At 38.7% G+C, this 115,343-nt stretch carries 101 protein-coding genes, 15 tRNA genes, 3 rRNA genes and 1 riboswitch (2 of these 120 running past the window's edge); of the genes, 104 read left to right on the forward strand and 15 right to left on the reverse strand.

Annotated features, from left to right (window positions below):
- The 4 genes from IGJ19_RS04370 to IGJ19_RS04385 form a co-directional block, all read left to right on the forward strand.
- Nucleotides 1–1,167, forward strand: the 3' portion of a protein-coding gene (locus IGJ19_RS04370) for an O-antigen ligase family protein (RefSeq protein WP_233433764.1). It extends 228 nt beyond the left edge of the window; the window shows 1,167 of its 1,395 coding nt (coding positions 229–1,395); the start codon falls outside the window, past its left edge; it ends in the stop codon at nt 1,165–1,167.
- 19 nt (nt 1,168–1,186) lie between these two features.
- Nucleotides 1,187–2,404, forward strand: a complete 1,218-nt coding sequence (locus tag IGJ19_RS04375; protein WP_071865965.1) for a CDP-glycerol glycerophosphotransferase family protein — start codon at nt 1,187–1,189, stop codon at nt 2,402–2,404.
- Nucleotides 2,405–2,608: 204 nt separating this feature from the next.
- A complete protein-coding gene (locus IGJ19_RS04380; RefSeq protein WP_071865966.1) occupies nt 2,609–4,015 on the forward strand; it encodes a lipopolysaccharide biosynthesis protein in 1,407 nt (468 codons plus the stop codon).
- 29 nt (nt 4,016–4,044) lie between these two features.
- A complete protein-coding gene (locus IGJ19_RS04385) occupies nt 4,045–5,001 on the forward strand; it encodes an NAD-dependent epimerase/dehydratase family protein (protein WP_430604436.1) in 957 nt (318 codons plus the stop codon).
- Nucleotides 5,002–5,115: 114 nt separating this feature from the next.
- Here IGJ19_RS04385 and IGJ19_RS04390 read toward each other — a convergent pair whose 3' ends face one another.
- On the reverse strand, nt 5,116–6,270 hold the full coding sequence (locus tag IGJ19_RS04390) for a serine hydrolase domain-containing protein (RefSeq protein ID WP_430604437.1): 1,155 nt from the start codon (nt 6,268–6,270) through the stop codon (nt 5,116–5,118).
- A 216-nt stretch (nt 6,271–6,486) separates the two neighbouring features.
- On the opposite strand from IGJ19_RS04390, the gene mltG reads away from it, so the two are divergent.
- The 9 genes from mltG (at nt 6,487) to IGJ19_RS04435 (ending at nt 15,063) form a co-directional block, all read left to right on the forward strand.
- On the forward strand, nt 6,487–7,662 hold the full coding sequence (mltG, locus tag IGJ19_RS04395) for an endolytic transglycosylase MltG (RefSeq protein ID WP_071865969.1): 1,176 nt from the start codon (nt 6,487–6,489) through the stop codon (nt 7,660–7,662).
- Nucleotides 7,663–7,801: 139 nt separating this feature from the next.
- A complete protein-coding gene (greA, locus tag IGJ19_RS04400) occupies nt 7,802–8,281 on the forward strand; it encodes a transcription elongation factor GreA (RefSeq protein WP_010735922.1) in 480 nt (159 codons plus the stop codon).
- A gap of 180 nt (nt 8,282–8,461) precedes the next feature.
- Nucleotides 8,462–9,193 carry a cell wall-active antibiotics response protein LiaF gene (liaF, locus tag IGJ19_RS04405; protein ID WP_019723159.1) on the forward strand — a complete coding sequence of 244 codons (732 nt, stop codon included), beginning with the start codon at nt 8,462–8,464 and terminating at the stop codon, nt 9,191–9,193.
- Nucleotides 9,190–10,263: a two-component system sensor histidine kinase LiaS gene (gene liaS / locus IGJ19_RS04410; protein WP_019723158.1), complete on the forward strand. Its 1,074-nt coding sequence runs from the start codon at nt 9,190–9,192 to the stop codon at nt 10,261–10,263. Before liaF ends, liaS begins: the two co-directional genes overlap by 4 nt.
- Nucleotides 10,260–10,892 carry a response regulator transcription factor gene (locus IGJ19_RS04415; RefSeq protein ID WP_071865970.1) on the forward strand — a complete coding sequence of 211 codons (633 nt, stop codon included), beginning with the start codon at nt 10,260–10,262 and terminating at the stop codon, nt 10,890–10,892. Before liaS ends, IGJ19_RS04415 begins: the two co-directional genes overlap by 4 nt.
- Before the next feature lie 121 nt (nt 10,893–11,013).
- Nucleotides 11,014–11,189, forward strand: a riboswitch (M-box (ykoK) riboswitch).
- Nucleotides 11,190–11,332: 143 nt separating this feature from the next.
- A complete protein-coding gene (gene mgtE / locus IGJ19_RS04420) occupies nt 11,333–12,724 on the forward strand; it encodes a magnesium transporter (protein ID WP_071865971.1) in 1,392 nt (463 codons plus the stop codon).
- A 189-nt stretch (nt 12,725–12,913) separates the two neighbouring features.
- Entirely contained in the window at nt 12,914–13,579 is a 666-nt protein-coding gene (locus tag IGJ19_RS04425) for a potassium channel family protein (RefSeq protein ID WP_010735916.1), read from the forward strand.
- A 15-nt stretch (nt 13,580–13,594) separates the two neighbouring features.
- Nucleotides 13,595–13,897, forward strand: a complete 303-nt coding sequence (locus IGJ19_RS04430; RefSeq protein WP_010735915.1) for a HesB/YadR/YfhF family protein — start codon at nt 13,595–13,597, stop codon at nt 13,895–13,897.
- A gap of 218 nt (nt 13,898–14,115) precedes the next feature.
- Entirely contained in the window at nt 14,116–15,063 is a 948-nt protein-coding gene (locus IGJ19_RS04435) for a phosphoglycerate dehydrogenase (RefSeq protein ID WP_430604438.1), read from the forward strand.
- A 65-nt stretch (nt 15,064–15,128) separates the two neighbouring features.
- Here IGJ19_RS04435 and IGJ19_RS04440 read toward each other — a convergent pair whose 3' ends face one another.
- A complete protein-coding gene (locus IGJ19_RS04440; protein ID WP_086334449.1) occupies nt 15,129–15,935 on the reverse strand; it encodes a DUF1189 domain-containing protein in 807 nt (268 codons plus the stop codon).
- A gap of 188 nt (nt 15,936–16,123) precedes the next feature.
- Here IGJ19_RS04440 and IGJ19_RS04445 point away from each other — a divergent pair, with 188 nt between their 5' ends.
- The 3 genes from IGJ19_RS04445 (at nt 16,124) to IGJ19_RS04455 (ending at nt 17,609) form a co-directional block, all read left to right on the forward strand.
- Nucleotides 16,124–16,597 (forward strand): GtrA family protein, encoded by a 474-nt coding sequence (locus IGJ19_RS04445; RefSeq protein ID WP_430604439.1) that lies wholly within the window; start codon nt 16,124–16,126, stop codon nt 16,595–16,597.
- Nucleotides 16,598–16,677: 80 nt separating this feature from the next.
- On the forward strand, nt 16,678–17,280 hold the full coding sequence (locus IGJ19_RS04450; protein WP_074799770.1) for a superoxide dismutase: 603 nt from the start codon (nt 16,678–16,680) through the stop codon (nt 17,278–17,280).
- Between the two features lie 128 nt (nt 17,281–17,408).
- Nucleotides 17,409–17,609 (forward strand): cold-shock protein, encoded by a 201-nt coding sequence (locus IGJ19_RS04455; RefSeq protein WP_010735910.1) that lies wholly within the window; start codon nt 17,409–17,411, stop codon nt 17,607–17,609.
- 98 nt (nt 17,610–17,707) lie between these two features.
- Here the strand turns inward: IGJ19_RS04455 and IGJ19_RS04460 are convergent, their stop codons facing one another.
- A complete protein-coding gene (locus IGJ19_RS04460) occupies nt 17,708–18,043 on the reverse strand; it encodes a hypothetical protein (RefSeq protein ID WP_256209269.1) in 336 nt (111 codons plus the stop codon).
- A gap of 404 nt (nt 18,044–18,447) precedes the next feature.
- Here IGJ19_RS04460 and IGJ19_RS04465 point away from each other — a divergent pair, with 404 nt between their 5' ends.
- From IGJ19_RS04465 to IGJ19_RS04480, 4 genes are all read left to right on the forward strand, one after another.
- A complete protein-coding gene (locus IGJ19_RS04465; RefSeq protein ID WP_430604440.1) occupies nt 18,448–19,662 on the forward strand; it encodes an LCP family protein in 1,215 nt (404 codons plus the stop codon).
- A gap of 401 nt (nt 19,663–20,063) precedes the next feature.
- A complete protein-coding gene (locus IGJ19_RS04470; RefSeq protein WP_071865977.1) occupies nt 20,064–21,818 on the forward strand; it encodes a carbohydrate-binding protein in 1,755 nt (584 codons plus the stop codon).
- Nucleotides 21,819–22,353: 535 nt separating this feature from the next.
- Nucleotides 22,354–22,980: a hypothetical protein gene (locus IGJ19_RS04475; protein WP_142432970.1), complete on the forward strand. Its 627-nt coding sequence runs from the start codon at nt 22,354–22,356 to the stop codon at nt 22,978–22,980.
- A gap of 396 nt (nt 22,981–23,376) precedes the next feature.
- On the forward strand, nt 23,377–23,637 hold the full coding sequence (locus IGJ19_RS04480) for an IS3 family transposase (RefSeq protein ID WP_074799768.1): 261 nt from the start codon (nt 23,377–23,379) through the stop codon (nt 23,635–23,637).
- 100 nt (nt 23,638–23,737) lie between these two features.
- Here the strand turns inward: IGJ19_RS04480 and IGJ19_RS04485 are convergent, their stop codons facing one another.
- A complete protein-coding gene (locus tag IGJ19_RS04485; RefSeq protein ID WP_071865980.1) occupies nt 23,738–24,220 on the reverse strand; it encodes a TspO/MBR family protein in 483 nt (160 codons plus the stop codon).
- Between the two features lie 367 nt (nt 24,221–24,587).
- On the opposite strand from IGJ19_RS04485, the gene IGJ19_RS04490 reads away from it, so the two are divergent.
- The 3 genes from IGJ19_RS04490 to IGJ19_RS04500 all read left to right on the forward strand — a co-directional run bounded on the left by IGJ19_RS04490 (nt 24,588) and on the right by IGJ19_RS04500 (nt 28,012).
- Complete coding sequence (locus IGJ19_RS04490; protein ID WP_430604441.1) at nt 24,588–26,138, forward strand: fibronectin type III domain-containing protein; 1,551 nt, start codon at nt 24,588–24,590, stop codon at nt 26,136–26,138.
- 334 nt (nt 26,139–26,472) lie between these two features.
- Nucleotides 26,473–27,081, forward strand: a complete 609-nt coding sequence (locus tag IGJ19_RS04495) for a lytic polysaccharide monooxygenase (protein ID WP_375148118.1) — start codon at nt 26,473–26,475, stop codon at nt 27,079–27,081.
- Nucleotides 27,082–27,295: 214 nt separating this feature from the next.
- Nucleotides 27,296–28,012 carry a YcjF family protein gene (locus IGJ19_RS04500; protein ID WP_019722749.1) on the forward strand — a complete coding sequence of 239 codons (717 nt, stop codon included), beginning with the start codon at nt 27,296–27,298 and terminating at the stop codon, nt 28,010–28,012.
- Nucleotides 28,013–28,126: 114 nt separating this feature from the next.
- Here IGJ19_RS04500 and rlmD read toward each other — a convergent pair whose 3' ends face one another.
- Nucleotides 28,127–29,503, reverse strand: coding sequence for a 23S rRNA (uracil(1939)-C(5))-methyltransferase RlmD (gene rlmD / locus IGJ19_RS04505; RefSeq protein WP_071865984.1), 1,377 nt, complete (start codon nt 29,501–29,503; stop codon nt 28,127–28,129).
- A gap of 105 nt (nt 29,504–29,608) precedes the next feature.
- On the opposite strand from rlmD, the gene recX reads away from it, so the two are divergent.
- The 3 genes from recX (at nt 29,609) to ntdP (ending at nt 32,212) form a co-directional block, all read left to right on the forward strand.
- Nucleotides 29,609–30,409, forward strand: coding sequence for a recombination regulator RecX (gene recX, locus IGJ19_RS04510; RefSeq protein WP_071865985.1), 801 nt, complete (start codon nt 29,609–29,611; stop codon nt 30,407–30,409).
- Nucleotides 30,402–31,586: an A/G-specific adenine glycosylase gene (gene mutY, locus IGJ19_RS04515; RefSeq protein ID WP_071865986.1), complete on the forward strand. Its 1,185-nt coding sequence runs from the start codon at nt 30,402–30,404 to the stop codon at nt 31,584–31,586. Before recX ends, mutY begins: the two co-directional genes overlap by 8 nt.
- A 92-nt stretch (nt 31,587–31,678) precedes the next feature.
- On the forward strand, nt 31,679–32,212 hold the full coding sequence (gene ntdP / locus IGJ19_RS04520; protein WP_010735893.1) for a nucleoside tri-diphosphate phosphatase: 534 nt from the start codon (nt 31,679–31,681) through the stop codon (nt 32,210–32,212).
- 60 nt (nt 32,213–32,272) lie between these two features.
- Here ntdP and IGJ19_RS04525 read toward each other — a convergent pair whose 3' ends face one another.
- The gene (locus IGJ19_RS04525; RefSeq protein ID WP_019722746.1) at nt 32,273–32,707 is read right to left on the reverse strand and encodes a GNAT family N-acetyltransferase; all 435 of its coding nucleotides are present in this window, start codon (nt 32,705–32,707) and stop codon (nt 32,273–32,275) included.
- 135 nt (nt 32,708–32,842) lie between these two features.
- Here IGJ19_RS04525 and IGJ19_RS04530 point away from each other — a divergent pair, with 135 nt between their 5' ends.
- From IGJ19_RS04530 to IGJ19_RS04545, 4 genes are all read left to right on the forward strand, one after another.
- Nucleotides 32,843–33,967, forward strand: a complete 1,125-nt coding sequence (locus IGJ19_RS04530; protein WP_071865987.1) for an AI-2E family transporter — start codon at nt 32,843–32,845, stop codon at nt 33,965–33,967.
- A gap of 126 nt (nt 33,968–34,093) precedes the next feature.
- Nucleotides 34,094–35,470, forward strand: a complete 1,377-nt coding sequence (locus IGJ19_RS04535) for a hemolysin family protein (RefSeq protein WP_071865988.1) — start codon at nt 34,094–34,096, stop codon at nt 35,468–35,470.
- Nucleotides 35,471–35,715: 245 nt separating this feature from the next.
- Nucleotides 35,716–37,296 (forward strand): peptide chain release factor 3, encoded by a 1,581-nt coding sequence (locus IGJ19_RS04540; RefSeq protein WP_071865989.1) that lies wholly within the window; start codon nt 35,716–35,718, stop codon nt 37,294–37,296.
- 242 nt (nt 37,297–37,538) lie between these two features.
- Nucleotides 37,539–37,760, forward strand: a complete 222-nt coding sequence (locus tag IGJ19_RS04545) for a flagellar motor switch protein (RefSeq protein WP_071865990.1) — start codon at nt 37,539–37,541, stop codon at nt 37,758–37,760.
- Nucleotides 37,761–37,781: 21 nt separating this feature from the next.
- Here the strand turns inward: IGJ19_RS04545 and IGJ19_RS04550 are convergent, their stop codons facing one another.
- Nucleotides 37,782–38,102: a DUF1827 family protein gene (locus IGJ19_RS04550; protein WP_071865991.1), complete on the reverse strand. Its 321-nt coding sequence runs from the start codon at nt 38,100–38,102 to the stop codon at nt 37,782–37,784.
- A 194-nt stretch (nt 38,103–38,296) separates the two neighbouring features.
- A complete protein-coding gene (locus tag IGJ19_RS04555) occupies nt 38,297–40,534 on the reverse strand; it encodes an ATP-dependent Clp protease ATP-binding subunit (RefSeq protein ID WP_071865992.1) in 2,238 nt (745 codons plus the stop codon).
- Nucleotides 40,535–41,078: 544 nt separating this feature from the next.
- On the opposite strand from IGJ19_RS04555, the gene IGJ19_RS04560 reads away from it, so the two are divergent.
- The 6 genes from IGJ19_RS04560 to IGJ19_RS04585 all read left to right on the forward strand — a co-directional run bounded on the left by IGJ19_RS04560 (nt 41,079) and on the right by IGJ19_RS04585 (nt 46,815).
- A complete protein-coding gene (locus IGJ19_RS04560) occupies nt 41,079–41,345 on the forward strand; it encodes a phosphocarrier protein HPr (RefSeq protein ID WP_002287602.1) in 267 nt (88 codons plus the stop codon).
- Nucleotides 41,345–43,072 carry a phosphoenolpyruvate--protein phosphotransferase gene (gene ptsP, locus IGJ19_RS04565; RefSeq protein WP_019723966.1) on the forward strand — a complete coding sequence of 576 codons (1,728 nt, stop codon included), beginning with the start codon at nt 41,345–41,347 and terminating at the stop codon, nt 43,070–43,072. The genes IGJ19_RS04560 and ptsP overlap by 1 nt, the downstream gene beginning before the upstream one ends.
- A 164-nt stretch (nt 43,073–43,236) precedes the next feature.
- Nucleotides 43,237–44,277 (forward strand): glycosyltransferase family 4 protein, encoded by a 1,041-nt coding sequence (locus IGJ19_RS04570; protein WP_071865993.1) that lies wholly within the window; start codon nt 43,237–43,239, stop codon nt 44,275–44,277.
- A 23-nt stretch (nt 44,278–44,300) separates the two neighbouring features.
- Complete coding sequence (locus IGJ19_RS04575) at nt 44,301–45,524, forward strand: glycosyltransferase family 4 protein (RefSeq protein WP_071865994.1); 1,224 nt, start codon at nt 44,301–44,303, stop codon at nt 45,522–45,524.
- Between the two features lie 87 nt (nt 45,525–45,611).
- A complete protein-coding gene (locus tag IGJ19_RS04580) occupies nt 45,612–46,499 on the forward strand; it encodes an NAD(P)-dependent oxidoreductase (RefSeq protein WP_142432971.1) in 888 nt (295 codons plus the stop codon).
- 85 nt (nt 46,500–46,584) lie between these two features.
- Entirely contained in the window at nt 46,585–46,815 is a 231-nt protein-coding gene (locus IGJ19_RS04585) for a YkuJ family protein (RefSeq protein WP_010735881.1), read from the forward strand.
- 30 nt (nt 46,816–46,845) lie between these two features.
- On the opposite strand, the gene IGJ19_RS04590 is transcribed toward IGJ19_RS04585, so the two are convergent.
- A complete protein-coding gene (locus IGJ19_RS04590; protein ID WP_071865996.1) occupies nt 46,846–47,802 on the reverse strand; it encodes a GIY-YIG nuclease family protein in 957 nt (318 codons plus the stop codon).
- Between the two features lie 309 nt (nt 47,803–48,111).
- On the opposite strand from IGJ19_RS04590, the gene fabT reads away from it, so the two are divergent.
- The 27 genes from fabT to IGJ19_RS04725 all read left to right on the forward strand — a co-directional run bounded on the left by fabT (nt 48,112) and on the right by IGJ19_RS04725 (nt 69,694).
- Complete coding sequence (gene fabT, locus IGJ19_RS04595; RefSeq protein WP_010735879.1) at nt 48,112–48,552, forward strand: fatty acid biosynthesis transcriptional regulator FabT; 441 nt, start codon at nt 48,112–48,114, stop codon at nt 48,550–48,552.
- A gap of 9 nt (nt 48,553–48,561) precedes the next feature.
- Complete coding sequence (locus IGJ19_RS04600; protein ID WP_272018245.1) at nt 48,562–49,524, forward strand: beta-ketoacyl-ACP synthase III; 963 nt, start codon at nt 48,562–48,564, stop codon at nt 49,522–49,524.
- 54 nt (nt 49,525–49,578) lie between these two features.
- Nucleotides 49,579–49,803 carry an acyl carrier protein gene (locus IGJ19_RS04605; protein WP_034688440.1) on the forward strand — a complete coding sequence of 75 codons (225 nt, stop codon included), beginning with the start codon at nt 49,579–49,581 and terminating at the stop codon, nt 49,801–49,803.
- Nucleotides 49,804–49,912: 109 nt separating this feature from the next.
- Entirely contained in the window at nt 49,913–50,833 is a 921-nt protein-coding gene (gene fabD, locus IGJ19_RS04610) for an ACP S-malonyltransferase (protein WP_142432973.1), read from the forward strand.
- A gap of 10 nt (nt 50,834–50,843) precedes the next feature.
- Nucleotides 50,844–51,581, forward strand: a complete 738-nt coding sequence (gene fabG / locus IGJ19_RS04615; protein ID WP_010735875.1) for a 3-oxoacyl-[acyl-carrier-protein] reductase — start codon at nt 50,844–50,846, stop codon at nt 51,579–51,581.
- Between the two features lie 12 nt (nt 51,582–51,593).
- Nucleotides 51,594–52,829: a beta-ketoacyl-ACP synthase II gene (fabF, locus tag IGJ19_RS04620; protein ID WP_108144141.1), complete on the forward strand. Its 1,236-nt coding sequence runs from the start codon at nt 51,594–51,596 to the stop codon at nt 52,827–52,829.
- A 2-nt stretch (nt 52,830–52,831) separates the two neighbouring features.
- Nucleotides 52,832–53,311: an acetyl-CoA carboxylase biotin carboxyl carrier protein gene (accB, locus tag IGJ19_RS04625; protein WP_308726886.1), complete on the forward strand. Its 480-nt coding sequence runs from the start codon at nt 52,832–52,834 to the stop codon at nt 53,309–53,311.
- Nucleotides 53,312–53,330: 19 nt separating this feature from the next.
- Nucleotides 53,331–53,750 (forward strand): 3-hydroxyacyl-ACP dehydratase FabZ, encoded by a 420-nt coding sequence (gene fabZ / locus IGJ19_RS04630; RefSeq protein ID WP_010735872.1) that lies wholly within the window; start codon nt 53,331–53,333, stop codon nt 53,748–53,750.
- Between the two features lie 7 nt (nt 53,751–53,757).
- Nucleotides 53,758–55,137 (forward strand): acetyl-CoA carboxylase biotin carboxylase subunit, encoded by a 1,380-nt coding sequence (locus IGJ19_RS04635; protein ID WP_142432974.1) that lies wholly within the window; start codon nt 53,758–53,760, stop codon nt 55,135–55,137.
- A 1-nt stretch (nt 55,138) separates the two neighbouring features.
- Nucleotides 55,139–56,008 carry an acetyl-CoA carboxylase, carboxyltransferase subunit beta gene (gene accD, locus IGJ19_RS04640; protein ID WP_062805459.1) on the forward strand — a complete coding sequence of 290 codons (870 nt, stop codon included), beginning with the start codon at nt 55,139–55,141 and terminating at the stop codon, nt 56,006–56,008.
- Nucleotides 56,001–56,786 (forward strand): acetyl-CoA carboxylase carboxyl transferase subunit alpha, encoded by a 786-nt coding sequence (locus IGJ19_RS04645; RefSeq protein ID WP_142432975.1) that lies wholly within the window; start codon nt 56,001–56,003, stop codon nt 56,784–56,786. Before accD ends, IGJ19_RS04645 begins: the two co-directional genes overlap by 8 nt.
- Before the next feature lie 359 nt (nt 56,787–57,145).
- Nucleotides 57,146–57,319 (forward strand): hypothetical protein, encoded by a 174-nt coding sequence (locus tag IGJ19_RS04650; RefSeq protein WP_430604442.1) that lies wholly within the window; start codon nt 57,146–57,148, stop codon nt 57,317–57,319.
- Between the two features lie 466 nt (nt 57,320–57,785).
- Complete coding sequence (locus tag IGJ19_RS04655) at nt 57,786–58,379, forward strand: type IV toxin-antitoxin system AbiEi family antitoxin domain-containing protein (RefSeq protein ID WP_071866004.1); 594 nt, start codon at nt 57,786–57,788, stop codon at nt 58,377–58,379.
- A gap of 12 nt (nt 58,380–58,391) precedes the next feature.
- Nucleotides 58,392–59,249: a nucleotidyl transferase AbiEii/AbiGii toxin family protein gene (locus tag IGJ19_RS04660; protein ID WP_272018248.1), complete on the forward strand. Its 858-nt coding sequence runs from the start codon at nt 58,392–58,394 to the stop codon at nt 59,247–59,249.
- Nucleotides 59,250–59,579: 330 nt separating this feature from the next.
- A complete protein-coding gene (locus tag IGJ19_RS04665; RefSeq protein ID WP_074799755.1) occupies nt 59,580–60,398 on the forward strand; it encodes a transporter substrate-binding domain-containing protein in 819 nt (272 codons plus the stop codon).
- Between the two features lie 11 nt (nt 60,399–60,409).
- Nucleotides 60,410–61,099 (forward strand): amino acid ABC transporter permease, encoded by a 690-nt coding sequence (locus IGJ19_RS04670; protein ID WP_074799754.1) that lies wholly within the window; start codon nt 60,410–60,412, stop codon nt 61,097–61,099.
- A gap of 13 nt (nt 61,100–61,112) precedes the next feature.
- Nucleotides 61,113–61,847 (forward strand): amino acid ABC transporter ATP-binding protein, encoded by a 735-nt coding sequence (locus IGJ19_RS04675; protein ID WP_071866008.1) that lies wholly within the window; start codon nt 61,113–61,115, stop codon nt 61,845–61,847.
- A gap of 316 nt (nt 61,848–62,163) precedes the next feature.
- Nucleotides 62,164–62,691, forward strand: coding sequence for a YqeG family HAD IIIA-type phosphatase (locus IGJ19_RS04680; protein WP_010735865.1), 528 nt, complete (start codon nt 62,164–62,166; stop codon nt 62,689–62,691).
- Nucleotides 62,688–63,797: a ribosome biogenesis GTPase YqeH gene (gene yqeH / locus IGJ19_RS04685; protein WP_071866009.1), complete on the forward strand. Its 1,110-nt coding sequence runs from the start codon at nt 62,688–62,690 to the stop codon at nt 63,795–63,797. Before IGJ19_RS04680 ends, yqeH begins: the two co-directional genes overlap by 4 nt.
- A 15-nt stretch (nt 63,798–63,812) precedes the next feature.
- Nucleotides 63,813–64,124: a ribosome assembly RNA-binding protein YhbY gene (yhbY, locus tag IGJ19_RS04690; protein WP_019724120.1), complete on the forward strand. Its 312-nt coding sequence runs from the start codon at nt 63,813–63,815 to the stop codon at nt 64,122–64,124.
- A gap of 12 nt (nt 64,125–64,136) precedes the next feature.
- Complete coding sequence (locus IGJ19_RS04695; RefSeq protein WP_010735862.1) at nt 64,137–64,784, forward strand: nicotinate-nucleotide adenylyltransferase; 648 nt, start codon at nt 64,137–64,139, stop codon at nt 64,782–64,784.
- Nucleotides 64,774–65,358, forward strand: a complete 585-nt coding sequence (gene yqeK / locus IGJ19_RS04700; RefSeq protein ID WP_023519420.1) for a bis(5'-nucleosyl)-tetraphosphatase (symmetrical) YqeK — start codon at nt 64,774–64,776, stop codon at nt 65,356–65,358. The genes IGJ19_RS04695 and yqeK overlap by 11 nt, the downstream gene beginning before the upstream one ends.
- Nucleotides 65,359–65,382: 24 nt before the next feature.
- Nucleotides 65,383–65,736, forward strand: a complete 354-nt coding sequence (rsfS, locus tag IGJ19_RS04705; RefSeq protein ID WP_034688417.1) for a ribosome silencing factor — start codon at nt 65,383–65,385, stop codon at nt 65,734–65,736.
- Between the two features lies 1 nt (nt 65,737).
- Nucleotides 65,738–66,499, forward strand: a complete 762-nt coding sequence (locus IGJ19_RS04710) for a class I SAM-dependent DNA methyltransferase (RefSeq protein ID WP_066025699.1) — start codon at nt 65,738–65,740, stop codon at nt 66,497–66,499.
- 77 nt (nt 66,500–66,576) lie between these two features.
- Nucleotides 66,577–67,758, forward strand: coding sequence for a nucleotidyltransferase (locus tag IGJ19_RS04715; RefSeq protein ID WP_071866011.1), 1,182 nt, complete (start codon nt 66,577–66,579; stop codon nt 67,756–67,758).
- Between the two features lie 98 nt (nt 67,759–67,856).
- Nucleotides 67,857–68,576, forward strand: coding sequence for a YebC/PmpR family DNA-binding transcriptional regulator (locus IGJ19_RS04720; RefSeq protein ID WP_029594248.1), 720 nt, complete (start codon nt 67,857–67,859; stop codon nt 68,574–68,576).
- A 479-nt stretch (nt 68,577–69,055) separates the two neighbouring features.
- The gene (locus tag IGJ19_RS04725) at nt 69,056–69,694 is read left to right on the forward strand and encodes a hypothetical protein (protein ID WP_071866062.1); all 639 of its coding nucleotides are present in this window, start codon (nt 69,056–69,058) and stop codon (nt 69,692–69,694) included.
- A gap of 199 nt (nt 69,695–69,893) precedes the next feature.
- Here IGJ19_RS04725 and helD read toward each other — a convergent pair whose 3' ends face one another.
- Nucleotides 69,894–72,176: an RNA polymerase recycling motor HelD gene (helD, locus tag IGJ19_RS04730; protein WP_195514480.1), complete on the reverse strand. Its 2,283-nt coding sequence runs from the start codon at nt 72,174–72,176 to the stop codon at nt 69,894–69,896.
- Nucleotides 72,177–72,372: 196 nt separating this feature from the next.
- On the opposite strand from helD, the gene IGJ19_RS04735 reads away from it, so the two are divergent.
- The 6 genes from IGJ19_RS04735 to IGJ19_RS04760 all read left to right on the forward strand — a co-directional run bounded on the left by IGJ19_RS04735 (nt 72,373) and on the right by IGJ19_RS04760 (nt 80,367).
- The gene (locus tag IGJ19_RS04735) at nt 72,373–74,184 is read left to right on the forward strand and encodes a heavy metal translocating P-type ATPase (protein WP_430604443.1); all 1,812 of its coding nucleotides are present in this window, start codon (nt 72,373–72,375) and stop codon (nt 74,182–74,184) included.
- Nucleotides 74,185–74,294: 110 nt separating this feature from the next.
- Nucleotides 74,295–74,474, forward strand: coding sequence for a 2-hydroxymuconate tautomerase (locus IGJ19_RS04740; RefSeq protein WP_002287649.1), 180 nt, complete (start codon nt 74,295–74,297; stop codon nt 74,472–74,474).
- A gap of 325 nt (nt 74,475–74,799) precedes the next feature.
- The gene (gene thrS / locus IGJ19_RS04745; RefSeq protein ID WP_347081612.1) at nt 74,800–76,734 is read left to right on the forward strand and encodes a threonine--tRNA ligase; all 1,935 of its coding nucleotides are present in this window, start codon (nt 74,800–74,802) and stop codon (nt 76,732–76,734) included.
- 158 nt (nt 76,735–76,892) lie between these two features.
- On the forward strand, nt 76,893–77,042 hold the full coding sequence (locus IGJ19_RS04750; protein ID WP_254905400.1) for a hypothetical protein: 150 nt from the start codon (nt 76,893–76,895) through the stop codon (nt 77,040–77,042).
- A 68-nt stretch (nt 77,043–77,110) separates the two neighbouring features.
- Nucleotides 77,111–77,956 carry a MurR/RpiR family transcriptional regulator gene (locus tag IGJ19_RS04755; protein ID WP_034688402.1) on the forward strand — a complete coding sequence of 282 codons (846 nt, stop codon included), beginning with the start codon at nt 77,111–77,113 and terminating at the stop codon, nt 77,954–77,956.
- 254 nt (nt 77,957–78,210) lie between these two features.
- Nucleotides 78,211–80,367 (forward strand): peptidoglycan D,D-transpeptidase FtsI family protein, encoded by a 2,157-nt coding sequence (locus IGJ19_RS04760; protein WP_430604444.1) that lies wholly within the window; start codon nt 78,211–78,213, stop codon nt 80,365–80,367.
- 154 nt (nt 80,368–80,521) lie between these two features.
- Here the strand turns inward: IGJ19_RS04760 and IGJ19_RS04765 are convergent, their stop codons facing one another.
- On the reverse strand, nt 80,522–81,331 hold the full coding sequence (locus tag IGJ19_RS04765; protein ID WP_010735846.1) for a Cof-type HAD-IIB family hydrolase: 810 nt from the start codon (nt 81,329–81,331) through the stop codon (nt 80,522–80,524).
- A gap of 291 nt (nt 81,332–81,622) precedes the next feature.
- Between IGJ19_RS04765 and IGJ19_RS04770 the strand changes: the two genes are divergently transcribed.
- Both IGJ19_RS04770 and IGJ19_RS04775 read left to right on the forward strand, forming a co-directional pair.
- The gene (locus IGJ19_RS04770; protein ID WP_071866067.1) at nt 81,623–83,059 is read left to right on the forward strand and encodes an NCS2 family permease; all 1,437 of its coding nucleotides are present in this window, start codon (nt 81,623–81,625) and stop codon (nt 83,057–83,059) included.
- A gap of 151 nt (nt 83,060–83,210) precedes the next feature.
- Complete coding sequence (locus tag IGJ19_RS04775) at nt 83,211–84,407, forward strand: multidrug efflux MFS transporter (protein ID WP_010735844.1); 1,197 nt, start codon at nt 83,211–83,213, stop codon at nt 84,405–84,407.
- A 45-nt stretch (nt 84,408–84,452) separates the two neighbouring features.
- Here the strand turns inward: IGJ19_RS04775 and IGJ19_RS04780 are convergent, their stop codons facing one another.
- On the reverse strand, nt 84,453–84,647 hold the full coding sequence (locus IGJ19_RS04780; protein WP_430604445.1) for a YjzD family protein: 195 nt from the start codon (nt 84,645–84,647) through the stop codon (nt 84,453–84,455).
- Between the two features lie 222 nt (nt 84,648–84,869).
- Between IGJ19_RS04780 and dnaE the strand changes: the two genes are divergently transcribed.
- From dnaE to pyk, 3 genes are all read left to right on the forward strand, one after another.
- The gene (gene dnaE, locus IGJ19_RS04785; RefSeq protein WP_430604446.1) at nt 84,870–88,184 is read left to right on the forward strand and encodes a DNA polymerase III subunit alpha; all 3,315 of its coding nucleotides are present in this window, start codon (nt 84,870–84,872) and stop codon (nt 88,182–88,184) included.
- Between the two features lie 166 nt (nt 88,185–88,350).
- Nucleotides 88,351–89,313: a 6-phosphofructokinase gene (pfkA, locus tag IGJ19_RS04790; protein WP_034691339.1), complete on the forward strand. Its 963-nt coding sequence runs from the start codon at nt 88,351–88,353 to the stop codon at nt 89,311–89,313.
- Between the two features lie 129 nt (nt 89,314–89,442).
- Nucleotides 89,443–91,227 (forward strand): pyruvate kinase, encoded by a 1,785-nt coding sequence (gene pyk / locus IGJ19_RS04795; protein ID WP_010735840.1) that lies wholly within the window; start codon nt 89,443–89,445, stop codon nt 91,225–91,227.
- Between the two features lie 75 nt (nt 91,228–91,302).
- On the opposite strand, the gene IGJ19_RS04800 is transcribed toward pyk, so the two are convergent.
- The gene (locus tag IGJ19_RS04800) at nt 91,303–92,193 is read right to left on the reverse strand and encodes a LysR substrate-binding domain-containing protein (protein WP_115357469.1); all 891 of its coding nucleotides are present in this window, start codon (nt 92,191–92,193) and stop codon (nt 91,303–91,305) included.
- A gap of 234 nt (nt 92,194–92,427) precedes the next feature.
- On the opposite strand from IGJ19_RS04800, the gene IGJ19_RS04805 reads away from it, so the two are divergent.
- The 24 genes from IGJ19_RS04805 (at nt 92,428) to IGJ19_RS04920 (ending at nt 105,407) form a co-directional block, all read left to right on the forward strand.
- Nucleotides 92,428–93,393, forward strand: coding sequence for an AEC family transporter (locus IGJ19_RS04805; RefSeq protein WP_430604447.1), 966 nt, complete (start codon nt 92,428–92,430; stop codon nt 93,391–93,393).
- 175 nt (nt 93,394–93,568) lie between these two features.
- Nucleotides 93,569–94,138, forward strand: a complete 570-nt coding sequence (locus IGJ19_RS04810) for a YceD family protein (protein ID WP_010735837.1) — start codon at nt 93,569–93,571, stop codon at nt 94,136–94,138.
- Between the two features lie 57 nt (nt 94,139–94,195).
- Nucleotides 94,196–94,375, forward strand: a complete 180-nt coding sequence (rpmF, locus tag IGJ19_RS04815; RefSeq protein ID WP_010735836.1) for a 50S ribosomal protein L32 — start codon at nt 94,196–94,198, stop codon at nt 94,373–94,375.
- 205 nt (nt 94,376–94,580) lie between these two features.
- Complete coding sequence (gndA, locus tag IGJ19_RS04820; RefSeq protein WP_034688385.1) at nt 94,581–96,002, forward strand: NADP-dependent phosphogluconate dehydrogenase; 1,422 nt, start codon at nt 94,581–94,583, stop codon at nt 96,000–96,002.
- Between the two features lie 187 nt (nt 96,003–96,189).
- Nucleotides 96,190–96,876 (forward strand): response regulator transcription factor, encoded by a 687-nt coding sequence (locus IGJ19_RS04825; protein WP_010735834.1) that lies wholly within the window; start codon nt 96,190–96,192, stop codon nt 96,874–96,876.
- Nucleotides 96,873–98,375, forward strand: coding sequence for a HAMP domain-containing sensor histidine kinase (locus tag IGJ19_RS04830; protein WP_071866070.1), 1,503 nt, complete (start codon nt 96,873–96,875; stop codon nt 98,373–98,375). The genes IGJ19_RS04825 and IGJ19_RS04830 overlap by 4 nt, the downstream gene beginning before the upstream one ends.
- Nucleotides 98,376–99,056: 681 nt before the next feature.
- Nucleotides 99,057–100,617 (forward strand): 16S ribosomal RNA (locus IGJ19_RS04835).
- Nucleotides 100,618–100,847: 230 nt separating this feature from the next.
- Nucleotides 100,848–103,762, forward strand: a 23S ribosomal RNA gene (locus IGJ19_RS04840).
- A 91-nt stretch (nt 103,763–103,853) separates the two neighbouring features.
- Nucleotides 103,854–103,969, forward strand: a 5S ribosomal RNA gene (rrf, locus tag IGJ19_RS04845).
- The 16S, 23S and 5S rRNA genes sit together here with 15 tRNA genes alongside, the layout of an rRNA operon.
- Before the next feature lie 12 nt (nt 103,970–103,981).
- Nucleotides 103,982–104,055: transfer RNA gene (locus tag IGJ19_RS04850), tRNA-Asn, on the forward strand.
- 39 nt (nt 104,056–104,094) lie between these two features.
- Nucleotides 104,095–104,183, forward strand: a tRNA-Ser gene (locus IGJ19_RS04855).
- Between the two features lie 16 nt (nt 104,184–104,199).
- Nucleotides 104,200–104,271: transfer RNA gene (locus IGJ19_RS04860), tRNA-Glu, on the forward strand.
- Nucleotides 104,272–104,287: 16 nt separating this feature from the next.
- Nucleotides 104,288–104,360: transfer RNA gene (locus IGJ19_RS04865), tRNA-Val, on the forward strand.
- Between the two features lie 9 nt (nt 104,361–104,369).
- Nucleotides 104,370–104,442: transfer RNA gene (locus tag IGJ19_RS04870), tRNA-Asp, on the forward strand.
- A gap of 42 nt (nt 104,443–104,484) precedes the next feature.
- Nucleotides 104,485–104,560 (forward strand) — tRNA-Phe (locus tag IGJ19_RS04875).
- A gap of 1 nt (nt 104,561) precedes the next feature.
- Nucleotides 104,562–104,642, forward strand: a tRNA-Tyr gene (locus tag IGJ19_RS04880).
- A gap of 6 nt (nt 104,643–104,648) precedes the next feature.
- Nucleotides 104,649–104,722, forward strand: a tRNA-Trp gene (locus tag IGJ19_RS04885).
- 2 nt (nt 104,723–104,724) lie between these two features.
- A tRNA-His gene (locus IGJ19_RS04890) sits at nt 104,725–104,797 on the forward strand.
- A gap of 9 nt (nt 104,798–104,806) precedes the next feature.
- Nucleotides 104,807–104,878 (forward strand) — tRNA-Gln (locus IGJ19_RS04895).
- Between the two features lie 38 nt (nt 104,879–104,916).
- Nucleotides 104,917–104,987 (forward strand) — tRNA-Cys (locus tag IGJ19_RS04900).
- Nucleotides 104,988–105,003: 16 nt separating this feature from the next.
- A tRNA-Leu gene (locus IGJ19_RS04905) sits at nt 105,004–105,088 on the forward strand.
- Between the two features lie 64 nt (nt 105,089–105,152).
- Nucleotides 105,153–105,225: transfer RNA gene (locus tag IGJ19_RS04910), tRNA-His, on the forward strand.
- 9 nt (nt 105,226–105,234) lie between these two features.
- Nucleotides 105,235–105,306, forward strand: a tRNA-Gln gene (locus IGJ19_RS04915).
- A 17-nt stretch (nt 105,307–105,323) separates the two neighbouring features.
- Nucleotides 105,324–105,407 (forward strand) — tRNA-Leu (locus IGJ19_RS04920).
- Nucleotides 105,408–105,576: 169 nt separating this feature from the next.
- Here the strand turns inward: IGJ19_RS04920 and IGJ19_RS04925 are convergent.
- Nucleotides 105,577–107,088, reverse strand: a complete 1,512-nt coding sequence (locus tag IGJ19_RS04925; RefSeq protein ID WP_430604448.1) for a helix-turn-helix domain-containing protein — start codon at nt 107,086–107,088, stop codon at nt 105,577–105,579.
- Between the two features lie 593 nt (nt 107,089–107,681).
- On the opposite strand from IGJ19_RS04925, the gene IGJ19_RS04930 reads away from it, so the two are divergent.
- A complete protein-coding gene (locus IGJ19_RS04930) occupies nt 107,682–108,530 on the forward strand; it encodes a discoidin domain-containing protein (protein ID WP_430604449.1) in 849 nt (282 codons plus the stop codon).
- Nucleotides 108,531–108,533: 3 nt separating this feature from the next.
- Complete coding sequence (locus tag IGJ19_RS04935) at nt 108,534–110,207, forward strand: hypothetical protein (protein WP_430604450.1); 1,674 nt, start codon at nt 108,534–108,536, stop codon at nt 110,205–110,207.
- Between the two features lie 181 nt (nt 110,208–110,388).
- Here IGJ19_RS04935 and IGJ19_RS04940 read toward each other — a convergent pair whose 3' ends face one another.
- Nucleotides 110,389–111,444, reverse strand: coding sequence for a LacI family DNA-binding transcriptional regulator (locus tag IGJ19_RS04940; RefSeq protein ID WP_066025597.1), 1,056 nt, complete (start codon nt 111,442–111,444; stop codon nt 110,389–110,391).
- A 331-nt stretch (nt 111,445–111,775) separates the two neighbouring features.
- Between IGJ19_RS04940 and IGJ19_RS04945 the strand changes: the two genes are divergently transcribed.
- The 4 genes in view from IGJ19_RS04945 to IGJ19_RS04960 are tightly spaced (at most 35 nt apart) and all read left to right on the forward strand, a layout consistent with a single transcriptional unit that may run on beyond the window.
- Nucleotides 111,776–112,081 carry a hypothetical protein gene (locus IGJ19_RS04945; RefSeq protein ID WP_260697412.1) on the forward strand — a complete coding sequence of 102 codons (306 nt, stop codon included), beginning with the start codon at nt 111,776–111,778 and terminating at the stop codon, nt 112,079–112,081.
- Complete coding sequence (locus IGJ19_RS04950) at nt 111,990–113,777, forward strand: DUF2264 domain-containing protein (protein WP_430604451.1); 1,788 nt, start codon at nt 111,990–111,992, stop codon at nt 113,775–113,777. Before IGJ19_RS04945 ends, IGJ19_RS04950 begins: the two co-directional genes overlap by 92 nt.
- 11 nt (nt 113,778–113,788) lie before the next feature.
- Nucleotides 113,789–114,922, forward strand: a complete 1,134-nt coding sequence (locus tag IGJ19_RS04955; RefSeq protein ID WP_430604452.1) for a glycoside hydrolase family 88 protein — start codon at nt 113,789–113,791, stop codon at nt 114,920–114,922.
- A gap of 35 nt (nt 114,923–114,957) precedes the next feature.
- A protein-coding gene (locus IGJ19_RS04960) for an ABC transporter substrate-binding protein (protein ID WP_074801828.1) crosses the window boundary here: on the forward strand, nt 114,958–115,343 show its 5' end (the start). The gene runs 880 nt beyond the window's last position; the window shows 386 of its 1,266 coding nt (coding positions 1–386); the start codon lies at nt 114,958–114,960; its stop codon lies beyond the right edge, outside the window.

The raw sequence follows: 115,343 nt of genomic DNA on the forward strand, positions 1-115,343 counted from the left end.
TTATTTATCGTTATCATGTGTATTTCTAGCTTGATAAACATGAAGTACGGTATATTTGGTAATCTCAAATTTATTGTATGGCAAGCATTATATTTCTTTATTGTCTATGACAATGGAATCAGCAGTGATAGAAATAAGGCCGATCACTTATTATCGATCATAAGTGGAACATTGATAGTGATTTGGACTAGTTTAGTAGTCGTTTCATTAGGGATGTTTTTGACTCAGTACAATTATTCAGTCCAATTAAGCAGAGTCAATCCCCTTAGAATAGGTATGTTGGAAGGTAGACTATTTGGTGTATTTTCTGATCCAAACTATGGTTCCGTGATGTGTGTAGTAACGATCTTTCTTAGCTTGTATTATATCTTTAGTAAGAAATATTCAAACAAATGGTTGTTGACAGGTGTGTATTTTTCAATCTTCTTAAATATCAGTTACATCATTTTATCAGGTTCTAGAAATGGCTTGATTACTTTATTAGTGACAACTTTTGTTTTTGTTTTCTTTTCGATGTATCAGTATCAATTAAAGAAAAAAATGAACCTTCTTTTAAACATCTTGCTTTCAATAGTAAGTGGGGTGGCTGTTATGGCCATTGTTTTTGGCGGAGCTCAGTTGATCAAAATCGGATGGTCATATTTTCCACAGTTTTTTGAGAAAAAACAAACTGGAATTACAGCAGGTAGAGTCAACTTAACAAGGCCCGATGTGGCACAAAGTACAGATGTATCTAATTTACGTTTTACTATTTGGAAAAGTGCTGTAGAGATTTTTCAATCAAGTTGGTTATTTGGTACTTCCCCTAAAAATATGATTGCTTATGCACAAGATGTTTTACCAAATACTTATATTGCACAACGTAATTTTTCTGTACACAATGCGTATTTGAATACTCTAGCATCTACTGGGATATTAGGTGGTCTAACATTTGTTGCTTTCATCGTTAGTAAAGCAGCTCGTATCATCACCTTTTTATTCAAACCAATCACTAATTTATTTGGTACACGAATGATTTATTGTATTTGTGGTATTTTTGCATTAGCATTTTCTGGATTTTTCCATAATGAAATGATTCTTGTGAATATTTCTGGCGCATTCTTATTCTGGTTTTTACTTGGTGAAGTAATCGGGAAGCTAAAAGCAAGCGATGGAATGAATCAATAAGAATGTGAGGAAAAGTTATATGATAGCGTCGCTTAAAAATAATATCGATCGGATGATTTTTGTAGTCAAAAGTCTCTTCTTGCGAGTAGGAAGATACGCTGTTTTTTATTGTTGTTATCCATTTTTAGTCATGCAACCTTTAAAAAGAAATAAAATCGTTGTTTCTAGCTATTTTGGAAAAGGTTATGGAGATAATCCTAAGTATATTTGTGAATATTTACTATCCCAAAAAGATGATTTAGACATTGTTTGGTTATGTAAGCCAGAAGTCCTTCAACATCAAGCAGATCTATTTCCAGATACGATAAGGTTAGTGAAAAATAAATCAGTTCGAGCATTGATTGAGATGTTCACGGCTAAGATTTGGATCGACAATTGTCGTAAAAGCTTTTATCCACCCAAAAGAAAAGGACAGTTTTATCTCCAGACCTGGCATGCTGGATTCGGACTCAAGCGAATCGAGAATAATGCAGCTGGTAAATTAAAACCAAGATATGTAAAATTAGCCAAAAAAGATTCTCAAATGTGCGATCTATTGGTTTTTGAAAGCTCTGATCTATTTAAAGATATCGGTAAAATGTTCTGGTATGAGGGAGAAATTTTTAGAGAAGGTGTTCCTAGAAATGACGTGATCGTCAATAACGATCCCACTATCATCCGTAAAGTGTATGAGTATTATCAAATTCCAACAGACCAAAAAATTGTTTTATACGCACCGACCTTTAGAGCAGGAGAACTGATAAAAGTCAGTCCAGATTTTTTGGAGCAAGTTAGAAAAGCTTTCTCAGATAAATTTGGCATCGACTATCAGATGCTTATCCGTCTTCATCCAAATGATACGGAGAATAAAAAACAGATTTTAGGAGAATTAGATAACTCTACTCTTATTGATGCTTCTGACTATAATGATATGCAAGAATTGTTGTGCGCAACAGATGTATTGATCACAGATTATTCTTCAACTATCGGTGAAGCATTAGTATCTAACAAAAAGTGTTTTATCTATGCGTATGATTATGACCAATATCTAGAAAATAGAGGTCTAGTAATGGATTTAGCAGACTTGCCATTTCCGTTGATTAGAAGTCAAGAAACATTCATTGAAGGTATTGAGAATTTTGATTTGGACGAGTATCTAGCTAAAATGGAAGAATTTAAACAAGGCTTGAATATTTCCGAATCTGGTCATGCAAGTAAAACATTAGGAGATCGTTTGTTGATTGAGATGTCTAAGTAGTTAGTTATAGACAAGACAGAGTTTGGGGTTGTTACAAACGTTAATTTAGGCACCTATGGACCTCTAAAACTGAATAAATAGAGGTTCATAGGGCTTTTTAAACTTGGTCAAAGGGCATGCCAGAAGTAGTTTCTTCGGAAATAAACAGAATACTTTTGGCACGATATCAAACTCAAATTTATTCTGAAAGGTCGTAAAAGAAGTATGAGTAAATACAAAAAATTAGTCGGGAATTCTTTCATATTCGCAGTAGGTAATTTAGGGAGTAAACTAATATCATTCGTATTGGTTCCACTTTATACATATTATCTAACTACACAAGAATATGGGAAGGTTGACTTAGTTACGACAACTGTCAGCCTATTGATCCCAATTGTTTCAGGAGGAATATCTGTTGCTGTTTTAAGATTTGCACTGGACAAAGATGTAGATAAAAAATCAGTCGTAACAAATGCTACGATCATTGCAATAATTGGGATTGTGATTACAGCGTTATGTTACCCATTATTGGCAATGACTGGTGCTTTTGATCAAATACTTCTAGCATTTATGTTTTTACTGGCATTTCAAGTATTTACACAAATCATTGCACAATTTGCTAGAGGTAACGGACAAGTTCGTATTTTTGCTTTTAATGGTATGATCAAAACTCTAGCGATCGGATTATTGAATATTTACTTCCTGGTAGTATTAAAAATGGGATTGAATGGATATTTGATATCATTGATACTTGCGGAAATCATTTCTTTCATTTATCTTGCATGTACAACACCATATTTTAAAGATTTTTCTGTTAAACTTATTAATAAATCTTTTATGAGAGAGATGCTAGTTTTTTCGATTCCGACTATTCCTAATGATGTCTTATGGTGGTTTGTCAATAGTGCAAGTCGATACTTTATTTTGTATTTTCTTGGAGTAAGCGCAAACGGAATCTATGCTGTCGCTAATAAAATACCTTCTGTTATCTCTATGATGCAGTCTGTTTTCTCACAAGCATGGCAGATTTCTCTTGTTGACGAGCGAGACTCAGAATCTCGTGGAGAATTTCATGCAAATATTTTTAAATATTATTCATTTTTGCTATTTTTTACAGCTTCATCGATCATGGTGATTTTAAAGTGGCTTTTAGGTAATTTAGTCCAAAGTTCATTTTTTATCAGTTGGCAAGTCACTCCGTTTTTATTGATTTCTGCTATTTATTCTGGATTTATCGGTTTCTATGGACAGTTTTATATTGCAGAAAAGAAAACAAAAGGATTGATGAATACTTCATTGATTTCCGGTTTACTGAGTGTCATACTTAACTTTCTTTTCATTTCATCTTTTGGCTTGATAGGGGTTGGATTTGCTTCGATGATCAGCTTGTTTGTTGGTTGGATGATTCGAATTTATGATACAAGTAAATTTATCACTGTAAATATAAATGTATGGAATATCGTATTAAATCATGTAGTTTTGGCCGCCCAAGTTGCATTGATCTTTTTATTCGATGGGTTATTGTTGATTGGATTAGAATTAGTTTGCTTAATTGCTTTATTATTTGTTAATATGGACATCGTAAAAGGTCTTTTAAAGACTGGTAAACGCATGGTACATTCAAGAAAATAAAAATATCAAAAATAGAGGAGTGAGTTCAAATGAATTCTATTTTAATAACTGGTGGAGCCGGCTTTATCGGCTCTACACTAGCCAATCATTTGAGTGAAAATAATAAAGTGGTTGTCATTGACGATCTATCTATGGGAAATAAAGAAAACCTTGATTTCACAAAAAATATCGTCTTTGTTGAAGGCGACGTATCTGATGAAAAAACAATGGACGAACTATTAAGCAATCAACAATTTGATTACATCTTCCATTTAGCAGCAATCGCCAGCGTTGCTGATTCTGTGGAACGCCCAATGGAAACCCATCGAGTGAATTTTGATAGTGTCTTGATGTTACTTGAGTTAATTCGTAAGTATCAGCCAAATTTAAAGCGTATTGTATTTAGCTCTTCTGCAGCTGTTTATGGAGATGAACCAACACTACCTAAAAAAGAAGAGTCAGTTATTCGACCGTTGACGCCTTATGCTATTGATAAATTTGCCGCTGAACAATATGTACTTGATTATTGCCATTTGTATGATGTGCCAGGAACTGCGGTACGTTTCTTCAACGTATACGGTCCAAATCAAAATCCAAATTCGCCATATAGTGGGGTGATCTCGATTTTAGTGGATCGCTATAAAAAGCAACTTGCTGGTGAAAAAGCGTCATTTACTTTATTCGGCGATGGCAGTCAATCAAGAGATTTTGTCTATGTTGAAGATGTTGTGCAAGCTTTATTACTTGTTTCCAAAGAAGAAAAAGCACTAGGGCAACAATTCAATGTTGGAACGGGAAACAGTACAACTTTACTTGAGTTGATCCAGACAATCAATCAGATTCTTGAAGTTGAATTACTGTTAGATTATCAAGAGGAGAGAGTAGGAGATATCCACGACTCTTTAGCTGATATCACTAAGCTTTCAGCACTAGGTTACCAACCTAAACATAGCATACTTGATGGCATGAGAAAATATTTAGCAACAGAAATAAATACGACAAAATAATAAAGTTTCTTTATTCAGGAAACAACAGAGAAAACCTTGTATCAAGCCAAATTGCTTATACAAGGTTTTCTTCGTTCTTATTCAATTATCACAGATGACAGGTCAACACATTGCTTATTCATCATTTCCCATCAATTTATAAATCTGATCTCTAAGGTCGGTGGCAGTTGTTTTATATTTTTTATCGGCTTGGATATTACTTTCTAGCACAACTGCATCAGAGGTATCTTTTTTCATTGCTAATACCGCATGGAAACGATTGATGTTTCCTTGAGCAAATATTGTATCCCTTCCACTATAGACCCCACCATTATATGGACGCCCACTCAAATTATTTCCCCATAGAGAAAAAAGTAAATCTTTTGGAATCAATTGCCCTTTTAATACTTTTGTAAAAAATTCATTCAAATCATAGACGGACATACTGATATTCCCAGTTCCTAATTCATTACGTATATCTGTTTCAGATTCAGTCAAAGCTTGATGATAATCATCGTCTGGACTCATTTGATAAGAGACTGCGTGTTCTGAAGTGTTTTTGACTTGGTCATAGAAGGTCGTCTGTTTCAATTGTAAGGGAGTGATGATTTGATCATACACCAACTTTTCGTATGGCTGATGGGTCAATTTCATTAAAATACCTGTTAGTAATGTGAAATTCAATGGTTCATATTTGTAACTTTGATCATTGGTATATTCGAGATGGTCTATGGCAAACTGGATCACCTCTTGGTCATTCATCGGTACGGTCGGAGAAGCTGTTTTTTTCAATCCTGATCGCATATATAATAAATCTTTGATCGTGATTTTATTGCTACCGTTGATTTGGGGATAAAATTTAGCCAGTTTTGTATCTAAAGAAAGTTTCCCTATATCCACTTGTTTTAGAATCAGTAGCGCAGTCATTGCTTTTTGGATCGAACCAATTTGATAATACAGAGATGGAGTATTTGGTTGCTGTGCTTCTTCGTTAGCGTATCCGTAGCCCTTTTCAAGGATCACTCGATTGTTTTTACGAATATAGACAGATCCAACATAATCATTTTTTTGTAACAATTGGTCGATTTGATCGGCAAGGACCTGTTCGTCTTTGGTCAAATCTAGGGAATCGTTTGCCACTTGAATCGAGGCGGATACTCTTGACTGTGCCATTTCATAGGTAGACCAAGTGATGATTCCAATAGTGACGACTAAAATGAATAAGCAGATTTTTTGAGAGAAAGAAAAATGGGAAGCTTGTTTTCTTCTTAAATGTTTCCTTTTGTTCATGTATATCAATCCTTCCTGTCTAAGAGCTTAGTGATTAAATGAAGCAGATTATTGTTATTTAGTAAATAAGAATCATTTTATTTTCTATTTTAAGCCGAAGAGAATCGATTTACTACTTACAATTTTGACATAAGAATTGTTAAAAATAATTCACCTCTGCCTGAATTTCATGTATAATGAATAAAGTTATGAAGTTGATAGTAAGGAGGAGTTGTTTTGTCAGAAAACAAACAACATCCAGATGAGAAGAGACGACGACAAAAGAATGCAACTGATTCGACAGATGTAGTCAGTAAGCGAAAAGACCTACGTAAAAAAGAAGATAAAATCGTAGGAAAAATTATTTTAGTGATTGCGCTTACGTTGCTAATTATTGGATGTGTATTTGGTTTTACGGTCTATCGCTATATCGATAGTGGCTTAAAACCTTTAGACCCAGAGAATGAACAATTGGTTTCGATCGAAATCCCTAGTGGCTCTTCAAATAAGCAAATCGGAGAGATTTTAGAACAAGACCATATCATCAAGAGCGGTATCGTATTTAATTATTATACAAAATTTAAAAATATGACTGGCTTTCAGGCTGGCTTCTACCAATTAGCCCCTAACATGACGTTAGATGAAATCGGTAAACAGCTCCAAGAAGGTGGAACCTCAGAACCTACAGAAGTGGCAGATGGGAAAATCACGATACCAGAGGGATATGATGCAGAGCAGATTGCAGAACGAGTAGCTAAAATCACTGGAAAAGACAAGCAAGAATTTTTAGATCTACTAAAAAATGAAGCCTTTTTCACTGAGTTAACTCAAAAATATCCTGATTTATTAGAAAGTGCAGCTAAGGCAGAAAACACCAAGTATCGCTTAGAAGGTTACTTATTCCCAGCGACTTATGATTACTATAAAGATATGTCACTCAAAGATTTGATCATTCAGATGGTCAATAAAACGAATACCGTGTTACAACCATACTTCTCTACGATCAAGCAGCAAAATCATACGGTTCAAGAAATCATGACACTTGCTTCATTGATCGAAAAAGAAGGCGTATCTGAATCAGACCGTAAAAATATTGCTAGAGTTTTCTTTAATCGGATTGACATAGGGATGCCATTACAATCAGATATTTCTATTTTATATGCGTTAGGCGAACACAAAGAATTTGTCTCTTATGAAGATACGGCAGTCGATTCACCATATAATCTGTATACAAATAAGGGATATGGGCCAGGACCATTCAACAGCCCAAGTGAAGCAGCTATTCAAGCTGTGATTGAACCTGCAGAGAATGATTATTATTATTTCGTCGCAGATATCTCTACAGGTGAGGTTTATTTTGCAAAAACATATGAAGAGCATATGGAATTAGTACAAAAATACGTAAATAATTAAAATTGAGCGTTATCTGTAACTTTATTTATTTTTAGAAAAACATTTACATTTTAGAAAAAGCATGGTAATCTTTTTTGGACTGTAGTCCGTAAAAGATTACCTTTTGCGGTATTCCATAGAAAAAGGAGAAGAGTTATACATGGTAGAAAAAGTATATCCTATGACGCTTGAAGGAAAAGCGAAATTAGAGCAAGAATTAGAAGAATTAAAAACAGTTAAACGGGGAGAAATCATTGAACGAATCAAGATCGCCCGTGGCTTTGGTGATTTATCTGAGAACTCAGAATATGAAGCAGCTAAAGATGAACAAGCTTTCGTAGAAGGACGTATCACGACAATCGAGAATATGATCCGTTTTGCACAGATCATTGACAATGATGGCGTTGATTCGGATGAAGTATCTATTGGTAAAACAGTGACGTTCATTGAGTTACCAGATGGTGAAGAAGAAGAGTATACGATCGTGGGAAGTGCTGAGGCAGATCCTTTCTCAGGAAAGATCTCAAATGATTCCCCGATCGCACAAGCTTTGATCGGCAAATATAAAAATGATGAAGTAACGATTTCAACACCTGGTGGCGATATGCAAGTAAAAATCGTCAAGGTCGCGCAAGCATAAGTTGAAATGTAGACACAGATAATCAATTATTGGTTTGTCTATACAAAAAGGTCTGGGACCATGACACAAAGTCCCAGGCCTTTTACTGTAGAAAGCGATAGTTACATCTAAAGTCCTATAGCATCTCAAAACAAAAATAGGTATGATAAAAAAGAGAATGAAAAGGAAAGGAGAATAGCGATGAATAGCTCTTGGCGCTTTTTTATAGTAGTAGAAGCCTTACTATTGATCTTTGCAGTTTGGCAAATCGTAAATAATGTTGAATTATTACTATTAGTTTTATTTGGTATTTTTAATATCTATCTTGCATTGCGAAAATCACCGAGATCGGGGTTTCAAAATTTTCAATTTGTACTAGGTGGACTAGTTATTTTTTTCAGTTTGATCAATAGTCCTGCGCTGTGGGTAATGGCAGTCTTTGCTGTCTTGTTCATTGGTCTTAAAGGTGTAGAGATTTCTGGGATCGATCTAACAAAAAATGCTTTTTGGCGAAAAAAACAAATCATTATGGTTCAAACAGAGCAAGTGAAGTCCCACAATAATGAACGAAAAAAACAACAATTATTCGGTAATCAGCGAATTGGTAATGATGTGTATGAATGGGATGATATCAATATCGCTCTACTTTCAGGAGATACGATCATCGATTTAGGGAACACCTTGTTACCTAAAGACGATAATATCGTTATCGTCAGAAAAGGAATCGGTCGGACACGCATTTTAGTTCCATTAGGGATTGCAATCAGTCTCGAACATGCAACGTTAGTAGGAAATGTACAATTTGAAGAAGAACAATTTGCATTGAAGAACGAGTCGATTAAAATCTATAGTAACGATTACGATGAAAATCCACGTCGTTTAAAAATCATTACGAACACATTACTTGGGGATATTGAGGTGATTCGAGCATGATTGAGAAACTTTCTCGACCGATGCTAGCTATTTATGCTTCGATCGCCTCATTTATCGTCATTTTATTTTCATTTTTTACTTATTTTTACGCAAGTAATCAAACTCATTTTTGGCGTACTTTATTAAGTGCCAGAATTTTATACGTACCATTGATCTTTCACTTATTAGCGATTTCTTCAGGTGTCGGTTTGATTGTTTTTTTGATTGTCTCTCTTTTACAAAAAGCACGTTATGGGAAAATCGAAGAACAGTTACGGGCAATTTCTTCCGGTAACTATGAAGCAAAAGTTTTAAATGATTCCTTACCAAGTGCATCTGACGATATATATGTCAAAGAAATTGAAAAAGAAATCACTAAAATCAAAGAAAAAATGATCGAAGTATCAAGTGAACTTCAAATATTGACGAGTCGACCTCAATATGTTGATGGACAAACAAAAGAGGAAATCTTAGAATTAGAAAGACATCGTTTAGCGCGTGAGCTACATGATTCAGTTTCCCAGCAATTATTTGCAGCGATGATGATGATGTCTGCTTTGACAGAACAAGCCGAAAAAAGTGATACGCCTGAAATGTTTCGTAAACAACTAAGAATGGTAGCAGATATCATCAATGCTTCACAATCTGAAATGCGTGCGTTGCTACTACATTTGCGACCAGTCAACCTTGAAGAGAAAAGTTTGAAACAAGGGATTGAGCAATTATTAAAAGAATTAAAAAACAAGATACAAATTGCATTGAAATGGGATATTGAAGATATCACTTTGTCTGATTCGATTGAAGATCATCTCTTTCGGATCGTTCAAGAACTACTTTCAAATACGTTGCGTCATGCAAAAGCAAATGAATTAGAAGTGTATCTGCATAAAATCGATAATAATCTTTTATTACGAGTGATCGATGACGGTACTGGCTTCAATATGAATGAAACAAAAACCGGTAGCTACGGACTAAACAATATCAGAGAACGTGTAGCAGGTATTGGTGGAACAGTAAAAATCATTAGTTTCAAAGGACAAGGGACAAGTGTGGAAATCAAAGTTCCTTTAATAAAGGAGGCGGAAAAATGATAAAAGTATTACTAGTCGATGATCATGAAATGGTACGTTTAGGGGTTTCTTCCTATTTGTCGATCCAAGAAGATATCGAAGTGATCGGAGAAGCAGAAGATGGGCGACAAGGCTACGAAAAAGCCATGGAACTTCGTCCGGACGTGATTCTAATGGATTTAGTCATGGAAGAAATGGACGGGATCGAATCTACAAAAGCAATCCTCAAAGATTGGCCAGAAGCAAAAATCATTATTGTTACGAGTTTTATTGATGACGAGAAAGTATATCCAGCTATTGAAGCTGGCGCAACAGGCTACTTACTTAAAACATCGACAGCCCATGAAATCGCCGATGCGATTCGTGCGACTCAAAGAGGTGAACGCGTGCTTGAACCTGAAGTAACCTCTAAAATGATGGAAAAAATGAGTCGACGTAATGAGCCAATCTTGCACGATGATTTGACGAATCGTGAAAATGAGATTCTTATGTTGATCTCTGAAGGAAAGAGCAATCAAGAAATCGCTGACGAGTTGTTTATTACTTTGAAAACAGTCAAAACACATGTTTCCAATATTTTAGCGAAATTAGAAGTAGAAGATCGTACCCAAGCTGCCATATACGCGTTCAAACATGGGTTGGTAAAGTAAAAAGAAGCAAAATAATGAATGTACAACTATATTGGGATACGATTAACTATATTACAGATTATTTTTATCAAATATTAATCCTCTTATTGACAAAAACCAATTTTACCTGTAGGGTTTAATTATAAAAACTTGTTAGGTGAGGCTCCTAAAAGAACATAGGCTACTGCCCTTAAACGTCGAGAGACGCCACAGGGTATAACAGGCAACGTCGGCTTAAGGCGTGCTTAACGTAGCTATCTGGATCATATTTCCAGAATTACGTCTTTTAGTGCTAAAGCTCAGACGAGAAGTTCGTTCAGGTAAACACTGGTACCATTTTGATGGGATCTTATGAGACGGCTTCTTTTGGAGGCCGTCTTTTTTATGTACTTCCTGTTTTTCTAACGAATCCATCCAACAAGTTTATATCGAAAAAACGATGTAACAAAGGAGAATACGAGATGAGAACATTAAATGATACAAATAACCTAGAAACACAATTGAAGATTCTTAATTATCTTGAGCAAAAAAAGCTTGAAGAATTGAAGAACTATTTAGCAACGATCGAGAAAGTGGAATTGATCCAACTATTTGTTACGCTACCTTTAGATAAACAAGTGCTGGTCTTTCGATTATTATCAAAAGACAAAGCCCTCGAAATCTTTGAAACATTTGAACCGTCTATCCAACAAGATTTGCTTCGTTCGTTTACGGATGATGGAGTGATTGAATTTGTGAATGAGATGGCTCCAGATGATCGGGTAAGGTTGTTTTACGAACTACCAGCAAGTGTAACTAAAAAACTATTGGCAGAGCTTTCTGAAGAAGAGCGAGCAACAACGAATCGATTGATGGGCTATGAACATGAGACGGCTGGGCGGATCATGACGACTGAATTTATTTCAATTAAAAAAGAAATGACTGTTGAAGAAGCACTGCATAAAATCAGAAAATTAGCGAAAGAAATGGAAACAATCTATATTTTGTATGTGACAGATATGGCGAAAAAAATTGAAGGAGTACTATCATTAAAGGATCTAGTCATTGCAGAAAGTGATCAACGGATTGAAGAAATCATGATCAAGCACGTCGCTTATGTAACCACAGATACAGATCAGGAAGAAACTGCACGATTGTTACAAGAGTTAGATTTGATCGCTATTCCTGTCGTGGATAAAGAAACACGACTAGTAGGTATTGTGACAGTGGATGACGCCATCGATGTCTTAGAGCAAGAAACGACCGAGGATATGTTCAATGCTGCTGGTTTAGCAGACGTCGCCTCTGTAGAAGCTGATCGTAGTACAGTACTGATTAACGGCAGTCTTTGGCAAATCTGGAAAGTCCGCTTGCCTTTCTTAGCGATCACATTAGTTGCAGGGATGTTAGCTGGTCTAGTGATCGATGAGTTTGAACAAACGTTAGAATCAGTGGCCGCTGTTGCTATTTTTATTCCTTTGATCATGGATATGGGTGGGAATGTAGGGACGCAATCATCGACGGTTTTTGTTCGCGGATTATCTTTAGGGCACATTGATCTCAACACGTTTATCAAGCACTTTTTGAAAGAAACAGGTATTGGTCTAAGTTTAGGGATTGTTGTAGGTATCGTATCTGGAATAGTCGCTTCTGTGTGGCAAGGAATACCATTGTTAGGTGTAGCTGTGGGGATCTCCTTGGTCTTTGCAATGACCTTAGCTGCCGCCCTTGGTTTTTTGATTCCTTTTATCTTATTGAAATTGAATATTGATCAAGCTGCTGGATCTGCACCGATCATTACTTCGATCAAAGATATTGCTGGGTTATTTATTTACTTTATTTCAGTTAACGTATTCTTAGGCTACCTATTGTAGGAATAGTTAGTATATATATAGGCATACCTTTTTATTAGAAACATCAAGGAATATTCTATGATCTACCAGAGTAGCCCTTCTTTTGATCCTCCATAAAAATTAGGGTTTTCCGTAAAGAAAAGCAGGGTTGCTTTTGTTTTTAGAGTGGCTTTGCTATACTTGAAATGGAATGGAAAAAGGAGGAGAAAAGTGAAACAGAATTTTGCAATCGTAGGACTTGGACGTTTTGGTGGCAGTATCTGTCGTACGTTAGTCGAAGCTGGTCAAGAAGTTTTAGCCATTGATAGCAGTGAAGATCGCGTGAATGAATATATGAATATCGCAACACATGCAGTGGTTGCGAATGCACAAGATGAAATGACTCTACGGTCTTTAGGAATCAGAAATTTTGATCATGTGATCGTAGCAATTGGAGAAGACATCCAAGCAAGTATTTTAGTGACTCTGATGGTCAAAGAAATGGGCGTTCCGAATATCTTAGCGAAAGCACAAAATGAGTATCATGCTCGTGTTCTTGAAAAGATCGGTGCAGATCGCGTGGTCCATCCTGAGAGGGATATGGGGATACGGATCGCACATAATCTTGTTTCTAAAAATATTTTGGATTATTTAGAGCTGTCAGACAAATTTTCGCTTGCTGAGATTCGGGTATCCAACCCTAAGTTCTTTAATAAAACGTTAGCAGAACTAAATTTCAGACAGCGATTTGATTTGACTGTAGTAGCCATCCGGCGTTTCGATCGTTCTGTCGTGGTGTCACCAGCCGCTGACGAGTATGTACGTGAAAATGATAATTTACTTGTTATCGGAGAAACAGAAGATGTAGATATACTTGATGATAAAATGAATCAATAAAAAGGGGCTCATCACATGCAATTAACAATAACGGACAAAGCAAAAGAATGGTTTCAAGCAGAGGTAGATTTACCTGAAAATTATGGTATCCGTTTTTTTGGGAAAGTATATGGCAAAACAGAAGTACATGAGGGATTTTCAATCGGTATGTCTGTGGAGTTACCAGAACGTCCGATGAAACAAGAAACGATCGATGGTCTATTATTCTTTATTGATGAAGCCGATGATTGGTTCTTCAAAGGCTATGATCTGGTTGTTGATTATGATCCACAATTAGAGGAACCAACGTATCATTTCCAAGAAACAGCAGATGTATAAGGTGAGAGATAGTCTTTTATCTTTAGGAAAATAAGCCTGACGAACGAAAAGTAAGTTTTACTTACTTTCGGATTGTTAGGTTTTTTTTTTAGACAGTCAAACGCTGATTCATTTTTACTAGGTTCATTATAGAAAAAAGTCGTTCAAGGTATGAAGTGCATCATACTTCATTCTTTTGAGGGTTTAAGCTAGACTAATAAGTAGAGAGGATGGGTGTGATGACAAAAAAAATAATTTATTCAGTACGTTCGTTTCGTGAAGAATTTATCGAAAAGATCAAAGAAATAGCACCAGAATATTCATTTCAAACGGAAGTAGCATCCGACGAACTTTCTGAAATAGCGATCAGTATCGGTTGGAACGGCGATTATCAAGAAGGTATATTCGCTTCTGATCGCTTAAAGTGGGTCCAATCGATTTCTGCCGGGGTAGATAATCTTCCATTAAACGAATTCGCCGAAAAAGATATCTTACTTTCCAATGCAAGTGGTATCCATGTAGAATCGATCAGTGAGCATGTGATGGGCATTATTTTAGGCTATTCACGTGGATTGTTTCAAGCCCAACGAGCGCAGTTCCATAAAGATTGGCTAGGATCAGAGATCCATTATCAAGCATTGGCAGATCAAAAATTACTAATTATTGGAACTGGACATATTGGAAAAAAATTGGCACAACATGCAGCTGTATTTGGTTTGGAATGTATCGGTATCAACACATCTGGACATCCAGTAGAGGGCTTCAAAGAGACTTATCCATTAGATAAATTAAAAGAAATCTTGCCGAAAGCAACGATTGTGGTGAATATCTTACCTTTGACAGATCAGACAAAAGGATTGTTTGACGCAAAAGTATTTGAAGCTTTTGATAAAGAAGCGCTATTCATCAATGTAGGACGTGGGCCTTCTGTAAAAACATCTGATTTAATAGCTGCGTTAGACGATGAACAACTTGCTTTTGCGGCTTTAGATGTGTTTGAAGAAGAACCATTAGCAAAAGATAGTCCATTATGGGAAAGAGAAGATGTATTGATCACGTCACACATTGCAGGTCAGACACCACATTTCCAAACAAAGTTTATGGATATTTTTCTAAAAAACTTAAAATCCTACGTAGAAAAAACAGAATTAGAAGTAAATGAAATCGATTTGAATGAAGGTTATTAAAGGTTATTAAATGAAAAAGAATCTCTAGAAGAGGTATGTAGTGACTACCTCTCCCAGAGATTCTTTTATTTTGGCAATTGGATTTTTGGCCAGCCTTTGACTGCTTGAGCAAAAATGAATATACCCGCAAATGCAATAAACGCTGTTGTATCAAAAGTTGGTGCAAAAATCATCAGAATCGTTGCAATAACAGTAGGTAATGAAATCGCATAGATCATTGTTTTTAGACAATCGAGAAAAGTTACTTTAGCCAAACGTAATCTTGCGTAAACATAAGCTGCAAAATTGGCCATAAGTAAAGTGATGATCAAATTTAAAAAGCTAGGATAAATGGAAATCAAAAATACTAGAGCTTTGATCCAAAAAGGGATCGTTGCTTCACTTAATGTACTACGTAAGCTTTCACCTGTTAGATTTTTTAAGGTATTATTCGTATACTCAATTTCAAATTGATTGTTGTTCAACAATGCCGAAGTCGTGCCAGTATTCGGTAAAGCTAATACCAATTTATCCTTTAAGAGACCGACACTTAGGAAATTCCCTATCAAATCTGAAGAGATATCTTCAGGGGTACGTTTTCCTTCGGGATCAAAGGTAAAGATGATCGAATCCGTTTGATAAATAAAACCATCATTTGTTGGCGAATCGATTTGTCCGTCACGAATCTTAAAATCTGGAATTTCAGATGCGATTTTTTGACCATCGGATTTGATCGTGTCTAGCACTTGAAAAATTTGGTAAGAAATAGGTAATGCCATTAGTATACTTAAACATAAAAGATAGACTAATGATTTTCCAAATGATACGTTTTTAGCATTTTTAAGCTCGGTGAATCGAGCAAATGAGCTAATGATTAATTGTTTTGTTGTCATAATTACTCCTTCTGTAGAATTGTCATCACTAGCAATTCTAGCGGAGTATGCTATGAATTACAAGAGTTCTAAAACATTCTCTCACGATAGATAAGGTTATATTCTTATTGTTCATTGTTTTCTAGAGATGAAAATTGTTAGCAGATAGAGTATGATAGGAAAGAATGATAAATAAGGTAGGTAGAAAAATGAAGATTTATGTTCAATTTAAAAGCTATTTAGAAAGTAAAGGGTATTGGGAAGTTTTCATCTATCTATTTTTTGGTGGATTAGCAACGATTGTCAATTTTGTCAGTTATGCAATCGCGCAACAAATCTTCCAGTTATCGATGCCCGTTTCGAATACGATTTCTTGGATTTGTTCTGTTCTGTTTGCATTTGTCACCAATAAGGTATGGGTCTTTCAATCAAAATCTCCTAGTTATACGCATTTGTTTATCGAGTTTGGAAAATTTGTTTTTTACCGAATCGTTTCTTATGGACTAGACATGGGCGCCATGTTCTTGATGATCAAAGGATTGGAAATGAATGATTATGTGGCTAAAATCATTACACAGGTTTTAGTCGTATTGGCAAATTATGTCTTTAGCAAATTATTTATTTTCAATAAGACAGAAATTATCGAAGAGCCAGTAGAAAACAGTAAAAAATTGGAAGACTAGGCATAACAATTGAAGAATTCCCCTCACTTTGTTACTCTTTTAGTGTAAAGAGACCCAACAACTATGAGGAGGAATTTTTTATGACTTACACATTACCAGATCTACCCTATGCATTTGATGCATTAGAACCATATATTGACGAAGAAACGATGCATTTGCATCATGACAAACATCACAATACTTATGTGACAAATTTAAATGCAGCGATCGAAAAATATCCTGAACTAGGTGAAAAAACAATAGAAGAATTGGTTTCAGACATGGATGCTATTCCATCTGACATTCAAACTGCTGTACGTAATAATGGTGGTGGACATGCGAACCATTCATTCTTCTGGAAAATCATGGCACCAAATGCTGGTGGCGAACCAACAGGAGCAATCAAAGACGCAATTAATGAAACATTCGGCGATTTTGCAACATTCAAAGAAGAATTCAAAAAAGCAGCAGCAGGACGTTTCGGTTCTGGCTGGGCTTGGTTAGTACTTGAAGATGGCAAACTTGCCATCACTTCTACTGCCAACCAAGATTCACCATTGATGGAAGGCAAGAAACCTGTTCTAGGTTTAGATGTATGGGAACATGCTTACTACTTGAAATACAAAAATGTACGTCCTGATTACATTGAAGCTTTCTGGAATGTTGTGAATTGGGATGAAGTTAACAAGCATTTCGCAGGATAAAATAGCTTTCTTCCATTTGCCATGCAATTTAGAAAATTAACGGGGCAATGCTTGCGAGCGTTTTCTAAATTCGGTATAATGTTTGTGCAAGGGTTACTTGCAAGAACTTTTTTGGAGGCTATATATTTATGGAACACGGTACAGTAAAATGGTTCAACAATGAAAAAGGATTTGGGTTTATTACAGTAGACGGTGGAGACGATGTATTCGTACATTTCTCAGCAATCCAAGGCGATGGCTTCAAAAGCTTAGAAGAAGGCCAAGAAGTAGAATTTTCTATCGTTGAAGGTGCGCGCGGTCCTCAAGCTGCTGAAGTATCTAAATTATAAGATCATGTTGACGAAAAAAGAAGATACGGCTTGCCGTATCTTCTTTTTGTTTTTTTATTTTCTCTTTCTGGAAAAAATGGTTTTACAAGAAAAATTAGTTATTTTTGCTTATCACCATACATCATTTCTTTGATTTTTTGGACTAAGTGCTTATTTTCTGAAGCAGAAAGGTCATTGCGGATGGTAATATAAGGAATTTCATCTTCATAACTGATTATTTTGGTGGGGGCTTCAGTTGTACGAATAATCAAGTCAGGATTTAGCAATAATTCATTTGTGAAAAGGACATTCAAATACAAACGTAATTGGTCTTGTAAAACTTTTACATATAATAATTCGATACTTAGTGGATAATCACTTTCTAATTTCACTTTGATCTCTTTATCAAAAAATGTGGGTGGGGCAATGACTAAAAATGCTTCGATCTCTCGCATATGGAGAGCTACTAGAATGTTTTAACAATATTTACTTGAACAATCACTTACAACAAATAAAAAAAGACGGAGAGAACGGAGAAGTTGTTTCATTTCCTGATTTCTCCGCTTTTTTTTGCTGGAAATGCTTAATAGGAAGGCATAAACAAAGTTAAAAAAACTAGTTTTTTTAATTTATTGAACAAAAAATCATAAAAATCCAATAAAACGTATAAAAAGAATCGCTTTCTTTCTTTTCTGTTTATGCGCCCTATGGTATGATAATTAAGAATTTTACAAAAAATACATATAAATCACGAAGATAAACACTATTTTTTAAAGTTTTATTAGGATTAAGTAGTTGGATTGCTGAATGATTGGGTGTATGAGAGAATAATCAAGAATATGTATGATAGAGGTGTAGTATGAAGCGGTGGCAAAAAGTGATATTGACTTTATTGGGAATAATCGTACTTCTCATCGGCGGAGTTTCAGCTTATGGAATCAAGTTTATGGGTGAAGCGAGCCAAACAGTCAATCGGATTTCAAAACAATCTGATCGTGTATCAGCAAAACGTGACGATCGAGTAAGCATTGATGATCAAGAACCCTTTTCAGTATTATTATTAGGATTAGATACAGGAGGCCTTGGACGAACAGAACAAGGGAGATCCGATACGATGATGGTCGTGACCGTCAATCCACAACAAAAGAAATCAACGATCATTAGTTTGGACCGAGATATCTATACGAATATCGTCGGATATGGGACGGTCGATAAGTTGAACCATGCCTATGCATTTGGTGGTGTAGAGATGGCGATGGATTCAATCGAACAATTACTTGATATCCCTATTGACCACTATGTCACGATCAATTTGGATGGTATGAAAGACTTGATCGATGCAGTAGGTGGGATCGAGATCGACAATAAAATCGACTTTACTTTAGATGGCGTCCATGTTCCAGAAGGAAAACAAACAGTTGATGGTGAAAAAGGGTTGGCGTATGCAAGAATGCGTCATGAAGATCCTGAAGGTGACATTGGTCGACAAGCACGTCAACGAGAAGTTGTGACGAAAATCGTCAATAAAGTAGTCAGTCTTGATGGCGTAAGTAACTATCGAAAACTTTTAGATGCGGCAGGCAACAATGTGACTACTGATTTGGATTGGGATGACATGCTAGATATTGCAACAAATTATACCTCTGCTTTCCAAACGATCAAGCAAGACCAACTAAAAGGAAAAGACACGACGATCAATGATGTGTACTACCAAATACTAGGTCAAAATGACTTATTATCGATCCAAAACCAATTGAAAAAACAATTAGAGATCAAACCAAGTGATATGTTGCCTAACTTAAAAAATGATAATGCCTATATGATGTTTTATGATGACTCAGAAAATGGTGATGGAGATTCCACTGCTAATACCACGACCAGTGAGACATCTGAGTATTCACAAGATACGTACAATCAATATGGCACTGATGGGTATGGTCAGCAGTCGGTCTACTCAGAAGACACCTCTCAATACTACGACCCGAATCAGTATAACCAGCAACAATATTATGACCCATACGGCGGTCAGCAAAATGATCAAAGCACAGAAACTTGGACAGGCAATGGCTATTAACAAGTTTTGTTCATATGATTTATCCAATAAATAAAACAAGTAGATATCGAAAATGAAGGATATATCCTTTATTTTCGATATTTTTTGTTTTATTTTATTTTTTATTGCGTTATTTTTCGTTTGTTTTAAATGTTTTTCTTATAACAAAAAACATTTTGGAATCATTGGTGGATTTTTTTGATTGCAGAAATGTCTTAAAAACATTTGTTTATTAGATGTTTTACGCTATTTCAATCAAAATCGAGTAATCTTTTATATTTTGATTTTTATACTCAAAATTAAAAAACACTAATTCTTATTTAAAAATGTTATATTTTTAGTTTTTATTTGTTATGATATCGTTGTGCAAGAGGGAAATACATAGCACGAAATAAAATTGTTGATGGGGGATATACATACTAATGAAAAGAAATGTTCGTCTAAAGAAATTATTGGCTGGTGCTGCATTATGCAGTCTGCTAGTAGCACCGTTGTTTTTGAATGAACAACAAAGTGCAGCAACAGAACAAACAATCAAAACAACACCTGATTTTGGTGTAGGTCAAGGTATTGAATGGCCAGAACAAGTCGTTGCACCATTTGTCGATATGACGGCTTATACGTCAGGTACAGAGTTATCGAATAATGGCGCGTTGAATCTAGCGGCGATCGCAAAGGAAACAGGGCAAAAATTCTTTAATTTAGGATTTATGCAAGCAAAAGGAATCAAAGATGGTAAGATCGATTGGGCGTGGGGCGGATTTGCCGGATTGAGTGAGAACGACAGTGATCAATGGCAATATGAAGGCATTAAAAAAACAATCCGTGAATTAAGAGCGGTCGGTGGAGATGCTGCTGTTTCATTTGGTGGATTGAACACAGGTGCTTTCTGGGAAGTCAGCCATGATGAAGATATGCTTTATGATGCTTATATGGAAGTGGTTCAAGGATATGGCTTTACTCGTGTAGATTTTGACGTGGAAGCAGGGGCGATGGGCTATACAGAAAACTTACTCAATGCGAAAGCAGTCAAACGACTACAAGATACTACAGGAGTGCAAGTAACATTAACATTACCTGTTATGCCGACTGGTTTGATTTCGACTGGACTAGCCGTATTGCAAGCTTATTTAGAAGCGGGTGTCGATTTGACCAATGTCAATATTATGACGATGTGTTATGGTCCGAGTGTCACTGATTATGCACAAGGATCATTAGATGCGGTCGACAATACAATGGTCCAATTGAAGAATCATTATCGCCAATATGCTGGTATCACTTTGACTGATGAAGAAGCTTATGCAAAATTAGGTACAACTCCTTCGATTGGTTTTGAGAACGAACAACATCCATACTTCACGACAGAAATGTTCAATCAAGTTGTCGAACATGCAAGAGAACGTAAAATAGGAATGGTTTCTTATTGGTCGATGAACCGTGATGCAAAAACAGATGGTGGACAAGGGCAAATAAAAAACCAATTTGAATTCTTGAAAGTGAGTGAAGCATTTGCTGAAGGTAATGAGGGCGGCGGAAGCGAAACTCCGGAAGATAAAGAAAAACCATCTGTTCCGACAAATCTTTCTGTTGGGAACATCACAAAAAATAGTGCGCATATCAACTGGACGGCGGCGACTGACAATGACCGTGTGGCAAAATATAACTTGAGATTAGTAGGGAATGGACAAACGATCAATGTTACGACTACTTCTCTTTCATACGCGTTTACAAACTTAAAAGATGATACAGAATATACGGTAGAAATCAATGCAGAAGATCGTTCTGGAAATATTTCGGATACGGCAAAAGTTGCATTCACAACTTTAGCGAATGTAGTAGATCCAGGGGAGCCGGGCGAACCAGGAGAAGCTCCTGCATGGGAGGCGACAAAAGTTTACCTAAGTGGTGATGTTGTTTCTTATAAAGGTGCATTATACCGTGCCAAATATTGGACACAAAACAGTATTCCAAGTGAGTCAGGTTTGTATGGTCCTTGGGAATTGATTTCAGGAACGCCAGAAGGTGGCGATGAGATCGCCGCGTGGGAAGCGAATAAAGTTTATGTACAAGGAAATCGAGTGACGTATAATGGGATCGTTTATGAAGCGCAATATTGGACACAAAACAACAAGCCAAGCGAATCTGGATTGTACGGTCCTTGGAAACAGGTTGGATAAAATACCAATTAATAGTTAATAAAAAAACTACGTGAATTGCTCACGTAGCTTTTTTTATGCTAATAATAAGTCTGTTACACCCAATTTTATATAGTTGAGGTCGGTATTATCGAATAAAGTGAATAAAGAAATTTCCTCTAACTTTAAAAAAGTGTAAACAGGGAAAAGAAATCCGAATTTTTAGACATTATATTTGAATCTCCAAATCATCAGTTGTTTCTAAAGTAAAGGCTATAAAAATCGGACTATTTATATTTTTTGGTTATTATTCATTTTAATTATTTTTTAATCTAAAATAAATGTTTATTGATAATTATTATTTATCTTTAAATGAAATTATATTAAAACCCTATTTAATAACTTTTTTCAGTTTTTCTAAATTAAAAAAACTCTAAATAGGTTAAAATAAGGTTATGTAAAAATTATAAAAAATTCATATTATAAATAAAGATATTACTTTTTTGTTATTTCGTTGCTATGATGGATGTGTGAGATAGCTATCACAAAAAAATAAAATCGCAAGGAGGAATTGCAGATGAAAAAAATTGTTTTATTAATTGGTATGTTCATTTTAGGAGGAGCTTTTTTTACGATAAATGTCAATGCGGAAGCGGATAATTCACATCCTGTAAGTACAAATGGGAATCGACTTCGCTATAATACGCCATATCGTTTAAGAGACAAGAATTTACCTCATCGAAATCCTGTGACATTTGAAGCGTGGACGAGCTATGACTACGCAATATTCGGTCATTATACAAGGCCTGGTTATCGAGGTGGAACGCCGATTATTATTGAAAGCACAACTGGGAAAACGGGATTCATTGATTCAAATGATCCAATAGCTATTCGATCAACGAGTTCAAATTGGGGTGGTTGGGTCTATTGGGATGTGACGAATTCTTATTTAGCTAATTCAGTCTGGTTTACAAACAGACGTGTGCCAATCGGTCATTTAGTTGGGAATTCCCGAGATCGTTCAGTAGGAATCGGTGGTATGACGTTTAGTTCAAATTTAGGGTTTCCGTTGCCTACATATTTGGAGTTGGGTGGATCCGATGCAAATAAGCCTTGGATGACATTTAGAACAGTAACGCAAAATCAGCTTATAATGCCACCTATAAACGTTAGAAGGACACCGTTTTTATTAACTGATGCATAAGGAGTATAGGTCTCGCTGTGTTCTTGAAGTATCACTTGAATGGAAGCGTGTATTGAATAGTAAAAAGCGATGAATTGTTAAGTAATTACATAATAAGTTCGAACTGTTGATCAATAAAAAATAAATATGACAGAAGTGATTAGCTAAAAATGGGCTCTTCGTCAAGTTGTGTTGATGGATCCAATCGAAAATGGTGTACAGACGTAATCAAATTGCACGATGGAGATGGGAAAAAGCCTATTTAAGTGCATTCGTCGATCTCTATGATCGTTCGATTATCTCTTGGGAACTAGGTCATTCAGACAATAATTTACTTGTCGGGAATACGATAAAAAAGCAACGTATAAGAACTCTGGTGTACGACCATTCCCTCATAGTGATCGCGGATTTCAATACATGTCTTATGACTATAAGAAACTTGAAAAAAATATAAGTTCAACAAAAGTATTTCTCGAATGGGGTGTTGTCTGGATAATCAACCGATTGAAACTTTGTTGGGAAACATTTAAAGAGAGAAAGTTTCATCAAGAAAGCTATCAGAGCTTTGAAGAGGAAAAGAAATCTGTAAGTAAATATATGCGGTACTATAATAACTACCGCTATTCGGAATCTTTAAATGCGCTTTCTCGGAAGGGGTTTAGAAAACAAACTGCATGAAAATAGGAATCGAGACACTCGATTCCTATTTTCATGCAGTTTGTTTTTTTCACTGTCTACTTGACGGGAGCCAATTCAACATTTTGCTAGATAGGCTTTATTAATTCAAAATAAAAATCGCGTAATTCAAGATAGATGCAAAAAACACCCATAAATAGTAAGGGATCGTCAACCACATTGCTGTGCGATTGTGCAGCCATAAATGATAGACCAAAGCTGTTAAGAAAATCATTAATAAAGTGATATCGATTGCTGAAATCAAAGTATTTCCAAGGTTGAAGAATAAAGCTGACCATAAAAGGTTGAAGATGAATTGAATAGTAAAGAGCCATAGTAGTTTAGAGCGGTGTTTTTGATTTTGTGTATTTAGAATAAAGTACAAAGAAATGCCTATTAAAATATAGAGGACCGTCCACATAGGACCAAAAATCCAACTAGGTGGTGCAAAAGCTGGGAGTTGTAACGAGTAATAATATCTTCCTGGATTGCCGCTAAGAATGCCAGATAAAAATCCTAGAGCAACGATTCCGATAATGCAAACCCACAAACGATAATCTTTTAATCGATTGATAGTGTATACCATAAAAAAAACTCCTTTCTTTAGACAGTTTAACATAATTATTTATAACACCACCTATTTATGACTTGTAATTTTTTAAGTTATTTTAAAAAATGTTAATATAGCGTACATATTGACCAGAATAAATTAGTAACGGGGTGATTAAATCGTTGTTTAAAGCTATTTTAAGTTGATTTTAAAACGTTGTTGCAATACCGAACATTTTCGTTTTTACTTTTTTATTTAACTATAAAACGGAGATAAAACGATTAAATAACCTTAATTTTTTATTTGTTTTTGTTATATTATTTTGAGTTATCTGATATTATAAAATTTGTAATCGATTACGAACAAGGGAAATGAATTAGTTGAATGGGGAGAGTTTAAAAAAATGAAGAAAAAAAGTATAAAAAGATTATTAGCTGGAGCGGCTTTGTGTAGCTTATTGGTTGCACCGTTGTTTTTAAATGAAGAGCAAGGAGCGGCAACAGAGCAAACAGTTCGCGCAACACCTGATTTTGGTGTAGGTCAAGGGATCGAGTGGCCAGAACAAGTCGTAGCACCATTTGTAGATATCACGGCGTATACTTCAGATGAAGTGCTGTCAAATAAAGGTGCCTTGAATATGGCAGCAATTACTAGAGAAACAGGTCAACGTTTCTTTAATCTAGGGTTTATGCAAGCTAGAGGAATCAAAAATGGTAAACTTGATTGGGCTTGGGGAAGTTTCAATGGTTTAAGTGAAAGTGATAGTGACCAATGGCAATATGAAGGAATCAAGCAATCGATCCGTGAGTTAAGAGAAGTAGGCGGAGATGCAGCTGTGTCATTTGGCGGATTAAATTCTGGTGCCTTCTGGGAAGTAACACAAGATGAAGATATGCTTTATGATGCTTACATGGAAGTAATCCAAGGTTATGGTTTTACACGGATTGACTTTGACGTAGAAGCGGCTGCTATGGGGTACCACGAAAATTTAGCAAATGCGAAAGCAGTAAAACGATTACAAGATGCAACTGGGGTTGATGTGACGTTGACATTACCAGTTATGCCTACAGGATTGATCTCAACAGGATTATCTGTCTTGCAAGCTTATTTAGAAGCGGGTGTTGACTTAACTAACGTGAATATCATGACGATGTGTTATGGATCAAGTGTGACGGACTATGCGCAAGGTTCATTAGATGCGGTAGACAATACAATGGTCCAATTGAAAAATCACTACAAACAATACGCTGGTAAAACATTAACGGATGAGCAAGCTTATGCAAAATTAGGTACGACTCCTTCTGTAGGTTTTGAAAATGAACAACATCCTTACTTTACAACAGATATGTTCAACTTGGTTGTACAACATGCCAAAGAACGCAAAATCGGTATGGTATCATATTGGTCTATGAACCGTGATGCAAAAGTGGACGGCGGACAAGGGCAAGTGAAAAACCAATATGAATTCTTAACTGTCGATCAAAGTTTTACAGATGGTTCTGAAATGCCTGAAGATACACAAAACCCATCAACACCGACAAATGTAGGTTCAGATTTCATTACGACACAGCGTGCGCGTATCAATTGGACAGCGTCAACGGATAATGACCGCATTGCTCGTTATAATCTTAAATTAACTGGTGCAGGCGAAACAGTATCAGCGACAACGATGGCTGTGTCTCATACCTTTGAAAACTTGAAGAGCAATACGACTTACACAGTTGAAGTGATTGCAGAAGACCGTTCTGGAAATGTTTCGGATGCAGCAACTTATACTTTTACTACGCTTGAAGAATCAGAATCTACTCTACCCGCTTGGGACCCTGCAACAGTTTACTTAGGTGGAGAGCGTGTTACATATGAAGGGCTGATCTATGAAGCGAACTACTGGACGCAAAATGATATTCCAAGTGAATCTGGTCCGTATGGTCCTTGGAAACTTGTAACTAAATAACCTGTATTTTTCATATTACTCCATAAATAAAATGATAAATTGTAAAAAATATTAATAACTTGTATTAAAAAATGATATTTAAGTTATTATTGATATAGATATGTAAAAGAAGAGAGCCTAAAATAAGCTCTCTTCTTTTTATTGAAAAAACAATATGCATAACGAAACATTAAGAAAATATTAAGTGTATAATAAAATTATTTAGGTGATTAACTATCTTTAATGTCAATGAAACCCTATTAAATCAATCTTTAAATCTTTTTTTTGAAATCATTTCAACTAAAATAAAGTTATAAAAGCATAACGTTTGTTTTTATTTTAGAAAACGTTTACAATGAACCTATCAAATATAGGAGGTTCAGTTATGAAAAAGTTTAGTGTTATGATGTTCGTAGGAATTGTTATGTTAGGTTTGTTTGGCTTTGGTACATCTGGTTATGCACATGGTTATGTAACATCTCCAGGGAGTCGTGCCTATTTCGGTACAGCAGCTGCAGGTAATTTGAATCAAAACGTTGGACGCGCACAATGGGAACCACAAAGTATTGAAGCGCCTAAAAATACATTTATCGATGGAAAAATCGCAAGTGCAGGTGTTAGCGGGTTTGAACCATTAGATGAACAGACAGCAAATCGTTGGCATAAAAGTGTAATTAATGCTGGTCCTTTGAATATCACTTGGAACTTAACTGCACAACATCGTACAAGTACTTGGGATTACTATATTACAAAACCAGGTTGGAACCAAAATCAACCTTTGAAATTCAGCGATTTTGAATTGATCACAAAAATCGATGATAAAGCAACAGTTCCACCAAAAACAGTAAATCAAACAATTACTGTTCCTCAAGATAGAAAAGGCTACAACGTGATTTTAGCTGTTTGGAATATTTCAGATACAACAAATGCGTTCTATCAAGTAATTGATGTCAATGTTCAATAGACAAACCTTGAAGAGAAACCTTTTTAACTGATCATATAAAAGAACACCCATGAAGTGACTCTCATTTTCACTTCATGGGTGTTTATTTGTATGTTCGAACCATCTAAAATAAAAAGAGCGAGGTTCGATAATGATCCCATTTTTTGGCGAACTTCAGGTTGTATTGTATGATAGAAATAAGGACACCAAAAGGTAGGGTTACGGAGGAAATCAAATGAAAAAATTTTTACGAAAAAAAAAGAAAAACAAAGAATCGATTGAAGATACTGTAATCGAAAACGAAGAAACAAAAGTAGAAGAAACATTGGAGCAAACGCCTGAGGAACAAAAAGAATTTGCTTCCTTTTTTGCTGAAACAATGAAAAGACTTCCTCAAAAAACATCCGCGGCTATTTTACGAAATTTTGATTCGTCAAAAAGCAAAGCGGAACAAACATTAGCAAAGAGTAAAACACAGTTCGACCGTCTATTTGAAGAATTCTTAAAAGGGGTAGACGAACCCTTACGTAGAAAATGCCATGCAACGATTCATGCGGCCTCTTTGACAGCGGCGATCATCGGTTGTTCACCGATCCCTTTTTCAGATGCTTTTTTACTTGTACCAGTTCAGCTAACGATGATGGGACGTCTCCACAAGTTATTTGGACAATCATGGTCTGAATCATTAGGTAAAAGTGTCTCAAAAGAGTTGATCGTTGTTAGTTTAGGTAGAAGTGCAGTAGGGAATATCATTAAGATCATTCCGGCAGTAGGTACAGTGGCTGGTGCAGCGATCAACGCAACAGTCGCTAGTACGATCACTGAGTCATTAGGTTGGATCACAGTAAAAATGCTGAATGATGGCGAAGATATTTTTGATGATGTCATGTCTTTCAAAGGGCAAGTTCAAACACTTTTTACTTTATTGAAACGAAAAAAACAAATGAAATAAGGTTTGATCAGAAATAATCGGATAAAAAATAAGCATTGACCTCTGAAATAGTTTTGACTATTAAGCAGAGAGAAATGCTTATTTTTTTTAAGGATTCTGGCTGGCGCTATTGAATTATTTTTTTGTTAATTTCACGACGACTTCACAGCGTGCTGTTTGAGGGAACATGTCGACAGACTGTAGATACTCAACGTGAAATACTTTCGCTAATTGGACGAGGTCTCTTGCTAAAGTCGAAACATTGCAAGAAATATAAACTAATTTTTGCGATGGATTTTTTAAAATTGCTTGGATCAACTGCTCATCCAAACCAGTACGTGGCGGATCAACGATGATCCCATCTGGACGAAAGCCTTCATTCAACCACTTTGGTAAGAGCTCTTCCGCCGTTCCCACTTCATAACGAGTATTCTCATATCCTAAACGTTGTGCGTTTTTCTGTGCATCTGCAATGGCTTGGGGGATGGTATCCATTCCGCGTACTTCTTTTGCTTTGTTTGCCACACTCAAACCAATTGTCCCAACACCACAATAAGCATCTACGATCGTTTCTTCTGGTTGGATGGCTAAAGCTTTGATTCCTTCGCCGTATAAGACTTCTGTTTGTTGAGGATTCAACTGGAAAAAGGCACGAGGTGAAAGATCAAAAGTTACTTCATTGATCCGTTCCTCAATGGCTTCTTTTCCCCAAAGGTGTTTTGTTTCGTCACCCATCACAAGAGAGGTTTTTAAAGGCTGCACGTTTTGCATGATCGAAACGACTTCAGGGAGTTGTTGATTGATCTCGCGAATCAGGGCATTTTTTTGTGGGAATTTTTGACTCCTAGTGATAAAAACAACTTGTAGCTCACCTGTCTGTATACCCACTCGGACCATGATCGTGCGGAAAATCCCGCTATCCGCACGTTCATCATAAATCGGTAAATCATATTTATTCAATAAATCGACGACTGTATTCATCACTTTTTGTGTCGCTGGCTCTTGCACTAAACAATCAGTGATCGCTACTAAGTCATGAGAATTGGCTTGATAGAGTCCAGCTTCGATTTTGTCTGTCTGTTTATTTTTCCTCAATTGAAATTGTGCTTTGTTCCGATAACGCCAAGGATCATCCATTCCAATCGTCGGTAAAAGTGGATACTCACGATAACCGGCGGGTTTGAATTTTTCTAAAGCTTGCAAAAGCAAATCTTTTTTGAAATCGAGTTGTGCATGGTACGCTAAATGTTGCAATTGGCAACCACCACATTCATAGTAGACTGGACATGGAGCAGTCACACGGTCACTACTTGTTTTTTTGACTTTAACGAGCTGTCCTTCGGCATAGCGAGGGGTCGCTTTGGTGATCTTCACTAGGACTTCTTCTTTAGGAAGGGCATACGGAACAAAGACGATCATGCGTTTAAAGTAGCCGATTCCTTCTCCGTTGATCCCTAAACGTTTGATTTTTAATGTGATCGTTTGGCCGTTTTTAACAATTGCTTCTGGCATAGGTATCTCCCTTTTTATCATTATGTGGCTATATTCTAACATATTATAGCGAAAGTTGGGGATTTTCTATGTTATGATAGGAATATATGTTCGAGGAGGGATAGTTTGCTTTCTATTGCAAGAATCAGTAAAGGCAAGGGGCCTTTTTATCAGATTGATCTATCAGATGGCGAAACACTACAAGTATCAGAAGATATTTTAGTACGCTATCGTTTATTAAAAGGACAAGAATTGACAGAAGATAAATTAGCTGAAATCAAAAAGAGTACAGGTTATGATTTTGGCTTACAGCAAGCATTGAATTATTTGAGTTATCAACTAAGAACGGAAAAAGAAATTCGGATCTATTTAAAAGACAAAGAAATAGGACAAGAAGACCGTCATAAAATCGTTGAAAAATTAAAAGAATTAGGCCTGATTGACGATCTGACATTTGGTGAAAGTTACGTCCGTACGAATATGCGTTTGAGTGACAAAGGACCAAAAAAATTGGCACAACAAATGCAACAAAAAGGGCTATCACCAGAAGTGATCGAGCAGTCTTTAAGCCAGTATCCATTTGACGAGCAAGTAGAAAATGCGCGACAAACAGCAGAAAAGACTTATGAAAAAAATCGTGCCAAAAGTCAAAAGGATCTATTACGGAATATCCAACAGAAGTTGATGACAAAAGGATTTACCAATGATGTGATCCAAGAAGCGATGCAAACATTACCCCAAGAAACCGATCCAGAAGCTGAATACGAGCTTTTAGTACAACAAGGGGAGAAAATCTGGCGTAAGAATAGTCGCTTTGAACCTCAGAAGAGAAAGATGAAAGTAAAGCAGAGTCTCTATCAAAAAGGCTTTGATTTTGAGATGATCCAGCGCTTTATTTTAGAAAAGGAAGAAGAAGCAAGTGAGTAGAGAATGGGAAAACTGGTCCTTAGAAAAAACAAAAGAATTTCAAGAACGTTTTATTGAATGGTATGAGCTTGAAAAGAGAAATCTCCCTTGGCGTTATAATCAAGACCCTTATCGTATTTGGATATCAGAAATCATGTTGCAACAAACCAGAGTCGATACAGTCATTGATTATTTTTATCGCTTTATGGAGTGGTTCCCAACCATCGAAGCGTTGGCGCAAGCACCTGAAGAAAAACTGTTGAAAGCTTGGGAAGGCTTAGGTTACTACTCGAGGGCCAGAAATATTCAAGCTGCTGCAAAACAAATCATGGAAGATTTTGACGGAAAGATGCCACAAACACCGGAAGAAATCAGTACATTAAAAGGGATCGGTCCTTATACGACAGGGGCAATCGCAAGTATTGCTTTTGGGGTACCTGAACCAGCGATCGATGGAAATGTCATGCGTGTGGTTAGTCGGCTGTTCTGTATTGAAGAAGATATTGCGAAAGCATCAAGTCGCAAAGTATTTGATCAAGCCATGCGGAAAATCATTGACGAAGAGCATCCGGGTGAGTTCAATCAAGCATTGATGGATCTTGGATCAGCAATCTGCACGCCGACCTCGCCTAAATGTGAGGAATGCCCGATCCAAGCTTTTTGTTTAGCAAAAGAAAAAGGGATTCAAACCGCCTATCCTGTCAAAACAAAAAAAGCAAAGCCGCGAGATGTTTATTATGTTTGTGCCGCGATTGAAAACGCAGAAAGTGCTTTTTATTTTGAACAACGAGATCAACAAAAATTACTGGCTGATATGTGGACATTTCCGATGGTAGAAGTAACGAAAGAGGTATACGAAAAACTAGAAACAGACTGGCAACCTAAGAACGAAATCAGTTTATTCGATGAGGTTTTAGTCGCTGAAGATGGTGCTTCAGTATTGCCTTTTGCTCATGCGGACAAAGTCGTATGGCAAAAACGTCACTTAGGGGAAGTGACGCATATCTTCAGTCATTTGAAATGGCATGTTTTATTATTTTATGGTCGGTTGCCTAAGACTGAAAAAGACCTATCTGAGACTGGCAAACAGACGCAGTGGCTGATACCAGAAGCATTTGAACAAGTAGTTTTCCCAAAAGTGCAAATGAAGCTCATCCAGCAGTTGGATAAAAATCGAAACAATAGTAATCCTTTCTAGGCAAAGATGATTTTTATTGCTATAATAATTACGATGTCGGTGTAATGAACACCCCAACACAAAGCACAAAATGTTGCTAAGGAAGGATTGCGATGGGAGTTCCAAAAGAAGGAGAGTTTGTAACGATCCAAAGTTATAAACACGACGGCAAATTGCATCGAACGTGGCGCGATACCATGGTATTGAAAACAAGCGAACATTCAATGATCGGTGTCAATGATCATACTCTTGTAACAGAGTCTGATGGACGACGTTGGGTGACGCGAGAACCAGCGATTGTATACTTTCACAAAAAATACTGGTTCAATGTAATAGCAATGATCAGAGAAAAGGGGGTTTCCTATTATTGTAATCTGGCTTCACCTTTTTTATTAGATGATGAAGCATTAAAATATATTGATTATGACTTAGATATCAAGGTTTTTCCTGATGGCGAGAAGCGCTTGTTAGATGTCGATGAATATGAAATGCATAGTCAAATGATGAATTATCCAAGTGATATTGACTTCATTTTAAAAGAGAACGTGAAGATTTTGGTTGACTGGATCAATAATGGAGATGGCCCATTCTCAGAAGGCTATATTGATATTTGGTATGACCGTTACAAGCAATTGTCGCAAAAGTAAACGAAAACAGTAAGTAAGTGAAGGAATCTTCATCTTGCTTACTGTTTTTACTTGGATGCTTCACAAGTTTTTTTTCATGTTGAGATGTTGGATGCCCGCATCTTCGAAGACTTCACCGTAGGCTTGATAATCAAGCTTCTCGTAAAAAGGAATAGCGGTCAGTTGAGCGCCTAATTTTATCGTATCAAAGCCTTGGTTTTTAGCAAAAGCCTCTGCTTCTCTTAGCAAGACTTGCCCCAAACCTTGTTGACGGTATTCAGCAAGGATCGCCATACGTTGGACTTTTATCTGGCCATTTTCGAGTGGCAGTAAACGAACAGTACCTTGCGCCTCCTGTGCATCTGTATAAAGGACGAAATGGATACAATGTGCCTCATCCTGATCGATTTCTCTCTCAAAGGGAACACCTTGCTCGACAACGAAGACTTGGTTTCTGATACGTACAGCATCGAGATAGATCGGACTCATCGTATCTTTTGTATGAACTACTTTCATCAAACAGCCACCTTTCTTTTCAGTAGTATACTGTAAAGTGATCGGAATGGAAAGTGCATAAAATAAAATCAAAAATAACAGATTTTTTCAAAAGAATGTTATATACTATCATAAAAAAGGAAAGAAGTGAATTATTTGTTCGATAAGTTAAAACAATCAAAGTTGATGTTCTGGTCATTCGAATTGTTGATTTTAGCAACATTGATCTTAGTCTCCTCGAAAATCAGCTTTGTCTTCCAACCAATCGGGACATTCTTCTCCACATTATTTGCACCAGTTTTGATTGCTGGTTTTTTGTATTATATTTTGAATCCAATCGTTGGATTATTGATGAAAACAAAAATAAAACGGATCTGGGCAGTAGCAATCGTACTGTTATTGTTAGTAGCCGCTCTGGTCTGGATCTTGTTAAGTGTCATCCCAAGTTTAGTCCAACAAATTTCTTCTTTGGCCTCGAATACGCCGAACTTTATTCGCCAAGTAGAGACTTGGTTAGCAGAAGTTGCGCAATGGTCCGTATTCAAAGATGTCGATATCAATAAATATTTTGAGCAATTGGATATTTCATATGGCACGATCATCCAACAATTTCTGAGTGGCTTGTCTAATAGCTTAGGTTCGATCGTTGGAACGATTGCTTCAGCGACCATCGTTATTATTACCGCGCCGTTCATCTTGTTTTACATGTTGAAAGATGGCGAAAAACTTGTACCAAACATCAAACGTTTCTTCCCAGAAAAACGAAGAGAGCAAATCGTTGAATTGTTAGGACAGTTGAATAAAACGTTAGCTAATTATATTAGTGGCCAAGCAATTGAATGCTTATTCGTTGGTACATTCACCTTTCTAGGTTATTTTGCATTAGGCGTAGATTACGCCTTCCTTTTCGGAGTAATTGCTGGTTTGACCAACCTCATTCCTTATTTAGGCCCATATTTAGGTTTAGCTCCTGCCTTTTTAGTGACAGTATTCAATGATCCATTCAAAGCATTGCTGTGTTGTGTGGTCGTTTTGATCGTTCAGCAACTAGACGGAAATATCATTTATCCGAATGTCATTGGTAAATCATTGAAGATCCATCCACTAACGATCATTATCGTTCTACTTGTTGCAGGAAACATTGCCGGATTACTTGGGATTTTTCTGGGTGTACCTTTTTATGCGATCTGTAAAACAATCATTTCTTATGTTGTCAAGATCGTAAAAGAAGATAAACAAAACGAGAACAAGAAAAAAATAGCGACGACTCTTGAATCTTAATGATCGAATGGCTATTTTTATTGCAAAGAAAATCGCTTTATGATACCATTTTAACGTGGCTACCTTTAGCCACGTTTTTTTCTTTAAAAAAATAAAAATATAAATGAATAAGGAGAGAATGCGATTATGAATGCTGACCCTGAGAGTCAGTCGCTGTTAGCGCAAATTTTATTATTGATCATTTTGACATTGATCAATGCTTTTTTAGCAGCTTCCGAAATTGCAGTTGTATCGATCAATAAAAATCGGATCGAACAAAAAGCGGAAGAAGGAGATGTTAAATCTAAAAAGCTTTTAAAAATATTGCAGAACCCAAATAACTTCCTATCAACTATCCAAGTAGGAATCACTTTGGTCAATATTTTATCTGGTGCATCTTTAGCTAATACTTTATCCGTAAGATTAGCCCCACTATTAGGTGGCGGTGCCGCAGCAAGAAGTATTGCAAATATTATCGTACTGGCTATTTTGACCTATGTTTCGATTGTTTTTGGAGAATTATACCCGAAAAGGATCGCTTTGAATAAATCAGAAGAGGTAGCGAATTTTACCTCAGGTATGATCCGAATGATTGGTGTCGTAGCGAAACCTTTCGTGTGGCTATTGTCTGCATCTACCAGCTTGTTGGCACGGATAACACCAATGACTTTTGATGATGAAGATTCAAAGATGACCCGCGACGAAATGCGGTATATGCTTGAAAACGAAGGGGTATTGAACAACGAAGAGTTGGAAATGCTTCAAGGTGTCTTTTCCTTAGACACAAAAGTTGCAAGGGAAGTAATGGTTCCTCGAACAGATGCTTTTATGATCGACATTAATGACTCCATTGAAGAAAATGTCAACGAAGTACTATCGGAGAATTACTCAAGAATTCCTGTTTATAATGAAGACAAAGATAAAGTTGTTGGAATTCTTCATACGAAAAATTTATTAAAAGCTGCCCATAAATTTGGGTTTGAACACTTAGAAATCAAAAAAATCATTCAGGAACCACTTTTTGTTCCAGAAACGATTTTTATTGATGATCTATTATATGAAATGAAAAAAACACAAAATCAAATGGCGATCCTGTTAGACGAATATGGGGGAGTCGTAGGTTTAGCGACATTAGAAGACTTACTTGAAGAAATCGTTGGAGAAATCGATGATGAGTCAGACGAAGTAGAAAATCTCTACGAACAAGTCGGTGACTATGAGTATATCATCCAAGGTCGCATGTTGATCGATGAATTTAATGAGGCGTTTGAAAGTAATCTTCACATGAGTGATGTGGATACGATGGCCGGCTATTTGATCACAGCTTTAGGTATGATTCCCGATGAAGGAGAAAAACTTTCATTTGATGTTGAAAATATTACCTTGATTTCTGAAGAAATGGAAGGTTCAAGAGTACTTAAAATTCGTGTGATCTTCCATGATCCAGAAGAAATAGAAGCTGAACCTGAAGAAGAACGTCGCTATTTCAAAAAAGATTTTGAAGATGACGAACCGCGAAGATAAAGCACCTTCGATGATCTTTTAACGAAACAAAGAGCGGATATATCACTTGCTGTATGAAGTGATGTATCTGTTCTTTTTTTGGAGATATCGAATGAAAAGAAAAAGTAAAACTGTTTCGCTTACTTTTTCAAATTGAAGATCCATGCTATACTATTTGAGTTGAAGAAAAGGATAGAGGAACTATCGAATAGTCGAAGGGGTTCTCTTTTATGAAGCAATAGACAAATGAAGAATGGAGTAAATTTATGAACAATCCAGAATTAAAACAGCAAGTGGACAATCGACGCACATTTGCGATCATTTCCCATCCGGATGCGGGGAAAACAACGATCACCGAACAACTGCTTTTATTCGGTGGTGCGATTCGCCAAGCAGGAACGGTCAAAGGGAAGAAAACAGGTAATTTTGCAAAATCTGACTGGATGGAAATCGAAAAACAACGTGGGATTTCTGTTACTAGTTCCGTGATGCAATTTGATTATCACGGTAAAAGAGTCAATATTCTAGACACACCTGGGCATGAAGATTTCTCAGAAGATACGTATCGTACGTTGATGGCTGTCGATAGTGCAGTCATGGTCATAGATAGTGCAAAAGGGATCGAGGCACAAACCAAAAAACTTTTCCAAGTAGTTAAAAGAAGAGGTATCCCTATTTTCACTTTCATCAATAAGTTGGACCGAGATGGTCGAGAACCGCTTGATCTATTAGAAGAATTAGAAGAGTTATTAGATATCGAATCTTGCCCAATGAATTGGCCAATTGGTATGGGTAAAGGATTGGAAGGATTATACGATATCCATCATAACCGAGTAGAATTCTATCGTCCTGAGAATTATCAAGATGAACGCTTAGCTCAATTAGATGAAGAGGGCCACTTGCCAGAAAATCATCCCCTAAGAAATAATTCATTGTACGAGCAAGTATTAGAAGAAGTAGAGCTGTTAAAAGAAGCCGGGGATTCCTTTAATGAAGAAAAAATTGCACGAGGAGAGCAGACGCCAGTATTTTTTGGTTCAGCTTTGACTAATTTCGGTGTTCAGACGTTTTTAGAAACATTCGTTGATTTGGCGCCATCTCCTTACGGACACAAAACCCGTGAAGATCAAGTAGTCAGCCCTTATGAACAAGAGTTTTCTGGTTTCGTCTTTAAGATCCAAGCCAATATGAATCCAGCTCACCGAGATCGTATTGCATTTGTACGGATTTGCTCAGGGACTTTTGAACGTGGAATGGACGTTTCATTGGAACGGACGAACAAAAAATTGAAATTGAGTAATGTCACGCAGTTTATGGCAGATGCCAGAGAAAACGTTGAAAATGCTGTAGCAGGAGATATCATTGGTGTATATGATACCGGAAATTATCAAATCGGCGACACATTATATGAAGGAAAACTAAAAGTAGCTTATGAAGAATTACCTTCATTTACGCCTGAGCTTTTCATGAAAGTAACGGCTAAAAATGTGATGAAACAAAAATCATTCCACAAAGGAATCAATCAATTGGTACAAGAAGGTGCCATCCAATTATATAAAACCTATGTGACTGAAGAATACATCATCGGGGCTGTTGGACAATTGCAATTTGAAGTTTTCCAATATCGGATGTTGAATGAGTACAATGCAGAAGTGATCATGTCGCCAATGGGTAACAAGATTGCTCGTTGGATCGAGCCAGAAGATCTGGATGAGAAAATGAGTTCGAGTCGTAATATCTTAGCGAGAGATCGCTTTGATCAACCGCTATTCTTATTTGAGAACCAGTTTGCAGAGCGTTGGTTTGCTGACAAGTATCCAAACGTAAAATTAAAAAGTTTGATGTAATCAGTGATTCTCGTTACTCGTCAGTTGCTTTATTTTTAACATAAAGCTTAAAAATATTCATTTAGCATATAAAAAAAACAAACACACGGCGATTCATGTTTTCAGTGAATTGTCGTGTGTTTGTTTTGGATTTTAACGTTTTTTTGGTTATTTTGAAAAAATCAATTATAATCAAATAAAAAAATAGATTAGAATATTTTTGCGTATATATATATAAAATAAGCAAAGAAAGTAGGGAACAAATGGAAACAGAAATCGAAAAAAAACAGCGTATTGAAAGAAAAAAAGCAAAAATGCGTCGAGTATGTCAAATGTTGGATATTGAGAACTGGGAAAAAAATGAACGGATCGTCAAAGAAATCCGCTCGATCATCCAAGCGGATCGACCTGTAAAGGGGAGGGAAGTTGGAAATAGGAAAAAGAAAAAAAGGGAATGCCAAGTGCCGTCGACAAAACCCTTTTGATTCATGATTTAGTTTTTATATCTACATAGCAATTGGTGCATCTAAATTTCTTTTTGGAATAGAGATTTCTACTAATCCCGGTAACTCGATCACTTGGATGTCTTCAGGATGGTACTCAGCGTCATGGATTTTTTTTAAGAAGTAGTGTTGGATTTCTTCAATTTCCTTTGGTTGGATATTGCGATTTTCATTCATCAGAACGATTTCGTTGTGCTCAGGAGCTTCTGTATAAATAACGGTTGTATTTCCTGCGGTATACACCTTGACCATATGTGCATCTGTATTTTCCAACTGATTCAAAACTAATCGTGAATGGCTGTTTGTTACATTAACTAGTTTCATGGCGCTCACCTCTCTTATGTATTTAAGAAATAACTTACATTAATTATAATTTTTTTTTAGTAAAATGAACAGCATTTTGTCTTCTTAAATTTGAATGGAAGAGAAAAAATCGTTACTTTCTTTTCCAAAAATAAAAACAAAAGCGGAGAGTGGCAAACTCTCCGCTCGATTTTTACTACCATTCCAATATGGAATTACTCTGTCGATTCGTTGTTTGCTTCTTTGACTAAACGTTCAGGTTTAGACGTAATGACGATTTTGTCGTCTTTATCTAATTTTGCTTTAAGATCTGAGATCGTTGGATGATCAAGATAGAATTCGGCAATGCCGTCTTCAATTTGTTCTTGGATCGTCCGACGTAATGGTCGGGCACCCATTGCTGGATCGTAACCAAGATCAACCAGCTTTTCTTTGACATTCGTAGGAACGTCCACATGTAATTGTTGAGCCGCCAACAATTGGTTGACATCATCAAGCATGAGAGTAACGATCGTCATCAAGTTTTCTTTTGATAAAGCACTGAACTCGATGATTCCATCAAAACGATTCAAGAATTCTGGTGTGAAATAGTTATTCAATTGATTCAAGACAGAACGAGTCACACCTTCACGAGCAGCACCAAAGCCAACATTGGCTTCTACTTTTCCAGTTCCTGCATTACTTGTCATGATGATGATTGTATCTTTGAAGCTGACTGTACGACCTTGCGCATCGGTTAAACGTCCATCATCTAAGATTTGTAGGAACATGTGTAAGACATCTGGATGTGCTTTTTCTACTTCATCAAGCAAAACCAAACTATACGGATTTCTACGTACTTTTTCAGTCAATTGACCAGCTTCTTCATAGCCGACATAGCCTGGAGGAGAACCAATCAATTTTGCGACACTGTGTTTTTCCATGTATTCTGACATATCGAAACGAATCATTGACTCTTCAGATCCAAATAATTCGTAGGCTAGTTGCTTCGCTAATTCTGTCTTACCAACACCAGTAGGACCAACAAATAAGAAAGAACCAATTGGACGGTTTTTCTTACTTAAACCAACTCGATTACGACGAATGGCTTTGGCTACCCGATCAACCGCATTATCTTGCCCAATCACATGTTTTTTCAAGTCGTCTGCTAAGTTTTTCAATTGGGTTTGTTCTTTTTCTTTTAATTCACCAACAGGGATGCCTGTCCGTTGTTCAACGATTTTTTCCATGTCTTTCTCAGAGATCACTGGGATTTCTTCTTCTGAAAGTTGACGTTCTTGCATTTTTTTCAATTTATTGATTTGATCGCGATAATAAGCTGCTTTTTCGAAATCTTCTTCTTTAGAAGCCAACAACTTTTGTTCTTCCGCTTCTTCTAATTTCTTTTCGATCATTTTTGGATCAACGATTTGGATCGTCAAGTTTTTCTTAGATCCTGTTTCATCCAGTAAATCAATGGCTTTATCCGGTAAAAAGCGATCTTGGATATAACGATTGGACAATCTAGCCGCAGCTTCGATCGCAGCATCTGTATATTTGACGTGATGGTAGTCTTCATAGCGCTTTTGCAATCCTTGTAAAATACTGATTGTTTCATCTACAGAAGGTTCATCGACACGAACAGGTTGCATCCGGCGCTCTAACGCAGCATCTTTTTCAATGATTCGGTATTCATTCAATGTTGTTGCCCCAACCATTTGTAATTCGCCACGAGCTAACGCGGGTTTTAATATATTTCCGGCATCCATGTTACCATCACCAGCTGAACCAGCCCCAACGATTTCATGAACTTCATCTATAAATAAAATGACATTTTCTGCTTGTCTGATTTCTTCAATCAGTTTTTGCATCCGTTCTTCAAATTGTCCTCTGATTCCTGTTCCTTGGACAAGTGAAACAACATCTAAACGAATTACTTCTTTATCTAGTAATTTTTGTGGAACATCGCCATCAACGATTTTTTGAGCGAGTCCTTCAACCACAGCCGTTTTACCGACACCTGGTTCCCCGATCAATACAGGGTTGTTCTTTGTACGGCGATTCAAGATTTCAATCACGCGCTTGATTTCATCATCTCGACCGATGACTGGATCGATTTCACCTTGGCGCGCTTCTTCTGTGATATTGATACCGTATTCGCCTAAAAGACCATCTGAAGCGGGGCCTTGTGGTGGTTGTCCACCATTGAAGTTGTTGTTCCCACCAAATTGAGTAGGGGGAGTTTGTTCATAATTTCCTTGTTGTTGCATTTGACGAGACATCGAACGAAACAGATCGTCCAGACTCCCAAAGCCAAATGGATCATTTTGGGCCATACTTGTTAGACCTCCATTTTGCTGATTTTTGATTTTTTGGTAACAGCTCTGACAATAGTCAAGTTGTGTACGTTGGCCATTGACAGTCGCATACAAGTGAATCGTTGCTTCATTTTTTCCACAGTTTTGACAAAGCATAAAACATTCACGTCCTTTCAAACATTGGTCATTAAGTCTATTTTACATCGCGCCTATCTTTGGGTAAAAGAATAACACTCGATTAACAAACCTTATAAAAGTCATACCTTGTTGACCATTACTGACCATTTAATTTTATTATACTAATTTTTTGAATAGACGCAAGCAATTGATTCTTTTGTTCAGGCAATGTGACAAAACATTTGGGTACGAGTCTCAAGTTGTCGTCGAATCTGTAGGGGAATATAGCTAAAATCTCATGAATGGTTCAACCACTCGACAATCACTGAGGGGCGAGACGGTTTATTAGATATAAAAAAACATGGAATTTATTAAAACAGGAATAATCGTAACTACACATGAAACAGTTCTACAGAATAGTTTACTGGATTTTCTCTCAATTTAAATGAAAACTGTTGTATCTAAGGAAAAAAAATGGTAATCTTTACAGATGAAAGGGTTCATCTGATTAGTTCTATCATGGATTGCTAAAAAAGAAAACCCTCACATAAAAACAACACTCACTTAAAGGAGACCGATTAATATGGAAAAGAAAGAATTTCACGTAGTAGCAGAAACTGGGATCCACGCACGTCCAGCTACACTATTAGTACAAACAGCAAGCAAATTTAACTCTGATGTAAACTTAGAGTATAAAGGTAAATCAGTAAACTTAAAATCTATCATGGGCGTTATGTCTTTAGGTGTAGGTCAAGGTTCTGACGTTACTATCACTGCTGAAGGTGCTGACGAAGCTGACGCTATGGCAGCTATCGTTGAAACAATGAAGAAAGAAGGCTTATCTGAATAATGGTTGAAATGCTAAAAGGGATCGCCGCTAGTGACGGAGTAGCCGTTGCAAAAGCTTACCTGCTAGTTCAACCGGATTTATCATTCAGTAAGACGACAGTTGAGGATACTTCAGCTGAAGAAGCTCGCTTAGATGATGCTTTAGCAAAATCAACTGAAGAATTACAACAAATTCGTGAAAAAGCAGCGCAAAGCTTAGGTGAAGCAGAAGCGCAAGTATTTGACGCACATTTAATGGTTCTTTCAGATCCTGAAATGATAGGTCAAATCAAACAAAACATCAAAGATAACAGTGTAAATGCTGAATCAGCTCTTAAAGAAGTAACGGATATGTATATCGGTATGTTCGAAGCAATGGAAGATAATGCTTACATGCAAGAACGTGCAGCAGATATTCGTGACGTTGCAAAACGTATTTTAGCACATCTTCTAGGTGTGACTTTACCAAACCCTTCAATGATCAATGAAGAAGTTGTTGTCGTGGCGCATGATTTGACACCAAGTGACACTGCTCAATTAGATCGTAACTTCGTAAAAGCTTTTGTAACAGATATCGGTGGACGTACATCGCATTCTGCAATCATGGCTCGTTCTCTTGAAATTCCAGCAATCGTTGGAACAAAAGAAATCACTGCGAAGGTAAAAGAAGGCGTAATGTTAGCTGTTAATGGGATCGAAGGCGATGTAGTCATTGAGCCAACAGCAGAACAAAAAGCCGAATTTGAAAAAATCGGTGCAGATTATGCTGCACAAAAAGCAGAATGGGAAAAACTGAAACATGCTGAGACAGTGACTGCCGATGGCAAACACTTTGAATTAGCAGCCAACATTGGTACACCTAAAGATTTAGTTGGTGTACACAACAATGGTGGTGAAGCAGTTGGACTTTATCGTACTGAATTCCTTTATATGGATTCACCAGATTTTCCTACTGAAGAAGACCAATACGTTGCTTACAAAGCAGTATTGGAAGGAATGGAAGGAAAACCTGTCGTTGTTCGTACAATGGATATCGGTGGAGATAAAGAATTACCATACTTGCAATTGCCGCATGAAATGAATCCTTTCTTAGGATACCGTGCATTACGTATCAGCTTGTCAGAACAAGGGGACGATATGTTCCGTACGCAAATGCGTGCGTTATTACGTGCCTCTGTACATGGAAACTTGCGTATCATGTTCCCAATGGTTGCTACACTAAAAGAATTCCGTGGTGCAAAAGCAATCTTTGAAGAAGAAAAACAAAAATTAGTAAATGAAGGCATTGAAGTCTCTGATTCGATCCAAGTAGGGATCATGATCGAGATTCCAGCTGCAGCCGTTATTGCGGATAAATTTGCTAAAGAAGTAGACTTCTTCTCAGTAGGAACAAACGACTTGATCCAATACACAATGGCAGCTGACCGTATGAACGAACGTGTTTCATACTTGTACCAACCATACAACCCATCAATTCTACGTTTGATCAAAAACGTCATTGATGCAGCACATGCTGAAGGTAAATGGGCTGGTATGTGTGGAGAAATGGCCGGCGATCAAATGGCTGTTCCTTTACTAGTAGGTATGGGATTAGATGAGTTCTCAATGAGTGCAACATCGATCTTAAAAACACGTAGCTTGATGAAACGTTTAGATACAAGCAAAATGGCGGAACTAGCGGATCGTGCCCTAAATGAGTGCGATACAATGGAAGAAGTCGTAGAACTTGTCAATGAATATCTAGCTTGATTTTCAGAACAGGCACAGTATTTTGCTGTGCCTGTTTTTTTGTCTTCTTGCAATAATAAATAAAATTCCGTTCCAACTTACAAGTTTGTTGGGAAAAAATCGGACTTAAGGTTGAGTGACAGCTTTCACGCTGTGTTATAATATAAGAGTGAGGGGGAACGTAGATGAAGGTATTATTATATTTTGAAAGTGAGAAGATACTTTCTAAGTCCGGCATTGGTCGTGCACTTGATCACCAAAAGCGTGCGCTTAAAGATGTAGGGATCTCCTATACTTTAGATAGTAAAGAAGACTATGATATTTTGCACATCAATACATATGGTATCAATAGTCACAACATGGTCAACAAAGCGCGTAGAAACGGTAAAAAAATTATTTATCATGCGCATTCAACGGAGGAGGATTTTCGTAATTCCTTTATCGGTTCGAATCAATTAGCACCATTTGTAAAAAAATATTTAGTCGGGTTGTATGAAAAGGCAGATTACTTGATTACACCAACTCCATATTCAAAAAAATTGTTACAAAGTTATGGCATCGATTTACCTATTCAATCGATTTCCAATGGGATCGATTTGGAAAAATACCAACCAGACCCTGTCAAAGAACAAAAATTCAGGGAGTACTTCAATCTTTCACCTGATCAAAAAGTGATTATTTGTGTAGGACTGTTCTTTGAAAGAAAAGGAATCATTGATTTTGTTGAAATAGCCAAACAATTACCAGAATATACATTCATCTGGTTTGGTCATGTGCCGATGTACTCGATCCCAAGTAATATCAGAAAAATCGTGAAAGAAGATCATCCCGATAATGTCATTTTTCCAGGCTATATTCGAGGAGAAATCATCGAAGGAGCTTACTCAGGAGCAGATCTGTTCTTTTTCCCTTCTTATGAAGAAACGGAAGGTATTGTGGTACTGGAAGCTTTAGCAAGTAAACAAAATGTGTTAGTACGTGATATTCCAGTCTATGATGGCTGGCTTGAAGACCAAAAAAATTGTTATATGGGGCGAAACAATGAAGAGTTTTCAAAACTCATTCAAAAAATCATTCAACATGAAGTACCTAGTTTAGTTGAATCTGGCTATCAAACGGCTGAAGAACGAAGTATCAAAAGAATTGGTCAACAACTTCAATCCGTTTATCAACAAGTGCTAAAGGCATCCGATTCTTCAGATGAACAAATGCAAGAATCAAAATAAAGGTAGTTTGGAGGCGAAAAAAGATGAAAATCGGCTTTTTTACCGATACCTATTTTCCACAGGTAAGTGGTGTAGCTACATCGATCAAGACATTAAAAGAAGAACTCGAAAAAATGGGACATGACGTATATATATTTACGACAACAGATCCCAATGCAGACAAGTTAGAAAAAGATGTGATTCGTATGCCAAGTGTTCCTTTTGTATCATTCAAAGAACGTCGAGTAGTGGTACGAGGAATGTGGTACGCCTATTTAGTGGCAAAAGAATTAGAGTTAGATCTTATCCATACTCACACTGAGTTTGGAGCGGGGGTTCTTGGCAAGATGGTCGCAAAAAAATTAAAAATCCCATCGATTCATACGTATCACACGATGTATGAAGATTACCTGCATTATATTGCAAAAGGGAAAGTGATTCGACAATCCCATGTCAAATACTTATCTCGTCTATTTGTGAACCATACGACAGGTGTGGTTTGCCCAAGTGAGCGTGTGATCGAGACATTGCGAAGCTATGGGGTGACAGCCCCATTACGAGTGATACCAACAGGGATCGATATCGAAAAATTTAAACGTCCAGAAATCACACAAGAACAAATCAATGAATTACGTACCTCATTAGGAGTAAAGGAAAACGGCTTGATGATTTTATCTTTAAGTCGAATCTCTTATGAAAAAAATATCCAAGCGTTGATCCAAGGGTTTCCAGAAGTCATCAAACACTATCCAGATGCACGACTAATCATAGTCGGAAATGGGCCTTATGTTGAGCAACTAAAAGAACTGATCACGTCGCTGGATTTAGCTGATGTGGTTCAATTTACTGGAGAAGTCGATAACAATGACGTCGCATTCTATTATCGGGCGGCTGATTATTTTGTGTGTGCTTCGACATCGGAAACACAAGGATTGACGTATACAGAAGCAATGGCAGCTGGTACACCATGTGTAGTTGAAGGAAATGATTATTTGAATCGTTTATTTGATCATGCTTCCCTTGGCCGAACATTTGAACGAGATGAAGACTTTGCACCTGCACTTATTGATTATATTGAAAGCAAAGTTGAAAAAAATCCAGAAGTGTTTGAAAAGAAACTTTACGAGATCTCTGCTACTCATTTTGGTCAATCAATGATCGAATTTTATGAAGATATGCTTGTGTATTACAAAGAAGAGATGCGTAAAAAAGAAGAAGAAGCATCCATTGAGCGGATTAAAATTAAATTAAATTCTTTCAAAAAATAAAAAAACAGTGAATAATCCTAAAAAAATCCTTGTTTCTAGCGTATACTAGCATAGAAACAAGGATTTTATCGTTTAGGAGGGCAAAAGATGAAAATTGGTTTTATCGGCACAGGAGTTATGGGAAGCGCGATTGTTCGTCATTTACAAAAAGCTGGCCATGAACTGACTGTTTATAATCGTACGAAAACAAAAGCTGCGCCACTTATGGAAGAAGGAGCAGTATGGGCAGATAGTCCACAAGAAGTAGCTGAGATGAGCCAAGTCATCTTTACAATGGTTGGCTATCCTCAAGATGTGGAAGAAATCTATTATGGTGAGAAAGGCATTTTCCAAGCAGGCGTAAAGGGGAAAACAGTCATAGATTTGACGACAAGTACGCCAACACTTGCTGAAAAAATTGCAACAAGCGCACAAGAGCTTGGAGCAGAAGCCTTGGATGCCCCTGTCTCAGGAGGCGATCTAGGTGCAAAAAATGGCACCTTAACGATCATGGTGGGTGGAAAAGAGAATGTTTACGAGCAAGTATTACCACTATTTCGTGAGTTTGGAACAACATTTACGTTACATGGTTCAGCTGGAAAAGGACAACACACAAAAATGGCAAACCAGATCATGATTGCCGGAACAATGACTGGCATGACAGAGATGCTCGTTTATGCACAGAAAGCTGACTTAGACTTAGAAAAAGTGATTGCGACGCTTTCAGGCGGTAGTGCGGCAAATTGGTCATTGAGTAATTATGCACCTCGTATTTTACAAGAGAATTATACACCAGGATTTTTTGTCAAACATTTTATCAAAGATTTGAAGATTGCTTTAGCCGAAGCAGAAAAAGTAGGATTGGACTTACCAGCGACCAAAGAAGCCCTAAAGCTATATGAACAGTTAGCAGAAAAGGGTTTCGAGAACGATGGAACGCAAGCATTGATCAAGCTTTGGTGGGAAGATGGTAGACAGCCGAAAAAAAAATCCTAAAAAACTAGTTTTTTTGGAGAAAATCAATGCAAGTCGACGATGCTTTTGATACAATATAACAGAACTAAGAAAAGGAGGACCTCCGATGGCACATTCACAATTAGTCGCAATCATTAAACGACTGGAGGCTATGGTCGAATCAGCAGACAATGAGCTGCAAGTTCGTCGCTTTGAAAAAGAGGGCGTAGAAAAATGCACCGTAACTTATGATAAAGCGACAGAAACATTTGAACTAACTGAAACAGACACACATCAACAATACGAATTCGACAATATCGATATCGTTGCGATGGAGATCTATGATTTGATTCAATAAGATTTCGAGCTAGCTAAAAGAGCCTGGGATTCAACCAATCGGTTGGATTCCAGACTCTTTTTTTGTTTCCTGTTCGTCTTTTGTTAGTTTACGTTGGTAGCTGATCAAGATTTGAACAGGATCGATTTCTTCTTGAGACAGTTGTCGCTTGAGTGACAACCTATTGTCTTTTTCATAATAGAAATGAGGTGCTTGTCCAGGGGCTGTGATCGTTGTGTCAGCCACTTGACCGTACGAAACCAAGAAATGCTTGATCTTGGTCTCATCGCTAGCTAACGGCATGCTCAATGTGATTCTCGGTGTTCGTAAAAATTTTTTTTGTTCTTGTATCCGACCAGTAAAGTACGTGATCAATTCGATATCCCGTTGTAGAATAGCTGCCTTCTCAAAATTAAGCTGTTCAATAAAATGCAATTGTCGTTTTTTTAAATAGCCTAACAATTTTTTGTTTCTTCCTTGCAATAGACCTTGGATCTCTTTCTTTTTTTGTTCAAAGCTCAGTGCCTTCATTTCAGGAAGTTGGACTTGTAACGCCAAATGACTGATTTCAGAAAGCCAAGGCATTTGATAGTTTTCTTCGATGATTCGAAGGATACTAGGCATTTTTTTATAAAGGCGAAAAGGTCCGTAAGTTCTTGCGGTAGGAATATTCGTGAGAAAAAGACCATCGGATTGAATATGTAAATAGTTATAGTTGTCAAAATAATTCATCCGACGATTGTAGATAGGGCGATAGTGTTGGATCAATTGACACTCTAATAATAAGGCATCTAGTTCAGTATCAACGACAACGATCTCAAAATCAGCAATCGAACGAACCAAGCGCAAGACTTTTTTCGAGTGTTGTTTATTTTGATGAAAGTACGTACTTACGCGATTTTTTAAATTTTTAGCTTTACCCACATAAATGATTTTTCCATCGCTATTTTTCATCAAGTAAACACCAGGTAATAAAGGTAGGTTTTTTACTTTCTCTTTTAAGTGCATAAGCGCTCCCCTAATTGAATTTGAACTAAAAAGATTATAACAGATTTAAAAAAATGAACAATAAAAGGGATTATATTTTATAAATAAATTAGAGAGATACTTTGATAATCAAAATATTTTTTTGTTCTTTTATTTTAATTTTTAGAGGTTAAAAGGTTGATATTAAAGCATTTTGTCATAAGTTTAAAATTAAAAAAAATTAATAATGCAAAAAAATCTAGTTAAAAGGTTGCATTTTGAAAAAAGTTAAGATATAGTTTGAACATCAAAAGATTTGATAATCAAACTAATTTTAGTGGATGGTGGAACATGGAACCTGATTTTAATACAGTAAATGATTATCTCGTTAGTGTCTTCAATGATATTTTGACGATCGAAGAATCCGAATTAAAAAAGTCACAATTCAAAGATCTGTCGATTACAGAGATGCATACGATCGAGGCAATCGGTATGTACAAGAAAAAGACAACTTCAGAAGTAGCCAAAGAACTGTCGATTACTGTTGGGACCTTGACCACTGCTATCAACAAGTTAGTTAGGAAAGGCTACGTTGAGCGTATCCGTAGTGAAGACGACCGACGAGTGGTGAAGCTGGGGTTGACCAAAAAAGGTAAGTTACTTTACCGCGTGCATCAGCATTTCCATCGTGAAATGGTCAAAAACATTATGGATGGTATGGCTACCGACGAACAACAAGCTTTGCTGTCTGCATTGAAAAACTTGCATGATTTCTTGCGAGATTACAAGTGAGGAAGTTTAATGGAACAATTTGGAACGATCACAGCAACGGCAAGTTTCTTACCGGAAAAAATCATCACAAACGATGATCTCTCAAAAATGATGGACACTTCGGATGAATGGATTTCATCCCGTACAGGAATCAAAGAGAGACATTGTGTGACCGAGCAGGAGACTTCCGATTTGTGTTACCTCGTTGCCGAAAAATTACTAAAGAAAAAAACACTCGATCCAAAGGAACTCGATTTTATTATCGTTGCTACGATGTCGCCTGATTATACATCGCCTTCTGTAGCAACTTTAGTTCAAGGAAGGATCGGCGCAACCAAAGCAATCGCATTTGATATCAGCGCCGCATGTTCAGGGTTTGTTTATGCTTTGAGTGTTGCAGAGAAACTGATTCGCTGTGGCTCAATGAAAGGTTTAGTAATTGGTGGCGAAACATTATCTAAACTGATCGATTGGACGGATCGTTCAACCGCTGTCTTGTTTGGTGATGGTGCTGGTGGGATTTTGTTAGAAGCTGGCTCAAATCAAAAATTAGTGAGAGAATCGCTAGCGGCAGATGGTTCGCGTGCGCAATCCCTTACTTCTGGCTATCTACCAAATCGATCGCCTTTATACACGAAAGATTCAGAAGGTTCTTACTATTTAAAAATGGTTGGACGGGATATTTTTGACTTTGCTGTAAGAGACGTTGCGATGAACATCAAGGAACTCATTCAAGACACACCTGTTGATTATCTGCTTTTGCATCAGGCAAACTTACGAATTATCGAAAAGATTGCTCGCAAAGTAAAAATTCCCCAGGAGCAATTTCTAACGAACATGGATAAATATGGCAATACTTCCGCAGCAAGCATCCCGATTCTTTTAGATGAAGCGATAGAAAGCGGAAAAATTACCTTAGGTCAACAACAAAAAGTGGTATTTACAGGTTATGGTGGAGGATTGACATGGGGAAGTATCCTCATGGAACTATAAACTGATAAAAATAAAAAATATAAAATAAAGAAACAATATCGGAGGAATTATCATATGGTATTCGAAAAAATTCAAGAAATCATTGCGGAAGAATTAGGGAAAGACGCAGAAGAAATCAAATTAACGACAAACATCCAAGAAGACCTTGAAGCAGATAGCTTGGATTTATTCCAAATCATCAACGAAATCGAAGATGAATTTGATGTGAAAATCGAAACAGAAGACGGCATCAAAACAGTTCAAGATTTAGTCACTTATGTTGAAAAACAAACTGCATAATCATCAAGATTAGGTTGGGGGCTGGGACATTTTCCGAAAAAGGAATGTCTTAGCCTTTTTTTAAATGAAACAAAAAGCTATCTATCCTGAATATAAATTGGAGACTATGATGAAAACAGCATTTTTATTTAGCGGACAAGGTGCACAATACCAAGGAATGGGTCAAGACCTCTACCATGAACCCATCGTGAAACAGACTTTTGATGAAGCTAGTCAGATCTTGGGCTATGATATGGCGGAGCTTTGTTTTTCAACAAATGAACGTTTGGATCAAACGATCTATACGCAGCCGGCTATTTTGACTGTCAGCATTGCGTTCTATCGTTTGCTGAAAGAACATGGGATCACTCCTCAAGCCGTTTTAGGGCTTAGTTTAGGTGAGTATTCTGCTTTAGTAGCCAGTGGTGCGCTCTCCTTTAGTGAAGCAGTCGCATTGGTCGAAAAAAGAGGCACGTTTATGACAGACGCTGCACCTACCGGTAGTGGGAAAATGGTAGCTGTGATGAATGCACCGGTAGATGTTATCGAGAGCTGTTGTAAGCAGGCGGAAGAAATGGGGATCGTTTCCCCTGCAAATTACAATACACCCCAGCAAATCGTCATCGGAGGCGAAGAAAAAGCAGTGGATCAAGCGGTAGCACTATTACAAGAACAAGGAATCAAACGAATGATCCCCCTTAATGTAAGCGGCCCTTTCCACACAGCAATCTTGGAACCTGCTGCTAAACAATTAGCAGAAGAACTAAGCAAGATAGATTTTTCAGAACCTGAGATACCAGTGATCAGCAACACCACGACAGAGATCATGATGAAAGAAAGAATCCCAAGTTTACTTGAACAACAAGTGATGAAACCCGTTCGTTTTTACGAAAGTATCGAAAAACTTAAAGATTTAGGGATCGACCAAGTGGTCGAAGTCGGGCCTGGTAAAGTATTGAGCGGCTTTATGAAAAAAATCGACAAATCGATAGCAGTCGTACGCGTTGAGAATCAACAAACATTTGAAGAAACAATCAATCTATTGTCATAGGAGGCAAGTTATGGACGTAACTGGAAAAAATGTATTTATTACAGGCAGTACACGAGGAATTGGTGAAGCAATCGCTTTAGCATTTGCCAAAGCAGGGGCAAACATCTTCTTAAATGGTCGTGGAGAGATCCCAGCCGAAAAAATCAATGCGATCAAAGCGCATGGGGTTGAATGCGTAGGGATCTCAGGTGATATCTCCGATTATGATAAAGCAGGAGAGATGATCAAAGAAGCAGAACAGCAGTTAGGTTCTGTCGATATCTTGGTCAATAATGCAGGAGTTACGAATGATAAACTTGTCTTACGCATGGATGCAGATGATTTCAAAAAATGTTTGGATATCAATTTAACAGGAACTTTCAACATGACACAGCATGTGTTGAAAAAAATGATGAAAAAAAGAGAAGGCGCGATCATCAATCTTTCAAGTGTTTCAGGATTGATCGGTAACTTGGGTCAAGCCAATTATGCAGCAAGTAAAGCAGGAGTTGTCGGTTTTACTAAATCTGTGGCAAGAGAAGTTGCCACACGAGGAATCACCTGTAATGTGATTGCTCCAGGTTTTGTCACTACAGATATGACAGATGTTTTATCCGAAAAAGTAAGAGAACAAGCAGAAAAACAAATTCCAATGCAACGTTTTGGCCAAGTGGAAGATATTGCGGAAGCCGCATTGTTCTTAGCGAAAAGTTCGTATATCACAGGTCAAGTCATCAATGTTGACGGCGGATTGGTCATGCACGGATAGGGAGGAAAATTTATGAATCGAGTAGTAATTACAGGTTATGGAGTCACTTCACCGATCGGTAACGATGCAGATAGTTTTTTAGCTAGTTTAAAAGCTGGGACAAATGGCATTGCACCGATCACAAAATTTGATGCAACAGATACAGGGATCACTTTAGCAGGTGAAGTAAAAGACTTTCCTTTTGATAAATACTTTGTAAAAAAAGATAGCAAACGTATGGATATGTTTTCAATCTACGGCATTTATGCTGCAATGGAAGCATTGACGATGAGTGGGATCGAAAAAGAAGCGATCAACCAAGACCGTTTTGGCGTGATCGTTGGCTCGGGGATCGGTGGTTTACCAACCATCGAAAGTCAAGTCATCCGTATGCACGACAAAGGAGCAAATCGGGTATCACCAATGTTCGTTCCAATGTCGATCGCTAACATGGCAGCTGGTAATATTGCGTTGCGTGTAGGTGCAAAAGGCATTTGTACGTCGATCGTGACCGCTTGTGCCAGTGGAACGAATGCCATTGGTGAAGCATTCCGCAACATCAAACATGGTTATTCCGATATCATCCTTGCAGGTGGAACAGAAGCAACGATCTGTGAAATGGGGATCGCCGGATTTGCGGCACTGACTGCTTTATCAACATCAACAGACCCTGAACGTGGTTCAATTCCATTTGATGAAGGCCGTAATGGTTTTGTCATGGGAGAAGGGGCAGGAGTATTAGTCCTTGAATCACTGGAACATGCACAAGCACGTGGCGCAAAAATTTATGGTGAAGTCGTGGGTTACGGCTCAAATTGTGATGCTTACCATATGACAGCTCCAACACCAGATGGTTCTGGTGCATCAAAAGCAATGAAATTGGCGATGGAAGAAGCCGGGATCGATGCAAAAGAAGTGGGCTATATCAACGCACACGGAACAAGTACACCAGCAAACGACCAAGCAGAAGCAAAAGCGATCCAAATTGCTTTAGGAGATTCTTTCAAAGAAACCTATGTCAGCAGTACGAAATCAATGACTGGACACTTATTAGGTGCTGCAGGTGGGATTGAGGCGCTTGCCACTTTGATGGCGTTAGAGCATCAGTTTATTCCACCAAACATCAATGTTGAAAAACAAGATCCTGAAATCGATCTGAACGTTGTGATCAATGAAAGCAAACCAGCTGAACTGTCTTATGCCATGAGTAATTCACTAGGATTTGGTGGACATAATGCTGTACTATGTATGAAACGCTGGGAGGAATAATGTTGAAGATCAATGAAATCAAAGAATTAGTCAGTCAATTTGATCAGTCAACTTTAACAGAATTTGACTTGAAAGACGGACAATTTGAATTATATATGAATAAAAATGAAATGAGTCGGGGAATGGGACAAACAGTACCAACAACGAGTGCTTCTGAACCACAACCTCAACAAGTTGTACCGGCTTTACCAAAAGAAGAAAGCCATGCTGTTCAACCAGAAGCAGTTGCGCCGACAATTGATGGGACTGAAGTGAAATCACCAATCGTTGGAATCGTTTATCTACAACCGTCTCCTGACAAGCCAGCATTCAAAAAAGTAGGAGACAAAGTCGCTAAGGGCGAAGTGATCTGTATCATCGAAGCAATGAAATTGATGAACGAAGTAACTAGTGATGTCGATGGTGAGATCGTTGCGATCTTGATCGACAATGAAGAAGTCGTAGAATACGGACAACCACTCTTTATCATCCAACCAAATTAAGCCAAGGAGAACCAGACCTATGAATATACAAGAAATCAAAGAAATCATCCCTCATCGCTATCCGCTGTTGCTGATTGATCGAGTGGAAGAAATCGTCGAAGGCGAACGGATCGTTGCTAAAAAAAATGTGACGATCAATGAACCTTTTTTCCAAGGACATTTTCCAGAAGAACCTGTGATGCCGGGGGTATTGATCGTAGAAGCGATGGCCCAAGCAGGAGCAGTGGCCCTATTATCATTGGAACAGTTCAAAGGAAAAACGGCTTACTTTGGCGGATTAGATAAAGCGAAGTTTCGTAAAAAAGTGACTCCTGGAGATACGTTGATATTAGAAGTGGAAATCACTAAAATCAAGTCTTCTGCAGGAATAGGCAAAGGAATTGCAAAAGTGGACGGCAAAAAAGTTGCTGAAGCTGAATTAACCTTTATGATTGGATAGGTGAGTTATGTTTTCAAAAGTCTTGATAGCAAATCGCGGCGAAATAGCCGTACGGATCATTCGTGCCTGCCGTGAGCTTGGAATCCAAACCGTTGCGGTCTATTCTGAAGCGGATGCGGAGGCATTACACACACAATTAGCAGACGAAGCCGTCTGCATCGGTCCTGCAAGAGCAACAGATTCCTATTTGAATGTACAAGCAGTTCTAAGTGCAGCCATCGTTACAAAAGCAGAAGCAATCCATCCTGGATTTGGATTCTTATCTGAGAACAGTCGATTTGCTTCGATGTGTGAAGAATGTAATATCGTCTTTATTGGACCTAAAAGCAAAACGATCGATGATATGGGGAATAAAATCAACGCACGTCAGTTGATGCAACAAGCAGATGTTCCTGTGATCCCAGGTAGTGATGGTGTGCTATCGACTGTTGAAGAAGCACTGGAAGTGGCAGAGAAAATCGGCTATCCAGTGATGCTCAAAGCCGCTGCTGGTGGTGGCGGTAAAGGAATCCGCAAAGTTTTGTCAAAAGAAGAATTACCACAACATTTTTCATCCGCCCAACAAGAGGCAGCAGCAGCTTTTGGTAACGATGATATGTATTTGGAAAAAATCATTTATCCCGCAAGACATATTGAAGTGCAAATATTAGGTGATCAATTTGGTCATGTTCTGCATCTAGGTGAACGTGATTGTTCCTTACAACGGAATAATCAAAAAGTCTTAGAAGAGTCACCATCTGTTGTGATCTCTGAGGAAAAACGAAATCACTTAGGTGCAGCAGCTGTCAGAGCAGCAAAGGCAGTGAACTATGAAAATGCAGGAACGATCGAATTCTTAATGGATGAATCCGGTGATTTTTATTTTATGGAAATGAACACCCGCATCCAAGTCGAGCATCCAGTAACTGAAATGGTCACAAATATCGATCTTGTCAAAAAACAAATCGAGGTTGCGGCTGGACGACCATTAGAGATCCAACAAGAAGAGATCATTTTCCAAGGTCATGCGATCGAATGCCGGATCAATGCAGAAAATCCAGCATTTCATTTCGCGCCTTCACCAGGTAAAATCAATAATTTGTTGCTGCCAGCTGGTGGTATGGGATTAAGGGTCGACAGTGCGGTTTATTCAGGTTACACGATTCCGCCTTATTATGATTCAATGATTGCTAAGGTCATCGTACATGGCGATACACGTTTCGATGCGTTGATGAAAATGCAACGGGCATTGAGCGAGATCGTGACAGATGGCGTGATCACGAATGCTGAATTCCAAATGGATCTGATCAGTCACCCTGCAGTGATTGCTGGTGATTACAGTACCGCATTCTTACAAGAAGAGTTTTTACCAAATTGGATTCCCGAGACGGAGATAGGAGACGAATAAGATGGCTTTATTCAAAAAGAAAAAATACATTCGAATCAATCCTAATCGAGAAATCAAGCCAACGAATGCACCATCGGTCCCTGACAATATGTGGGCGAAATGCCCAAATTGTAAACATATCATCTACACAAAAGATATCGGGGAAGAAAAAGTATGTCCACACTGTAGTTATAACTTTAGGATCGGCGCATGGCAGCGATTAGCGTTGATCATTGATGAGAAAAGTTTAGAGGAATGGGATACGGATCTAGTTACAAAAGATCCCCTTGATTTTCCTGATTATCAAGAAAAGATCGGCAAGATGCAAGAAAAGACTGGCTTACATGAAGCAGTTCTAACTGGTCAAGCGACTATTAAAGGTATTCCTTTTGCTATTGGTGTCATGGACCCTAATTTTATCATGGGAAGTATGGGCACGATCGTAGGGGAAAAGATCACACGCTTGTTTGAACGTGCGGCGAGTAAAAAATTACCCGTCGTATTGTTCACTGCTTCAGGAGGAGCTCGGATGCAAGAAGGGATTTTCTCTCTCATGCAAATGGCCAAAATCTCCGCAGCGGTCAAACGTCATAGCAATAAACAGCTATTTTATTTGACTGTCTTAACAGATCCGACGACAGGTGGTGTTACCGCCAGCTTTGCGATGGAAGGGGATATCATCTTAGCTGAACCGCAAAGTTTGATCGGCTTTGCTGGCCGCCGAGTGATTGAACAAACGATCAAACAAGAACTACCAGAAGATTTCCAAAAAGCAGAATTTTTACTGGAACATGGCTTTGTGGATCAAATCGTTCCAAGAAAAGAACTCAAGGACACGATCCATCAATTATTAGAATTGCATACGCAGAAAGGATGGATCAACCATGAATAAAACTGCTCATGATATCGTCCAACTGGCACGGGCAAAAGATCGTTGGACAAGTCTTGATTTTTTTGAAATGATTTTTGAAGGCTTCCAAGAGTTTCATGGTGATCGCTTATTTGGTGATGATGAAGCGATTGTCGGAGGTGTGGCAAAACTAGCCGGAAAACCTGTGACCGTCATTGGCATCCAAAAAGGCCGCGACTTGCAAGAAAATATTCGCCGGAATTTTGGTTCACCTCATCCAGAAGGTTACCGTAAAGCACTGCGTTTAATGAAACAAGCAGAAAAATTCAATCGTCCGGTCATCACGTTGATCAACACTGCAGGTGCCTATTGTGGGATCGGTGCAGAAGAACGTGGCGAAGGGGAAGCGATTGCCCGTAATCTATTGGAAATGTCTGATTTGAAGGTACCGATCATCAGTATCATTATTGGTGAAGGCGGTAGTGGCGGGGCATTAGCCTTGGCATTAGCCGATGAAGTCTGGATGTTGGAACAAACGATCTATGCTGTTTTATCACCAGAAGGCTTTGCTTCGATTCTTTGGAAAGACGGCAGCCGAGCAGCCGAAGCCGCTGAATTGATGAAAGTCGCTGCTGGTGAATTATTAGAGTTAGACGTCATTGATCGAGTGATCCCCGAAACATTCAATGGAGAACCTTTAGGCAAAGAAAAAGTTGCGCGTATGATGCAAAAAGCATTGATCGAAAAACTGACCGAACTCTGTCAGAAACCAACCGAAGAATTGATCGAACAACGCTACCAACGTTTTCGTAAATATTAAGAAGATTTTTTGATTTAACTGTAGAGAGTTTACTCTACAGTTTTTTCTGATTTATCATATGAAGGTATAGTAATTGGTTTATGATTTGTATATTTAACGTGATTATATGCATGATTTACTAGTTAAAAAAAGAAATAAATTAGGAAAAACATATATTTTTTTGATAATAACTTGTTTTTATACTTATTTTACGAGTTAAATGATAAAACAAGTAGTTGTATGGGTGGTTAGATAATGTGTTCTAATTTAGATGGACTTTTTATTGTTGATGAAATAATTGCAAATAAAAAAATGAATGATTTTTAACATCTGATTTTACAACCGCAGAACAAGACTTAAAAACGACTGAACTTTTTCAAATGTTTGTTAAAGAAATCAAATATGTAACAGTCGAAGTCAATCAGGAGAAGAAAACGACAACATTAGTCGGAAAGGATTATCGAAAAGAATTATCTTGGATAGATGAAACGGGGAATCGCTTAGCTGACATACATAAGATTGAATATAGTTTTGTGTCAGGGAATGAGGAATAGTTGAGTAAAGGAATAGCCTTAAAAAACGATGCTTCTTGCATAATGATTATTGAAGTAGAGGAATTTCAGAATAATTTGAACAGAAAGAAGGGGGGCACCATCTTTTCCCTGTTCTTTTAATTGATTAAAAATATTTTTCTGTACCGAATCAGGATTTTTGATTTGAAATTTTAAAAGTTGTTGAAACCATAGGTATTTCTTTTTAGTGCTGGATATTGATACTTAACTATTTAAGTAGGCCATCTGAATAGTTATAGTGTAAGGCGTTCTTGGTGTGTGCATAAACTTGCTAACGTATCTTATCGTCTTGGTATAGCTTTCAGGAAGTTATATTATCCAGATATTCGCGAAACATCCATTACACAGTAATCGACCATTTGTTTCCCACATAAAGAATGCCTTGTTACAATTACACTATTATGATAAGTTTAATGTAGTGTATTTGTAACGTAAGTGAGGGGATTAAATGAAAGATAAGCTGAAAGAGTTGTTGCGTATTCGCGATGGAAATTTATCTATGAAGGAAGCTAGAAAATTAGGAATTTCAGCAACTACTGTACAAAGATTGGTGAATCAAGGAATTTTGATGAAAGTTGATCGTGGTTATTATGTAGAGACTGGTCATGGAATCGATGATTTATTTTGTCTTCAGCAACGATTTTCCAGAGGAATATTTTCTCATGAAACGACATTAGATATATATCAACTTTCTACAAACATGCCGAACTTCATTCATTTGACTTTTCCACATGGTTATAATGTGAATCGTTCAATTACGAAAGAGCAACAGTTACAATTTCATTTTGTGAAGAAGGAAGTATACGAGTTAGGGAAAGTGGAGGGCACTTCCTTTCAAGGAAATCCTATTATTATATACGATAAGGAACGAACTCTTTGTGATATTTGGAATCCGAGATATGAAATTGAATACGAAATGAAATTAGAAGCTTTAAAAGAGTACATGAGAGATCCTATGAGAGACCCAAGTAAATTAAGAGATTATATGACAAAACTACATGTAGAAAAAGAAATGAAATATCATATGCAGAGTTTGTATTGATGGAGAGAAAATATGACCCCTACACAATTTACAGCAAAAACAAGAAATCTTGCAAAAAGTATAGGATTAAATGCACAGTTAGTTCAAAGGCATTTTATGATGGATCGCTTAGTTGAACAAATCTCTGAATCGAAGTATAAAAATGACTTTATTTTGAAAGGTGGTTTTCTATTAGGTTCAAAATATGGAATTGATAGAAGAACAACAATTGATATTGATACGACATTTAGAAATAGTAAATTAACTAAAGAAAAATTGAAGAACATCTTTAATGAATTAACTAGTAAACCTACGAAAGAGGGAATTGTTTTCTCTGTTCAAGAGATTAAAGAGACAAGGGAAATTGATTTTTATCCTGGGTTTCAAATTAAAGTGATTGCTCATTTAGAAAAAATACGTGTCCCATTTAAATTGGATGTAACAACAGGAGATTCTATTTATCCTGAAGTAGATATACATCATCATCAATTGATGTTTGAAGATAAAAAAGTAGAGATTCCAGCTTATCCAACAGAACAGATTATTGCAGAAAAGCTGAGTGCTACATTTAGCTTTGGGACAGACAATTCGAGATTGAAAGATTACTACGACCTATTTGCCATCCCAAAACTAGAAAATATTGATATGAAAGAGCTATATAAAAGTGTCCGAAATACATTTACAAAACGTGGAGACAACAAACCGTTATCTTTTTATTATGAAAGGGAAATCGAAAAAATAAAAGGGAGCGATTATTTGGAAAAACTATGGGACAAATATCGCTCAGTTAATTCTTTTGCGAATTCTATTTCATTTGCAGATACAGTTAACGGAGTTGCTTATCTAATGCAAAATGTAATCAAAATTGAAAATCAAGAAAGAAAACAATAGTTTACAAGAATTGAACAAATCAAGATGACATACGATATTAATTGTGTGATTTAGCGTAAATCAGCGGAACTAATGAGCTTGGTACAGAGGTGTTTGGCCTTGAAAAACAAAGTAAAATAGACTGAAAATCAAATAAAAAAAGCTGAGACTTGGTTTTCAGCTTTTTTTCATTTCTTCCCTTGAAATATTAAAATAAATATTCTTAATTCGTGATTATTATTCATCATTAAAGCATAAAAGTGAAATAAAATAAATAAATATACAAAAAATGATTTATTTTTGAAATTTTCATGCTATAATGACAGAACAAAATGAATAAGGGGCGAGATAATGAAAAAGATTTCAGGAATTATTTTATTTTTAGTTACAACATTTGCATTAGGAGCGTGTGGTAATGGGGATGCAGCAGAATCAAACGATCAATTGGCAGAAATCAAGGAAAGTGGTGTATTGAAAGTAGCAACATCTGCTGATTATGCGCCGTTTGAATTTCATACGATCGTCGATGGGAAAGATCAAATCGTCGGATCAGACATTGATTTAGCAAATGCCATTGCAGATGAACTTGGTGTGAAACTGGAGCTTTCAGATATGAGTTTCAATACAGTGTTAGCCTCTTTAAAAGAAGGAAAAGTCGATGTAGCGATTTCAGCAATTTCAGCGACCGCAGAACGGAAAGAACAATTTGATTTCACCGATAATTACTACAATCCGCCACAAGTTCTCGTGATCAATAAAAAAGATGAAGACACGTTAACAAGCATTGATCGCTTGGCAGGTAAAAGCTTAGGGGCGCAAAAAGGCTCGATCCAAGAAGCAGTGATCAACGAACAAATCAAAGAAGCTAAAGTAGTCACGATCGATAAAGTACCAAATATGGTGATCGAGATCAATCAAGGTTCGCTGGATGGCATGGTCGTTGAACAAACGATTGCCGAAGCATATATCGCTCAAAATCCCAACTTGATGATTGCAGATATTCCTTTAGAACAATCAGACGATGAAGCTTTTGCTATTGCCTTACCAAAAGGGAGTACAGAATTACAAGAAGAGTTGAATAAAATTATCAAAAAACTAAGTGATGAGGAAAAAATCGATGAATTCATCAAAAAAAATCATGAACTAGCTGAACAAACAGCGACAGAATAGAGGGACGCAGTGTGAATTTTTCGTTTTTAGATAAGTACTTACCTTATTTTTTATCCGGCGCGGTCGTTACGATCGTCATTTCGATCTTGACTGTCATCTTTGGTACAATGATCGGCTTAGCCATGGCATTATTGAAGCGCTCAAAGATCAAGCCTTTGAATTGGTTAGCTAATAGTTATATCGAATTATTAAGAGGCACACCGATGTTATTGCAGATCATGATCGGATTCATCTTATTGCAACGTTTCTTTCCAGCGGTGGATTGGTCCGTGGGGATTTTAACGATCGACTTAGGGCGTTTGATACCAGGAATCATCGTATTATCACTGAACTCTGGGGCGTATGTTGCTGAAATCATCCGTGGAGGAATTGCGGCTGTTGATATGGGACAAACAGAAGCTTCGTATTCACTAGGCTTACGTCCTGTACAGGCGATGCGTTATGTCATTTTCCCACAAGCGTTGAGAAATATTTTGCCACCATTAGGAAATGAGTTTGTCACGTTGATCAAAGATTCTTCTTTACTGACAGTGATCGGTATCAATGAATTGATGGGATCTGCTCAAATCGTTATCTCAAACTCCTATATCCCATTGGAACCTTATTTTATTGCCGCAGGGTTATACTTCGTTATGACCTTTGTAACATCGCGGTTGTTGAGTAGTTGGGAGAAAAAACTCGGAAAAGGGTATCAACGTTAGGAGAGAATGTCGTATGGAAAAATCAATAGTATCGATCAAACAGCTAAGTAAATCATTTGCAGAAACAGAAGTATTGAAAGGAATTACTACGACCATTTCCGCCGGGGAGGTCGTGGTGATCATCGGTCCTTCAGGTTCAGGAAAAAGTACGTTTCTCCGTTGTTTGAATCTACTCGAATCCCCTACAGCTGGTACGGTGGAGTTTGAGGGAACGGATATCACACACAAGCAACACGATATTTTTAAAACAAGAGAAAAAATGGGCATGGTTTTTCAACAGTTCAATCTATTTCCCAATATGACAGTATTAGAAAATATCACCTTATCACCAATCAAAGTGAAAAAAATGCCTAAGAAAGAAGCCGAGGCGATCGCTTTGGAATTATTGGCAAAAGTTGGCTTGTCAGATAAAGCCACCGCCTATCCTTACTCTTTATCAGGTGGACAGCAGCAACGGATAGCGATTGCCCGAGCGTTGGCAATGCAACCAGACGTCATGTTGTTCGATGAGCCCACTTCGGCACTTGATCCAGAAATGGTGGGTGAAGTACTCTCGGTTATGTTGCAATTGGCACAAGAAGGGATGACGATGGTCATTGTCACTCATGAAATCGGCTTTGCGAAAGAAGTGGGTGATCGAATCATCTTTATGGATCAAGGACAGATCGTGGAAGAGGGGACACCTAGTGAAGTGCTGGAGCGGACGAGCCAGCCTCGGACCATCGATTTTTTGGCCAAAGTACTGTAGTAAAAATTAAGATATAAGGAATGGCGCTCTTTTTCCAACATTACCTATGGATAGTGATTTCAGTTCTTTAGGTTTTTCTAAAATTGTATGAATGATGTTCCAAAAGTAACTCTTTCAGTAATAAGCAACCAACTCCAGAAATAGAAGAATCTATTTTATGAGCTGGTTGCTTATTTTTTGGAGTTGGTTTCTTCTGTTATTCCCTCCATTAAAAGGTTTAATGTATAGAGGTAGTTTTTTTTTAGATTTTACAGTATAATATGGGGTTGAGGAGTACATATCGTGCTCCTTCATTTTTTGCAGATGAGGAGACAACATGTTTTCAAATTATAAACCTACATGGATGGTAGAAGCCGTCTATAAAATTACCCCTGCACAACTGAAAAAACTAGGGATCAAAGCCGTCTTGACGGACCTTGATAATACACTGATTGCTTGGAATAATCCAGATGGAACGGAAGAATTGTTCACTTGGATTTTAGAAATGAGAAATGCGGGCATACCAGTAGTCGTTGTTTCTAACAACAACTCAGAACGCGTAGCTCGTGCAGTTAAAAAATTTGAGCTACTTTATGTTGCAAGAGCGTTGAAGCCTTTGCCAGTGGGAATCAATAAAGCAAAAAAAATGTTGGATCTGGCAGATGAAGAGATCATCATGATCGGTGATCAGATCATGACCGATATTCGTGGCGCGAATAGTGCCGGTATCCGTAGTGTCTTAGTTAAACCAATCATTGAAACTGATAGTTGGAAGACGAAATTCAATCGGTTCTGGGAACGTAAGATCATGAGTTATTTAGTAAAGAAACATCCAGATATGGATTGGCGAGGTGGCATTGAATGAACGAAGAATTGCAATGTATCGGTTGTGGCGTGATGATCCAAACAGAATATCCTGATGAATTAGGCTATACACCAAAAGCAGCACTCGAAAAAGGGTTAGCAACAGGGGATGTTTATTGTCAACGTTGTTTCCGTTTGAGACATTATAATGAGATCCAAGATGTATCATTGACAGATGATGATTTCTTGCGATTACTAAATGAATTAGGACAAAAAGACGCATTGATCGTCAATGTGGTTGATATCTTTGATTTCAACGGCTCACTGATTCCTGGTTTACATCGTTTTGTCGGCAATAATCCTGTTCTTTTGGTAGGAAATAAAGTCGATATTTTACCTAAATCATTGAAAAAATCAAAAATGATCCAATGGATGAATGAGCGTGCCCATGAAGCAGGGCTAAGACCTGTTGAGGTGTTGTTGACAAGCGCAAAAAAAGCACCTGAAATGACAACACTTCTAGAGAAAATCGAAAAATATCGTGAGGGTCGAGATGTATATATCGTTGGTGTGACGAATGTCGGAAAATCGACATTGATCAATCAGATCATCAAAAATACGGCAGGTGTCCAAGAAGTGATCACGACTTCGCAGTTCCCAGGAACAACGTTAGACAAAATCGAGATCCCATTGGATGATGGCCAATTTTTGATCGATACACCAGGAATTATCCATCGTCATCAAATGGCCCACTATTTAGGCAAAAAAGACTTACGTATCATCGCACCGACAAAGGAAATCAAGCCTAAGGTGTATCAGCTGAATGAAGGTCAAACGCTTTTCCTTGGAGGATTAGCTCGATTCGACTTTATCAGTGGCAAACGAGGTTCATTTATTGCTTATGTATCAAATGATGTCAATTTACATCGGACAAAATTAGAAAAAGCCGATGCTTTTTATGAAAAACATGTAGGCGGCTTATTGCAACCACCACGTCCGAATGAAGTCAGTGAATTCCCTGAACTTGTTCGCTTTGAGTTTTCTGTAAAAGAAAAGACAGATATCGTCTTTGCAGGACTAGGCTGGATCACGGTAACGGAACCAGCAGTCATCGCAGGCTGGGCGCCAAAAGGGGTACATGTGTTAAGAAGAAAAGCACTGATTTAAGAAAGAAGGAAAAACATGAGTTTAAGAGGAAAGCAAAAACGATTTTTACGTAGTCAGGCACACCATCTACAACCGATTTTCCAAATCGGTAAAGGTGGGATCAATGAAGCGATGATCGTCCAAATCGAAGAAGCACTTGAAAAAAGAGAATTGATCAAAGTATCATTGTTGCAAAATACAGATGAAATCGCGGAAGATGTGGCACAAGTATTAGAACAAGCCATCGCATGTGAAGTGGTTCAGATCATCGGACGCGTGCTTGTTTTATACAAAGCATCATCTAAAGAGAAATACCAACGGATATCTAAAGAAGTACATGCAATCTAAGGAGTGACGAAGATGAAATCGCAAGCGAAATCCTTTGTTCGACCTCAAGTATTTCCAAAAGAAATGCCCCATCTTTATGAGAAAAGAAAACAGGTGGGGATCTTGGGCGGAACTTTCAATCCTGTGCATCTAGCCCATCTAGTGATGGCAGAACAAGCAGGACAGAATTTAGGACTAGACCATGTCTGTTTAATGCCTTCCTATCAACCACCTCATGTGGATGAAAAGCCAACTATACCGGCAGAACATCGCTTAAACATGCTGGAACTTGCGATCGAAGACAATCCTTTTCTAACGATTGAAACGATTGAAATCGAACGAGGCGGCAAAAGCTATACGTATGACACGATGAAGGCTTTGACTCAAAATAATCCTGATACGGACTACTATTTTATCATCGGCGGTGATATGGTCGAATATTTACCAAAGTGGTACAAAATCGACGAGTTATTGACAATGGTCCACTTTGTCGGTATCCATCGACGTGGGTATCAAGTGGAAACCCCGTATCCTGTGATCTGGGTCGATGTCCCTGAGATTGATCTAAGTTCGACAAAGATTCGTCAAAAAATTCAACAAGGTTGTTCCGTCCGTTATTTGATCCCAGATAAAGTCTTGGATTATATTCAGAAAGAAGGATTGTATCAACATGAATTATAGTACAGATTATACGGCCTATACTCGAGAAATTTTGATGCAAAAAGTCCAAATGAGAATGAGTGAACAGCGCTTCAAACATGTCTTGGGTGTAGAACAAACAGCTGTTGCACTTGCTGAAAGGTATGGTTGCTCGCCAGAAAAAGCGAGTATCGCCGCATTGACACATGATTATGCGAAAGAACGACCAGACGATGAGTTTATCTTATTCATCGAACGTGAGCAACTTGACCCAGAGTTATTAGCTTATGGAAATGCAATTTGGCACGGATTAGTCGGTGCATCATTTGTTGAACGAGAATTAGGCATCACTGATGAGGAGATCTTACAAGCAATCCGTCTCCATACGACAGGAGCTGCTGAGATGTCCTTACTCGATAAAGTCATCTATGTGGCTGACTATATCGAACCAGGACGTTCTTTTCCAGGTGTCAAAGAAGCCCGTGAGATTGCCATGATCGATTTAGATGAAGCAGTTGCATTCGAAACCAAACATACATTAGCACATTTGATTGCGCAAGAAAGCAAAATTTATCCAAAAACAATTGAAACATATAATCATTGGGTGGCAAAATAGCTGACCCATTAGGAGGAAATCATCATCGATAGTAAAGAACAATTAAAAATCGCTGTCCAAGCAGCAGATTCAAAACGTGCAGAAGATATTTTAGCTTTAGACGTCCGTAAAGTGTCGCTATTAGCTGACTACTTTATGATCTGTTCAGCAAACAGTGAACGTCAGATCAATGCCATCGTGGAAGAAATCATTGAAAAAGAAGAAGAAAGCAAATACGAAGTAAAACGCGTAGAAGGAAAAGAAGGCGGCAAATGGATTCTGATCGATCTAGGTGATTTGATCATCCATGTATTCCATGCCCCAGAACGTGGTTTTTATAATTTAGAGAAGTTATGGTCGGATGCGCCACTTGTCGATTTGACTGAATGGTTGGATTAGCATGGCCTACGAAACATTTGCCTTTATTTACGATGAAGTCATGGATGACGGGCTTTATGAACAATGGCTCGCATTTTCTAAACGCCATTTGCCTGAAACAACTAAAAACATCCTTGAACTAGCTTGTGGTACAGGAGCATTAGCTGTGGCTTTTGCCAAAGACGGCTACAATGTAACTGGTTTGGATCTATCAGAAGAAATGCTGATGATCGCCAGTCAACGTGCCTATGAAGAAGAAGCAACGGTACAATTTGTTGAAGGGAATATGTTAGATCTATCAGAGAGTGGGCAATACCAAGCCATCACTTGTTTCTCAGATTCTTTGTGCTATATGCAAAACGATCAAGAAGTACAACAAGTATTCGATGAAGTCTATCAGGCATTGGAAGAAAACGGCCGTTTCTTGTTTGATGTCCATTCCGTTTATCAAATCGATCAAGTATTTCCGGAGTATAGTTATCATTACCAAGGAGACGATTTTGCCTTTCTTTGGGACAGTTATACGGGGAAAGAAAAACATAGCATTGAACATTATTTGACATTCTTTGTCGAATCACAAGAAAAAGACGGTACGTTCACACGTGAGGATGAATTACATCAAGAACGTACGTATCCACTAGAAAACTACTTGCGGATGTTAGAGAATAGCGGATTTGCTAAAGTAGAAGTATTCGCTGATTTTACAGACGAAACACCTAACGAAGAATCCAGACGTTGGTTTTTTGTCGCCCAGAAAGAAGAAGGCGAAATTGACGAACTGTAGCAAACAATAAAAAGGAGAGACGGCTGGATCAAAAAGCTTAGTCTCTTCTTTTTTACTAGGCGAAAGGAGAAAAGCGAATGAAAGTATGTGGCATCATTGTTGAATATAATCCCTTTCACAATGGTCATCTTTACCATGTCCAACAAGCACGGGAACGAACCGGTGCCGATGTAGTGATTGCGGTGATGAGTGGCAATTTTTTGCAGCGAGGTGAACCGGCGATTTTAGATAAGTGGCAACGTGCAGAAGTAGCCTTGCAAAACGGAGTGGATCTCGTAGTTGAATTACCAATCGAGTGGGCAGTACAATCTGCTGATTATTTTGCCAAAGGAGCAGTTCAACTGTTGCAAAAATTAAACTGTGACTATTTATGTTTTGGAACAGAAGATGAAGCGACCTTCGATTATCAAGCATTCGGTCAATTTGTTTTGCACCATCAGGATCAAATCACCAAAGCTTTTCAAGAATTACCTGATCAGACAATGAGTTATCCGCAAAAGATGACACAGGTATTCAAACATGTCTACCCAGAAATCTCACTTGACTTTTCTTCACCCAATCATATTCTAGGGTTGAGCTATGCAAAAGAAAATGCTACGTATGAACATCCAATGGAATTAGTTCCGATCAACCGTAAAGGGGCTGGCTATCATGATGAAGACTTATCAGAAGAAACAATAGCCAGTGCCACAGCGATTCGTAAAGCACTAACTGAAAGTCGATCGATTTCTGCAACAGTTCCATCAGAGACAGAGACGTTTTTAAAAATAGCAAGTTTGCAAACTTGGACATCCTATTGGCCCTTGCTAAAATACCGTCTTCTTTCTTCCACCGTTGACTCGTTGCAAAAAATCTACCAGATGACGGAAGGTTTAGAGATCAGGATGTTAGAAGCGGCAAAGACAGCTAATACATTTTACGAGTTTGTCGAACAAGTCAAAACAAAACGCTATACGTGGACGAGGATCCAGCGCTTGTCATGCTACGTGTTATTAAATATCCAAAAAGAAGAGATGAGAGAGCAACAGATGCAAGAATACATCCATGTGTTGGGCTTTACAACAGCAGGTAGAGCATGTCTCAAAAATAAAAAAACCTTAGCCCTTTTTGCGAAAATCGGCAAAAAAGAAGCGCAAGTGGCAAAACTACTCGTTCGCAGTGATCAAATCTATCGCTTAGGTGGCGAGGTAGCGGAACAAGTATTTGGGCGAAAACCAGTCTTTATCGAAACGATCGAAGAGAAAAAAAGCTTCACATAAACCTGATTCACAAGTATAATGAAACAGGACGTTTTGTGTGTTCCCGCACGAATCAAAAAGAATCTATCTTATATCAAATCAGAAAGCGAAGTGAAACTATGGGACGTAAATGGGCCAATATCGTAGCTAAAAAAACAGCTAAAGATGCAAATAACAGCCGAGTTTATGCGAAGTTCGGAATTGAAATCTATGCAGCAGCAAAATCAGGTGACCCTGACCCACACGCTAACCAAAAACTACGTTTCGTCATTGAACGCGCTAAAACTTACAATGTACCAAAACATATCATCGACCGAGCAATCGAAAAAGCAAAAGGTTCAGGGGATGAAACATACTCTGAATTGCGCTATGAAGGATTTGGACCAAATGGCTCAATGGTGATCGTAGACACATTGACCAACAACGTCAACCGAACAGCCGCTGATGTGCGTGCAGCATTCGGTAAAAACGGCGGAAATATGGGCGTCTCTGGGGCAGTATCTTATATGTTCGACAATACCGCGATTTTTGGTTTTGCCGGTGAAGATGCAGATGAGATCTTAGAATACTTGATGGAAAAGGACATTGATGTGCGTGATGTCATGGAAGAAGATGGCCAAATCATCGTTTACGGAGAAGTGCCAGATTTCCACAGTATCCAAGAAGCACTAAAAGAAAAAGGCATCACTGACTTTTCAATTGCGGAGATCCAAATGATCCCTCAAAATGAAGTGACGTTGACTGGCGAAGACTTGGAACAATTCGAAAAAATGATCGATGTATTAGAAGATCTAGAAGATGTCCAACATGTCTTCCATAATGTTGCCTTAGAAGATTAATTGAATAAAGCGGATAGAAGAGGCCATGGCAGAAGTGTTTAGCCTCGAGAAATAAGGCGCCAGCCACGAAAATTGTTTTTCAAATTTTTGTGGCTGACGCCTTATTTCTGAAGATATACTTCTGTTCCCGCCGTTTGTTCAGTTTTAAGTGTTGTAAGAGGATGAATGTCCAGACACTTTTTTATTTTCCTAAAAAACAAACAGCCGTTATTCTGTTTGAAAAGCCATTGTCATGTTTTGCTTTTGATCTTTTATTTATCCAACTTTTTCTCGTAAAGGGATTTTTTGTCGATTCTAAAAATGAAGTATAGTCATACGATGTGAAAGAAAGAGAACAAGTACAGAGTAGCTAAATTAAAAATCCTGTGTTATTTGTTACAGTTTTTTTGTGATTTATTATCATTTCTATTTCAACCTGTGTTATTATTAAAGTATCGTGAGTAAACGAATAGTAATTTGATGTAGGCGGGGAAAGAATAATGGAAGCAAAAATTAATCTAGAGCCTTTCGAACGTATTCTAAGCGGTTACCAAAAAGTAGAAGAGTTGGCAGTCAATATCACCGATTGCTCAAAGCTTGCACAAAAATATGCACCTTATGGGGTAGAAGGCTATCGTTTAGGAAACTATATAGGCACAGGCTATTTGAATCGTTACCTAGAATGTATGGTTGATCGCGCGCCCATGCTGATCTATAAAAAAAAATATTTGATTCCATTGCTTTTTCGACGTTCTGACTCAGCATTTCAGTTGTTTGAAGAAGATTATCGGATGGAAGCTTTCTTTTTATTATTGGACTGGAGTCTGAAGCATCAACCAGAAAAGATATTGATTGAGACAAGTCAAAAAGTAGATACGAAAAAAGAAAAAGTCATTGATACAGCTTATTTGGCTTTTCGTGTATCAGAAATATTGGATAGTGGGGGTTACCCGATCAGTAATTTCCAAACAGTCGAACAATTTATGGATTGGAATCGTATTTATCGTCTGATCGATAATGGAGGGATTGGTCGCCATAGTAAAGTATTTGACCCAGAATATCCCGAAAATATCGAAGAATTGCGAATGATCGTCTCACTTGTTCGTTTGAAATACCCAAACACAGATTTGATGTTGTGACCGATAGATGAATAAAAAGAGGCAGAGACAGAAGTGTTTAGCCTCGAGAAATAAGGCGCCAGCCACGAAAATTGTTTTTTCAATTTTTGTGGCTGGCGCCTTATTTTTTGAAGAGGTTACTTCTGTTCTCGCCTTATATTCAGTTTAAAGTGGTGGGAGAGGACTGATTCCCCTGATGCTTTTTATTTTTAATAACGAATCAATCTAAAGCGAGAGACTCATGATTTTCAGTAGCCATTGTTTGTAGAAAAGAAGCGTCTTTCGCTGATGTGAAGAGGATCAATTCATGCATAGCACGCGTACACATCGTATATAAGATTTGTTTGTCATGACCTGAATTAAAATGTGCATCATCGACATTCCATAAAAAGACTCGGTCAAATTCTAATCCTTTTGCTAGATAAGCAGGAAGAAGAATAATTGAACGTTTCATAAAATCAGACTCGTCCGCAATCAATTGGACTTGATCTTTTAGCGAACTAGGCAATTGTTCATAGAGTGCTTCACATTCAGCGATCGTTTTACCAATGATCGCAGTACGCCAATATTTTGCTTGCTCTTTCGTGTCAATGATCGTTTGTTCCAACCAATTGATTTTACTTACAGATGAATCACTTTGGACGATCAACGGTAGGCGACCTTCACGAGCCGTTGTTTCTACAAGATTGTCGTGAGCTAAGAAATGATTGGCAAAATCAGTGATTTGCTTCGTGGAGCGATAGCTCGTCGTCAATTGGAATTGGGTCACTTCTTTCTCTGGGAAAAGCGACTCTAGCGAACCAGTGATCGTCTCGTTCCCAAAAACATTTTGGTTCAGATCCCCACAAAATGTTAGATTGGCAGTTGGATAGATTGATTGCAGCAATGCGACCTGCGAAGGAGCAAAATCTTGCATTTCATCAATGAAAATATACCTTGCCTTTTGTGTGACTGATACAGGATGGATTCGACGCATCAATAGGAAGTACAAGACGGCGTCTTCCTGCGGCAATTCTCTTTTCCGTAAGTTCATTTTGACTTCTTGAAGATGTTCGTTCCAAGAAGTTTCGCTGATTCCATGTGCGGTTAACATCGTTTTAGGAATCGTTTGTAAAAAGTGAAGAAACTGTTTCGGTAAGTTGACGAATTGATAATGTAAAATTCCTCGGTGAACTTTACGGAATCTTTTTTTCACGATTTGATTCGTGAGTTTTTTACGCAATGATTTTTCTTTTTGTTCGGTGTATTCTAAATTTGGATCGGTTGCATATAGTTCTTGAAGTTGTTCTTCTGCAAGTTCTTTGACCCATTTCTGACGGGTTTCATCCTTTTGCAGGCCGCCCAATTTTTTCAATAACTTTGTCTGTAATAAAGATAGACGTTGATGCAATGGAAGTAGTTCATTGGTTTCTTGGTACCATCTTCGGATCGCTTCTTTGGATAGGATCGTTCGACCATTGATTTTCATCTCACGGAACAATGGACCAAAATCAGTGATCGTCTGGATGTAAGTCTCAAGATGATCCACGAAAGTCAATCCGGATTTCAACGTTTTTATCGGGTCATCAGCACCAGAAAGGAAACCGACTTCTTGTTGTTCTTCTTCAGTCAACTCAAATTCAGGAACCAATTGCTGTAAATAATTTTTGAAGGTTTGTGTCGGAACACCACTTTCACCAAGAGATGGTAAAACAGTGGAGATGTAATCAGAAAACAGATGGTTTGGTGAGAACAATAAGACGTTCTCAGCATCCAGCCATTTCCGATTGTGATAAAGGATGAATGCGATACGTTGAAGTAATGCTGAAGTCTTACCGCTTCCAGCAATTCCTTCGATCAGCATCACTTTACTGTTGGTGTCACGGATGATGGCATTTTGTGCTTTTTGGATCGTTGAAACGATGTTTTTCATGTGAGCACTTGATGCGTCATCCAAGATTTCTAATAGAAAATCATCATTGATGACTTCAGATGTATCGACCATAGAGACGATTTTTCCTTCAACGATTTTGAACTGTCGTTTCAAGAGAAGTTCGACGTCGATTTTTTCGACATCTGTTTCATAAAAAGCAGGACCGATTTCTCCTTCGTAATACAGGTTAGCGATCGGTGCACGCCAGTCGATCACGATGGTTTCTTCTTCTGTATCTCTCAATGAGGCGATGCCAAGATAGAGAGTTTCTTTTTCCGTCTCTTCTTTGAAATCGATACGAGCAAAGTAAGGACTGTCTTTCATTACTTCTAATGTTTGCAGACGTTTTTGCTGAGATTCTAATGTGTGGTATTTTAAAAGCAATTCTTGTTCATGTTGGCGGTATTCGACCACTGACTCATAAAAAGACTCGTTGGAGCCGCTACGTATTTTGTGATTAGCTGTTTCTTTTGTGGAGTCATTCATTTTTTCAGTCAAGTCGCTTAATTTGCGATTCAATAGGCGTTGTTCAAGTTGGATCATTTGTGTGGTTTCTTCCACATGCTGTTGTTCTAATTGTCTTTCATTCATTGCATCGTTTACTCCTTCCGCCGTAAATAACGAATTAAAAGTATAGCACAGTTTGACTAAAAAAGGTACACAAGTGAGTTAACTAAAAATAAACGTCAAACTACATGAGAGTGATAGTTGTTTTCATTTAGGGGTTTTTAGTTCAAATGGCTTTAGAGAACAGGTATTCTAAATGTGGAGAAAGGAGCTGAACGAAATGACACATTTTAAAAAATTTGCGATGACACTACTGATTGGAGCGGTGGCCCTCATCAGTGAGTTTATGTTCGACCGTCCTCGCCTTGCGTTTATGATCATTGCTATCACCGGTGGTACACTCGCCTTCTTGATGTTTGTCGAAATGATCAAAACGCTACGTTCAGGGAAATATGGGGTCGATATTTTAGCAATTACAGCTATTGTTGCGACATTGCTCGTCAATGAATATTGGGCGAGTTTGATGATTTTGATCATGTTGACAGGTGGCGAAAGTTTGGAAGACTATGCACAAAAAAAAGCAGGTCAGGAATTGCAATCCCTATTAGATAATACGCCAAGAACTGCCCATAAATTGCAAGGAGATCAACAACTGGATGTTGCGGTAGACACACTTGAGATCGGCGATCATCTGGTGATCAAACCAGGGGAAATCGTTCCAGCTGACGGACGAGTGATCATGGGGGAATCTACTTTTGACGAAGCGTCATTGACTGGAGAAGCAAAACCGATGAGCAAGAAAGTCGGTGATGAATTGATGTCCGGTTCGGTCAATGGGGACTCATCTGTCAAAATGGTGGTTGAGAAACGGGCAGAAGATAGCCAGTATCAATTAATTATCAAACTAGTAGAGGAATCGAAAGAAAAACCCGCACGTTTTGTCCGTCTAGCAGATCGTTATGCTGTTCCCTTTACTCTGATCGCTTATGTGATCGGTGGGATCGCTTGGTGGGTCAGTGGTGATCCTGTGCGCTTTGCGCAAGTCTTAGTTGTAGCATCACCATGTCCATTGATTTTGGCTGCACCTGTCGCTCTAGTAGCGGGAATGAGTCGCTCAAGTAAAAGTGGGATCGTTGTCAAGACTGGTACCGCTGTGGAAAAATTAGCAGAGACCAAAACGATTGCGTTTGATAAGACAGGAACGATCACCAAAGGGATACTTGAAGTAACGGGTGTCGCTCCAGTTGATGGGTTTTCAGAAGTGGAATTATTACGTGTAGCGGCGAGTGCGGAACAAGGCTCAGCCCATATCTTGGCCCGTTCCTTAGTTCAAGCAGTTCCCCAATTGTTACCAGTCACTGATTTAAAAGAAATCTCAGGGCAAGGGATTACAGCTACGGTTGATGGCATGCAGGTTAAAGTAGGGAATGCACGCTTTATTGATGTTCCGGAAGCTAAAACAGATACGACTGCGATCTATGTGGCAATTGATGGAAAATATGCCGGAACGATCTACTTCTCAGACACGATCCGTCCAGAAGCAAGTAAAACAATCGCAAACTTGAAAGCTCAAGGCATCACCGACTTACTGATGGTGACTGGGGATGGTCGTACGGTTGCAGAAGCAATTGCCGAGGAAGTTGGCTTGACCGAAGTTCATGCACGTTGTTTACCACAAGATAAATTAACGATTTTAACTAGTATCCCCAAAGAAAAGCGGCCTGTCACGATGGTAGGAGATGGTGTCAATGATGCTCCTGCCTTGACTGTCGCGGATGTAGGCATCGCGATGGGCGCCCATGGCTCAACTGCTGCAAGTGAAAGCGCAGATGTCGTCATTTTAAAGGATGATTTAGAACGAGTGGCAGAAGCAGTGATGATTTCTCGGGAAACGATGAAAGTAGCGAAACAATCTGTTTTGATCGGTATCTTTGTTTGTGTCTTTTTGATGATTGTTGCCAGTACAGGAGTCATTCCAGCGTTGTTTGGCGCGATGCTTCAAGAAGTGGTTGATACAGTTTCCATTTTAAGTGCATTGCGTGCAAAAAAGTCAGCGAAACAAAAACAACATTCCATGATCATACAAAATTAAAGGCAAAATGATAAAAGAGACTTTTCAGCAAAATCTTTTTGCGGTATGATGCAAAGAGAGAAGCAACACTTGATCAATAAAAGAGCAAACCATGAAAGGAAGTTGAGAATATGCCATTCGTACACGTAGAATTAGTCGAAGGACGTAGCCCAGAACAATTAGAGAACATGATGAAAGATATCACCGAGGCTGTCCATAAAAATACGCAAGCACCAAAAGAACACATTCATGTGATTATCAACGAAATGAAAAAAGGCACATATGGTGTCAATGGTGAATGGAAAAAATAAGTGAATTCGAGACTTGATTTTTTGAAATAATAGTGGTTAAATAAACACATAGATGATTGATGAGAAAGACAACTGAATTTGAGAGTCTTCGATAAGAGAGGAAAAGCTAGGCTGAAACTTTTCCAGGAGAAAACCAAAGGATGACCACTTTCGAAACCTTTGTTGAAACAGAGGCGGTCGTACCGTTATCACGCTTGAGGAATACGCATGTCGTATTCAAAATTAGGTGGAACCACGAATTTTTCGTCCTAGTATCTGTACAGATACTAGGACTTTTTTTTATTGGTGGCGAAGCTAAAAACGGAAATTTAAAGGAGGAACCCCTATGATAAAAATGACATTTCCTGATGGTGCAGTCAAAGAGTTTGCGCCAGGGATCACCACTGCAGAAATTGCAGAAAGTATTTCTAAAAGTTTAGCCAAAAAAGCCTTAGCTGGAAAAGTGAATGGCGAACTGATCGACTTGAACCGTGGGATCGAAGAGGATGGCTCAATCGAGATTGTGACACCTGATCATGAAGACGCACTTGCTTTGATTCGTCATTCAAGTGCTCATTTGATGGCACAAGCCATGCGCCGTTTATATCCAAATATCCACTTTGGTGTAGGACCAGCAATCGATTCAGGATTTTACTACGATACTGATAACGGTGAGAGCCAAGTCAGTGCCGAAGACCTACCAGCGATCGAAGCGGAAATGATGGCGATCGTCAAAGAAAATTTGCCGATCGAACGTCGTGTGTTATCAAAACAAGAAGCATTAGAAATCTTTGCAAGTGACCCTTATAAAGTGGAACTGATCAGCGAATTACCAGAAGACGAAGTAATCACGGCTTACCAACAAGGAGAGTTCATCGACTTATGCCGTGGCCCACATGTCCCTTCAACTGGTCGGATCCAAGTCTTCAAATTATTATCTGTAGCAGGAGCTTACTGGCGTGGAAATTCAAATAACCAAATGATGCAACGTGTTTATGGAACAGCATTTTTTGATAAAAAGGCGTTAAAAGAGTTTATCCAAATGCGCGAAGAAGCTAAAGAAAGAGACCATCGCAAATTAGGAAAAGAATTAGAATTATTCATGGTAGCACCTGAAGTTGGTTCTGGTTTACCTTTCTGGTTACCAAAAGGTGCAACAATCCGTCGTACGATCGAACGTTACATCGTAGACAAAGAAATCAGTTTAGGCTATCAACATGTGTATACACCGATCATGGGTGACGTAGAGTTATACAAAACTTCAGGACACTGGGATCATTACCAAGAAGACATGTTCCCGCCAATGGATATGGGAGATGGCGAGATGCTCGTGCTACGCCCAATGAACTGCCCACATCACATGATGGTCTACAAAAATACGATCCATTCATACCGTGAGTTACCGATCCGTATCGCAGAACTTGGTATGATGCACCGTTATGAAAAATCAGGTGCGTTGTCTGGTTTACAACGTGTACGTGAAATGACATTGAATGACGGACACACATTTGTTCGTCCCGATCAAATCAAAGATGAATTCAAGCGTACGTTGGAGTTGATGGTCGCAGTTTACGCTGATTTCAATATTACAGACTATCGCTTCCGTTTAAGCTACCGTGATCCAAACAACACAGACAAATATTTTGACGATGATGCCATGTGGGAAAAAGCACAGATCATGTTAAAAGCTGCGATGGATGAAATGGAACTTGACTATTTCGAAGCGGAAGGAGAAGCAGCCTTCTATGGACCAAAATTAGATGTCCAAGTTAAAACAGCATTGGGAACAGAAGAAACATTATCAACGATCCAATTAGACTTCTTGTTACCAGAACGCTTTGATTTAACTTATGTAGGAGAAGATGGCGAAAATAATCATCGCCCGGTCGTTATCCACCGAGGCATCGTTTCAACAATGGAACGCTTTGTGGCATACTTGACAGAAGTATACAAAGGCGCATTCCCAACTTGGTTGGCACCGATCCAAGCAACGATCATCCCAGTTTCAGTTGATGCTCATTCAGATTACGCTTATGAAATCAAAGAACGTCTACAAATGAAAGGCTTACGTGTAGAAGTCGACGATCGCAATGAAAAAATGGGCTATAAGATCCGTGCCTCACAAACGCAAAAAATCCCATACCAAATCGTAGTTGGGGATAAAGAAGTGGCAGATGCAACAGTCAATATCCGCCGATATGGTAGTAAAGAAACTGCTGTAGAGGACTTGAATATCTTTGTCGATGCAATGGCAGAAGAGGTTCATAATTACAGCCGTTAAGACGAGTTCGCAAGAGAACCAACGCCTAATTTAATAAAAACAGGAAGGACAACAAAGAATTGTTCCTTCCTGTTTTTTTATGGGGCACTTATTACACACGTCAAAACGCTAGATCGTGCTAAAAAAATGTATTAGATAAATAAGGGGGAACGTAGAGAATGTATCAACCGATCCAACCGCATCATCTGTTTCAGCAGTCGTATGAAGAAAAGATAGATTATAGAGAAACGGTTCTCCCAGACTTAGCAGATGTCTTGGTGTGTATGTGGGAATCTATTGCAAAGGATATTCTCTATTTTCTTGTTTAGTATGAGAATTGTTTGCCTTTGAGTATGATATAATGACATAGACATTTAGAAAAAGGGATGTGTATGAGATGAGCGTAGTGAGTCGCATTGAAAGTATGATGAATGACTATTCTTCTGCCGAAAGAAAACTAGCAGATTATATCGTAACACATGTAGAAAAAATACCAACGATGACAGCCAATGAGCTAGCAGAAGCGGCGGGCCTGAGCGCTCCCACAGTTGTTCGTTTCTCCAAAAAACTTGGCTTTCAAAGTTTAACGGATTTTAAAATCACTATTTCCACCGAACTACAAGCAGGTATCGTGGAAGGATTCAGTGATATTGAACCAAATGAATCATTTTATTCGATCAAACATAAATTAGGGAATAATGCGCAAGTGGCGATCAAAGAAACCGTGGATATTTTAGAAGAAGAGATGATCCAACGTGTCGTTGAGCGTCTGGAAGAAGCACAAACAGTTTATCTATATGGTGTGGGCGCATCTTCTTTAGTGGTTGAGGATATCCTCCAAAAATGGTCACGTGTAGGAAAACCAATCATTTTTGAAAAAGACATCCACGTCTTATTGCCACAATTAGTGAGTAATGAGACCAAAAAAGTCCTATGGCTTGTCTCTAACTCAGGAAACAGCAAAGAAGTGGTGATGATCGGACAGTTAGCCAAAGAAATGGGTATCGATGTTATCGCATTGACTCAATTTGGAAATAACCGATTAAGTAAATTGGCCGATGTCGTTGTCCAGACATCAAGACCAAAAGAAATCACGAACCGAAGTGCAGCAACTAACTCATTATTGGCTCAATTTGCAACGATTGATATCATTTTTTATCTTTATATGGCAAAGAATGAAAAATTAACGGAGAAAGTCACTCAAACCAAAGAAGTGATCAAAAATTATGTCAAACAAAAATGAAATAACAGATGATAGTTTTCCACAATGTCATATTTGTTTCCATTGTTTCACAGTAAAAGAAAACTTTATTTTCAAAAATAACCATATTTTTTAAAGTTTTTTAGAATCCATTTGTGTGACACATTGCTTGTTTGTGAAACAAACTAGTCTTTTTGGGGTCGAGAATTAAAGAATTTCTTGCGGATCAGGATTTTACTTTTTAATTTTGTTTTTTTTAGGTACAATGGAGCCTATAAGTAGGCGAAAAAGAAGGAATGATGAAAAGTTTTATGAAAAAAAATACAAATAATTCTTGGTTAGATCGAATAAAAAAAGGAACACAAGAACCAAAAAATAAAACGTTTCGACGTTCACATGTTCCCTTTCGTTTAAATTTCCTTTTTTTCATTATATTTACGTTGTTCGTGTCATTGATTGCTCGATTAGGTTATTTGCAGATCGTAAACAGTGAGGAACTAGAAGCAAAAGTCAAATCATCTTCGTCTCTAACGGTACAAGTAAGTTCACCCCGAGGCATGATCTATGATGCCACTGGGAAAGCTTTGGTGACAAATCAAGCCAACCAAGCAATCACATTCACGAGAGGCAGAAATATGACAGCGGAGGATTTGCTGAAAACAGCAAATACCTTGACACAGTTGATCGATATGCCAGTGGATGAAAACTTGACTACACGTGATAAGAAGGATTTTTGGTTAGCAGACCCCGATCATTTGAAAGCTGCGACTGAACGCCTATCGGCAAAAGAAAAAAGCTTGAGCACGAGTGAACAATACCAAGCAACTGTAGATAAAGTGACAGATGAGGAAATCAATTTCAATGAGGAACAATTGAAAGCAGCAACGATTTTTAAACGAATGAATAATGCTTATGAATTGAATACAGTTTTCATCAAAAATTCTGGTGTTACAGATCAAGAATTGGCGATTGTGGCAGAACATGCATCAGACCTGCCAGGTGTTTCAACAGGAACTGACTGGGTACGTCAGTATAATGCGGCGGATTCCATCAAGAGTATTCTAGGAAGCGTAACGTCAGAAAAACAAGGCTTACCTGCCGATCAAGTAGAAGAATTCTTGGCAAAAGGCTACTCACGTAATGACCGAGTAGGCCAAAGCTATTTAGAAAAACAATATGAAGATGTCTTGCAAGGAACAAAGACTCAATATGAAATCACTTTAGATAACAATGGAAATGTCATCCAACAAAAAGAGTTGTATGCAGGAGAAAAAGGATCGAATTTGATGTTATCGATCAATGCAGAGTTCCAAGCGAAGGTCGAAGAAATTCTTAGAAACAATTATCAAAAATTAGTCGATAATGGAAAAGCCCAATACTCACCAGGTGCGTATGTAGTCGCGATGAATCCTCAAACGGGTGAAGTATTAGCGATGACGGGTTTCAGCCATGAGCAAGGCTCAAAAGAGTTGACTGAAAATGCCCTTGGTACGATCACGAATGCCTTTGTTCCAGGATCTGTTGTAAAGGCAGGTACGTTAGCCGCCGGTTGGCAAAGTGGCGTGATCAGCGGTAATCAAGTATTAGTAGATGAACCAATTCGATTACAGGGCTCTTCAGAAAAAAGTTCCGTCTTCAATCGTACTGGATCTGTACCGTTGGATGTGGTCCAAGCGTTAGAGCTTTCATCAAATACCTATATGATCAAAGTAGCGTTGAAGATGCTAGGGTTAGAGTACGTACCAAATATGGGCTTACCTAGTCTAAGTGAAGAGGCACAAGCGTATGAACAATTGCGTGACGGCTTTAAACAAGTTGGACTTGGAACAGTCACAGGGATCGATTTACCAAATGAGTCTGCGGGGATCTCACACTCTGTTGAATACATGAAGAAATTCAATGCAGACAACGGACAAGACTGGTTCACACCAGGAAACTTTACTGACTTGGCATTTGGCCAGTTCGATACGTATACCCCGATCCAGTTAGCGCAATATGCTGCAACGGTGGCGAACGGTGGAAAAAGAATCCAACCACGCATTGTCAAAGGCATTTACGGAAACGACGAGAATGGTAACTTAGGTGAAGTGAAAAAAGAGATGGAACCAGTTGTCGAAAATACAGTAGACGTGTCTCCTGAAGAGATGGCCCTTTTACGTGAAGGATTCCATCAAGTAGTCCATGGAACAAATAACTACACGACTGCTCGATCATTAGCAGATGCAAAAATGGATCTTTCTGCTAAAACAGGGACAGCCGAAACAGTCGCTGAAGGTCATCCCGATATCGTAACAGTCAATAGTAATATCGTGGCCTACGGACCAACAGAAAATCCTGAGATTGCGGTAAGTGTTGTCTTACCAAACCTGCTAGATGAAAAAGACCATATGAATTCGGTCATAGCCAAAGAGATCATGAATGCTTATTACGATATGTTCATGGCAAACAGATAACAGAGGTCAGAGCAGAAGTATTTAGCCTCAAGAAATAAGGCGTCATCCACAAAGATTTTGTGGATGGCGCCTTATTTTCGAAGAGCTTACTTCTGCTCCCTCTGTTTATTTGGTTTTAAGTGGTGCGAGAGGACGAATGCCCCAGATGGATTTTTTATAATGAAAGTAATTTTTCAAGGTAATTCGCCAAACCGTCTTCTTCATTTGTTTGCTCAGTGACATCGTTGGCTACGCCTTTTAGTTGCTCAGTCCCATTAGCCATTGCCACACCCCAGCCCGCATATTCAAGAAGTTCTAAGTCATTGTGTTCATCACCAAAAGCAATCACATCTTTTTGTTCGATCGATAGATAATTCGCTACTTGATGGATTCCTTTCGCTTTTTCGATCCCTTTTGAAACAATCTCCAGTATCGCCATTGGGCCACCCCAAGTCCTTACATCGACATGCTTCCCAAATTGACGTGTTAGTTCGGCAGAAACTTGTTCAGCATATTGTTTTTCTGTACGTACCAATAAGGACGTAGGGTTAGTTGTTAGATTTCGTGGAGACAGTAGGTTTTCTGGTTTAGGATTTGGTGAAGCAAAGAATTTTGCGTCAAAAAAATCAAAAGTATCGATAAAGAAAGTGTCGCGATTCTCCGCAGCAATAAAATCTAGATTCAATTGATTTTTTTGCGCTAAGATCTCAAAAACAATCTCTTTATTGATCAATGTTTCTTGCTCCCCAGCCCATTGTTGGTTTGGGATATGCACAAGCGCACCGTTAAAGTTGACCATCGGTGTTGTCAATTCTAACTGTTGATAATATTGATAACTCATTCGATAAGGACGTCCTGTTGCAATACTGACATGATGGCCAGCATCAATGGCTTTTCTCAATGTTTCTTGGGTTTTAGAAGTAATGATCGACTCAGGATTCAACGTTGTTCCATCCAAGTCGATCGCAATCAATTTTTTGTTCAATGCTGTCATTCCTTTCAAACAACGATTTGTTTTAGTCTAGCATATTTCAATGAATAAACAAGGTGCAGATCTTTCTGAAAAATAATTGCTTTGAAGCAAAAATAGAAAATAAGAAACGAAATCAACCTAAACACGAACATTAAAAGATTAAAATGGTATTTCATAAAGATTTATGTTGAAAAACGAATGAAATGTCTATATAATTTATAAATGTTCGACGGAAAATTATATTTGGATTTATTTTTACATATTATATAGTCCGTTAGAAAAAATCAGGGAGTGGAAATTTTTATGGAAAAGTTTTTCCAACTAAAGAAAAATAATACAAATGTACCAACAGAAATAATGGCGGGTGTCACGACATTTTTTGCCATGAGTTATATATTATTTGTTAATCCGACGATCTTGTCAGCTGCTGGCATGCCATTTCAGGCAGTCTTTTTAGCGACGATCATTGCTTCGATCATCGGTACTTTAGTTATGGGATTATTTGCTAATGTGCCGTATGCACAAGCCCCTGGAATGGGTTTGAATGCTTTCTTCACGTTTACAGTTGTTTTTGGATTAGGTTATTCTTGGCAAGAAGCATTAGCCATGGTCTTTATTTGTGGGTTGATCAATGTATTTATTACAGTAACAAATATTCGGAAAATGATCATCCATGCCATTCCTGAGAGTTTACAACATGCAATTGGCGGTGGTATCGGAATTTTTGTTGCATACGTTGGGATCAAAAATGCTGGCTTTTTGTCTTTTTCTGCAGATCAATCAGCGATTTCTAGCTCTGTGGTTGACAACGGTCAAGTAACCAACGTGACCATCAATGGTGGCATCGTTCCAGAACTTGCAAACTTCAATAATGCGCCAATCTTATTAGCAGTCATCGGGCTAGTATTGACAGCGATTTTAGTGGTTAAAAATATCCGTGGCGCGATCTTGATCGGGATCGTTGTAACGACGATCATCGGGATTTTGATGGGGGTCGTTGATCTAGGAGCGATCGACTGGGAACAAAATTCTTTGGGGAATTCGATCAATGAACTGGGAACAACCTTTGGTGCGGCATTCGGTGCGGAAGGGATGCAATCATTATTTAGTGATAGCTCTAAGATTCCACAAGTACTGATGACGATCATCGCATTTAGTTTATCCGATACATTTGATACGATCGGAACATTCATCGGTACCGGTAGACGTACAGGAATCTTCTCTAAAGAAGATGAAGAAGCTTTAGAAGACGGTCGAGGATTTAGAACAAAAATGGATAAAGCGTTGTTTGCTGATGCAATCGCCACATCGATCGGTGCGATTTTTGGAACATCGAATACTACGACTTATGTTGAATCGGCAGCTGGAATCGGTGCTGGTGGACGTACAGGTTTGACTTCAGTCGTCGTAGCTGCATTATTTGCTTTGAGTAGTTTATTCTCTCCACTGATTGCTATTGTACCAGCACAAGCGACTGCACCAGCATTGATCTTAGTTGGTGTGATGATGATGGCTTCGTTTGCTGATATCAATTGGTTAGATATGGAAGAAGCATTACCTGCCTTTTTTGCTTCGATCTTCATGGGATTAGCTTACAGCATCTCATACGGAATCGCTGCTGGATTTATCTTCTATACGATCATGAAAGTAGTCAAAGGCAAAACTAGTGAGATTTCATTTGCTTTATGGGTTGTTGATATTTTATTCATCCTCAACTTCGTTATTTTAGCAATCATTTAAATGACAAAAAATAGGGGTAAAGAGTAAGCTAACTCTTTGCTTCTATTTTTTTGGTATTCTTCCTCTTTTGCAAAAACGAACGATACCGGCACATACGTTGCACACACGTACAAAAATAGGTATGATAATAGAGACGAAAGAAGGGTGATAAATGAAGGTTCAATGGAGAAAAAATTTATTCGTAGCTTGGATAGGCTGCTTTTTTACTGGTTCAAGTATCAGTTTAGTCATGCCGTTCATTCCAGTTTACGTCGAACAACTAGGTACACCTAAGGATCAAATTGAATTATTTTCAGGATTAGCGATTTCAGTAACAGCCTTTGCTGCGGCGATCGTTGCGCCTATTTGGGGAAATCTAGCCGATCGAAAAGGACGAAAAATGATGATGATCCGGGCAGCAGCCGGTATGACGATCACTATGGGATCACTAGCTTTTGTCCCAAATGCTTATTGGCTTTTAGTCATGCGTTTCTTTAATGGGATTTTATCTGGATACATACCTAATGCGACAGCGATGATTGCTTCACAAGCGCCTAAAGAGAAAAGTGGTTGGGCGTTAGGCACGCTTTCTACTGGGGCAGTGGCAGGGACGCTGATTGGTCCGTCAATGGGAGGCGCTTTGGCGCAATGGTTCGGAATGGAAAATGTTTTTTTGATTACTGGAGGGTTATTACTGATCACCACGATCTTAACGATTTTCATGGTAAAAGAAGATTTCCAACCGGTAGAGAAAAAAGATATGATCAGTACCAAAGAAGTTTTTGCTAAAATGGATCACTTTTCTGTGTTAGTCGGTTTATTTGTTACTACTCTGATCTTACAGTTAGGGATCACCACGATCAGTCCAATCTTGACATTGTACATTCGGGAATTGAGTGGTGACACATCAAATATCTTATTTGTAAGTGGATTGATTGTTTCAGTATCAGGTGTTTCAGCAGTATTTTCTTCTCCAAGACTGGGGAAATTAGGGGATAAGATAGGAAATCAGAAGGTGCTGTTAGCAGGTTTGGTACTTTCGTTTTGTTGTTACTTACCAATGGCATTTGTGACTACGCCCTTACAATTAGGGATCTTACGTTTTATATTAGGTTTTTCGACAGGTGCGTTGATGCCATCGATCAATACATTGATCAGCAAGATCACACCAGAAGAAGGTGTCAGTCGAGTATATAGCTATAACCAAATGTTTACGAACTTTGGTCAAGTACTAGGACCGATGTTAGGTTCGACAGTCGCTCATGCGTACAATTACAGTACAGTGTTTATTGTGACTAGTCTCTTTGTTCTGACGAATATTCTTTTATCACTATTTAATTTTAGAAAAGTACTTCATCAAAAACTATGATCAAGAAAAAAACAGATTGGAGTATTTCTCCAATCTGTTCGGCTTTTATGAATGTGAAGCGGACGAAAATTCTTTTTTAGGTGTTGCAACAGCGCTGATCAAAATGACGATCAATCCTGCAACCAATGAAATAATAGTCGTCATGGTAAAATCATATGGGCTACTAGACAATGCACCACCGATATAGCCAACCACTTGACCTAAAATGACTGCCCAAAATAATGTGACGATATATCGCATATCAAACACCTCTTTTCTAAGTTCAGTTTACCAGATTTTTTTTGAATGTAAAGGGAGAAACAGGCATTCAACGTCAGTGGATAGTATAAAAAGTATAAATCGTTCGTCGGATGAAAAAGCATGAAGAAAGACGAATACACGTAACTAGTCATACAAGATAACGAGTTAATGTTACGAATATTCCCCTAAAAAGAAAGTGAATGGAAAAGGTGGTATGTAAAAATGTTTCTTCCACAACTTTATACGATCACCTCGTATTCTTTGTTGCAAAGTACGATTCGCATAAACGAATACGTTCGAGAAGCAAAGAAACTAGGCTATCAGACATTAGCAATCACAGATAAGGATGTGCTATCTGGGGCAGCGGAATTTTACCGCATCTGTATGAATGAAAAAATACAACCAATTATTGGACTGAACTTGACCTACCAGTTTCAAGAACGTCATTATGAGTTACTACTCTACGCAAAAGATAGAATCGGCTACCAACAATTGATCAAGCTCTCAAGCAAGAAAATGATCCGAGAAAAAATCGAGCTTCACGAGATCGATGAACTCGATCATTTGCTTGTCGTTTTACCAACCAAAAAATCGATTGCTGATGACTACGGTGTGTCAGCATCATTTGATAGCCATTGGCAAAGCTTGCAAGAAAAAATAGCATCTTCTCATCTTTATGTAGGTGTCACAGAAGAAACGCCCCTAGAAGCTCCAGAATGGCTCGCTTATTTACGAGCAAATCAATTTCAACTTTGTGCAGTACATCCGATTGCTAGTTTGCACCAAGAGGAACTTTTTTCTTTGGAAACAATGAAACATCTGCGTGAAGGAACGCAACTCTCTTTTGATGAAGTACGACAAACGACTCGTGATTCAGCAACAGGTTTTTTACTTCCCGAAGCAGAATTACGACAAAGATTCATAAACGCAGGATTGGAAGAAGCGTTGAACCATGCGCAGCAATTAGCTAAAACAGTAACTTTTGAATTTCAGTTCCATCAGAAATTACTACCACATTATCCGGTACCAGAAAATCGAGGTGCAGGAGAGTATTTACAGGAACTTTGTCAGAAGCAATTAGGCAAGCGTGTGGAAAAGATCACTGCAGCCTATCAAGAGCGCTTAGATTATGAACTGTCAGTGATCCACCAGATGGGATTTGATGATTATTTCTTGATCGTTTGGGATGTTATGGCTTTTGCTCATAAAAACAACATCGTTACTGGTGCTGGCCGTGGTTCAGCTGCGGGGTCATTAGTCGCCTATGTGTTGGAGATCACAGATGTAGATCCATTGGAGTACGACTTGCTATTTGAACGTTTTTTGAATCCAGAACGATACACGATGCCAGATATCGATCTAGACATTCCTGATAATCGCAGAGAAGAAGTGCTGATTTATGTTCGTGAGAAATATGGTCAATACCATATGGCACAAATCGCCACGTTTGGAACCATGGCAGCTAAAATGGTGCTAAGAGACGTGGCACGTGTCTTTGGCCTTTCACAAAGCGAAGCAAATCGTTGGTCTAAAGCGATTCCTAATCAATTGAAAATGACGTTGAATGAGGCTTATCGAACTTCTAACAAGCTGGTTGAATTAGTACAAGCGAGTGAAAAAAATCAATTGTTGTTCCATACTGCAAAAATACTTGAAGGTTTGCCAAGACACGTTTCTACTCATGCAGCTGGTGTCGTTTTAAGTGATAAGAATCTACTAGAGTTAGTTCCTTTACAAAAAGGATCAGATGAAGCATATTTGACTCAGTATACAATGAATGATGTCGAAGCTATTGGGTTGTTAAAAATGGATTTTCTTGGATTAAGAAATCTGTCTATCATCGATTACACAGTGAAAGCAATCAAACGTGTCGAAAACAAAGATATCGAGCTCAAAGAAATTCCATTAGATGATCCTAAAACTTTACAGCTTTTCCAACGTGGCGAAACAACAGGGGTCTTTCAATTCGAATCTGCAGGGATTCGGAATGTCCTGCGGAGATTAGGACCAGAAAACATTGAAGACATTGCCGCTGTCAACGCCTTGTATCGTCCTGGACCAATGCAAAATATCGATACATTTATCGCTCGTAAGAAAGGGAAGGAAAGAATCCATTATCCCGACGATTCACTGCAACCGATTTTGAAAAATACGTATGGCGTCATTGTGTATCAGGAACAAATTATGCAGATTGCTTCAACCATGGCTGGATTTTCTCTTGGACAAGCGGATATTTTGAGGCGAGCAATCAGTAAAAAGAAAAAAGACGTGATTGATCAAGAAAGAGATCATTTTGTTCAAGGTGCCAACCAACAAGGGTACAGTAAGGAAAAGGCCAATGAAGTGTACGAATATATCGAACGCTTTGCTAACTATGGGTTCAATCGCTCCCATGCGTTTGCTTACTCCTTTGTTGGCTTTCAAATGGCCTATCTCAAAGTTCATCACCCTGGTGCATTTTTTATGAGTTTGATGAATTCCGTCCGTCACAACACGGCAAAGTTGAAAGAGTATATTGCTGAGGCAAAAAAGTATAAAATAAAGCTGACCCCTCCTTCGATCAATCAAAGTTTTTATGGTTTTGAGCTGACGGATAAAGAAACCATCCGTTTTGGATTGACAGCAATCAAAGGTGTTCGTCGAGATTTTGTTGAGGAGATCATTCGTGAACGAAAAGAAGATGGTCCATTCCGTTCTGTTGATCAGTTTCTAATTCGTATCAATAAACGTTGGCTCAAATTGGAGTTGCTACAAACATTAGTTGCATCAGGTGTTTTTGATGAATTAGTAGGAAACCGCAGACAGTTGATGTTGGATCTGGAAGGTAAGATCCAAAACATCTTATATAGTGGTGGTAGTTTAGACCTTTTAGATATCATGGCTTTAAAAGAGGAAGAAGTCGCAGATTATAGCTTCGAAGAGAAGCTTCAATTAGAAGAAGAGCATTTAGGTGTCTATTTATCTGGTCATCCAACGGAAGGGTATGAGCGACTTAAATTAGCAAAAAAAGTCCATTTAGTCACAGAAATCGTACCTAAACAAGCCACAAATGTTTTAGTGATGGTCAAAGAGGTAAGAGAGATCCGTACGAAAAAAGGAGCGTTGATGGCTTTTGTCAGCGGGACAGATAGTAGTGGAGAAATAGCCATTACCGTTTTTCCAGAGCTGTATCGACAAGCGCGTCCATTATTCAAAGAAAATCAAGTGATTTTCGTGCAAGGTCGTTCAGAAATCAGTAAATACAATCAAGAATTGCAGCTGATTGCAGAAGTAGTCGCTGATCCAGAAGAATTGCAACAGCAGTATCCAGAACAAACGTGTTATTTGAGAATCAGGGAAGAGGCAGATCAACCAGATACGATGAAGCAACTGCAAGATTTGTTCAAAAAATTCCCAGGATATATTCCTGTTGTCATGTATCATGAAAAAGACCAACGAAAAGTTGTGTTATCTGAAGCCTTTTGGCTCGATGGTTCAGACAGTCTCAAGAAGCAATTAGCTTACCTTTTAAATGAAGAAAATGTTGTTTTCAAATAACTTACGGTAAAAGATACTATTTGCTTTCATTTTTTTTCATTTTTTTATCAGGAAATCAAGACAAGTGAGCAAAATAATGTTAGAATGTTAGTCGTGGTTAATACAAAGAAGGTTATAAACCTAAGTCTTGCTTAGGATAAAGTAATTTAATGAGGTGAAGATGAATATGAAACGCATCGGAATTTTGACTAGTGGTGGAGATGCTCCTGGGATGAATGCAGCAGTTCGTGCAGTCGTTCGTAAAGGTATATATGAAGGATTGGAAGTTTACGGGATCAATTATGGTTTTGCTGGATTAGTTGCCGGAGATATCCGTCGATTAGATGTTGCAGATGTCGGTGATAAGATCCAACGCGGGGGTACATTCTTATACTCTGCACGTTATCCTGAATTTGCAACAGAAGAAGGACAATTAAAAGGAATCGAACAATTGAAAAAATTCGGTATCGAAGGTCTTGTCGTGATCGGTGGCGATGGTTCTTACCATGGCGCGATGGCTTTGACTAAACGTGGTTTCCCAGCAGTGGGTGTACCAGGTACGATCGATAACGATATTCCAGGAACTGATTTTACGATCGGTTTTGATACAGCAATCAACACAGTATTAGAATCAATCGACCGTATCCGCGACACAGCAACTTCACACGTTCGTACGTTCGTGATCGAAGTAATGGGACGTAATGCTGGAGATATCGCTTTATGGTCAGGTGTTGCTGGTGGAGCGGATGAGATCATCATTCCTGAGCATGATTTTGATATGGCAGTTGTTGCCAAAAAAATCCAAGATGGCCGCGATCGTGGCAAAAAACATTGCTTGATCATTTTGGCAGAAGGCGTAATGGGCGGAAACGAATTTGCAGAAAAATTGTCAGAATATGGCGATTATCATACACGTGTATCGATCTTAGGACACGTTGTACGTGGTGGTTCACCAACTGCACGCGACCGTGTATTAGCAAGTAAATTTGGCGCACATGCTGTTGAATTATTGCAACAAGGAAAAGGTGGTTTGTGTATCGGTATTCGCGACAACGATATCGTTGAGGCTGATATCATCGACACACTAGAAAATAACAAACACCAACCAGATTTATCATTATATGACTTGAACAACTCACTTTCTTTCTAAATAAAGAAAAGTAGTCAGATAAATCAATAGATATATATGGGAGTGGGAAGCAAGTCTTCCCAATATCTAACAGATATTTAAGCTTTGAATGGCTTTAAATAAACAATTTGAATGGGAGAGTTTTGTAAAATGAAAAAAACGAAAATCGTTAGTACATTAGGACCAGCCAGTAATTCAGTAGAAACTATTTCTAAATTGATTGAATCTGGAGCAAATGTCTTCCGCTTCAACTTTTCACATGGTGACCATGAAGAACAATTATCACGTATGGTAATGGTTCGCGAAGCAGTGAAGAAAACTGGTAAAGATGTCGGCATCCTTTTAGATACAAAAGGTGCAGAAATCCGTACAACAGTTCAAGGCACAACTGAAGAAGATTTTGGCCGTGCAGGCTACATCAAATTTGAAGTTGGCGACAAAACACGCATCTCAATGGACCCTGAACATGTAGGTTCAAAAGAAAAAATCGCAGTGACTTATCCAGGTCTTTTTGAAGACGTTCATGTAGGTGGACATATCTTATTCGATGATGGTTTGATCGACATGGAAATCATTGAAAAAGATGAAGCAACACGTGAATTAGTAGTAGAAGTAAAAAATGCAGGTATGCTAGGATCACGTAAAGGTGTTAACGCACCAGGCGTTTCAATCAGCTTGCCAGGTATCACACCAAAAGATGCAGACGATATCCGCTTCGGACTAGATAACGACATCGACTTCATCGCTGCAAGTTTTGTTCGTAAAGCACAAGACGTATTAGATATTCGTGAAATTTTAGAAGAAAAAGACATGACACATGTTCAAATCTTCCCTAAAATCGAATCTCAAGAAGGTATCGACAACATTGATGAAATCATCAAAGTTTCTGATGGTATCATGATTGCTCGTGGAGACATGGGTGTTGAGATCCCTGCTGAATTAGTACCAATGGTTCAAAAACGTATCATCAAAAAATGTAACGCTGCGGGTATCCCAGTAATCACTGCAACACAAATGTTAGAATCAATGCAAGAAAACCCACGTCCAACACGTGCGGAAGCATCTGACGTTGCCAATGCAGTATTTGACGGAACAGACGCAACAATGTTATCAGGTGAATCAGCAAATGGTGACTATCCTGTTGAAGCTGTTGCAACAATGGCTCGTATCGACCAACAAGCTGAATTAGCATTAGCAGAATTAGGTTCATTCCAATTAAATGAATTTGACAAAACTGATGTAACAGAAACAATCGGTTTATCAGTGGCACGTGCTGCGAAAAACTTAGGCGTAAAAACAATCGTTGCTGCAACTGAATCTGGTTATACAGCAAAAATGATCTCTAAATACCGTCCAGATGCTGATATCTTAGCTGTCACATTTGACGAACGCACAAAACGTGGTTTGATGCTTAACTGGGGTGTATATCCAACAGTTGCAGAAAAACCAACAACAACAGACGAAATGTTTGAATTAGCTGCGAAAAAAGCAGTCGAATTAGGTTTCGCTTCAGAAGGTGACTTGATCTTGATCACTGCTGGTGTACCAGTTGGTGAACGTGGAACAACAAACGTAATGAAGATTCAAATGATTGGTTCAAAATTGCTTGAAGCACAAGGAATTGGGCAACAATCTGTTGTAGCGAACGCTGTAGTTGCATCATCAGCAGCAGAAGCAATCAAAAAAGCAAAAGATGGTATGGTATTAGTTGTTCCTTCAACTGACAAAGAATTCATGCCTGCAATCGAAAAAGCAGCAGCAGTAGTTGTTGAAGAAGGCGGTTTGACTTCACATGCAGCAGTTGTGGGAATTGCACAAGATATTCCTGTAATCGTTGGTGCGAAAGATGCAACTTCAACGATCAAAGATGGTGAATTGATCACTGTTGACGCTCGTCGTGGTATCGTTTATCGCGGAGAAACAACAGCAATCTAATTGAAATCAAAATCAAAAAGAGTGTTGAGAGAAATCTCAGCACTCTTTTTTTATCCTGTATTTTGTTTGAGCAAGTCATTTTTGGGTTTTCATAAATTCATGGATGACTTCGATCACGTTTTCATGTAAAACCGTTGGTAACTGCTGTGCGCGAGTGGCTAATGAAATCAAAAAACGTGGTTGAGCAGTATCTGCTAAAGGAATAGCTACAAGATTGTCTTCAGGATGAATCGCGATCTCGGTTAAAAAGCCAATCCCGATATTTTCTCGGATCATGCTTTTCAAAATAGTTAGATCATTACTTTGGTAAACGATCTTAGGTACGATATGCGTTTGCTTAGAAAGCTTCGTAAACGCAGCAGGGTGGACGTAGTGTTCATTTAACAAAACAAACTGATCGTTGACTAGTTCCTTAAAAGAAACGCTTGTACGATCTGCTAGAGGGTGTGAAGGAGAAACAACGATCATAAAGCATTTATCTAACAATGGTTCGACTTCCAGCTTTTGATCGACGATCGGTTGTGTTGATCCAAGAATCGCAATGTCGATCCGTCCTTGATGGATCATGCCATACAGATCACGGGAACCTCCATCGACGATATCGATTTGCCCCATCAATTGGTGCTTGATAAAGTAGCTCGATAATTTTGGGAAATATTCATTACCAATGATAGGCGGCATCCCAAAGCGCAATTTTTTCTTTTGTAACTGAGCAATCTCTGCCTTAGCAAGTGTGATTTCTTGCAAGACTGACTGTGCGTGGATCAATAGTTGCTTACCGGCAGGAGTGATGATCAATTCATGATGGGAACGATCTCTTGTAATAAGGGTAGCACCAATTTCTTTTTCCAAGCGTTGTAAGGCGTAAGTGATCGTTGGTTGACTGACGTCAAAAAACTTAGCTACCTTAGTAAAATTTTTCTGTTTGACGATTTGAACATAATATTCAAGATCTCTCGTATTCATGAATCGATTCGCTCCCTTGACATATAAATAATGTTTATTGTAATCGATAATTTTGACTATAACAAACCTAAAAGACTACACTTAAAAAAGAAATAAGTAATCTACAAGGCTAGTGGCACACAAATCGTCTTTTAGATTAAAACAAAAAATAGAAGAAGCAACATGATTGAGCAGTGTTAGCTCCTATCTACAAATAGATTGCTTCACTAAATGGGTACTGAGGAGATGGAAGAAATGGTATTTTTTCAATCAATTGAAAGTGTGATCAGTATCATCTTGATGATTGGATTAGGCTATGTACTAAAAAGCTTGGGGTGGTTTGATGAACAGTTTGGGGGAAGTATCTCTTCCTTGATCACTAAAGTAGCTTTACCCGCCTCGATTTTCGTTTCAGTTATGAAGAATTTAACTAAAAGCAGTTTGATCGAATTATCTGGAAGTTTGATTTATCCGATCGCTGCAGTGATCATTTCCTACCTGATTGCTTATGTGCTAACAAAATTACTCAAGATACAACCAGGTAGACGGGGGATTTTTATGAATGCAGTGGTGAATGCCAATACGATATTTATTGGCTTGCCACTTAATATTGCCCTTTTTGGCGAAGCCTCTTTACCTTACTTTTTAATTTATTATGTGACAAATACCGTATCGACCTGGGCATTTGGTGTGTTTTTGATCGCTAATGATGACCCGACAAAAGATCGAACAGAAAAGAAAACGAAGCTGAATTGGAAAAAGCTTTTACCAGCGCCTTTATTAGGTTTTATCCTTGCGCTTTTCTTCTTGGTGTTAGAGATCCCTGTACCTGATTTTGTCAATTCAACACTAAATTATGTAGGCGGGATCGTGACGCCATTATCATTGATCTATATCGGAATTGTTTTATACGATGCAGGGTTGAAAAGTATTCGATTTGATCGGGATACGATCGTGGCTTTGATCGGTCGATTTATCTTAGCACCAGCTATATTGATTGGACTGATGGTAATAGGTAAATATGCCTTTGGTGCAGAACTAGCCCCTCTACCGAAACAAACGTTGATCGTACAGTCAGCTACACCTATGCTAGCTGTCTTACCAATCCTTGCAAATGAAGCACACGGTGATGTGAAGTATGCAACGAATCTTGTCACGACGAGTACCTTACTATTTGTGTTCGTTGTACCTATTTTAATGCAATTGATCCAATACATTTGATATCTGATCAAACGGTGGTAGCTAGCGACAAAGTAAACGCAGAGCGAATAAATCTCACGTAGATGAGAAAAACGCTCTGTGTTTTTTTATGAAGTGTAAGGTGTCAAGAAAATTTCATTGACAACCGACTTTTTGCCCTGTATAATAGCTTTTGTTGCTTAGGAGTGATGAAACTATGAAATGGTCTTTATTGGAATTGAGAAAATACCAAGAGACACCGTTAACTTTTCATGAGACCCTTGACGTAAAAAAGGCTCTTATGAAGCGAGACGATTCAATTTTAGATGTTGCGCCTGTGGAAGTCGAAGGTCTAGTCTCAGTAGATAACAAAGGCTATCTCGTTCATTACACTGCGCAGACGACACTGACTGTTCCGTCCACTCGTTCATTGACACCAGTTGAATTACCAATCAAGCTGTCTGTGGATGAATTGTTTATGACGATGGAACAATACCAACGTAGAGATGTTCAGTTACCTTCAGAAGAGATCCTCTTAATCGAAGGAACGCATCTAGATGTGACAGAGTCGATCGAAGACAACATTTTATTGGCGATTCCGATGCGTGTACTCACAGAAGAAGAAGAGCATTCCACTGAATTACCGAAAGGGAATGATTGGGAAGTGCTATCCGAAGAAGAGTACGAAAAACGCAAAACGGAAGAAGCTGAGACAAAAGTAGATCCTCGTCTTGCAAAACTATCAGAATTTTTTGATTCAGCATCAGAAGAAGATGATAACGCGTAAGATTGGAATATATTGTATCAAATCTTGATACGAGACTTTACAAGGAGGTGTAGCAAAATGGCAGTACCAGCTAGAAGAACATCGAAAGCTAAAAAAGCAAAACGTCGTACTCATTACAAATTGACAATCAAAGGATTGAACGAATGTCCAAACTGTGGTGAAATGAAAAAAAGCCATCACGTATGTGCAAGTTGTGGTTACTACGATGGTAAGGACGTAATGTCTAAAGAAGCTTAATACATTTTATTTAGAAAATGTAAAACCTCAAGGCTAACCATGGAGCCTTGAGGTTTATTTTTTTGATTCTGAAATAACGATTGTATTCGGAATGATAAGAAGTAAGAAACATCATCGATTCGTACTTATTTGGTTTGCAAGTAAGCTATGTTAAGCTATAATGAGAGAGATTAGGGAGAACATCCCATATGTAGGAGGAGTTTATATGTCAAAACAACAAATCGGCGTTGTCGGAATGGCCGTCATGGGTAAAAATCTAGCCCTTAACATTGAAAGCCGCGGCTACTCTGTTGCACTATTCAACCGTACAGGAGCAAAAACAACAGATGTGGTAGAAGAACATCCAGACAAAAACTTCAAAGCAACATACACGATCGAAGAATTTGTTGATTCAATCGAAAAACCACGTCGTATCCTTTTGATGGTCAAAGCAGGACCAGCAACAGATGCAACGATCCAAGAATTATTACCACATTTAGACAAAGGTGATATTTTGATCGATGGCGGGAATACCTTCTTCCAAGATACGATCCGTCGAAATGAAGAATTAGCCAACTCTGGTATCAATTTTATTGGGACTGGTGTTTCAGGTGGAGAAGAAGGTGCGTTGAAAGGACCTTCGATCATGCCTGGTGGACAAAAAGAAGCGTATGAATTAGTTGCACCGATCCTTGAACAAATTTCTGCAAAAGCAGAAGACGGCACGCCTTGTGTAACTTACATTGGTCCAAATGGTGCAGGCCATTATGTCAAAATGGTCCATAATGGGATCGAGTATGGTGATATGCAACTGATTGCCGAATCTTACGACTTGATGAAAAATATTTTAGGTTTATCTGTCGATGAGATGGCTGATATCTTCAAAGAATGGAACGAAGGTGAATTAGATAGCTACTTGATCGAAATCACTGCGGACATTTTGACACGTAAAGACGATGAAGGCACAGGTCAACCGATCGTAGATGTGATTCTTGATGCTGCTGGAAATAAAGGAACAGGGAAATGGACAAGTCAAAGTGCTTTAGACCTTGGTGTACCACTTCCATTGATCACAGAGTCTGTCTTTGCCCGTTATATCTCTGCATACAAAGATGAACGTGTACAAGCAAGCAAAATCTTGACACATACGAATGATTTTGAATTCAACGGCGATAAAAAAGAATTTATCGAAAAAATTCGTGAAGCGTTATACTTCAGCAAAATTATGAGCTATGCACAAGGGTTTGCACAGCTACGTGTCGCATCGAAAGACTATGGCTGGGATTTACCATTCGGTGAAATTGCAAAAATCTGGCGCGCCGGCTGTATCATCCGTGCTCGTTTCTTACAAAAAATCACTGATGCCTACGAAAACAATCCTGACATTGAAAATCTATTATTGGATGACTACTTTGTTGAGATCACTAAGAAATACCAACAAGCCGTACGAGAAGTTGTTGCGTTAGCTGTTCAAGCAGGCGTACCGGTACCAACATTCTCTTCAGCGATTGCTTACTTTGATTCATACAGAGCCGAACGTTTGCCTGCAAATATCATCCAAGCACAACGTGATTATTTTGGCGCACACACGTATGAACGTGTTGACAAAGAAGGAATCTTCCATTACTCATGGTATAACGAAGATTAATCAACTTCTTTATTCTTCAACATGCTAAACAAATAAGTAATAAATGAAAGAGCTGAGGTCAATTTATAGAGGGCGACTTCAGCTCTTTTTTAAAATAGTATTCCATGATAAAATGATTATAGATTTTAAATTAACTATTGGTATAATAATGGAGTTTAGAAGCCTAGGAGAGAAAGGACAAAATTGAATGAGTAATATTCTAATCATTGAAGATGAGAAAAACTTAGCCCGATTTGTCGAGTTAGAATTAAAACATGAAGGGTATAATGCTGAAGTACATTACAATGGACGAACAGGTCTGGATGCTGCTTTGAATAATGAGTGGGATGCAATTTTATTAGACTTGATGTTACCTGAATTGAACGGACTTGAAGTTTGTCGTCGCGTACGCCAAGCAAAAAATACACCAATCATCATGATGACTGCGAGAGATTCTGTCATTGATAGAGTTTCTGGTTTAGATCATGGTGCAGATGATTACATCGTCAAACCATTTGCAATCGAAGAATTGTTAGCGCGTCTACGTGCTTTATTGCGCCGCATCGACATCGAAGGAGATAAAAATGTGGCAAAACAAACGACGATCACTTATCGCGACTTAACGATCGAAAAAGAAAATAGAGTCGTACGTCGTGGCAATGAAGTCATTGAATTAACGAAGCGTGAATATGAACTATTACTTACTTTGATGGAAAATGTCAACGTGGTACTTGCACGGGATGTTTTATTAAACAAAGTATGGGGCTACGAAACCGAAGTGGAAACAAACGTAGTGGATGTGTATATTCGTTATCTCCGTAATAAAATCGATGTTCCTGGTGAAGAAAGCTATATTCAAACAGTACGTGGAACTGGTTACGTGATGCGCTCGTGAGCAATTACAATCAAACCGAAAAAAGAGAACTTAAAGGTCCATCCTTGACGATCAAGTGGGCCTTTGCAAGTTCTTTCTTCATATTTGTCGTCTTTACGATTTTTGCAGTGATCACCTATAAATCATCGATCAATCTAATCGTAGCTAAGGAAAGAGCAAATGTCGAACATACCATTTCTGAAGCGGCTTCTCGTTTATCAAATTCAGATGAGGAGTTGACATTGATCAATGCCTATCGAAACTTAACGAACGCTGACCAAACCGGCGGCACTGGAGATGATACCGCGGTCATTGAAGGGAACTTGATGAAAATCGACTCCTTTATTTCTGAACTTGGTCAAGCATCGATGGATCTGTATGTTTATGATCTGGATGAAAAATTGATTTTTAAAACACACGAAAAAAGTCGTTCATTGATTCAAACGACCAGGAAGATCCCAACGATCGTTACTCTAGACGGGAAAACTGGCTTTTTATCGATCCAACCTATTTATTCTAAACAAACAAGAGAAAAAATCGGCTATACTCAAACATTTTATGAACTTTCATCTTTCTATGATATAAGAAATAATCTTTTATTGACTTTGATCGTGCTAGAAATCGTCTCCTTGATACTAAGTAGTATCTTAGGTTTCTTCCTATCTTCCTACTTCTTAAAACCGTTAAAAGTATTACGAGATACGATGGATACGATCCGTAAAGATCCACAATCAGATATTCATATGCCAGAGATTGATACAGATGATGAGTTAGCAGACCTTGCTGAGATCTTCAATGAAATGCTAGATCGTATGCGTCTGTATATCGAACAACAAGAACAATTTGTGGAAGATGTATCACATGAATTAAGAACACCTGTAGCAATTATTGAAGGGCATCTTAGCTTATTGAATCGTTGGGGGAAAGATGATCCCGAAATTTTAGAAGAATCCCTAACTGCAAGTATGCAAGAAATCAGTCGGATGAAAAGCTTAGTACAAGAAATGTTAGATCTATCACGTGCAGAGCAAGTAGATGTTTATTATGCCAACGAAACGACGAATGCAAAAGAAGTGACTTACCAAGTATTCAATAATTTTAAATTACTTTATCCTGATTATGTTATTACACTGGATGATGACTTAGCTAAAGAAGTAACACTACAAATTTTTAGAAATCATTTTGAACAATTGATTATCATCATTTTAGATAATGCAGTAAAGTATTCAACGACAAGAAAAGAAGTCCATATCTCGATTTCATCCACGCTTAGTGAATTTGAGATCGCGATCCAAGATTTTGGTGAGGGAATACCTGAAGAGGACTTGAAGAAAATATTTAATCGTTTTTATCGTGTAGATAAAGCAAGAGCACGAACAAAAGGTGGAAATGGCTTAGGATTGTCGATTGCCAAACAACTTGTAGAAAGCTATAAAGGCAGAATATTAGCAGAGAGCGTAGTGGGGCAAGGGACGATTTTTAGAATTTTTGTACCAATTGTACGAACAGAAGACAAGTAAAGTGATGACTTTGCTTGTTTTTTTTTATGTATTTATCGATAAGCTTCACTAGGTCATTGATTTCTAAGAAGTTCTTACGTAGCCCTTCCCCTAAAAAGAGACGAACTATAATTGTAAAATACTAGAATAATACAATTAAATAACATCAAAAAACTGTTGATTTTTAAACATCTTATACGAATATTCGGCTTTGAAAATAATCGTTGAAAAAAGCATTTTTTCTATTGCAATTTTTTTAAGTCCTTGATATATTATTATTTGTTCTGACAAAGCAGTAAGAAACGTCATGATAAATTGTTGAATTTAAATGTTGACGAGGTTTTAATGCTATGTTATAATAACGAAGTCGTTAAAAAACAAGGTGGTAAAAACCTTAATATACCAACAAAAAAGTTGTTGACAAATAACAAGCAAGATGGTATATTAATGAAGTCGCTAAGAAATAACGACAAACAACTTTCTAAGTTAAGAAAGAAAAACTTGTTGACAACTTCTTAAAGAAATGTTAAGATATAAAAGTTGTTAAATAAGAAAGAATAGACCTTTGAAAACTGAACAAAGTAAGACAAACCAAATGTGTAGGGCGTCTTGATTCAATTCAAGACAACAAACATTTTTAACAAGCAAGCAATATGCTAGCAAACAATTGAGCTTAGCAATCGAAAGATTGTTCTAACTTTTATTTATGAGAGTTTGATCCTGGCTCAGGACGAACGCTGGCGGCGTGCCTAATACATGCAAGTCGAACGCTTCTTTTCCCACCGGAGCTTGCTCCACCGGGAAAAGAGGAGTGGCGAACGGGTGAGTAACACGTGGGTAACCTGCCCATCAGAAGGGGATAACACTTGGAAACAGGTGCTAATACCGTATAACAATCGAAACCGCATGGTTTCGTTTTGAAAGGCGCTTTACGGTGCCGCTGATGGATGGACCCGCGGTGCATTAGCTAGTTGGTGAGGTAACGGCTCACCAAGGCCACGATGCATAGCCGACCTGAGAGGGTGATCGGCCACATTGGGACTGAGACACGGCCCAAACTCCTACGGGAGGCAGCAGTAGGGAATCTTCGGCAATGGACGAAAGTCTGACCGAGCAACGCCGCGTGAGTGAAGAAGGTTTTCGGATCGTAAAACTCTGTTGTTAGAGAAGAACAAGGGTGAGAGTAACTGTTCACCCCTTGACGGTATCTAACCAGAAAGCCACGGCTAACTACGTGCCAGCAGCCGCGGTAATACGTAGGTGGCAAGCGTTGTCCGGATTTATTGGGCGTAAAGCGAGCGCAGGCGGTTTCTTAAGTCTGATGTGAAAGCCCCCGGCTCAACCGGGGAGGGTCATTGGAAACTGGGAGACTTGAGTGCAGAAGAGGAGAGTGGAATTCCATGTGTAGCGGTGAAATGCGTAGATATATGGAGGAACACCAGTGGCGAAGGCGGCTCTCTGGTCTGTAACTGACGCTGAGGCTCGAAAGCGTGGGGAGCAAACAGGATTAGATACCCTGGTAGTCCACGCCGTAAACGATGAGTGCTAAGTGTTGGAGGGTTTCCGCCCTTCAGTGCTGCAGCTAACGCATTAAGCACTCCGCCTGGGGAGTACGACCGCAAGGTTGAAACTCAAAGGAATTGACGGGGGCCCGCACAAGCGGTGGAGCATGTGGTTTAATTCGAAGCAACGCGAAGAACCTTACCAGGTCTTGACATCCTTTGACCACTCTAGAGATAGAGCTTCCCCTTCGGGGGCAAAGTGACAGGTGGTGCATGGTTGTCGTCAGCTCGTGTCGTGAGATGTTGGGTTAAGTCCCGCAACGAGCGCAACCCTTATTGTTAGTTGCCATCATTTAGTTGGGCACTCTAGCAAGACTGCCGGTGACAAACCGGAGGAAGGTGGGGATGACGTCAAATCATCATGCCCCTTATGACCTGGGCTACACACGTGCTACAATGGGAAGTACAACGAGTCGCGAAGTCGCGAGGCTAAGCTAATCTCTTAAAGCTTCTCTCAGTTCGGATTGTAGGCTGCAACTCGCCTACATGAAGCCGGAATCGCTAGTAATCGCGGATCAGCACGCCGCGGTGAATACGTTCCCGGGCCTTGTACACACCGCCCGTCACACCACGAGAGTTTGTAACACCCGAAGTCGGTGAGGTAACCTTTTTGGAGCCAGCCGCCTAAGGTGGGATAGATGATTGGGGTGAAGTCGTAACAAGGTAGCCGTATCGGAAGGTGCGGCTGGATCACCTCCTTTCTAAGGAATATTACGGAGACTACACACGTTTGTCGATACTTTGTTCAGTTTTGAGAGGTCTACTCTCAAAATTTTGTTCATTGAAAACTGGATATTGAAGTAAAAATGTAAGTAATACAAACCGAGAACACCGCGTTGAATGAGTTTTTTAATAAGTTCAATTGCTTATTTTTCTTGATTGGACTTCTATCGCTAGAAGAAAGATCAAAACCCAACCGCAAGGTTGATAAGGTTAAGTGAATAAGGGCGCACGGTGGATGCCTTGGCACTAGGAGCCGATGAAGGACGGGACTAACACCGATATGCTTTGGGGAGCTGTACGTAAGCTATGATCCAGAGATTTCCGAATGGGGGAACCCAGCATCTTTTATAGGATGTTACGTATACGTGAATACATAGCGTATACGAGGTAGACGCAGAGAACTGAAACATCTAAGTACCTGCAGGAAGAGAAAGAAAATTCGATTCCCTGAGTAGCGGCGAGCGAAACGGGAAAAGCCCAAACCAATGAGCTTGCTCATTGGGGTTGTAGGACTCCGATATGGTAGTTCTTTCAGATAGTCGAATGACTTGGAAAAGTCAGTCAAAGAGGGTGAAAGCCCCGTAGATGAAATTTGGAAGGCACCTAGGAGGATCCTGAGTACGGCGGAACACGAGGAATTCCGTCGGAATCCGGGAGGACCATCTCCCAAGGCTAAATACTCCCTAGTGACCGATAGTGAACCAGTACCGTGAGGGAAAGGTGAAAAGCACCCCGGAAGGGGAGTGAAATAGAACCTGAAACCGTGTGCCTACAACAAGTCAAAGCCCGTTAATGGGTGATGGCGTGCCTTTTGTAGAATGAACCGGCGAGTTACGATTGCATGCGAGGTTAAGTTGAAGAGACGGAGCCGCAGCGAAAGCGAGTCTGAATAGGGCGTTTGAGTATGTAGTCGTAGACCCGAAACCATGTGATCTACCCATGTCCAGGTTGAAGGTGCGGTAAAACGCACTGGAGGACCGAACCCACGTACGTTGAAAAGTGCGGGGATGAGGTGTGGGTAGCGGAGAAATTCCAAACGAACTTGGAGATAGCTGGTTCTCTCCGAAATAGCTTTAGGGCTAGCCTCGGAATTGAGAATGATGGAGGTAGAGCACTGTTTGGACTAGGGGCCCATCTCGGGTTACCGAATTCAGATAAACTCCGAATGCCATTCATTCATATCCGGGAGTCAGACTGTGAGTGATAAGATCCATAGTCGAAAGGGAAACAGCCCAGACCACCAGCTAAGGTCCCAAAATATATGTTAAGTGGAAAAGGATGTGGGGTTGCACAGACAACTAGGATGTTGGCTTAGAAGCAGCCACCATTTAAAGAGTGCGTAATAGCTCACTAGTCGAGTGACCCTGCGCCGAAAATGTACCGGGGCTAAACATATTACCGAAGCTGTGGAGTACACCTTTAGGTGTATTGGTAGGAGAGCGTTCTAAGGGCGTTGAAGGTAGATCGTGAGGACTGCTGGAGCGCTTAGAAGTGAGAATGCCGGTATGAGTAGCGAAAGACAGGTGAGAATCCTGTCCACCGAATGACTAAGGTTTCCTGGGGAAGGCTCGTCCGCCCAGGGTTAGTCGGGACCTAAGCCGAGGCCGACAGGCGTAGGCGATGGACAACAGGTTGATATTCCTGTACTCGTTGTTTTTGTTTGAGCAATGGAGGGACGCAGGAGGCTAAGGAATGCAGACGATCGGAAATGTCTGTCCAAGCAGTAAGTCTTGATAGGAGTCAAATGCTTCTAACTTTAAGGACAAGCTGTGATGGGGAGGGAAATAATAGTACCGAAGTTCCTGACGTCACACTGCCGAGAAAAGCTTCTAGTGAGAAAACAACGACCCGTACCGCAAACCGACACAGGTAGTCGAGGAGAGAATCCTAAGGTGAGCGAGAGAACTCTCGTTAAGGAACTCGGCAAAATGACCCCGTAACTTCGGGAGAAGGGGTGCTGATCGTCAGATCAGCCGCAGTGAATAGGCCCAAGCGACTGTTTATCAAAAACACAGGTCTCTGCAAAATCGTAAGATGAAGTATAGGGGCTGACGCCTGCCCGGTGCTGGAAGGTTAAGAGGAGTGCTTAGCGTAAGCGAAGGTACGAATTGAAGCCCCAGTAAACGGCGGCCGTAACTATAACGGTCCTAAGGTAGCGAAATTCCTTGTCGGGTAAGTTCCGACCCGCACGAAAGGCGTAACGATTTGGGCACTGTCTCAACGAGAGACTCGGTGAAATTTTAGTACCTGTGAAGATGCAGGTTACCCGCGACAGGACGGAAAGACCCCATGGAGCTTTACTGTAGTTTGATATTGAGTGTCTGTACCGCATGTACAGGATAGGTAGGAGCCGTAGAAGTCGGAACGCTAGTTTCGATGGAGGCGCTGGTGGGATACTACCCCTGCGTTATGGCCACTCTAACCCGCACCACTTATCGTGGTGGGAGACAGTGTCAGATGGGCAGTTTGACTGGGGCGGTCGCCTCCTAAAGAGTAACGGAGGCGCCCAAAGGTTCCCTCAGAATGGTTGGAAATCATTCGAAGAGTGTAAAGGCAGAAGGGAGCTTGACTGCGAGACCTACAAGTCGAGCAGGGACGAAAGTCGGGCTTAGTGATCCGGTGGTTCCGCATGGAAGGGCCATCGCTCAACGGATAAAAGCTACCCTGGGGATAACAGGCTTATCTCCCCCAAGAGTCCACATCGACGGGGAGGTTTGGCACCTCGATGTCGGCTCGTCGCATCCTGGGGCTGTAGTCGGTCCCAAGGGTTGGGCTGTTCGCCCATTAAAGCGGCACGCGAGCTGGGTTCAGAACGTCGTGAGACAGTTCGGTCCCTATCCGTCGCGGGCGTTGGAAATTTGAGAGGAGCTGTCCTTAGTACGAGAGGACCGGGATGGACTTACCGCTGGTGTACCAGTTGTTCTGCCAAGGGCATTGCTGGGTAGCTATGTAGGGAAGGGATAAACGCTGAAAGCATCTAAGTGTGAAGCCCACCTCAAGATGAGATTTCCCATTTCTTTAAGAAAGTAAGATCCCTGAGAGATGATCAGGTAGATAGGTCAGGAGTGGAAGTACAGTGATGTATGGAGCGGACTGATACTAATCGATCGAGGACTTAACCAAAATAAAATGAAAAAACTCGGAGAGTTTCTTACTGATACTTCAAATCCAGTTTTGAGTGAACAAGATTTACTCAAATATAGATAACACCAAGTGTGGTGGCGATGGCGAGAAGGATACACCTGTAACCATGCCGAACACAGAAGTTAAGCTTCTTAGCGCCGATTGTAGTGAGGGGTTGCCCCTTGTGAGAGTAGGACGCCGCCACGCTGGTATTATTATTCCGGCATAGCTCAGTTGGTAGTAGCGCATGACTGTTAATCATGATGTCGTAGGTTCGAGTCCTACTGCCGGAGTTCTCATTTATGAGAAGAGTAATGAGCTTCTTTCACTCTGGAGAGTTGTCCGAGAGGCCGAAGGAGCATGATTGGAAATCATGTAGATGGTGCAAACTGTCTCAAGGGTTCGAATCCCTTACTCTCCGTAATTGATGTTTTACTGGCCCGTTGGTCAAGCGGTTAAGACACCGCCCTTTCACGGCGGTAACACGGGTTCGAATCCCGTACGGGTCATTTAATTGGATACATTGGAGGTTTAGCTCAGCTGGGAGAGCATCTGCCTTACAAGCAGAGGGTCAGCGGTTCGATCCCGTTAACCTCCATAATGATTTGGTTCCGTGGTGTAGGGGTTAACATGCCTGCCTGTCACGCAGGAGATCGCGGGTTCGATTCCCGTCGGGACCGTCATTTCTATTCAATTAAAAAATTAAATAATATATTCTTTATGGCGCGGTAGCTCAGTTGGTAGAGCAACGGATTGAAGCTCCGTGTGTCGGCAGTTCGATTCTGTCCCGCGCCACCATGGAGGAGTAGCGAAGTGGCTAAACGCGACGGACTGTAAATCCGTTCCTTAGGGTTCAGTGGTTCGAATCCACTCTCCTCCATTTTATAGGGGCATAGTTTAAAGGTAGAACAGCGGTCTCCAAAACCGTTAGTGTGGGTTCAATTCCTGCTGCCCCTGCCATGGCGGATGTGGCGAAGTGGTTAACGCATCGGATTGTGGCTCCGACATTCGTGGGTTCGATTCCCATCATTCGCCTTTTTTCATTGGGGTATAGCCAAGCGGTAAGGCAAGGGACTTTGACTCCCTCATGCGTTGGTTCGAATCCAGCTACCCCAGTCCTATAAATATTAATTTATAGCTTAAAATAGTATAATGGCGGTATAGCCAAGTGGTAAGGCAGAGGTCTGCAAAACCTTCATCACCGGTTCAAATCCGGTTACCGCCTTAGTACTAATTACATTGCCGGCGTGGCGGAATTGGCAGACGCGCTGGACTCAAAATCCAGTGCCCGTTGAGGGCGTGCCGGTTCGACCCCGGCCGCCGGTATTAACTAAGATGACCACATCTTAGTTTTTTATTCGGAAATTAAATAACAAATTATTTTATTATGGCGGATGTGGCGAAGTGGTTAACGCATCGGATTGTGGCTCCGACACTCGTGGGTTCGATTCCCATCATTCGCCCTTTATTATTGGGGTATAGCCAAGCGGTAAGGCAAGGGACTTTGACTCCCTCATGCGTTGGTTCGAATCCAGCTACCCCAGTTTTTATCTATTTATTTGCCGGCGTGGCGGAATTGGCAGACGCGCTGGACTCAAAATCCAGTGATCTCACGATCGTGCCGGTTCGACCCCGGCCGCCGGTATTTTGGCATTAACGTAGTCTATACGTTGGTGCTTTTTTCTTTGTTTGACGTTGTCGGCATTGAGACATATATACGAACGGATAATATAGGCCAGGAAAAATACCCATTGAATTATTTGAAATCTCAAAATAATTTAATGGGTATTTTTTATAAATAAATATCCAAGTGATTAAAAATAGCCTGTATAGTTTGTTGTGGAAGTGGCTGAATTTAAATGGGTGATTCTATCCATTAGAAGTGTCCAATCCTCTTGTGTAGGAATATTAGGCAAACGGTGAATCGGACATGGGAAATCTTCGTTCACATGTAGATCATAGTTGCAGATGATCAAGTTGGCTTGATGATCATTGATTTCTTTTTTTGTCACTGGTTGTTCAATCAAAAATTTGACTGAGATTTGTCGCAAGAAGAGTAATTCTGCTTCTTGAATAATATAATCGTCCATCGAGGGGCAACTTTGTAGTGCTACGATGACCCTCAGAGGTTGTTGTGACTTGATCCTTAAAATCGTTGCATGGAACGTGGTTAGGCTAGCTGCTAAGTGATCAAGATGTGTGAACTCAAACATCGGATGGATTTTTAATCGCTCTAAATGCTGAAGCCAAAGGTGAAAAAGCTCTGGGTATTTTTCTTTCATTAAATCAATCAAAGCTACAGAAGTCATTTCATATGACGGGCTCATCTTTGAGAGTAATCTTGTATTGATCAAGAAGGCTTCGATTTTGTCTAAAGCACCATTATCCAGCATCTGTTTTGGAAAAACCTGTAATAAAAAACGTTGGACTGCATCGACCACCACTGCATCTTCTTGACAACGGAAGGCGTAGGTTCGTTCTTCATCTAATCCTTGCCCATTTGAATAAGAAACACAATGTAAAAAAACGAGATACAGCCATAGTGATTCTGATTCAGGAATCGTTAGCTTGAAGAGTGAAGAATAATAGGAGGCAATCAGAGGTTCAATCAGTTGGTAGCCTCGATTTTTTTTGACTAAATCAATGGTGCTAGTGTTAAAGTGACAAAAGTTTTTAGACTGCCCTCTAACTTTAGCAATCGATAACCAAAGCGAAAAACGAAAATGGCTAAAATGCAGGAAAGTTATCCCACTTTTTCGACCATGAGCGATAATTGATTGCGCGTGTTGATTGCTATCAGAATCGATGATTTGACTATCACCAAAGCTTGAATAAAAAGAAAAGAGTAAAAAACGAATATCTTCTTCTTTGCCAATAAAAGTGAGCGGGCCGGTTGCTATCGATATGCGATACTCTTTCAGTACTTCATTCATATGACGAATGATATTGAAAATTGAACTACGAGAGATCATCAAGTGGTCTGATAATTGTTCTGTACTATACGTTTTGTTATGAAGCAATAGGTCCATCATCCGATAAATGGTTGTATCTTTAGCTAGTATAGTAATGACTGAATCGACAGAGATTTCTTGAGGATCTATTTGTAAGAATCCTTGTTCATTGTAAGTAATCTGAAAGTCAATCGTAGGTAAGGAATGATTGATAATATCGATATCTTTTCGTAAAGTTGGTTTTGATGTTCCTAACTTTTGTGATAGATCACTAAGGGTTAAATTTTTACTTTGGTGCGTACGTATAAACTGTAGTAAGTTATACTGTCGTTTGAATTGATTATCTAATTGTAATGTCATAGGTAAATTATTCATGAGAGGAACCTTTCTTTAAGACAAATATAGAATTTGAAAATAAGTACACTTTAGAAGATGAAAATATAGTTATTACTAATAGTGTATTAGTTATTTAAAATTTAATCAATCTTTTTATCATTATTTTCACATTTTTATTTAACTGTTGTCTATGAGCGATGATTCAATTGGCTCTTTTATATATTATCTTTGATAATGCTTATTTTTGAGCGATTAAACTCATTTGTAAATTAGATGAAATATTATTTTAAATAGATAAATCGTTATGTTGAATCTCATTTTAATTAAATTTAATAATGAATGTAATTGATTTTATGTAATTTTAGTTAGTGATAAGAAGTTATTTATTTGTTTAATCTAATCTTATTTTAAATAAAACCTTATTTTATGAATGCAAATATGTAGTGAGATATTCAGTTGGTAAGACTGAGTTTTAGTAGTAGCAAGTTTCATTCTGAATTTATTAGAAATGGAAATAGTATTTCTAACTAAATAACGAAAATTAAATTACTAAATATTTAGTAAAATAAATCGTTTTCTTTTCTTGCCAGTCACGTTATAATAGATAAAAATGATCACTAGGGGGTAGTGAAATGGCGAAGTTAACATTAGCGATTTATGATAAAGAAGGAGTTCCAAGAAAAAGTTTTCAAGGAGAAGAAGAAATAGAAAAAGATTTAGTTGTGACAGCAGAAAATTTTGTGCATTTGTCTATGAGAAAATTTGAGTACCAAGAAGGAGATCAAATCGTTGTCGAAATGGATGAGTCTGGGAGGTACTTATGGGTCAAACTAGATGAAACTTTAGAAAGTTCACTGATCTATCTACCGGGAAATAAATGGACCTATGAAGTTTCATTTCATTCCAATCGTATCAAAGCCAGACCGGAGACTCGTTTTTCTGGGGGACGTCATTATATGAGTGTTCGTTGTGCTTCTGAAGAGGAAGTGAAGATGTATCGTAATTTAGCATTGAATCCGCATGATCAAAAAGAAGAAACCTGTGCGTATCCACATGCGAGTGCAAATGTGGAAACGAGGAATGATGCCACTTTCTTTGCGTGTAATGCGATCGATGGCGTATACGCGAATCATTCTCATGGTTCATACCCATTTCAATCTTGGGGCATCAATCAGCAAGCTGATGCAGCTTTGACGATTGATTTTGGTCGAGAAGTTCAATTGGATAAAGTTGGCTTTACATGGCGAGCAGATTTTCCCCATGATAGTTACTGGACGAACGTGACGATTCAGTTTGATGATGGAACAAGTGAAACGTTTTCGACCGAAAAAACAGCTCAACCACAATATTTTTCATTTAGTGCAAGAAAGACCAAAGCTATTCGCTTTTGTGATCTTATTCAAGCGAATGACCCGTCGCCGTTTCCTGCATTGACGCAAATTGAACTGTGGGGCATGAATGACCAGCCGATGAAAGGATAAGCAATGAAAAAATACTTTTTGATGCAACTGTTGGAAGCCAAAAAAGAGTATCTTACGAATAAAGTAGTTTCTGAGTTGCCAGTATCGGGATATAGAGAGTTTTTGACGACTGGAGAGCGATTGGTTTTTGAGAAGGCTTACTTTGCAAGACGTAAACATGCTACTGTCTTGGCGTTGTCCTTATTGCAAAAAAAAGAAGCCAAAGTAGTTGAAGGGTTAGAACAAGTTTTATGGGAGATCTGCAATGAGTATAGTTGGAGTTTACCAGCTCATTTACCAATTGAAGCGAATCACTTTCGTGTGGATGCACCGACATGGATCGATTTATTTGCAGCTGAGACAGGACAAATGTTAGCAGAGATAGTCAAGCTGTTTGAGAAAGAATTATCTGAGCTCTTGACGTTTCGAATCCGGTCGGAAATCGATCGACGACTCTTCGTTCCTTTTGTAACAAACACATGGCCGTTTGAATCATTTGAAAACAATTGGAGTGCGGTTGTAGGTGGTTCGATTGGTATGGCTGCCTTGGATATACAAGAAAAAGGCGATGAATTACAAGCGGAGATATTGAGGAAGGTAGATCGTTGTATGGCCTCTTATTTACGAAGTTTTGGTATGGATGGCGCATGTGAGGAAGGCGTCAGCTATTGGGCATACGGATTTGGTTATTATATTTATTTTGCAGAAAAGTACCAACAAGTTTATGATGATGACCGCTATCTGTTGGGTGATAAAGTGAAAAAAATCGCGGCTTTCCCTAATGATGTGATGCTCGCTGAAACAGAGGCTATACCGTTTTCCGACTACCACCCAGCGGATTTACCAAGTGGATTATTGAGTTTCTGTCAGGAAAGGTTTCATGTCGCCATTCCCGAAGTTGAGAGAATCAATGATTTAGATTTTGATCATTGTTATCGTTTTGCCCCTTTATTACGTAATTTACTCTGGTCAAACCAGCATATTTTGAATGATCAAAACGAAATCATTCATTATTTTGAGGATGTGGCATGGGGCGTTCTTAGATCTCCGAAAGAAAATCTGGTGTTTGCAGCAAAGGGAGGACGAAATGATGAAAGCCATAATCATATAGATATTGGTCATTTCGTATTTGGTACGAGAGAAGACTTATTTCTTACCGATCTTGGGGCGGGAGAATATACAAAAGATTACTTTGGTGAAAAAACACGTTATCTTTTCTTAGTGAACAGCGCGCTTGGGCATAGCATACCTATCGTTGCGAACAGTTACCAATTACCTGGAGCTGTTTCAGCGGAAGATACGAGTTTTCAATCAACGAGAACTGGTGGAGTCTTCAAGACCGAATTGGCTTCCACGTATCCTTCGCAGATAGGACTACGCCAGATGGATCGGACAATAGAAGTGGATCGTTCGAAACGACAACTTGTTTTGAGTGATGCATTTACATTCGAAAAAGAAAATCAGTTAGTTATTGAAAATTTTATAACGACAAATCCAGTGGAAGTTATAGGAAAAACGGTATGTATCACAGGAGAAAAAGAAAAGTGTGAGATGTATTTTTCAAAACCTGTGCAGTTGATCAGAGAAAGTTATTTCGATCACTATGGCCAAAAAAATGAAGCTACGCTGATCCAAGCGACTTATCAGTTGCTGAAAGAAGAAACAATCCAGATCGAGATTGTGATCAAAAGTAAATGAGGACACGTGATTATCAGCGATAAGCGTGCGCCTTGTTTAATGGAATAAGGTAGTGACACACACATCCTCGCAAGGGAATAAATGGTGTTTCAGAAGCAATTCCTTCGTAAATAAGCTAGAAAACCCCAAAGTTTTAAAAATTCGGGTTTTCTAGCTTATTTATCGGAAGTTCATCTATCAATCATGAGTTCTTTTTATTTGGTGGGGTAGTTGAGCCACGGACGATTAATTCTGTATCTAATAGGATTCGTTTCGCAATACCCGGGGAGTGGATACGTTCGTGTAAAAGATTGATGCCTGTTTCGCCCATTTCCTCTGTATAAGCTCTGACCGTTGAAAGGGGTGGCGTGATGTAGCGAGAAATTGATAAATCATTGATACCCATCACGCTGATCTGTTTAGGTACTTGGATCTGATGAGCATTCAATGTATGGATGATACCGATAGCAAAAGCATCATTTGCGGCTAAAATGGCAGTCGGTAGATCGTCTTGCCATTGTGCTAAGGCTTTTTCTGTCAGTGATTCACTCGTTTTGACGTCAAGAGAACTATTTTCTTTTACGAAAAAATATTTTTCGTCGAATAGCTGATGATGTTTCATCATATCGATATACGTATTAGTCGTTGGTGTTTTGTAGGTTCGATACCCGTAGAGATTGGCACTTTCTTCTGCACCGATATAGGCAATCTTTTTATGTCCTAAATCTAAGAGATGAGTAAGTGCGACTTCAGTGGCTTGACCAAAATCAGTATTGACACAGTCATAATCGTGAAAAGGAAAATTTGATCCGACGACGCATAGATTTGGCGCAGTAGTATTTAATTCATCAATTTTTTCTTGCGTGAATTTACCGATTGCTAAGATGCCATCGACTGCTTGGATTTGATGTTGTTCGTTTTGGGAAAAGTTAATGACGTGATAGCCAAGTTCTACTGCACGTTTTTCGGCAGCTAAACGAATGGACATGTAATAAATATCTTCCAGTTCTTCGTCACTCGTGCGCCAAGTAATCAAACCAAGGACACCTTTTTTTTTCAACAGTTCATTTGCTGAGTGGGAATTGCCATTTTTTTTTGCCTTCTTTTTATATTTAGTGTAGTTCAGCTTTTCAGCAATTTCGAAAACTTTACGTTTGGTTTCTTCTGTTGCTGAGAGTGTATCATCATAATTTAAAACGCGTGAAACAGTAGAAATCGATACGCCTGCTTCCTTTGCGATGTCGGTGATCGTCGCCATAAGCTACCTCCGGATAATAGACTTTATTAATTATAGTATAGGTAATTTCAGTAAAAAGGCAAGTAAAAATATTTATTTTTTTACCAAAAAAATGTTGACTTTTTACTAATTTTAGGTAAAATTTAGTAAAAGAAAACGATTTCATTAGGAGGGGAGACAAATCAAACGATTTCTCTTCGGATTACAATTTATTTTTATCGTTAGTTTTTGTACAGGATGTCAAACAAATAGCCGACAACAAGAGAAGGCTTTTGAGAATCAAATCAAAGAAGAAATCCAGCAAAAGGCGCATGTTTTTACTGAAAAAGAATATCAGTCAGCAGAGGTCCCGTTGCATCAGTGGGTAAAAATCGAAGGAAAAATTATACGATCAGATGCTCAAGAACAAATAGAAAAAGGCGATCGCTTTATTCTGAGAAGTGGTTCAAGTGATTACCAAGTATTCAATGAACAAGCAACAACAATCAATGTGGGCGATGAAGTGATCGTTTACGGAGAATATTATGGTTTTATCAAAGGATTTTTAATTGAAAGGAAGAATATACATGCAACAATTTCGTACAAAAAAACAATGGCAAGAAAATTTTCGCCAGTTAATGGCACCGTTACGTCCTTATTACAAAAATCAACCGGGTAAATTAAAACTAGGAACACATGGGACCGTCTATTCAGAGGCAACAAGAGAAGTTGAAGCATTTTTACGTCCACTCTGGGGAGTTGGTCCTTATCTGGTCGACGAAGATGGTGCTGAATTAGCATCTGATTATCTGAAAGGAATCATTGCAGGGACTGATCCACAGAGTGATGAGTATTGGGGGACAGTAACAGACTATGATCAGTTGATTGTCGAGATGGCTTCAATAAGTACGACGCTCCTTTTGAATCCTGAAAAAATCTGGGGACGTTTAACTTCGAGGGAACAGACGAACCTGGCAGAGTGGTTATTCACAGTGAATTCGCGTAAAATCCCTAAAAATAATTGGTATTTTTTCCGTATATTGGTGAATATCGCATTGAAAAAATGTGGCAAATCCTACTCACAGCAACAAATCGATCAAGATTTTGAAGTGATCGAGCATTTTTACAATGACGATGGTTGGTATTTTGATGGGGCAGATACGCAATATGATTACTACGTCTCATTTGCAATCCACTATTACAGCTTAGTATATGCCCATTTTATGGCAGAGGAAGATCCAGTCCGCACAAAACGGATCAAAGAGCGGGCCGTTCTTTTTGCTCAAACATTTAAATATTGGTTTGATGCGAATGGCGAAGCATTACCTTTTGGACGTAGCTTGACATACCGCTTTGCCCAAGCGAGCTTTTTCAGTGCCTTGGTGTTCGCGGATGTGGAAGCACTCCCTTGGGGTGAAATCAAAGGATTGCTTAGTCGTCATTTAGAAAACTGGATGGATAAAGAGATTTTCTCGACAGATGGGCTTCTAACTGTTGGATATCATTATCAAAATCTAGTGTTTGGGGAAGGGTATAACGGACCGGGTTCTCCCTATTGGGCAATGAAGAGTTTTCTCTTATTAGCTGTACCTGATGATCATCCGTATTGGCAAGCAGAAATATGTCCACTACAAATTGAAGAAAAGACACTAGCAATGCCGGAAAGTAAAAATTTTTACCAATATAATCAGTCATTAACGCATCTTCAAGCTTTCCCAGCTGGGCAGTTTGTCAATCAGCAAAGCTTCCCACATGCCAAATATAGTAAATTCGTCTATTCGACACGCTTCGGTTTCAGTGTCCCAAAATCTGATTATTGGTATTACGAAGGTGCCTACGACAGTACGTTAGCTTTGGCAAAAGATGGTCATTATTTCCGTCCGAAAGGGTTAGACCTAGATTTTTCTGTTCTACCTGATCGTATCATCCATGAATGGTCTCCGTGGGAAGACGTCAAAATCCATTCCACGATCGTTCCACTGGAAAACTGTCACGTCAGAGTCCATGAAATTGAAACAACAGATGCTATACATGCGTATGACGGAGGTTTTAGTGTCCCTCTCGAACAGACTTTGCCAAAAGCAGAGGCGTTAAGTATCGAAGCAAAAACAAGTATCGGAATTTCAAAGATCGAGGGCATCATCGGGTATGAAAAAGCGGATGTTGTGCGAACGGAACCAAATACGAATCTCTTTTACCCACGTACGATGTTACCTTTTGTCTCAGCTGAGATCTCCTCAGGCAAACACTTGCTTGTGTCCCTTGTTTCAGGGACTTTACCTGATGAAACAGTGATCCAGCCAGTTATTGAGCAAAAAGGACAAAAATTACTGATCCAACAAAAGAATCAAACGATCGAACTAACGATTAGATAATGGAGGTAGGAATGACACAATTTGATTGGTTGACACATGAAATTGATTTTGTAACTAATAAAGTCAAAAAAAATCTGACACTTTTTCAAGATACCGTACCACCTGCTGCGAGCGTAGACCTTGTCTACGTTCCAGAGGAAAACACGGATTGGACAGCTAGTTTTTGGATAGGGATGCTCTTCCTAGTAAAAGAACTGACGAATGACCAAGCGGTTGATGCAACGATCGAAAAACAATTGGCATCTTTTCGCCAACGCCTTGAAAATGACATTGCGCTTGAAACACATGATATCGGTTTTTTGTACACACTCTCAGCAGTCGCTGATTATCAAGTGAACCGGCGGGAATCTTCAAAAAAATTAGCAATTCAAGCAGCGGATCGGCTGATGAAGCGTTATGACGATAATACGCAGATCATTCAAGCTTGGGGAGATTTAGAGGATGAGCACCAACGTGGGCGTATGATCATCGATTGTTTGATGAACTTACCACTTCTGTATTTTGCATCTAATATGACGGGAGAGAGTAGTTATAAAGAAGCTGCCTATGCCCATGCCAAACAAACACAACGTTACATCGTTCGTGATAATTTTACGACATACCATACGTATTATTTTGATCCGAAAACTGGCAAAGCAATCGGTGGGAAGACACAACAAGGGTTTTCAGATGATTCTTGTTGGGCGCGTGGGCAAGCATGGGGAATCTATGGTTTTACACTGAGTTATAATCATACAGGTGATTACACGTTTTTAGAAACAGCAAAAAAACTAGCTGACTATTTCATCGACTGCTTACCAGAAGACACTATCTGTTATTGGGATTTAGTATTTCATGATGGCAGTGGTGAAGAAAGAGACACGTCCGCTGCGGCAATCGCGGTGTGTGGTTTATTGGAACTGGCGAAGCAACTGCCATTAAGCGATCCGAAAAAAGAATATTATCAAACTGTTGCTATCGCAATTATGAAAACGTTATCAACTAATTATACAAGTGTGGATTCGCCACAATCGAACGGCTTATTGCTTGAAGGTGTTTATGACAAAAAATCAAATAAAGGAGTGAAGGAGTGCATGATCTGGGGGGATTACTACTATGTAGAAGCCCTGATAAGACTGAAAAAAGTTTGGTACAGTTACTGGTAAAAAACTAAGATGAAAGAAATGGAGGGAATTGGAATATGAAGTTTTGGAAAAAAAGTTTAGTTGCTGGATTACTTGTTAGTGGAGGGCTATGGTTGGGGGCATGCGGAAATGAAAACCAAGCACAAGATCAAACGGATGGAATGGTGTTGACGGTCAGTACGTGGAATTATGATACTACGCCAGAATTTGACAAACTTTTTCGGGCATTTGAAAAGGAAAATCCAGGGGTAACGGTGAAACCAGTCGATATTGCTTCAGATGATTATGATACGAAATTGACCACGATGTTAGCCAGCGGAGATTCGACAGACGTGTTGACGATGAAAAATCTCTTGTCTTATTCAAATTATGCATTAAGAGATCAATTGGTGGATCTATCTTCACATATCAACGACTTAGACACGGCTCCTGCTGTAGAGAC

It is taken from the genome of Enterococcus sp. DIV1368b, from assembly GCF_050529595.1.
In the GTDB taxonomy this organism is placed as follows: Bacteria; Bacillota; Bacilli; order Lactobacillales; family Enterococcaceae; genus Enterococcus_B; species Enterococcus_B mundtii.

Bases quoted from the DNA above. Each gene is read 5' to 3' on its own strand.
- IGJ19_RS04375 (WP_071865965.1), top strand. From the start codon at position 1,187: ATGATAGCGTCGCTTAAAAATAATATCGATCGGATGATTTTTGTAGTC.
- IGJ19_RS04380 (WP_071865966.1), top strand. From the start codon at position 2,609: ATGAGTAAATACAAAAAATTAGTCGGGAATTCTTTCATATTCGCAGTA.
- IGJ19_RS04385 (WP_430604436.1), top strand. From the start codon at position 4,045: ATGAATTCTATTTTAATAACTGGTGGAGCCGGCTTTATCGGCTCTACA.
- IGJ19_RS04390 (WP_430604437.1), bottom strand. From the start codon at position 6,270: ATGAACAAAAGGAAACATTTAAGAAGAAAACAAGCTTCCCATTTTTCT.
- greA (WP_010735922.1), top strand. From the start codon at position 7,802: ATGGTAGAAAAAGTATATCCTATGACGCTTGAAGGAAAAGCGAAATTA.
- liaF (WP_019723159.1), top strand. From the start codon at position 8,462: ATGAATAGCTCTTGGCGCTTTTTTATAGTAGTAGAAGCCTTACTATTG.
- liaS (WP_019723158.1), top strand. From the start codon at position 9,190: ATGATTGAGAAACTTTCTCGACCGATGCTAGCTATTTATGCTTCGATC.
- IGJ19_RS04415 (WP_071865970.1), top strand. From the start codon at position 10,260: ATGATAAAAGTATTACTAGTCGATGATCATGAAATGGTACGTTTAGGG.
- mgtE (WP_071865971.1), top strand. From the start codon at position 11,333: ATGAGAACATTAAATGATACAAATAACCTAGAAACACAATTGAAGATT.
- IGJ19_RS04430 (WP_010735915.1), top strand. From the start codon at position 13,595: ATGCAATTAACAATAACGGACAAAGCAAAAGAATGGTTTCAAGCAGAG.
- IGJ19_RS04435 (WP_430604438.1), top strand. From the start codon at position 14,116: ATGACAAAAAAAATAATTTATTCAGTACGTTCGTTTCGTGAAGAATTT.
- IGJ19_RS04440 (WP_086334449.1), bottom strand. From the start codon at position 15,935: ATGACAACAAAACAATTAATCATTAGCTCATTTGCTCGATTCACCGAG.
- IGJ19_RS04445 (WP_430604439.1), top strand. From the start codon at position 16,124: ATGAAGATTTATGTTCAATTTAAAAGCTATTTAGAAAGTAAAGGGTAT.
- IGJ19_RS04450 (WP_074799770.1), top strand. From the start codon at position 16,678: ATGACTTACACATTACCAGATCTACCCTATGCATTTGATGCATTAGAA.
- IGJ19_RS04455 (WP_010735910.1), top strand. From the start codon at position 17,409: ATGGAACACGGTACAGTAAAATGGTTCAACAATGAAAAAGGATTTGGG.
- IGJ19_RS04460 (WP_256209269.1), bottom strand. From the start codon at position 18,043: ATGCGAGAGATCGAAGCATTTTTAGTCATTGCCCCACCCACATTTTTT.
- IGJ19_RS04465 (WP_430604440.1), top strand. From the start codon at position 18,448: ATGAAGCGGTGGCAAAAAGTGATATTGACTTTATTGGGAATAATCGTA.
- IGJ19_RS04470 (WP_071865977.1), top strand. From the start codon at position 20,064: ATGAAAAGAAATGTTCGTCTAAAGAAATTATTGGCTGGTGCTGCATTA.
- IGJ19_RS04475 (WP_142432970.1), top strand. From the start codon at position 22,354: ATGAAAAAAATTGTTTTATTAATTGGTATGTTCATTTTAGGAGGAGCT.
- IGJ19_RS04480 (WP_074799768.1), top strand. From the start codon at position 23,377: ATGTCTTATGACTATAAGAAACTTGAAAAAAATATAAGTTCAACAAAA.
- IGJ19_RS04485 (WP_071865980.1), bottom strand. From the start codon at position 24,220: ATGGTATACACTATCAATCGATTAAAAGATTATCGTTTGTGGGTTTGC.
- IGJ19_RS04490 (WP_430604441.1), top strand. From the start codon at position 24,588: ATGAAGAAAAAAAGTATAAAAAGATTATTAGCTGGAGCGGCTTTGTGT.
- IGJ19_RS04495 (WP_375148118.1), top strand. From the start codon at position 26,473: ATGAACCTATCAAATATAGGAGGTTCAGTTATGAAAAAGTTTAGTGTT.
- IGJ19_RS04500 (WP_019722749.1), top strand. From the start codon at position 27,296: ATGAAAAAATTTTTACGAAAAAAAAAGAAAAACAAAGAATCGATTGAA.
- rlmD (WP_071865984.1), bottom strand. From the start codon at position 29,503: ATGCCAGAAGCAATTGTTAAAAACGGCCAAACGATCACATTAAAAATC.
- ntdP (WP_010735893.1), top strand. From the start codon at position 31,679: ATGGGAGTTCCAAAAGAAGGAGAGTTTGTAACGATCCAAAGTTATAAA.
- IGJ19_RS04525 (WP_019722746.1), bottom strand. From the start codon at position 32,707: ATGAAAGTAGTTCATACAAAAGATACGATGAGTCCGATCTATCTCGAT.
- IGJ19_RS04535 (WP_071865988.1), top strand. From the start codon at position 34,094: ATGAATGCTGACCCTGAGAGTCAGTCGCTGTTAGCGCAAATTTTATTA.
- IGJ19_RS04540 (WP_071865989.1), top strand. From the start codon at position 35,716: ATGAACAATCCAGAATTAAAACAGCAAGTGGACAATCGACGCACATTT.
- IGJ19_RS04545 (WP_071865990.1), top strand. From the start codon at position 37,539: ATGGAAACAGAAATCGAAAAAAAACAGCGTATTGAAAGAAAAAAAGCA.
- IGJ19_RS04550 (WP_071865991.1), bottom strand. From the start codon at position 38,102: ATGAAACTAGTTAATGTAACAAACAGCCATTCACGATTAGTTTTGAAT.
- IGJ19_RS04555 (WP_071865992.1), bottom strand. From the start codon at position 40,534: ATGCTTTGTCAAAACTGTGGAAAAAATGAAGCAACGATTCACTTGTAT.
- IGJ19_RS04560 (WP_002287602.1), top strand. From the start codon at position 41,079: ATGGAAAAGAAAGAATTTCACGTAGTAGCAGAAACTGGGATCCACGCA.
- ptsP (WP_019723966.1), top strand. From the start codon at position 41,345: ATGGTTGAAATGCTAAAAGGGATCGCCGCTAGTGACGGAGTAGCCGTT.
- IGJ19_RS04570 (WP_071865993.1), top strand. From the start codon at position 43,237: ATGAAGGTATTATTATATTTTGAAAGTGAGAAGATACTTTCTAAGTCC.
- IGJ19_RS04575 (WP_071865994.1), top strand. From the start codon at position 44,301: ATGAAAATCGGCTTTTTTACCGATACCTATTTTCCACAGGTAAGTGGT.
- IGJ19_RS04580 (WP_142432971.1), top strand. From the start codon at position 45,612: ATGAAAATTGGTTTTATCGGCACAGGAGTTATGGGAAGCGCGATTGTT.
- IGJ19_RS04585 (WP_010735881.1), top strand. From the start codon at position 46,585: ATGGCACATTCACAATTAGTCGCAATCATTAAACGACTGGAGGCTATG.
- IGJ19_RS04590 (WP_071865996.1), bottom strand. From the start codon at position 47,802: ATGCACTTAAAAGAGAAAGTAAAAAACCTACCTTTATTACCTGGTGTT.
- fabT (WP_010735879.1), top strand. From the start codon at position 48,112: ATGGAACCTGATTTTAATACAGTAAATGATTATCTCGTTAGTGTCTTC.
- IGJ19_RS04600 (WP_272018245.1), top strand. From the start codon at position 48,562: ATGGAACAATTTGGAACGATCACAGCAACGGCAAGTTTCTTACCGGAA.
- IGJ19_RS04605 (WP_034688440.1), top strand. From the start codon at position 49,579: ATGGTATTCGAAAAAATTCAAGAAATCATTGCGGAAGAATTAGGGAAA.
- fabD (WP_142432973.1), top strand. From the start codon at position 49,913: ATGAAAACAGCATTTTTATTTAGCGGACAAGGTGCACAATACCAAGGA.
- fabG (WP_010735875.1), top strand. From the start codon at position 50,844: ATGGACGTAACTGGAAAAAATGTATTTATTACAGGCAGTACACGAGGA.
- fabF (WP_108144141.1), top strand. From the start codon at position 51,594: ATGAATCGAGTAGTAATTACAGGTTATGGAGTCACTTCACCGATCGGT.
- fabZ (WP_010735872.1), top strand. From the start codon at position 53,331: ATGAATATACAAGAAATCAAAGAAATCATCCCTCATCGCTATCCGCTG.
- IGJ19_RS04635 (WP_142432974.1), top strand. From the start codon at position 53,758: ATGTTTTCAAAAGTCTTGATAGCAAATCGCGGCGAAATAGCCGTACGG.
- accD (WP_062805459.1), top strand. From the start codon at position 55,139: ATGGCTTTATTCAAAAAGAAAAAATACATTCGAATCAATCCTAATCGA.
- IGJ19_RS04645 (WP_142432975.1), top strand. From the start codon at position 56,001: ATGAATAAAACTGCTCATGATATCGTCCAACTGGCACGGGCAAAAGAT.
- IGJ19_RS04650 (WP_430604442.1), top strand. From the start codon at position 57,146: ATGTTTGTTAAAGAAATCAAATATGTAACAGTCGAAGTCAATCAGGAG.
- IGJ19_RS04655 (WP_071866004.1), top strand. From the start codon at position 57,786: ATGAAAGATAAGCTGAAAGAGTTGTTGCGTATTCGCGATGGAAATTTA.
- IGJ19_RS04660 (WP_272018248.1), top strand. From the start codon at position 58,392: ATGACCCCTACACAATTTACAGCAAAAACAAGAAATCTTGCAAAAAGT.
- IGJ19_RS04665 (WP_074799755.1), top strand. From the start codon at position 59,580: ATGAAAAAGATTTCAGGAATTATTTTATTTTTAGTTACAACATTTGCA.
- IGJ19_RS04675 (WP_071866008.1), top strand. From the start codon at position 61,113: ATGGAAAAATCAATAGTATCGATCAAACAGCTAAGTAAATCATTTGCA.
- IGJ19_RS04680 (WP_010735865.1), top strand. From the start codon at position 62,164: ATGTTTTCAAATTATAAACCTACATGGATGGTAGAAGCCGTCTATAAA.
- yqeH (WP_071866009.1), top strand. From the start codon at position 62,688: ATGAACGAAGAATTGCAATGTATCGGTTGTGGCGTGATGATCCAAACA.
- yhbY (WP_019724120.1), top strand. From the start codon at position 63,813: ATGAGTTTAAGAGGAAAGCAAAAACGATTTTTACGTAGTCAGGCACAC.
- IGJ19_RS04695 (WP_010735862.1), top strand. From the start codon at position 64,137: ATGAAATCGCAAGCGAAATCCTTTGTTCGACCTCAAGTATTTCCAAAA.
- yqeK (WP_023519420.1), top strand. From the start codon at position 64,774: ATGAATTATAGTACAGATTATACGGCCTATACTCGAGAAATTTTGATG.
- IGJ19_RS04710 (WP_066025699.1), top strand. From the start codon at position 65,738: ATGGCCTACGAAACATTTGCCTTTATTTACGATGAAGTCATGGATGAC.
- IGJ19_RS04715 (WP_071866011.1), top strand. From the start codon at position 66,577: ATGAAAGTATGTGGCATCATTGTTGAATATAATCCCTTTCACAATGGT.
- IGJ19_RS04720 (WP_029594248.1), top strand. From the start codon at position 67,857: ATGGGACGTAAATGGGCCAATATCGTAGCTAAAAAAACAGCTAAAGAT.
- IGJ19_RS04725 (WP_071866062.1), top strand. From the start codon at position 69,056: ATGGAAGCAAAAATTAATCTAGAGCCTTTCGAACGTATTCTAAGCGGT.
- helD (WP_195514480.1), bottom strand. From the start codon at position 72,176: ATGAATGAAAGACAATTAGAACAACAGCATGTGGAAGAAACCACACAA.
- IGJ19_RS04735 (WP_430604443.1), top strand. From the start codon at position 72,373: ATGACACATTTTAAAAAATTTGCGATGACACTACTGATTGGAGCGGTG.
- IGJ19_RS04740 (WP_002287649.1), top strand. From the start codon at position 74,295: ATGCCATTCGTACACGTAGAATTAGTCGAAGGACGTAGCCCAGAACAA.
- thrS (WP_347081612.1), top strand. From the start codon at position 74,800: ATGATAAAAATGACATTTCCTGATGGTGCAGTCAAAGAGTTTGCGCCA.
- IGJ19_RS04750 (WP_254905400.1), top strand. From the start codon at position 76,893: ATGTATCAACCGATCCAACCGCATCATCTGTTTCAGCAGTCGTATGAA.
- IGJ19_RS04755 (WP_034688402.1), top strand. From the start codon at position 77,111: ATGAGCGTAGTGAGTCGCATTGAAAGTATGATGAATGACTATTCTTCT.
- IGJ19_RS04760 (WP_430604444.1), top strand. From the start codon at position 78,211: ATGATGAAAAGTTTTATGAAAAAAAATACAAATAATTCTTGGTTAGAT.
- IGJ19_RS04770 (WP_071866067.1), top strand. From the start codon at position 81,623: ATGGAAAAGTTTTTCCAACTAAAGAAAAATAATACAAATGTACCAACA.
- IGJ19_RS04775 (WP_010735844.1), top strand. From the start codon at position 83,211: ATGAAGGTTCAATGGAGAAAAAATTTATTCGTAGCTTGGATAGGCTGC.
- IGJ19_RS04780 (WP_430604445.1), bottom strand. From the start codon at position 84,647: ATGCGATATATCGTCACATTATTTTGGGCAGTCATTTTAGGTCAAGTG.
- dnaE (WP_430604446.1), top strand. From the start codon at position 84,870: ATGTTTCTTCCACAACTTTATACGATCACCTCGTATTCTTTGTTGCAA.
- pfkA (WP_034691339.1), top strand. From the start codon at position 88,351: ATGAAACGCATCGGAATTTTGACTAGTGGTGGAGATGCTCCTGGGATG.
- pyk (WP_010735840.1), top strand. From the start codon at position 89,443: ATGAAAAAAACGAAAATCGTTAGTACATTAGGACCAGCCAGTAATTCA.
- IGJ19_RS04800 (WP_115357469.1), bottom strand. From the start codon at position 92,193: ATGAATACGAGAGATCTTGAATATTATGTTCAAATCGTCAAACAGAAA.
- IGJ19_RS04805 (WP_430604447.1), top strand. From the start codon at position 92,428: ATGGTATTTTTTCAATCAATTGAAAGTGTGATCAGTATCATCTTGATG.
- IGJ19_RS04810 (WP_010735837.1), top strand. From the start codon at position 93,569: ATGAAATGGTCTTTATTGGAATTGAGAAAATACCAAGAGACACCGTTA.
- rpmF (WP_010735836.1), top strand. From the start codon at position 94,196: ATGGCAGTACCAGCTAGAAGAACATCGAAAGCTAAAAAAGCAAAACGT.
- gndA (WP_034688385.1), top strand. From the start codon at position 94,581: ATGTCAAAACAACAAATCGGCGTTGTCGGAATGGCCGTCATGGGTAAA.
- IGJ19_RS04825 (WP_010735834.1), top strand. From the start codon at position 96,190: ATGAGTAATATTCTAATCATTGAAGATGAGAAAAACTTAGCCCGATTT.
- IGJ19_RS04925 (WP_430604448.1), bottom strand. From the start codon at position 107,088: ATGAATAATTTACCTATGACATTACAATTAGATAATCAATTCAAACGA.
- IGJ19_RS04930 (WP_430604449.1), top strand. From the start codon at position 107,682: ATGGCGAAGTTAACATTAGCGATTTATGATAAAGAAGGAGTTCCAAGA.
- IGJ19_RS04935 (WP_430604450.1), top strand. From the start codon at position 108,534: ATGAAAAAATACTTTTTGATGCAACTGTTGGAAGCCAAAAAAGAGTAT.
- IGJ19_RS04940 (WP_066025597.1), bottom strand. From the start codon at position 111,444: ATGGCGACGATCACCGACATCGCAAAGGAAGCAGGCGTATCGATTTCT.
- IGJ19_RS04950 (WP_430604451.1), top strand. From the start codon at position 111,990: ATGCAACAATTTCGTACAAAAAAACAATGGCAAGAAAATTTTCGCCAG.
- IGJ19_RS04955 (WP_430604452.1), top strand. From the start codon at position 113,789: ATGACACAATTTGATTGGTTGACACATGAAATTGATTTTGTAACTAAT.